The organism is Algoriphagus sp. SE2, from assembly GCF_039563885.1.
Classification (GTDB): domain Bacteria; phylum Bacteroidota; class Bacteroidia; order Cytophagales; family Cyclobacteriaceae; genus Algoriphagus.
This window is the reverse complement of sequence record NZ_JBCLWJ010000011.1, coordinates 57,672-173,014: the sequence shown is the minus strand read 5'-3', so window position 1 is coordinate 173,014 and position 115,343 is coordinate 57,672. Positions and strand designations below refer to the sequence as shown.

Annotated in this window: 100 protein-coding genes (1 of these 100 only partly in view); 53 read left to right on the top strand and 47 right to left on the bottom strand. The window is 38.1% G+C overall.

Going from position 1 to position 115,343, the window contains the following annotated elements; all coding sequences use genetic code 11:
• Positions 1-2,196, bottom strand: the 5' portion of a protein-coding gene (ligA, locus tag AAGF08_RS14100; RefSeq protein ID WP_343511883.1) for an NAD-dependent DNA ligase LigA. It extends 255 nt beyond the left edge of the window; 2,196 of the gene's 2,451 nt are visible here — the first part of the coding sequence; the start codon lies at positions 2,194-2,196; its stop codon lies beyond the left edge, outside the window.
• Between the two features lie 359 nt (positions 2,197-2,555).
• On the opposite strand from ligA, the gene AAGF08_RS14095 reads away from it, so the two are divergent.
• The 3 genes from AAGF08_RS14095 (at position 2,556) to AAGF08_RS14085 (ending at position 5,798) form a co-directional block, all read left to right on the top strand.
• Positions 2,556-3,188 carry a TetR/AcrR family transcriptional regulator gene (locus AAGF08_RS14095; RefSeq protein ID WP_343511882.1) on the top strand — a complete coding sequence of 211 codons (633 nt, stop codon included), beginning with the start codon at positions 2,556-2,558 and terminating at the stop codon, positions 3,186-3,188.
• A gap of 93 nt (positions 3,189-3,281) precedes the next feature.
• Entirely contained in the window at positions 3,282-5,342 is a 2,061-nt protein-coding gene (gene metG, locus AAGF08_RS14090) for a methionine--tRNA ligase (RefSeq protein WP_343511881.1), read from the top strand.
• Between the two features lie 87 nt (positions 5,343-5,429).
• The gene (locus AAGF08_RS14085; RefSeq protein WP_343511880.1) at positions 5,430-5,798 is read left to right on the top strand and encodes a four helix bundle protein; all 369 of its coding nucleotides are present in this window, start codon (positions 5,430-5,432) and stop codon (positions 5,796-5,798) included.
• Between the two features lie 73 nt (positions 5,799-5,871).
• Here the strand turns inward: AAGF08_RS14085 and AAGF08_RS14080 are convergent, their stop codons facing one another.
• The gene (locus AAGF08_RS14080) at positions 5,872-6,777 is read right to left on the bottom strand and encodes a YitT family protein (RefSeq protein WP_343511878.1); all 906 of its coding nucleotides are present in this window, start codon (positions 6,775-6,777) and stop codon (positions 5,872-5,874) included.
• A 300-nt stretch (positions 6,778-7,077) separates the two neighbouring features.
• On the opposite strand from AAGF08_RS14080, the gene AAGF08_RS14075 reads away from it, so the two are divergent.
• From AAGF08_RS14075 to AAGF08_RS14065, 3 genes are all read left to right on the top strand, one after another.
• Positions 7,078-8,505 carry a circularly permuted type 2 ATP-grasp protein gene (locus tag AAGF08_RS14075; RefSeq protein WP_343511876.1) on the top strand — a complete coding sequence of 476 codons (1,428 nt, stop codon included), beginning with the start codon at positions 7,078-7,080 and terminating at the stop codon, positions 8,503-8,505.
• 8 nt (positions 8,506-8,513) lie between these two features.
• Positions 8,514-9,500, top strand: coding sequence for an alpha-E domain-containing protein (locus AAGF08_RS14070; protein WP_343511875.1), 987 nt, complete (start codon positions 8,514-8,516; stop codon positions 9,498-9,500).
• Positions 9,501-9,634: 134 nt separating this feature from the next.
• Positions 9,635-10,495, top strand: a complete 861-nt coding sequence (locus AAGF08_RS14065; RefSeq protein WP_343511874.1) for a transglutaminase family protein — start codon at positions 9,635-9,637, stop codon at positions 10,493-10,495.
• On the opposite strand, the gene AAGF08_RS14060 is transcribed toward AAGF08_RS14065, so the two are convergent.
• Positions 10,492-11,259, bottom strand: coding sequence for a DUF6503 family protein (locus tag AAGF08_RS14060; protein ID WP_343511873.1), 768 nt, complete (start codon positions 11,257-11,259; stop codon positions 10,492-10,494). The genes AAGF08_RS14065 and AAGF08_RS14060 overlap by 4 nt on opposite strands.
• Positions 11,260-11,452: 193 nt before the next feature.
• Between AAGF08_RS14060 and AAGF08_RS14055 the strand changes: the two genes are divergently transcribed.
• From AAGF08_RS14055 to AAGF08_RS14020, 8 genes are all read left to right on the top strand, one after another.
• Positions 11,453-12,673: a PepSY-associated TM helix domain-containing protein gene (locus tag AAGF08_RS14055; RefSeq protein ID WP_343511872.1), complete on the top strand. Its 1,221-nt coding sequence runs from the start codon at positions 11,453-11,455 to the stop codon at positions 12,671-12,673.
• Between the two features lie 86 nt (positions 12,674-12,759).
• On the top strand, positions 12,760-13,863 hold the full coding sequence (locus tag AAGF08_RS14050; RefSeq protein WP_343511871.1) for a glycoside hydrolase family 130 protein: 1,104 nt from the start codon (positions 12,760-12,762) through the stop codon (positions 13,861-13,863).
• Positions 13,864-13,938: 75 nt separating this feature from the next.
• Positions 13,939-14,316, top strand: a complete 378-nt coding sequence (locus AAGF08_RS14045; RefSeq protein WP_343511870.1) for a glycosyltransferase family 2 protein — start codon at positions 13,939-13,941, stop codon at positions 14,314-14,316.
• A 3-nt stretch (positions 14,317-14,319) separates the two neighbouring features.
• The gene (locus tag AAGF08_RS14040) at positions 14,320-14,988 is read left to right on the top strand and encodes a response regulator transcription factor (protein WP_343511868.1); all 669 of its coding nucleotides are present in this window, start codon (positions 14,320-14,322) and stop codon (positions 14,986-14,988) included.
• Positions 14,985-16,349, top strand: a complete 1,365-nt coding sequence (locus tag AAGF08_RS14035; RefSeq protein ID WP_343511866.1) for a HAMP domain-containing sensor histidine kinase — start codon at positions 14,985-14,987, stop codon at positions 16,347-16,349. The genes AAGF08_RS14040 and AAGF08_RS14035 overlap by 4 nt, the downstream gene beginning before the upstream one ends.
• Positions 16,350-16,438: 89 nt before the next feature.
• The gene (locus AAGF08_RS14030) at positions 16,439-20,776 is read left to right on the top strand and encodes a CusA/CzcA family heavy metal efflux RND transporter (protein WP_343511865.1); all 4,338 of its coding nucleotides are present in this window, start codon (positions 16,439-16,441) and stop codon (positions 20,774-20,776) included.
• On the top strand, positions 20,776-21,936 hold the full coding sequence (locus AAGF08_RS14025) for an efflux RND transporter periplasmic adaptor subunit (protein ID WP_343511864.1): 1,161 nt from the start codon (positions 20,776-20,778) through the stop codon (positions 21,934-21,936). The genes AAGF08_RS14030 and AAGF08_RS14025 overlap by 1 nt, the downstream gene beginning before the upstream one ends.
• Before the next feature lie 17 nt (positions 21,937-21,953).
• Positions 21,954-23,048, top strand: coding sequence for a phosphoglyceromutase (locus AAGF08_RS14020; RefSeq protein WP_343511863.1), 1,095 nt, complete (start codon positions 21,954-21,956; stop codon positions 23,046-23,048).
• A 36-nt stretch (positions 23,049-23,084) separates the two neighbouring features.
• Here AAGF08_RS14020 and AAGF08_RS14015 read toward each other — a convergent pair whose 3' ends face one another.
• From AAGF08_RS14015 to AAGF08_RS14000, 4 genes are all read right to left on the bottom strand, one after another.
• A complete protein-coding gene (locus AAGF08_RS14015) occupies positions 23,085-23,363 on the bottom strand; it encodes a VOC family protein (RefSeq protein ID WP_343511862.1) in 279 nt (92 codons plus the stop codon).
• The gene (locus AAGF08_RS14010) at positions 23,327-23,521 is read right to left on the bottom strand and encodes a hypothetical protein (protein ID WP_343511861.1); all 195 of its coding nucleotides are present in this window, start codon (positions 23,519-23,521) and stop codon (positions 23,327-23,329) included. The genes AAGF08_RS14015 and AAGF08_RS14010 overlap by 37 nt, the downstream gene beginning before the upstream one ends.
• 31 nt (positions 23,522-23,552) lie before the next feature.
• Entirely contained in the window at positions 23,553-24,350 is a 798-nt protein-coding gene (locus tag AAGF08_RS14005) for a hypothetical protein (RefSeq protein WP_343511860.1), read from the bottom strand.
• Positions 24,351-24,581: 231 nt separating this feature from the next.
• On the bottom strand, positions 24,582-25,376 hold the full coding sequence (locus AAGF08_RS14000) for a M23 family metallopeptidase (RefSeq protein ID WP_343511859.1): 795 nt from the start codon (positions 25,374-25,376) through the stop codon (positions 24,582-24,584).
• Between the two features lie 394 nt (positions 25,377-25,770).
• On the opposite strand from AAGF08_RS14000, the gene AAGF08_RS13995 reads away from it, so the two are divergent.
• The 3 genes from AAGF08_RS13995 to AAGF08_RS13985 are packed head-to-tail and all read left to right on the top strand — an operon-like array spanning position 25,771 to position 31,922.
• Positions 25,771-26,301: a hypothetical protein gene (locus tag AAGF08_RS13995; RefSeq protein WP_343511858.1), complete on the top strand. Its 531-nt coding sequence runs from the start codon at positions 25,771-25,773 to the stop codon at positions 26,299-26,301.
• Between the two features lie 12 nt (positions 26,302-26,313).
• Positions 26,314-27,561, top strand: coding sequence for a M91 family zinc metallopeptidase (locus AAGF08_RS13990; protein ID WP_343511857.1), 1,248 nt, complete (start codon positions 26,314-26,316; stop codon positions 27,559-27,561).
• 32 nt (positions 27,562-27,593) lie between these two features.
• The gene (locus AAGF08_RS13985) at positions 27,594-31,922 is read left to right on the top strand and encodes a hypothetical protein (RefSeq protein ID WP_343511856.1); all 4,329 of its coding nucleotides are present in this window, start codon (positions 27,594-27,596) and stop codon (positions 31,920-31,922) included.
• 20 nt (positions 31,923-31,942) lie between these two features.
• Here the strand turns inward: AAGF08_RS13985 and AAGF08_RS13980 are convergent, their stop codons facing one another.
• Both AAGF08_RS13980 and AAGF08_RS13975 read right to left on the bottom strand, forming a co-directional pair.
• Entirely contained in the window at positions 31,943-32,506 is a 564-nt protein-coding gene (locus AAGF08_RS13980; protein WP_343511855.1) for a hypothetical protein, read from the bottom strand.
• Positions 32,507-32,540: 34 nt separating this feature from the next.
• The gene (locus tag AAGF08_RS13975; protein ID WP_343511854.1) at positions 32,541-33,644 is read right to left on the bottom strand and encodes a DUF5009 domain-containing protein; all 1,104 of its coding nucleotides are present in this window, start codon (positions 33,642-33,644) and stop codon (positions 32,541-32,543) included.
• Between the two features lie 396 nt (positions 33,645-34,040).
• Here AAGF08_RS13975 and AAGF08_RS13970 point away from each other — a divergent pair, with 396 nt between their 5' ends.
• The gene (locus AAGF08_RS13970) at positions 34,041-34,811 is read left to right on the top strand and encodes a hypothetical protein (protein ID WP_343511853.1); all 771 of its coding nucleotides are present in this window, start codon (positions 34,041-34,043) and stop codon (positions 34,809-34,811) included.
• Positions 34,812-34,910: 99 nt separating this feature from the next.
• Here AAGF08_RS13970 and AAGF08_RS13965 read toward each other — a convergent pair whose 3' ends face one another.
• Together AAGF08_RS13965 and AAGF08_RS13960 are read right to left on the bottom strand one after the other, a co-directional pair.
• Positions 34,911-35,324 carry a hypothetical protein gene (locus AAGF08_RS13965; RefSeq protein ID WP_343511852.1) on the bottom strand — a complete coding sequence of 138 codons (414 nt, stop codon included), beginning with the start codon at positions 35,322-35,324 and terminating at the stop codon, positions 34,911-34,913.
• Between the two features lie 71 nt (positions 35,325-35,395).
• Positions 35,396-36,115 (bottom strand): DUF6090 family protein, encoded by a 720-nt coding sequence (locus AAGF08_RS13960; RefSeq protein WP_343511851.1) that lies wholly within the window; start codon positions 36,113-36,115, stop codon positions 35,396-35,398.
• A 320-nt stretch (positions 36,116-36,435) separates the two neighbouring features.
• On the opposite strand from AAGF08_RS13960, the gene AAGF08_RS13955 reads away from it, so the two are divergent.
• From AAGF08_RS13955 to AAGF08_RS13940, 4 genes are all read left to right on the top strand, one after another.
• Positions 36,436-37,197 carry an SDR family oxidoreductase gene (locus tag AAGF08_RS13955; RefSeq protein ID WP_343511850.1) on the top strand — a complete coding sequence of 254 codons (762 nt, stop codon included), beginning with the start codon at positions 36,436-36,438 and terminating at the stop codon, positions 37,195-37,197.
• A 150-nt stretch (positions 37,198-37,347) separates the two neighbouring features.
• Positions 37,348-37,956, top strand: coding sequence for a hypothetical protein (locus AAGF08_RS13950; protein WP_343511848.1), 609 nt, complete (start codon positions 37,348-37,350; stop codon positions 37,954-37,956).
• Positions 37,957-38,190 carry a hypothetical protein gene (locus tag AAGF08_RS13945; protein ID WP_343511846.1) on the top strand — a complete coding sequence of 78 codons (234 nt, stop codon included), beginning with the start codon at positions 37,957-37,959 and terminating at the stop codon, positions 38,188-38,190. It abuts the gene before it with no gap.
• Positions 38,121-38,489: a GNAT family N-acetyltransferase gene (locus AAGF08_RS13940; RefSeq protein ID WP_343511887.1), complete on the top strand. Its 369-nt coding sequence runs from the start codon at positions 38,121-38,123 to the stop codon at positions 38,487-38,489. The genes AAGF08_RS13945 and AAGF08_RS13940 overlap by 70 nt, the downstream gene beginning before the upstream one ends.
• Here the strand turns inward: AAGF08_RS13940 and AAGF08_RS13935 are convergent.
• The 8 genes from AAGF08_RS13935 to AAGF08_RS13900 form a co-directional block, all read right to left on the bottom strand.
• Positions 38,473-39,375: a TIM barrel protein gene (locus tag AAGF08_RS13935; protein WP_343511845.1), complete on the bottom strand. Its 903-nt coding sequence runs from the start codon at positions 39,373-39,375 to the stop codon at positions 38,473-38,475. The genes AAGF08_RS13940 and AAGF08_RS13935 overlap by 17 nt on opposite strands.
• A gap of 17 nt (positions 39,376-39,392) precedes the next feature.
• Complete coding sequence (locus AAGF08_RS13930) at positions 39,393-40,232, bottom strand: MBL fold metallo-hydrolase (protein ID WP_343511844.1); 840 nt, start codon at positions 40,230-40,232, stop codon at positions 39,393-39,395.
• A 58-nt stretch (positions 40,233-40,290) separates the two neighbouring features.
• Positions 40,291-41,313, bottom strand: coding sequence for a cobalamin-independent methionine synthase II family protein (locus AAGF08_RS13925; RefSeq protein ID WP_343511843.1), 1,023 nt, complete (start codon positions 41,311-41,313; stop codon positions 40,291-40,293).
• Between the two features lie 89 nt (positions 41,314-41,402).
• Positions 41,403-42,593: a Gfo/Idh/MocA family oxidoreductase gene (locus AAGF08_RS13920; protein ID WP_343511842.1), complete on the bottom strand. Its 1,191-nt coding sequence runs from the start codon at positions 42,591-42,593 to the stop codon at positions 41,403-41,405.
• A gap of 27 nt (positions 42,594-42,620) precedes the next feature.
• Positions 42,621-43,442, bottom strand: coding sequence for an SIS domain-containing protein (locus AAGF08_RS13915; protein ID WP_343511841.1), 822 nt, complete (start codon positions 43,440-43,442; stop codon positions 42,621-42,623).
• A gap of 2 nt (positions 43,443-43,444) precedes the next feature.
• A complete protein-coding gene (locus AAGF08_RS13910; protein WP_343511840.1) occupies positions 43,445-44,329 on the bottom strand; it encodes an ROK family protein in 885 nt (294 codons plus the stop codon).
• The gene (locus AAGF08_RS13905; RefSeq protein ID WP_343511839.1) at positions 44,326-45,111 is read right to left on the bottom strand and encodes an SDR family oxidoreductase; all 786 of its coding nucleotides are present in this window, start codon (positions 45,109-45,111) and stop codon (positions 44,326-44,328) included. Before AAGF08_RS13905 ends, AAGF08_RS13910 begins: the two co-directional genes overlap by 4 nt.
• A gap of 75 nt (positions 45,112-45,186) precedes the next feature.
• Positions 45,187-46,533, bottom strand: a complete 1,347-nt coding sequence (locus AAGF08_RS13900; protein WP_343511838.1) for a glucoamylase family protein — start codon at positions 46,531-46,533, stop codon at positions 45,187-45,189.
• Positions 46,534-46,611: 78 nt separating this feature from the next.
• Between AAGF08_RS13900 and AAGF08_RS13895 the strand changes: the two genes are divergently transcribed.
• From AAGF08_RS13895 to AAGF08_RS13865, 7 genes are all read left to right on the top strand, one after another.
• Positions 46,612-47,853 (top strand): ectonucleotide pyrophosphatase/phosphodiesterase, encoded by a 1,242-nt coding sequence (locus tag AAGF08_RS13895; RefSeq protein ID WP_343511837.1) that lies wholly within the window; start codon positions 46,612-46,614, stop codon positions 47,851-47,853.
• A gap of 1 nt (position 47,854) precedes the next feature.
• A complete protein-coding gene (locus AAGF08_RS13890) occupies positions 47,855-48,256 on the top strand; it encodes a group III truncated hemoglobin (RefSeq protein ID WP_343511836.1) in 402 nt (133 codons plus the stop codon).
• Between the two features lie 80 nt (positions 48,257-48,336).
• A complete protein-coding gene (locus AAGF08_RS13885; RefSeq protein WP_343511835.1) occupies positions 48,337-49,227 on the top strand; it encodes a formate/nitrite transporter family protein in 891 nt (296 codons plus the stop codon).
• 131 nt (positions 49,228-49,358) lie between these two features.
• Positions 49,359-49,967 carry a DUF1080 domain-containing protein gene (locus tag AAGF08_RS13880; protein ID WP_343511885.1) on the top strand — a complete coding sequence of 203 codons (609 nt, stop codon included), beginning with the start codon at positions 49,359-49,361 and terminating at the stop codon, positions 49,965-49,967.
• 145 nt (positions 49,968-50,112) lie between these two features.
• Positions 50,113-50,859: a hypothetical protein gene (locus AAGF08_RS13875; RefSeq protein WP_343511834.1), complete on the top strand. Its 747-nt coding sequence runs from the start codon at positions 50,113-50,115 to the stop codon at positions 50,857-50,859.
• Between the two features lie 41 nt (positions 50,860-50,900).
• Positions 50,901-51,929, top strand: a complete 1,029-nt coding sequence (locus AAGF08_RS13870; protein ID WP_343511833.1) for a hypothetical protein — start codon at positions 50,901-50,903, stop codon at positions 51,927-51,929.
• 246 nt (positions 51,930-52,175) lie between these two features.
• Complete coding sequence (locus AAGF08_RS13865; protein ID WP_343511832.1) at positions 52,176-52,730, top strand: transposase; 555 nt, start codon at positions 52,176-52,178, stop codon at positions 52,728-52,730.
• Positions 52,731-52,809: 79 nt separating this feature from the next.
• Here AAGF08_RS13865 and AAGF08_RS13860 read toward each other — a convergent pair whose 3' ends face one another.
• The 7 genes from AAGF08_RS13860 to dinB form a co-directional block, all read right to left on the bottom strand.
• Positions 52,810-55,767 (bottom strand): DNA polymerase III subunit alpha, encoded by a 2,958-nt coding sequence (locus tag AAGF08_RS13860; RefSeq protein ID WP_343511831.1) that lies wholly within the window; start codon positions 55,765-55,767, stop codon positions 52,810-52,812.
• Between the two features lie 256 nt (positions 55,768-56,023).
• Positions 56,024-56,584 (bottom strand): pentapeptide repeat-containing protein, encoded by a 561-nt coding sequence (locus AAGF08_RS13855; protein WP_343511830.1) that lies wholly within the window; start codon positions 56,582-56,584, stop codon positions 56,024-56,026.
• Between the two features lie 56 nt (positions 56,585-56,640).
• A complete protein-coding gene (locus tag AAGF08_RS13850; RefSeq protein WP_343511829.1) occupies positions 56,641-57,450 on the bottom strand; it encodes a creatininase family protein in 810 nt (269 codons plus the stop codon).
• A gap of 42 nt (positions 57,451-57,492) precedes the next feature.
• Positions 57,493-59,364 carry an ATP-binding protein gene (locus AAGF08_RS13845; RefSeq protein WP_343511828.1) on the bottom strand — a complete coding sequence of 624 codons (1,872 nt, stop codon included), beginning with the start codon at positions 59,362-59,364 and terminating at the stop codon, positions 57,493-57,495.
• Positions 59,365-59,574: 210 nt separating this feature from the next.
• The gene (locus tag AAGF08_RS13840) at positions 59,575-60,183 is read right to left on the bottom strand and encodes a hypothetical protein (protein WP_343511827.1); all 609 of its coding nucleotides are present in this window, start codon (positions 60,181-60,183) and stop codon (positions 59,575-59,577) included.
• A 419-nt stretch (positions 60,184-60,602) separates the two neighbouring features.
• A complete protein-coding gene (locus tag AAGF08_RS13835; protein WP_343511826.1) occupies positions 60,603-61,139 on the bottom strand; it encodes a GNAT family N-acetyltransferase in 537 nt (178 codons plus the stop codon).
• Positions 61,140-61,197: 58 nt separating this feature from the next.
• Positions 61,198-62,388, bottom strand: coding sequence for a DNA polymerase IV (dinB, locus tag AAGF08_RS13830; protein WP_343511825.1), 1,191 nt, complete (start codon positions 62,386-62,388; stop codon positions 61,198-61,200).
• 368 nt (positions 62,389-62,756) lie between these two features.
• On the opposite strand from dinB, the gene AAGF08_RS13825 reads away from it, so the two are divergent.
• From AAGF08_RS13825 to AAGF08_RS13815, 3 genes are all read left to right on the top strand, one after another.
• Complete coding sequence (locus AAGF08_RS13825) at positions 62,757-63,146, top strand: four helix bundle protein (RefSeq protein ID WP_343511824.1); 390 nt, start codon at positions 62,757-62,759, stop codon at positions 63,144-63,146.
• 293 nt (positions 63,147-63,439) lie between these two features.
• Positions 63,440-64,135 (top strand): LexA family transcriptional regulator, encoded by a 696-nt coding sequence (locus AAGF08_RS13820; protein WP_343511823.1) that lies wholly within the window; start codon positions 63,440-63,442, stop codon positions 64,133-64,135.
• Positions 64,136-64,228: 93 nt separating this feature from the next.
• Positions 64,229-64,693, top strand: a complete 465-nt coding sequence (locus tag AAGF08_RS13815; RefSeq protein ID WP_343511822.1) for a methylated-DNA--[protein]-cysteine S-methyltransferase — start codon at positions 64,229-64,231, stop codon at positions 64,691-64,693.
• Between the two features lie 2 nt (positions 64,694-64,695).
• Here AAGF08_RS13815 and AAGF08_RS13810 read toward each other — a convergent pair whose 3' ends face one another.
• Positions 64,696-65,208, bottom strand: coding sequence for a RidA family protein (locus tag AAGF08_RS13810; protein WP_343511821.1), 513 nt, complete (start codon positions 65,206-65,208; stop codon positions 64,696-64,698).
• 79 nt (positions 65,209-65,287) lie between these two features.
• Between AAGF08_RS13810 and AAGF08_RS13805 the strand changes: the two genes are divergently transcribed.
• Positions 65,288-65,749 (top strand): GNAT family N-acetyltransferase, encoded by a 462-nt coding sequence (locus tag AAGF08_RS13805; protein WP_343511819.1) that lies wholly within the window; start codon positions 65,288-65,290, stop codon positions 65,747-65,749.
• A 114-nt stretch (positions 65,750-65,863) separates the two neighbouring features.
• Positions 65,864-66,688, top strand: a complete 825-nt coding sequence (locus AAGF08_RS13800; protein ID WP_343511818.1) for a universal stress protein — start codon at positions 65,864-65,866, stop codon at positions 66,686-66,688.
• 1 nt (position 66,689) lies between these two features.
• On the opposite strand, the gene AAGF08_RS13795 is transcribed toward AAGF08_RS13800, so the two are convergent.
• Both AAGF08_RS13795 and AAGF08_RS13790 read right to left on the bottom strand, forming a co-directional pair.
• Positions 66,690-67,619 carry a DUF6089 family protein gene (locus tag AAGF08_RS13795; RefSeq protein ID WP_343511817.1) on the bottom strand — a complete coding sequence of 310 codons (930 nt, stop codon included), beginning with the start codon at positions 67,617-67,619 and terminating at the stop codon, positions 66,690-66,692.
• A 45-nt stretch (positions 67,620-67,664) separates the two neighbouring features.
• A complete protein-coding gene (locus AAGF08_RS13790; protein ID WP_343511816.1) occupies positions 67,665-68,567 on the bottom strand; it encodes a mechanosensitive ion channel domain-containing protein in 903 nt (300 codons plus the stop codon).
• A 167-nt stretch (positions 68,568-68,734) separates the two neighbouring features.
• On the opposite strand from AAGF08_RS13790, the gene AAGF08_RS13785 reads away from it, so the two are divergent.
• Genes AAGF08_RS13785 through AAGF08_RS13770 form a run of 4 tightly spaced genes read left to right on the top strand, consistent with a single transcriptional unit; the run spans position 68,735 to position 73,340 of the window.
• Complete coding sequence (locus tag AAGF08_RS13785; RefSeq protein WP_343511815.1) at positions 68,735-70,276, top strand: bifunctional GNAT family N-acetyltransferase/carbon-nitrogen hydrolase family protein; 1,542 nt, start codon at positions 68,735-68,737, stop codon at positions 70,274-70,276.
• Positions 70,258-70,833 (top strand): HAD hydrolase family protein, encoded by a 576-nt coding sequence (locus AAGF08_RS13780; protein WP_343511814.1) that lies wholly within the window; start codon positions 70,258-70,260, stop codon positions 70,831-70,833. The genes AAGF08_RS13785 and AAGF08_RS13780 overlap by 19 nt, the downstream gene beginning before the upstream one ends.
• Complete coding sequence (kdsA, locus tag AAGF08_RS13775; protein ID WP_343511813.1) at positions 70,830-71,681, top strand: 3-deoxy-8-phosphooctulonate synthase; 852 nt, start codon at positions 70,830-70,832, stop codon at positions 71,679-71,681. Before AAGF08_RS13780 ends, kdsA begins: the two co-directional genes overlap by 4 nt.
• An 18-nt stretch (positions 71,682-71,699) precedes the next feature.
• Positions 71,700-73,340 carry a L,D-transpeptidase family protein gene (locus AAGF08_RS13770; protein ID WP_343511812.1) on the top strand — a complete coding sequence of 547 codons (1,641 nt, stop codon included), beginning with the start codon at positions 71,700-71,702 and terminating at the stop codon, positions 73,338-73,340.
• Positions 73,341-73,394: 54 nt separating this feature from the next.
• Here the strand turns inward: AAGF08_RS13770 and AAGF08_RS13765 are convergent, their stop codons facing one another.
• Positions 73,395-74,099 carry a murein L,D-transpeptidase catalytic domain family protein gene (locus tag AAGF08_RS13765; RefSeq protein WP_343511810.1) on the bottom strand — a complete coding sequence of 235 codons (705 nt, stop codon included), beginning with the start codon at positions 74,097-74,099 and terminating at the stop codon, positions 73,395-73,397.
• A 295-nt stretch (positions 74,100-74,394) separates the two neighbouring features.
• On the opposite strand from AAGF08_RS13765, the gene AAGF08_RS13760 reads away from it, so the two are divergent.
• Both AAGF08_RS13760 and folE read left to right on the top strand, forming a co-directional pair.
• A complete protein-coding gene (locus tag AAGF08_RS13760) occupies positions 74,395-74,805 on the top strand; it encodes a 6-carboxytetrahydropterin synthase (protein WP_343511809.1) in 411 nt (136 codons plus the stop codon).
• Positions 74,765-75,469: a GTP cyclohydrolase I FolE gene (gene folE, locus AAGF08_RS13755; protein WP_343511808.1), complete on the top strand. Its 705-nt coding sequence runs from the start codon at positions 74,765-74,767 to the stop codon at positions 75,467-75,469. The genes AAGF08_RS13760 and folE overlap by 41 nt, the downstream gene beginning before the upstream one ends.
• A gap of 248 nt (positions 75,470-75,717) precedes the next feature.
• On the opposite strand, the gene AAGF08_RS13750 is transcribed toward folE, so the two are convergent.
• Positions 75,718-76,170, bottom strand: a complete 453-nt coding sequence (locus tag AAGF08_RS13750; RefSeq protein ID WP_343511807.1) for a DUF4174 domain-containing protein — start codon at positions 76,168-76,170, stop codon at positions 75,718-75,720.
• A gap of 139 nt (positions 76,171-76,309) precedes the next feature.
• On the opposite strand from AAGF08_RS13750, the gene AAGF08_RS13745 reads away from it, so the two are divergent.
• Complete coding sequence (locus AAGF08_RS13745) at positions 76,310-77,878, top strand: L-serine ammonia-lyase, iron-sulfur-dependent, subunit alpha (protein WP_343511806.1); 1,569 nt, start codon at positions 76,310-76,312, stop codon at positions 77,876-77,878.
• A 73-nt stretch (positions 77,879-77,951) separates the two neighbouring features.
• On the opposite strand, the gene AAGF08_RS13740 is transcribed toward AAGF08_RS13745, so the two are convergent.
• Together AAGF08_RS13740 and AAGF08_RS13735 are read right to left on the bottom strand one after the other, a co-directional pair.
• Entirely contained in the window at positions 77,952-79,595 is a 1,644-nt protein-coding gene (locus AAGF08_RS13740; RefSeq protein ID WP_343511805.1) for an AMP-binding protein, read from the bottom strand.
• A gap of 252 nt (positions 79,596-79,847) precedes the next feature.
• On the bottom strand, positions 79,848-82,568 hold the full coding sequence (locus AAGF08_RS13735; RefSeq protein ID WP_343511804.1) for a DUF6797 domain-containing protein: 2,721 nt from the start codon (positions 82,566-82,568) through the stop codon (positions 79,848-79,850).
• 307 nt (positions 82,569-82,875) lie between these two features.
• Between AAGF08_RS13735 and AAGF08_RS13730 the strand changes: the two genes are divergently transcribed.
• Positions 82,876-83,874 (top strand): phosphotriesterase, encoded by a 999-nt coding sequence (locus tag AAGF08_RS13730; RefSeq protein WP_343511803.1) that lies wholly within the window; start codon positions 82,876-82,878, stop codon positions 83,872-83,874.
• 56 nt (positions 83,875-83,930) lie between these two features.
• Here AAGF08_RS13730 and AAGF08_RS13725 read toward each other — a convergent pair whose 3' ends face one another.
• Complete coding sequence (locus AAGF08_RS13725) at positions 83,931-85,652, bottom strand: M28 family peptidase (protein WP_343511802.1); 1,722 nt, start codon at positions 85,650-85,652, stop codon at positions 83,931-83,933.
• Positions 85,653-85,826: 174 nt separating this feature from the next.
• Here AAGF08_RS13725 and guaA point away from each other — a divergent pair, with 174 nt between their 5' ends.
• From guaA to hemL, 3 genes are all read left to right on the top strand, one after another.
• Complete coding sequence (gene guaA / locus AAGF08_RS13720) at positions 85,827-87,356, top strand: glutamine-hydrolyzing GMP synthase (protein WP_343511801.1); 1,530 nt, start codon at positions 85,827-85,829, stop codon at positions 87,354-87,356.
• 177 nt (positions 87,357-87,533) lie between these two features.
• On the top strand, positions 87,534-89,186 hold the full coding sequence (locus AAGF08_RS13715) for an amino acid ABC transporter substrate-binding protein (protein WP_343511800.1): 1,653 nt from the start codon (positions 87,534-87,536) through the stop codon (positions 89,184-89,186).
• A gap of 3 nt (positions 89,187-89,189) precedes the next feature.
• Entirely contained in the window at positions 89,190-90,482 is a 1,293-nt protein-coding gene (gene hemL / locus AAGF08_RS13710) for a glutamate-1-semialdehyde 2,1-aminomutase (RefSeq protein WP_343511799.1), read from the top strand.
• 31 nt (positions 90,483-90,513) lie between these two features.
• Here hemL and AAGF08_RS13705 read toward each other — a convergent pair whose 3' ends face one another.
• Complete coding sequence (locus AAGF08_RS13705) at positions 90,514-91,596, bottom strand: DUF3667 domain-containing protein (protein WP_343511798.1); 1,083 nt, start codon at positions 91,594-91,596, stop codon at positions 90,514-90,516.
• Between the two features lie 95 nt (positions 91,597-91,691).
• Between AAGF08_RS13705 and AAGF08_RS13700 the strand changes: the two genes are divergently transcribed.
• Positions 91,692-92,045, top strand: a complete 354-nt coding sequence (locus AAGF08_RS13700) for a Spx/MgsR family RNA polymerase-binding regulatory protein (protein WP_343511797.1) — start codon at positions 91,692-91,694, stop codon at positions 92,043-92,045.
• Here AAGF08_RS13700 and AAGF08_RS13695 read toward each other — a convergent pair.
• The 5 genes from AAGF08_RS13695 to AAGF08_RS13675 form a co-directional block, all read right to left on the bottom strand.
• Positions 92,042-93,424 carry a c-type cytochrome domain-containing protein gene (locus tag AAGF08_RS13695; RefSeq protein WP_343511796.1) on the bottom strand — a complete coding sequence of 461 codons (1,383 nt, stop codon included), beginning with the start codon at positions 93,422-93,424 and terminating at the stop codon, positions 92,042-92,044. The genes AAGF08_RS13700 and AAGF08_RS13695 overlap by 4 nt on opposite strands.
• Entirely contained in the window at positions 93,417-94,292 is an 876-nt protein-coding gene (locus AAGF08_RS13690; protein WP_343511795.1) for a TIM barrel protein, read from the bottom strand. Before AAGF08_RS13690 ends, AAGF08_RS13695 begins: the two co-directional genes overlap by 8 nt.
• Before the next feature lie 2 nt (positions 94,293-94,294).
• On the bottom strand, positions 94,295-95,803 hold the full coding sequence (locus tag AAGF08_RS13685) for a DUF1501 domain-containing protein (RefSeq protein WP_343511794.1): 1,509 nt from the start codon (positions 95,801-95,803) through the stop codon (positions 94,295-94,297).
• Between the two features lies 1 nt (position 95,804).
• Positions 95,805-98,543, bottom strand: a complete 2,739-nt coding sequence (locus tag AAGF08_RS13680; protein ID WP_343511793.1) for a DUF1553 domain-containing protein — start codon at positions 98,541-98,543, stop codon at positions 95,805-95,807.
• Between the two features lie 119 nt (positions 98,544-98,662).
• Positions 98,663-99,610 (bottom strand): NAD-dependent epimerase/dehydratase family protein, encoded by a 948-nt coding sequence (locus tag AAGF08_RS13675; protein ID WP_343511792.1) that lies wholly within the window; start codon positions 99,608-99,610, stop codon positions 98,663-98,665.
• A gap of 152 nt (positions 99,611-99,762) precedes the next feature.
• Between AAGF08_RS13675 and kbl the strand changes: the two genes are divergently transcribed.
• Complete coding sequence (kbl, locus tag AAGF08_RS13670) at positions 99,763-100,959, top strand: glycine C-acetyltransferase (protein WP_343511790.1); 1,197 nt, start codon at positions 99,763-99,765, stop codon at positions 100,957-100,959.
• 182 nt (positions 100,960-101,141) lie between these two features.
• Here kbl and AAGF08_RS13665 read toward each other — a convergent pair whose 3' ends face one another.
• The 3 genes from AAGF08_RS13665 to folP form a co-directional block, all read right to left on the bottom strand.
• Positions 101,142-101,867, bottom strand: coding sequence for a DUF5715 family protein (locus AAGF08_RS13665; RefSeq protein ID WP_343511789.1), 726 nt, complete (start codon positions 101,865-101,867; stop codon positions 101,142-101,144).
• Between the two features lie 336 nt (positions 101,868-102,203).
• The gene (gene cdaA / locus AAGF08_RS13660; RefSeq protein WP_343511787.1) at positions 102,204-103,079 is read right to left on the bottom strand and encodes a diadenylate cyclase CdaA; all 876 of its coding nucleotides are present in this window, start codon (positions 103,077-103,079) and stop codon (positions 102,204-102,206) included.
• The gene (folP, locus tag AAGF08_RS13655) at positions 103,076-103,957 is read right to left on the bottom strand and encodes a dihydropteroate synthase (RefSeq protein WP_343511785.1); all 882 of its coding nucleotides are present in this window, start codon (positions 103,955-103,957) and stop codon (positions 103,076-103,078) included. Before folP ends, cdaA begins: the two co-directional genes overlap by 4 nt.
• 16 nt (positions 103,958-103,973) lie before the next feature.
• Here folP and AAGF08_RS13650 point away from each other — a divergent pair, with 16 nt between their 5' ends.
• The 3 genes from AAGF08_RS13650 to AAGF08_RS13640 are packed head-to-tail and all read left to right on the top strand — an operon-like array spanning position 103,974 to position 106,148.
• Positions 103,974-104,522, top strand: a complete 549-nt coding sequence (locus tag AAGF08_RS13650) for a DUF1599 domain-containing protein (RefSeq protein WP_343511784.1) — start codon at positions 103,974-103,976, stop codon at positions 104,520-104,522.
• Positions 104,515-105,615 (top strand): BT_3928 family protein, encoded by a 1,101-nt coding sequence (locus AAGF08_RS13645; protein WP_343511783.1) that lies wholly within the window; start codon positions 104,515-104,517, stop codon positions 105,613-105,615. Before AAGF08_RS13650 ends, AAGF08_RS13645 begins: the two co-directional genes overlap by 8 nt.
• The gene (locus AAGF08_RS13640; protein ID WP_343511782.1) at positions 105,612-106,148 is read left to right on the top strand and encodes a shikimate kinase; all 537 of its coding nucleotides are present in this window, start codon (positions 105,612-105,614) and stop codon (positions 106,146-106,148) included. The genes AAGF08_RS13645 and AAGF08_RS13640 overlap by 4 nt, the downstream gene beginning before the upstream one ends.
• Here the strand turns inward: AAGF08_RS13640 and AAGF08_RS13635 are convergent.
• Together AAGF08_RS13635 and AAGF08_RS13630 are read right to left on the bottom strand one after the other, a co-directional pair.
• The gene (locus tag AAGF08_RS13635; protein ID WP_343511781.1) at positions 106,131-107,645 is read right to left on the bottom strand and encodes an outer membrane protein transport protein; all 1,515 of its coding nucleotides are present in this window, start codon (positions 107,643-107,645) and stop codon (positions 106,131-106,133) included. The genes AAGF08_RS13640 and AAGF08_RS13635 overlap by 18 nt on opposite strands.
• A gap of 75 nt (positions 107,646-107,720) precedes the next feature.
• Positions 107,721-109,049 carry a hypothetical protein gene (locus tag AAGF08_RS13630; RefSeq protein ID WP_343511780.1) on the bottom strand — a complete coding sequence of 443 codons (1,329 nt, stop codon included), beginning with the start codon at positions 109,047-109,049 and terminating at the stop codon, positions 107,721-107,723.
• Between the two features lie 122 nt (positions 109,050-109,171).
• On the opposite strand from AAGF08_RS13630, the gene proS reads away from it, so the two are divergent.
• From proS to floA, 3 genes are all read left to right on the top strand, one after another.
• Complete coding sequence (gene proS / locus AAGF08_RS13625; RefSeq protein WP_343511779.1) at positions 109,172-110,653, top strand: proline--tRNA ligase; 1,482 nt, start codon at positions 109,172-109,174, stop codon at positions 110,651-110,653.
• Positions 110,654-110,742: 89 nt separating this feature from the next.
• On the top strand, positions 110,743-111,201 hold the full coding sequence (locus tag AAGF08_RS13620) for an NfeD family protein (RefSeq protein WP_343511778.1): 459 nt from the start codon (positions 110,743-110,745) through the stop codon (positions 111,199-111,201).
• 1 nt (position 111,202) lies between these two features.
• The gene (gene floA, locus AAGF08_RS13615) at positions 111,203-112,213 is read left to right on the top strand and encodes a flotillin-like protein FloA (protein ID WP_343511777.1); all 1,011 of its coding nucleotides are present in this window, start codon (positions 111,203-111,205) and stop codon (positions 112,211-112,213) included.
• An 11-nt stretch (positions 112,214-112,224) separates the two neighbouring features.
• On the opposite strand, the gene AAGF08_RS13610 is transcribed toward floA, so the two are convergent.
• Together AAGF08_RS13610 and hemA are read right to left on the bottom strand one after the other, a co-directional pair.
• Complete coding sequence (locus AAGF08_RS13610; protein WP_343511776.1) at positions 112,225-113,790, bottom strand: WG repeat-containing protein; 1,566 nt, start codon at positions 113,788-113,790, stop codon at positions 112,225-112,227.
• 97 nt (positions 113,791-113,887) lie between these two features.
• Positions 113,888-115,156 (bottom strand): glutamyl-tRNA reductase, encoded by a 1,269-nt coding sequence (gene hemA, locus AAGF08_RS13605; RefSeq protein ID WP_343511775.1) that lies wholly within the window; start codon positions 115,154-115,156, stop codon positions 113,888-113,890.
• Positions 115,157-115,343: the final 187 nt, after the last annotated feature.

Sequence of the window (115,343 nt, the reverse complement as noted above, 5' to 3'; positions counted from 1 at the left end):
TTGCTCAATTTCAAATTTCAACCCATGGCTTTTCAATCTGTTGATGATCGTCAGATTCTCTTCATTTGCAAAGAAATCATGGATACTTGTTACCAAAGTTTCGCCTACGCCATTGACATCCAAAAGTTGCTCGGAAGTAGCTTTTTGAATCCGCTCAATACTCACAAAATGACGAGCCAGAAGCTGCGCGGTATTTTCACCGATATTTCTTATACCTAAAGCAAAAAGCACCTTTTCAAAAGGTTGGTTTTTTGAAGCCGCTATCCCTTCCATCATGTTTGAAATAACTCCGTCTTGGAATGTGTTAGCTTTTAGTTTTTTGATGCGATCCGTAATTTCAGGAGAGAGGTCTAAATTGAGTTTTAGAAGAATGCCATGGACGGTTCCTTCAGTTTTACTCGATTCCAGAATTCTTTCAAATTCGACCCGCCTTCCAAGCAAAATCTCCAAAACTACAGCAACCGGAACGTAATCTTCCAGTTTTGGGAGCTTATGATCTTTCAGATGATTGATCAGATATTCTACCATTCCGACATTTGAAGGCACTTTTTTCTTCCAGATCCGGATTTTTTCCTGAAATGCCCTTAAGGTTTCGGGCAACGGAAGTTCAGCTTTCTCTATCAGGAAATCATGAATTTGCTTAAATGAAATCTGTTCAGTCAATGCAAAAAGTGCCTTTTCAAGGGTGATATAAAGCAATCCATCTCCTTCGGTTTCGTATTGATCCTGGGACATCTCAAGTCCTAGTAATTCTTCTTTTTTGCCTTCCAGATCATAGATGTCGGCATAATTCCCGATAAAACCCTGTTCTATCAATGCCCTGATCCGCTCCGTTCCCATCGAGTCAATATCCATCGCTCTTTTGTGGACGAAATGCTCAATTCTTCCAAGCACCTGTGGAGGACAGGATTCAGCATTTGGACAATAATGTTTGGCTTCACTTTCCTTTCGCTCCAGTTGGGTGCCGCACTCTGGACAATGAGTGATGTAAGCGATTGGTTTAGCGCCGGCTTTTCTTTTTTCAGGATTTACTGCTGTGATTTTCGGGATGATTTCTCCACCTTTTTCTACAAAGACAAAATCGCCTTCATGTAAATCCAGTCGCTCAATTTCATTGGCATTGTGAAGAGAAGCGCGCTTGACTGTTGTTCCGGCCAAACTCACTGGTGAAAGATTTGCCACAGGGGTAATTGCCCCAGTTCGGCCAACTTGATACGTTATTGAAAGTAATTCGGACTCAGCACTTTCTGCTTTGTATTTATAGGCGATCGCCCAGCGTGGGTTTTTAGCAGTAAAGCCCAGTTCCTCCCGCTGATCATAATTATTGATTTTTAAAACAACTCCATCCGTGTCAACAGGTAATGTAAACCGCTTCTCTTTCCAGTCTTCGATATATTGGATAACTTCCTGGATATTTTCAACTTTTCTATAAGTCTGAGAAACGTTAAAACCCCATTTTTCAATTAGTGAAATAGCTTCAGAATGAGTTTGAACGCCAATTTCATCTCCAAGCAATTGATAAAAGTAGCAATTCAGACGTCGCTTGGCAACGACAGAAGAGTCCTGCATTTTAAGCGTTCCAGAGGCTGCATTTCGGGGATTGGCAAGCAATGTGTCACCAGCTTCTTCACGCTCTGCATTGATTTTTAGAAATTCTTTCAACGGCAAAAAAATCTCTCCACGCACCTCAAATTTGGCAGGAATGTCGTCTCCTTTGATATGAAGCGGAATATTTCTGATTGTCCTCACGTTTGCTGTCACGTCGTCCCCTCGATATCCATCTCCACGGGTGACTGCGCGTACAAAACGACCGTTTTCATAAACCAAAGAAATGGCCACTCCATCAAATTTCATTTCGCAGAAATATTCGAAATTGGTATGCCCTAATCCTTTAACTACACGCTCATCAAAAGCCAATAATTCTTCTTGGGAATAAGTATTTCCTAAAGAAAGCATTCGAGTGGAATGCTCCACTGTCTGAAATTCCTTTGTAATGGTGCCACCCACACGCTGACTCGGGCTATCTGGATCAAGCAAATCCGGAAATTCTGTTTCCAGTTGGATTAACTCTTCTAGTAGTTTGTCAAATTCAAAATCCGAAATCTCAGGATTACTCTCTTGGTAATAGAGATTATTGTGATGATTGATTTCTTTAGTGAGCTGCGCAATTCGCTTTTCGGCTTCCTTTTGGTTCATGGGCGTAATGAAAAATTAGGGCTGGTAAAAATAAGACTTCGGTTGGGAAGGAACAATGTTTTTGATTAGCAGTGAGAATTTAGACATGAATTGACAAGAAGTTGTTTAACGGAATGCAAAACAGAACATAATAAATGTAGTGGAGTATTCGAAAGGGCTTTTAAATTTTTGTCCGGAATCTTTATGATTTGGTCCTTTGCAGAAGTAGTTTCCTTTTAATGATTCACTTACTCAGAAAAGAAATACATAGAATTAACTAATAGAAAAATCAAGGGCTATTTGATTTTTCGATTCCTGTTTCGATTGTATATCCTTCCTTTATTTTGAATCTTTGTTTCCCTGATTTCCGTGGCAAAATTATGAGCAAGAAGACGAATATTGAAAGCAAGATTTTGGAGTTTGCCTATGCGTTATTTCTGGAAAAAGGCTACAAAAACACCACGATGGATGATATCGCTCAGTCGCTGGGAATGAGTAAAAAGACACTTTATAAATATTATCCAGGCAAAATGGAATTGCTTTCTGCTGCATTTGAAGTGCTGAAGTTGAAGATAACGGCGAAAGTGGAAGGGATTTTGGATAATAGATATTTGCCATTTCCATTGAAGTTGAAATCCACTTTGACTGTGATGGCGACGCACTTGGCCCCCATCAATCCAGAACTTTTAGAAGAATTGAGAGAGCATGCTCCTGAGGTGTGGAAGGAACTGAAGAATTACATCAATGAATCGGCTTACCTGAGGTTTCATCAATTAATATCTCAGGGAGTTACACTCGGTTTGGTAAATACCAATGTAAATATTAATCTGGTGGTGATGATGTATGCCGCAGCTGTGCAATCCTTGCTAGATCCAAAATTCATCCACCAATTTCCAGAGTCTATTCAAAAAGGAATGAAAATTCCTCCTGCCGATATTTATGATCAGGCGACCACGATAATTTACAATGGGATTTTGACCGAAGAGGCTCGAAACGAATTTGCAAATGCCTAAGGTCAGCTTCGGTTGATTTTCATATCTTTGCACCCAAATTGATCGAATCTCAATAGCATATCACCTTTCTAGAATCCGAATAGATTTACTCATATGAGTCATAAAAATTTCAAACGTTATACTGTTACCTCTGCACTTCCTTATGCAAATGGCCCGCTTCATATCGGACATTTGGCAGGGTGCTATATTCCTTCTGATATCTACGTGCGTTATTTACGCAGTCTTGGCAAAGATGTAGCATACATCTGCGGATCAGATGAGCATGGCGTAGCGATTACAATTAAAGCCAAGAAAGAAGGTAAAACCCCTCAAGAAGTGGTGGATTATTATCATGAGATCATGAAGGGGAGTTTCAAAGAATTCGGAATCAGCTTCGATCATTATTCTCGCACTTCTGCTCCGGTACATCATGAAACCGCGCAGGGATTTTTCAAAGATCTCTATGAAAAAGGAGAATTCTTAGAGCAAAGCACAGAGCAATATTACGACGAGGAAGCTAAGCAGTTTTTGGCGGATCGATACATTGAAGGGACCTGCCCAAAATGCGGAAACGAGCATGCTTATGGAGATCAATGTGAGAAATGTGGAAGCTCCTTGAGCCCTACAGAATTGATCAATCCAAAATCGAAATTGAGTGGTAGAACTCCAGTATTAAAGGAAACCAAGCATTGGTTTTTGGATTTGGCGAGGTATCAGAACTTTTTGAAAAAATGGATTCTGGAAGATCATGCGGAAGATTGGAAAAACAATGTTTTGGGCCAATGTCGTTCTTGGCTGGAAGCCGGAGATGGTTTGCAGGCTAGATCCATGACTAGAGATTTGGATTGGGGAATCAAAGTGCCATTGCAAGATGCGGAAGGCAAAGTGCTCTATGTATGGTTTGATGCTCCTATCGGATACATTTCTTCTACCAAAGAATGGGCAGCAGAAAAGGGAATTGACTGGGAACCTTATTGGAAAGATCAGGACACCAAACTGGTTCACTTTATCGGAAAAGACAATATCGTATTCCACTGCATCATTTTCCCGGCGATTCTAAAAACCCATGGAGGGTACGTATTGCCAGATAATGTTCCGGCAAACGAATTTCTAAATCTTGAAGGAGATAAAATTTCTACCTCCAGAAACTGGGCGGTTTGGTTGCATGAGTATTTGGAAGAGTTTCCTGGTAAGCAGGATGTACTTCGATATGTATTAACTGCCAATGCACCTGAAACGAAAGACAATGATTTTACCTGGAAGGATTTTCAAGGAAGAAATAATTCAGAGCTAGTGGCGATTTATGGGAATTTTGTGAATAGAGCAGTCGTATTAACCCATAAATATTATAAAGGCGTGATTCCATTAAAAGGTGAACTTACTGGATATGACCAGGAGGTTTTGGAAGCCTTGGCGGAATTCCCTGAAAAAATTGCAAACTCTATTGAAAGGTATAGATTCCGTGAGGCTTTGGGGATTGTGATGGATTTGGCGCGATTAGGTAATAAATACCTTGCCGATACCGAACCTTGGAAAGTCATCAAAACGGATGAATCCAGAACTGCGACCATCCTAAATATTGCATTGAATATAGCTGCGAATTTGGCAATTGTTTCAGAACCATTCCTTCCATTTACAGCAAGTAAGCTAGTGGATTTGTTTGGTATGAAGAAAATTGCTTGGGAAGATGCCGGGCAAGCCGAATTATTGAAAGCAGGAACTGCCTTAGGCGAAATGGGATTGCTATTTGAAAAAATTGAAGATGTAGTAGTAAATAAACAAGTACAGAAACTAATGGACGCGAAAAAAGAAAACGAAGCTGCAAATGCACCAGTACCAGCAATGAAGGAAATCATCACCTATGATGATTTTGCAAAGTTGGACATGAGGGTAGTAACCGTTTTAGAGGCGGAGAAAATGCCTAAATCCAAAAAACTAATCAAACTGAAAGTAGATATAGGTTTGGGAGAGAGAACAGTTTTGAGTGGTGTGGCAGAGCATTTTGAACCTGAGTTTCTTATCGGTAAGCAAGTGGTGATGCTAATCAATTTGGCACCAAGAAAAATGATGGGAATTGACTCGGAAGGAATGATCCTGATGGCAGAAGATAAAGATGGTAAGTTGAAACTTTTGACGCCACATGAAGCTACTGCTAGTGGATCTGCTATCAGCTAAGAAGTCTTAATAATCAATTTTCAAACTCAAATCAGAATGAAATCTGGTTTGAGTTTTTTATTTTTAGTCAAATTAATTTTTTAGAAGATGGCAAAAGAATATGATCTTGAGGATAGACTAGTAAAGCTTGCGGGAAACACTATTCGATACTGTTCCTATTTGCCTAATGATTTTGCATCTGATCACTTAAGGAAACAGCTTATAAGATCAATTACAGGAGCTTGTCTAAACTATGGAGAGGCACAAGGTGCTGAGAGCGGGAGAGACTTTATTCATAAAATGGGGATTATTCTAAAAGAATTAAAGGAGTCTCGGACGACTTTGAAAATATTGGAAGAAATCGAAGTCGAAAAAATTTCAAATAGAAATTCTGTTCAAGATGAATGTGGCCAACTAGTTGCAATTTTTGCTTCAATAATATTGAAAACCAGAAAAGGTTTAGATGGTAACAAATGATCAGTTTTAAAAATTGAAGTTTTAATTATCAAATTGATAATTTGATTTGAAAATTGAGTTTAACAATTCCTTTTTAATGCATCGGCCTTTTTTTGATCATTCCTCCTTTCGTGTCTTTGATTGGGTATTGAATCACAAAAGCTTTAGGGTCAATTTTTTCTATGGCCACTAACAAACGGGTCACTTCTAACCTTGTTATTACGCAGAAAAGAACCTTTCGATCCGGAAGAATTTTGGCTTTCTCACCATAGCCTCCATCAGATTTTAATACCGTGACACCTCTTCCTAATTCAAATGAGATCATGTTTTTTATTTCCTCTGATTGAGGTGACATAATCATTACACCTAAATATTCCTCGACACCATTGATGAAAAAATCTACGGTTTTGGAGGCAGAAATATAAGTCAGCATAGAATACATGGCTGTTTCAAGATCTACTAGAATGGCTGCAAATGCAAAGAGGAATACATTGAAAATAGTGATAAAATCCCCCACTGTTAAACTGGATTTTCTACTTACAGAAATTGCCAATACCTCTGTTCCATCAATCACAGCACCTCCCCGAATTGCGAATCCTATTCCTGTTCCCAGAAAAAATCCACCAAAAACGGCAATAAGTAGTTTATCTGCGGTAATGGTTGGAACTTCTATGTAGTGTACCAGCAGCGCTAGGGCGAGAATGGCTAGGCTCGATTTAACAGCAAAGCCGATAGAAAATTGTTTTGCTCCCAAAAGAATAAAGGGGATATTAACTAAAACGATCAAAACAGATAAGTTGACCGGTGTCAATAATTCCAGTAACAGTGACATCCCCATGGCACCACCATCAAAAAAACCATTTGGGAGGAGAAAGCCTTTTAATCCAATACTTGCCATGCATATACCTATGGAAATGAAAAGAAGATCTTTCCAAGTATTCCAGGCAGTCAACCTTAAAATAAGGGTTTGCTTTTCAGTCAAAACGGTTTGATGATTCATTCTGTAAAATAAAGCTTTTAATAAGTGGATAAAAAGTAGTTTCTAGTATGGATTCTGACTATTTTTTACTTAAATAAAAAGGAGTAAATCAGAATAAATAACAAAGGAGACAATTTAAGGAACGAAATGTTTATACATAATTTTGTTTGTTTCAATTGATTAATAAATTGAGCTGTTTCTTGAATATTTACTTCTAATTAGTTGTAATTGGTAAAAAAATGATCAGAAAATGTGATAAAATTTGACTTTTGTCTATTTTAACCTATCTTATTTAACCTCAAATTTTAAAGTGAATTTTTAATGAAAACAGATGGATATAATGCAGGGGAGCATTTTGATGAAATGTTTACTTCAGAAGGAGAGATTCGTCCTCATTACGAAGGGTTTTTCAATTTTTTAGATAAAGCTTCAACAAAAAAAATGAAGCATCTACAGCATTCAGCTAACAAGACCCAGTTGGCTATGGGGATGACATTTAATGTGTATCATGACAATCAAGGGATGGAAAAAATCCTACATCTGGATATCATTCCTAGGATTATTTCAAATCAGGAATGGAAAAAGTTGGAAGCTGGTCTAAAGCAGCGAGTCTATGCTTTGAATTTATTTCTTCAGGACATTTATAATGATCAAAAAATTTTAAAAGATGGAATAGTTCCGGCTGAATTGATCTTGAAAAGCAAAGATTATTTAAAGCCTTGTATTGGTTTGACTCCGCCAAAAGGCATTTGGTGTCATATCACCGGGACTGATTTGATCAGAGACAAAAATGGAGAGTATTATATTTTAGAAGATAATCTCCGATGTCCTTCAGGAGTTTCTTATATGCTGGAAAGTAGAGAAATAATAAAAAGAGTATACCCTGATTTGTTTATTAAGAAAGGTGTAATGCCCGTTTCTGATTACCCTGCTAAGCTTTTAAAAATGTTGCAGAATATTAGTGGAAAAGCAAAACCAGTTGTTGGTGTTTTGACTCCAGGTATTTATAACTCAGCATATTTTGAACATTCCTATCTGGCACTTCAAATGGGAGTAGAGTTAGTCAGTGGGGTTGATTTGATTGTAGAAAACAAAAAAGTCTACATGCAAACGACAAAGGGATTACAGCAAATTGATGTGATTTACCGAAGAATAGACGATACCTTCTTGGATCCCACGGTCTTTAATCCCGCATCTATGTTAGGCGTACCAGGGATTTTTGAAGCTTACAAAGCTGGAAACATAGGACTTGCGAATGCACCAGGAACTGGTGTGGCAGATGATAAAGCGGTTTATGCTTATGTTCCTAAAATCATTAAATATTATTTGGACGAAGAACCAATCCTAAACAATGTACCCACCTACTTGTGTAGGGAAGAGGAGGACAGAAAATATGTCCTTGACAATATTCATAATTTGGTGGTGAAAGAGACGAATGCTGCAGGTGGATATGGCATGTTGATAGGTCCAAAGTCCACCAAGGAGGAGCACGAGCATTTCAAAACACTTATTAAAAATAATCCTACAAACTATATTGCTCAGCCCACACTATCCTTATCGACGGTTCCTAGTCTTACAGAGGAAGGAGTGGAAGGAAGACACGTGGATTTGAGACCGTATATTTTATATGGGGAAGATATTGAAGTTATTCCTGGGGCATTAACCCGCGTAGCGCTCAAAAAAGGATCCCTAGTAGTGAATAGTTCTCAGGGAGGTGGAAGTAAAGATACATGGGTATTATATAACTAAAAGAATTTATGCTAAGCAGAGTAGCAAATCATATTTATTGGCTGGGGAGATACCTGGAAAGAGCAGAAAACTATGCTCGTTTTATTGATGTGAACTTTAATTTGATGCAGGATCTGCCAATGGATCTTAAGGAACAGTGGCAGCCATTGATAGCTGCAACAGGTGATTTAAACGCCTATATGGAGACACATAAAACTTTCTCCCGCGATCAGGTTTTATTCTTTTTATCTTTTGACGAGAAGAATCCTAATTCCATGATCAATTCCATCAGCCAAGCAAGGGAAAATGCTCGGATTATTCGGGAAAATTTAAGTAAAGAAACTTGGGAAGAGGTCAATGAGCTCTATTATATGATAAAACATGGAGCTGAAAAAAAATTGTGGAAAAAGGAAGATCCAAGAGATTTTTTTGAGAAAATAAAAAACCAGATTTTGCTTATTTATGGGATTGCTGATAATACCGTGGCGAGGATAGAAGGTTGGTTTTTTAGGCAACTAGGACAATTTCTTGAACGCGCGGATCAAACGTCCCGGATTTTAGATGTGAAATACCATATTTTATTGCCTTCTCCGAAAGAAGTGGGCACTCCTCTGGATTTTCTCCACTGGATGGCATTACTAAAGTCTGTAACAGGATTTAATTCTTACAGAAGACTTTATGGAAACATTGATCCAGCTGGCGTAGTGGAATTTTTGGTTTTGAATAAGTATTTCCCAAGATCTATTTACTACTGTATTAAAGAAGCTGAATCCTGCCTTTTGGCCATTTCGGGAAACAATTCAGGTGGATATCAAAATTCTGCAGAAAAAGCAATGGGAGAGTTAAGATCCAAATTGGAATTTGCGGAAGTAGGAGAGATCATAAACATAGGCCTACACGAATATCTGGATAGTTTACAATTGAAAATCAACCACATTTCTAATCAAGTGAATGATAACTTTTTCAAAATAAAAGATAATGTGGTCCAACAGTCGCAAACAAGTGAGCAATCGTAAAAATTGAGTTTGATTTTTCTAAAGGTTGGAGCTTAGATCAATTTAAAGTCTATCAATTGCGATAACCTTTTTGCCTTATTTAAAATCAGGTAAAAAAATAAAAACCTTTTCGAAGAAATCTAAGAAAAATCAAAATGAGATTACAAGTTCAACACACCACAGCGTATGCTTATGAAAATCAGGTTTTCTTAGGTGTTCATCACCTCTATCTACTTCCTCAATATAGGCTTCACTTTGAAATAATAGAACAAAGTATTCAGATTGACCCTCAACCTGAAAATCAAAGTTCCAGACAAGATCTATCTGGAAATTTTTATTCTTTGGTTTGGTTTACTGAACTTGCTAGTTCCTTAAATATCCAAAGCAATTTAGTTTTAGAGCTCAAGCGTTTTAACCCTTTTTCTTTTTTAGTCGATGATCAGTTTATTCAATCCTTCGAAAATGATCCTTTTCCAAAATTCAATTATTCGGGATTAGAAAAGGGTTTGATTTCCTACTTTATTTTTGACGATAAAGTGGAGGAATTTCAGGATTTGATTGCTGAATGTTGGAAGGGGAATGAAGATTTAATAGGATTCTTAGTAGGGATAACATCGGTAATACATGAAAGATGGGATCATATTATTAGACATGAGGAAGATATTTGGGAGCCCAAATTTACTTTTAACTCCAAAAGAGGATCATGCAGGGATTTAGCTTGGATGCTAATGAATATCCTGGGCAATTTGGGACTGGGATCAAGGTTTATAAGTGGATATGCTTTTAATCCAGAATTAAATGATGGACATGAACTTCATGCTTGGCTTGAGGTTTTTCTTCCAGGAGCTGGGTGGATAGGTTTAGATCCAAGTCTTGGGCTGTTGACTGATCATCGCTATATTCCACTTGCAGCTCATGCCAAACCTAAACTGGCTTCTCCTGTTCAAGGGTCTTTTTCAGGACTAGGAAAATCAACCCTGTTCACAAATGTCCAAATCCAACTTCTTGAAAGTTAATTTGCATAAACGCCAGTATCAGGTTTATCAAAAACAGAATCTTCAAAAGGTTCTTCGCGCAACAAAATATCTCCAAAACTAACCTGATATTTAACTCCTTTAGTAGAATCATTTTCAAAGTTATAACCTGTCATTAGTCTGGGGAAGATCAATCCATCTGCGTTTCTGTAATCTTCATATTTCAGTGCACTAAAAGTTGGAGAGGGATTTCCAAAGTAAGTAACGGTATATAAAAGGTATTCCAATCTACCTGTTTCTGGATTAAGCAACATGAAATATTTATCATTCGGCGATTTTCCATTCTCAGGACTCATTTTGGCCTCCAAAGTTTTATAAGAAGTACCATTTAACATCTTATTTTCTACTTGTTTTACTTCTATCCCAGGATCTGTAAAAACATAGGGTATTGAATAAAAGTAAAAATACAAATTATGGTAAAAATCAACTGAAGTGCCTCCAAATGCACTTCTTGAAGGTCTTATCCATGTTCCCTCATCATCTTTTCCAATTGAAAAATTGTCAGCATCCAACCTGATTTTCCGGGAATCTAAATTGATAAAGTAATTTTCTCGTGTAAGATTAGTTTCATGAATCATTGAAAAACTCATTGCTTTGGCACGGATCCACTTTGACCAATCACCATGAGCATCGAGTAGTTCCTTATATTCTGGGCTGACTTCAGGAATTTCTTTTACCGAATTTTCAGAACATGAAGTAATAAGTAGGATTGAAAGTAAAATAAGGAATGAAGGAAAAGATTTCATGTATAAATAAGATAATTAAGCGGGAGGCAAAGTAAAATAAATTGTCCATTAATCATAAGTAATTGATACTCCAGATATTTTTTAAAAAAAAATTAAATGGAATTAGTCTAAATAATAATTAGGATTATTATTTTTGGCCAGTTGAATAAGAAATACGGGTTGCACTCAACCGATTGACCTATAAATGCCAATTATGAATTTATCTACTCTTTGGAAATCTGTAAGAAACATTGCAAATGAAATTCACCTTTATGCAGGTTTAATTTCAGGGATTATTGTTATAGCAGTTTGTTTAAGTGGAACGATCTATGTTTATAATACTGAGATTAGGGAATTTTCAAATCCTGAACTCTATCAGGTGGAGGAATCATCATCAAGACTATCAGCAGAAGAATTGAAGGTGAAATTGGAATCAGAACTAGATTCAAAAGTGATAGGTGTCAATTGGAATAATGAGCCAGAGCAAAGTGTGCAGTTTACCTTAAGGAAGGAAGATGAGAAGGGTAGTGGGACGACGTATTTCATCAATCCCTATTCAGGCGAAATATTAGGAGATGCAGGTGTGAAGACTTCTGCAGCTGAATTTATGGGTTACATGTTCAGTCTCCATAGGTGGTTGATGCTCGATAGAGTCGAATCACCAATTTTAGAAAGCATGTCTAATAGAGATCTGGGAAGATTAATTAATGGCATAGCTACTTTGCTATTTACTTTAGGAGTGATCACGGGTATCCTACTTTGGTTTCCAAAAAAAGTAAAAAACTGGAGACAGGGGCTTAAAGTGAAATGGAATGCAAATTGGAAGCGGGTCAACCATGATTTACACAATACCTTGGCATTTTATTCCCTGATTTTTTTGCTTTTGATGGGAGCAACTGGCCCATTTTGGTCGTTTCAATGGTATAGAGAAGGATGGCAAAAAACCTGGGATACTTACAGAGACCCTAATGAAAGATCCGAAGTAGTCGAAAAGAAAGAACAGGAATTGATGTCATCTGGTAGAATTGCGTCCCTCGATGAAATAATAGAAGCGACAAATAATGCCTTGCCTTACGAAGGGATTTATAGAATTTCGCTTGCTGACAAGGAAAATGAATTGGTAAGAGTTAGCAAGTACAAGACAGGGTTTTTTGCCAGATCTGGTTCAGATCAATTAAAATTAAATCCAAATTCTCTTGACATCGTAGAAGCAAATTTATTTTCAGACTTGCCATTTAGACAGCAAGTTGGTAGGTCGGTCAAATCGCTCCATACCGGAGATATTTTTGGACAGTTCACAAAGTTTATATGGTTTATTGCTTGCTTAATCGCAACCAGCCTTCCTATAACAGGTACCCTCATTTGGCTAAACAAAAAGAAGAAAAAATCCGCGAAGAAAAAGCCAACCGTAAAAAGGGATTTAGAGATGGCATAGACTCTATTTGGGATTAGTTTCATTTGTAGTTGAAGTTTTTTTCTAGGCCTCAAAACCCTACCTTGACTCCCGATAAAAAACTCCTCATGAAGAAACTGATTTCTTTCCTATTCCTAGTTATCATTTTTTTTTCTGTCCAAGCTCAGGAAAAGACATGGACATTTGGACCCTTTTTAAGGCAAGTTGATGCAGAACCTATCATTTCACCAAAGGCAAATACGATTTTTAAAGACCCAATGAGTGGCAAGGATGTGTCTTGGGAATCTATGGCTACATTTAACCCCGCAGCCATTATTAAAGATGGAAAAGTTCATGTGCTATACCGGGCGGAGGAAAAATTAGGAGAAAAAGAAATCGGAGGTCATACCTCAAGAATTGGCTTAGCCATTTCTGAGAATGGATTTTTATTTGAAAGGGAAAAAGAACCTATTTTTTTTCCAAAAGACGATAATCAGAAAGAGTTTGAATGGACAGGTGGTACGGAAGATCCAAGAATTGTAGAAACTGAAGAAGGGCTCTATGTTTTGACTTATACCCAATGGAATCGAGAAGTTCCAAGATTAGCTGTGGCTACTTCCAAAGATCTTCGAAACTGGGATAAGCACGGTCCAATTTTTAAAGAATGGAAAGAAGGAAAATACCATAACATAGAGTCAAAATCTGGAGCTATTGTGACGGAACTCAAAGGAGACAAGCTAGTTGCAGCTAAAATCGATGGGAAATACTGGATGTATTATGGAGTACCTCATATTTGGTTAGCTACATCCACTGATTTAATTCATTGGGAGCCTGTAGAAAATCATGAGGGAAATAGAGTTCCTGTTTTGAGTCCCCGACCTGGATTCTTTGATTCTTGGCTGGTAGAGGCAGGACCACCACCAGTCTTGACTAAAGATGGAATAGTAGTTCTTTATAATGCCGGAAACTCCCAAAACGTAGGTGTGAAGAACCTTGGAAACCGGGTTTACACAGGCGGTCAGGCACTTTTTTCAGCGAAAGAGCCTTGGAAATTATTAGATCGTTTAGAAGAGCCTTTTATCCAGCCAACCCTTCCTTTCGAGAAGTCTGGTCAATATCCAGAAGGTACTACTTTTCTAGAAGGATTAGTATATTTTGAAGGGAAATGGCTAATTTATTATGGTACAGCAGATAGTATGGTTGGAGTAGTTTCTTGGTCATTAGAGAAATGATTTTAAGGAAATCTTAAGCTTTTATTGAGGGAGGTAATAAAAAAATACTAAGACCTTAGATGCTTTAACTCTGGCATGTCATCAATCAGCATAATTATTCCAGTCTACAACGAGGAGGAAGGTATCTCTGCCGTCCTAGAATCTTTTCGGCCTTATTTAAAAAAAATCAAACTGGATGCGCCTTTACTTTTTGTTAATGATGGATCAACGGATGGGAGTCTTGCAGAAATTAAGACTGTTTGCCAAAATGAACCTAATTGTCATACTATTTCTTTTGAAAAAAATGCTGGTTTAATTGCTGCGATAAAAGCAGGTTTTGATTATTCTACCAGTGATTGGGTAGGATATATTGATACCGATCTCCCTAATAACCCTTCTGAATTTTTATTCTATGAGTTATTTTTAAATGAATTTGATGGCTGGAAAGTTTTAAAAATAATCCAAAATCAATAAGCTATGCGGATTTTAGTTGTAGAAGATGAACCAGGAATTTCCAATTTCTTGAAACAAGGATTGGAGGAGGAAGCTTTTGCCGTGGATGTAGCAGAAAATGGTAAGAGAGGCCTTGAATTGGCACTTTCCGGTAATTATGAACTTCTTTTGTTGGACTGGATGCTTCCCGGTTTGAGTGGGATAGAAATAATGAGGCAGTTCCGAAAAGAATTTCCAACCACCCCAATCATCTTTTTGACCGCGAAAGATACGGTAGATGAAACGATTTTTGGTTTACAATCCGGAGCAAATGATTATATCAAAAAGCCGTTTCATTTTGAGGAGTTATTGGAGAGAATCAGAGTGCAGTTGCGGTCAAAAGTTGGTGAACATGAGAAATTCACATTGGGTCCAATTGAATTGTTTACTGATAGGCATCAGGTTCTTAAAGACGGAGTTGAGATTCAATTGACGCAAAAGGAATTTGCCTTATTGGAATATTTATTAAGAAATAAAAATAAAGTTTGCAGAAGAACTCGAATCATTGAGAGCGTTTGGGATATTCATTTTGAATACAATACAGGAGTTATTGATGTTTTCATTAATTCCCTGAGAAAGAAATTGGATCTTCAGAAAGAGGAAGATTACATTCAGACAGTTAGAGGCGTGGGATATATAGCCAAGGAAAAATGAAACAGTCATACAAAGCGAAAATAGCCAAAAGATTAACCTTAGTCACTGCCTTACTAGTGATGGTGGTTTTTGGTATCATCTATTTAGTGGTGGACTTTACGGTGGTGGATAATATTGATAGGGAATTAGAAATTGAATCCAATAAACATGTAGGACAGATTTTTTTGGCAAATGGAGAAATAAAATTTCTCCATAAAGATGAATGGCAAGAACAAGAGCATCAGGAAATTCAGCTAAATCCAATTTTTATTGAAATTGTCGATCTGGAAGGAAATTCTATGGATAAGTCTCCTAATCTTGGTTCAAATAGGTTGGCATTTCATCCCGATTGGAAATCCAGAGAAGGTGCATGGACCATAAAAATTGGTGATCAGGAAGTAAGGCAAAAGCAAATGCTTTTGAAGCATAATGGAAAAGAAGAAGGCTATCTTTTAGTAGCTACTTCGTTTGAAGATGCCCGTGAACTATTAAATAACCTAAGGAATATATTACTTCTATTATACCCAGGGATTTTAATATCCTTGTTTTTTACAATGAGGTATGTCGCAGGAAAAAGTATTCAACCCATTCAAGAGATTATCGCGAAAACCAATCAGATCACACAGAGTAGCCTGAATGAAAGGGTTCCGGTTTTTGATCAAGAAGACGAAATAGGTCAATTGACCAAGTCAATCAATGAGCTCTTAAATCGATTGGAGTTGTCCATGATTCGTGAAAAGCAGTTTACTTCCGATGCATCCCATGAATTGAGAACCCCTTTATCTGTGTTACGAGGAACTTTGGAGGTTTTGATAAGAAAGCCGAGAACATCGGAGGAGTATGTCAATAAAATTCAGACTGCTTTATCTAGCATCGATAGGATGTCTTCTATGATTGATCAATTGTTGGCGCTGGCTAGAGTCGAAAAAGGAGCTATTTCTCCAAAGGATGAGGTAGAAATCCTATCATTTGTAGAGGAGGTTGCAGAACAGATTCAAAAAGAAACCGGTCGAGAAATTCATTTTCATACTCGAGAGTCAATTCCATTATTTGTGAAAGTGAGTGAGAAATCGCTTCAGATGATTCTGAATAATTTAATTCATAATGCTATTAAATATTCAGAAGGGCCCATTGACTTGGAGGTAAAATATGAAAATAGCAAACCGATTATTTTTGTAAATGATAAGGGGCAAGGCATTGGTGAAGAGTCGATTAGAAAAATATTTGATCCTTTCTATAGAGATCAATCCGCTCTTGAAAAGTTGATCCCCGGTACGGGTTTAGGTTTGGCGATAGTCAAGAAATTAGCTCAGGAAAGTGGGATTGATGTTAGTGTTTCCAGTGAGATTGGGCACGGTAGTACCTTTCGTCTGGGATTCTAGCCATTTCGCATATTTAAGGTAATCTTAAGGTTTTAATAAGCATGCTCTCTTAATTATTATAGATTTTTGTCTAATTACTAGTTGATTCTATGTTAGACAAAATTATTCATTGGAGCATAAATAATAAGCTCATCATTTTTCTTATCATCATTGGATGGATTGGTTTTGGAATCTATTCCCTGATGAACCTCCCCATTGGTGCTGTTCCAGATGTAACCAATAATCAAGTTCAGGTAATCACCACTTCCAGAAACTTAGCAACAGAAGATGTCGAAAAGTATTTAACCTATCCGGTTGAGCTGGAAATGGCAAATCTTCCCGGTGTAAAGGAAATCCGTTCCGTCTCCAAATTTGGCTTATCCGTTGTAACGATCGTTTTTGAAGATGACCTGGGGACCTACCTACCAAGACAGCTGATTGCAGAAAGAATAAAAATTGCACAGGAAAGTATTCCCCAAGGATTTGGTCAGCCCTTCATGGGTCCAATCACAACGGGTTTGGGAGAGATTTACCAATATGTAGTAGATGTAGCCCCTGGATATGAAAATGAATACTCCATCACAGATTTAAGAACTATTCAGGACTGGATTGTAAGACGGCAATTGTCTGGAATCGAAGGGGTAGTAGAAGTGAATACCTGGGGAGGATTTTTAAAGCAATACGAAGTTTCCATCAACCCTGAGAGATTGAGAGGGATGAGAATTGGTTTGTCTGATGTATTTCGGGCATTGCAGCAAAACAATTCAATTGCAGGTGGTGGATATATAGAGAAAACCAATGAGAGTTTTTTCATTAGAGGGGAAGGCTTGGTCACAAGCTTAGAGGATATCGGAAATATCGTAATAGAGTCTAGAAATGGCACTCCTGTTTACATAAGAGATATAGCAGAAGTAGGATTTGGCCATGCCAACCGCTTTGGTGCAATAACTGGAAATGGGGAAGGAGAAAAAGTTCTCGGTCAGGTGATGATGCTTAAAGGGGCTGATTCTAAAGCAACTATTGACCGGGTTAAAGAGAGGCTTGAAGAAATGAAGCTAAGTCTACCTGAGGGAATTATTATCAATGGTTTTCTTGATCGATCTGAATTGGTAGGAAGAACCACGGCAACCATCTCCCAAAACTTGATCGAAGGTTGTTTGATCGTAGTATTTGTAGTGGTTTTGCTCCTGGGGAATCTTCGGTCTGGCTTAGTTGTAGCCTCTGTAATCCCACTTAGTTTACTTTTTGCGCTGTCTATGATGTATATCTTCGGGGTTGATGCAAATCTGATGAGTCTTGGTGCCATAGATTTCGGGATTATCATTGATGGTGCTGTAATCATTGTGGAATTTATTGCATACAGATTTACCCAGATCCATCATAATTTTGCTGGTTTAGGTAAAAATGAAATTCAACAAGAAAAGGATAAGGTAGCCTTACATGGTGCGTCAAAAATGATGCATTCAGCTATTTTTGGTCAGATTATCATCATCATTGTTTTTATCCCTATTCTCTCACTTTCTGGAGTAGAAGGGAAAATGTTTCGGCCAATGGCTGAGGTGTTCAGTTTTGCTTTAATCGGAGCAATGATTTTAGGACTAACTTATGTGCCTGTAGCGTCTGCAATGTTTCTGAAGACCACACCTCCTGGACCAAAAAATATATCAACTATACTGATTCGGAATGTAAATAAGGTTTATGAACCTTCGATTAAATGGGCGCTTGACCATGCTAAAATCGTACTTGGAACAGCTTTCACCTTGCTTGTTGCAACGGTCTTTTTGTTTTCAACGATGGGATCCGAGTTTGTTCCAACATTGGATGAAGGGGATTTTGTAATTCAACCTGTCTTGAAGACCGGAACTACCCTGACCAATACCGTGGAAACCATGACACAGATTGAAAAAATCTTAAAGAAATTCCCTGAAGTGAATCAGGTGGTGACAAGAATAGGTGCTGCTGAAATTCCCACTGATCCTATGTCTATGGAAGAAACAGATGTCATTGTGACTTTGATTCCACCTGATGAATGGACGACAGTTGAAACCAAAGATGAATTGGCTGATGAGTTTAAAGAGGCATTAAGCATTATTCCGGGCCTTGATTTTGAGTTTACACAGCCGATTGAGATGAGATTCAATGAACTTATTACTGGGGTTAGGGCAGATTTGGCAATCAAAGTTTTTGGAGAGGATTTGGATCAATTACTCAAAACAGGACAGGAAATTGAAGCAGCTATCCAAGGTGTGGAAGGGGCTGCGGATATTACCATTGAGAAAGTAGACGGGTTACCTCAAATGAAGATTGAATACAATCGAAGTAAAATAGCAAAATATGGATTGAATATTTCTGAGCTAAATGATATCGTGACAATGGGCTTTGCCGGAGCTACCGCAGGGACTGTTTTTGAAGGTGAAAGGCAGTTTGACCTAGTTGTTAGATTTGAGAAAGATTTTAGAAAAGATATTTCGAATCTCGAACAAGCATCAATTTTACTTCCAAGTGGAGGTAGTGTTCCTTTGGGTGAGTTGGCAAAAATTTCCTATACAAAAGGTCCAGCTAAAATTTCAAGGGACGATACACAGCGAAGAATAGTAGTGGGCGTAAATGTGAGAAATCGGGATCTCCAGTCAGTGGTAGATGATATTCAGGAGATTGTCAGAACGCAGATAAATATCCCCGAAGGATATAGAGTAGATTATGGAGGACAATTTGAAAACCTCCAACAAGCAAGAGATAGATTAATGATAGCAGTTCCAATAGCTTTATTTTTGATTTTTGTCATGCTGTATTTTGCTTTTTCTTCGGCAAAAGATGCCTTGATGATTTATTCAGCAATACCACTATCTGCCATTGGAGGGGTACTGCTTTTATGGATTAGAGATCTACCATTTAGTATTTCTGCTGGAGTCGGTTTTATAGCCTTGTTCGGCATTGCGGTATTGAACGGGATTGTATTGATAGAACATTTTAAATCTATGGAATCAAAATTTTCTGACATCAAGCAGTTGGTACTTATTGGTGCCAAAGAGAGACTTAGACCTGTATTGTTAACCGCATCCGCAGCAGCTCTAGGCTTTTTACCCATGGCAATTTCCGAGTCCGCAGGAGCGGAAGTTCAAAGGCCGCTGGCCACTGTGGTAATTGGAGGTCTGATTTCTGCGACGGTTTTGACCTTGGTCGTATTGCCTGTGCTTTACGTATTATTCAAAGGAGGAGCAAAGCTTTCTTTTTCTAAAGCGAAAAAAGTTGGTTTAAGTATTTTGATTCTCTTTTTCTTAGGGAATGTAACGGTGTTATTTGCTCAAGATCAAACTAGCAAGATCACCTTGGATGAGGCTCTTACAATTGCAATAGAAAAGAACTTGAATTACCAAGCTGCTTCAAAAGGGTTGGAAGCAGCAACAGTAAGAACAGGGGCAGGTTGGGATCTCGCCAAAACACAGATTTATTTTTCTCGGGATGAAAATGATATTGCCGAAAATGGTTTTGCTAACAACAAGTGGGGAATTAGTCAAAACATTGCTTTCCCTTCCTTGTATTCAGCTCAGAAAAATGTCCTGCAAGATCAGGTTGCAATGCTTGAAAACCAATTAAATCTTCAAGAGCGCACACTTAAAGGACAAGTTAGCAAGGCCTACATCACAGCAGTTCACTGGAAAGAAGTAGAAGCCCATTATTCCAAATTAGATAGTTTGTACAAAGCCTTTGCTTCGGCCAGTAATCGAAGGTTTGAATTAGGCGAAACCAATTATTTGGAAAAATTGACAGCTTCTGGAAAGCAAAGAGAAATTGCTTTGAAATTGACAGAAGCAAATCAAAATTACCGGGTAGCGATAGAAGATTTGAAAACTCAATTAAACTGGGAAGGGGACTTACAAATAGTGCCTACGGAAATAGAGATGGAGGAAGAAATCACCTTTGAAACAGAGTCACATCCAGGTGTCAACTATTATCAAAATGCATTGATTCAGGCCGAGCATCAAGTTCAGGTGGAAAAAAGAAAGCTATTGCCAGATATTCAGATTGATGTTTTTAGAGGGTCTAATAGTTACCCAAATTCCAAAATATACCCTGGGATCCATGGTGGAATTACCGTCCCATTGTTTTTTGGAGCACAAAGATCTCAAGTCAGAGCCAGTGAGTTTCAAAGGGGAATGATGGAGTTGGAAGCAATGAGCTATGAGAATAATTTGAATTCCCGATATAATCAAACGCAATATAAGCTGGATCAAAACTCTGAAGTAATTCGATATTATCAAGAGGAAGGAAAAGAGCTTGCCACTCAACTGATGGAGCAGGCCCAGCGATCTTACCAAGAAGGAGAAATAGATTTCCTTCAATATGTGCAGCTTATGGAGAATTCAATGAATATCACGCTTCAGTATTTGCAAAGCAGATATAATTATCAAATCAATATTTTAGAAATTAATTACCTCATCAACTGATGGAAGCTATAAAATCAAAAATTTACGCAACGCTACTACTATCATTGAGCTTTGCAACGCTAATCGGATGTAGTTCTAATTCGGATGAAAGTGGGAATTCTATTGAGGTTCAGTCTATGGAATCTGATCCAAATCAAATTATTCTTACCGAAGATCAATTTGAGGCTATGGAAATGAAGTGGGGTGGAATTGTGTTAAAAACTTTCTCCCAAGAGGTGAAAGTACAAGGAGAGATAAAAATTCCAGTTGAAGGGATGCAGGATATCACGCCATTTTACGGAGGTTATGTTAGCGGATTAAAACTGATAGAAGGGCAGCAAATTCGTAAAGGAGAAGTTCTGTTTTATTTGGAAAGCCCTGAGTTTGTAAAATTGCAACAAGATTATTTGGAGGCTTCCAGCCAACTGAATTATTTAAAGGAGGAATTTGAAAGACAGAAGACTTTATACTCAGAGAAAATAGCTTCCCAAAAAGGATATTTAAAAGCTGAGTCAGAATATAAGACAACCTTGGCAAGAGCTGAAAGCCTTAAAAAACAATTGGGGATGATTCATGTGAATACCGATAATTTGACGGCTGAGAATATTAAAGAAAAAGTCCCAATTATTTCTCCGATTTCAGGATTTGTTGAATCAATTTTTACCGTACCAGGGGCATTCTTGCCCTCTGCTTCAAAAGCAGCAACGCTCATTAATACCAATCATATGCACATTGAATTGAGCGTTTTTGAAAAGGATGCAATGAATGTGAAAGAAGGACAGCTGGTAAGTTTCACGATGCCCGATATGCCAGGACAAGAATTTGCTGCAGAAGTTCATGTGGTTGGAAAAGCAATCAGCGAAGAAAGGTTTGTCCCTATCCACGCACATTTATTAGATGAAAGTCTTGAAGATAAATTAGTGCCGGGAATGTTTTTGGAAGCAAAAATAAAATTAGAGCCACAAGAGGGATGGTCTTTACCTGCTTCAGCAATTGTTGAGTCAGATGGAATTCCCTATGTTTTGATTCAAAGAGGCAACAACAATGGAAGCTTTCAACTAACCAAAGTGGAAGTTAAATTGGGAAGGCAGAATGATGAGGAGGTCGAAATCTATCCCAATCAAAATTTGGATGAAAATTCTAAGATTCTTGTGAAAGGCGCATTTACATTACTACCTTAAGTTTGAAAATCAATGAAATGAAAATTATAAAAATTAGCCTTATTCTTTCCTTTGGGTTTTTATTTCTTGCTGGATCTGTACATGCTCAGGAAAATAAAACAGAAAATGTGATCTTAATTACCTTCGATGGGATGAGATGGCAAGAAGTGTTCACTGGTGCTGATTCCTTGCTGGTGGATGATACAGGAATGATTGAAACACCTGGCTCTTTATTGCCTGATTTTTGGGATGATGATCCGCTAGTTAGAAGAGAAAAATTACTTCCATTTTTCTGGAATACGCTAGCGAAAGAGGGTCAAATATACGGGAATCGTGCCTATGGAAACTTCGTTAATAACCAAAACACCATGTGGTTTTCCTATCCGGGGTATAATGAATTTCTGAGTGGATTTGCAGATGATGAGCGGATCACGAGTAACGATAAGATAAACAACCCGAACAAAACAATGCTGGAGCATTTGAATGAAATCCCAGCTTACAAAGGGAGAGTTTTAGCTTTTGGGTCTTGGGATGTATTCCCTTTTATCATCAATGAAACAAGAAGCGGGATTCCGGTAAATGCCGGTTTTGCGAAAGCAGAAGGTGATCAGCTTACTGAAAAGGAACAATTACTGAATCGCATGCAAGATGAAATCAGAGGTCCTTGGGGAGGGGTTAGATTAGATCCTTTTACGCATCATTATGCAATGGAAGCTTTGAAAACCAAAAAGCCAAAGGTGCTATATATCTCTTATGGAGAAACAGATGATTGGGCGCATGAAAATCATTACGATCAATACATCTGGTCAGCCAAGCAAACGGATGCTTATATCAAAGAGATCTGGGATTTTATCCAATCTGATCCTCAATACAAGGAGAAAACAACCTTGATTATTGGTGTGGATCATGGTCGAGGAACAAGCAAAATCAGTTGGAGAGGACATGGATCTTCCATTCCGGAGGCAGGAGAAATTTGGCTTGCTGCGATAGGACCGGATACTCCTGCTCTGGGAGAAATGAAAATGAAAGGGCAGTGGCAAACTGCGATGGTTGCTAGAACTGTTTTCAAATTACTTGGTTTGGAGTATCCAGATGACAAGGCTGCTCCTGTGATTGAGGGAATGATCAGATAAAAAAATAAGCCTCGTGGAGACATGAGGCTTATTTTTTTAAGGTTTTCCACTGAATTTTGGATCAAAATCAATCATCCATTCAATTCCAAATTTATCCCGGGACATGCCGAAATAGGAGCCCCAAGGGCTATTGTCCATGGGGACTTCCACAGATCCTCCTGCTGAAAGCGCATTGAATAATCGATCGGCTTCCTCTTTGCTTTCTGCGCTGATGGAGATTTTGGAGCGGTTTTCCATTTCATTGACCTTGCCCATAAATTCGGGAACGTCATTTCCCATTAGGATATTTCCGCCGATAGGAAGTGCGATATGCATGATTTTGTCTCTTCCTTTTCTGAAATGGGATGCTCCGAACTTGGCATATCCTTAAATCGCATAATGTTTGCGAATTCTCCACCAAATGCAGCTTTGTAAAAATTAAATGCTTCCTCAGCATTTCCATTGAAGTTGATGTAGGGGTTTATTAGAGCCATGATTTTTATGTTAGTTTCTTGTATTTCAAACCTAGCAATTCAAATACAAATAGGAGGGGAATAACGCGTCAAAAATAGGATGTTTCACGTCAGAAGCTGGTTTTAAAATATCCAATCCGAAAGGATTCACAGCGTTTTTATAAGGACTTTCAAAAGATGTCCATTCCGTCGTTGTTAGTTCCTTCGCATCAATGTTCATTGGAGTAAACCGGACCTTGTAATTTCCATCTTTGTTGAATTTGAATGCACCTGCGCAGATCCCATGTCCTACCTGCAATTTTCCTTGCCATTCAGTAAGGATAATAATATTTGAACTTTTGGATTGCTCGTCATAGACTTCAGCTCTATACCATATTTCGGATTCAGAACCATGATGGGGTTGGAAGATGGCATTTGCCTCAGGCCCTTCGGCAGAATATTCCACATTTGTCTTCTCAAATTCTAAGTTTATACCGGATTTTAATATGTCAGATTCTCTTTGAGTAACTTCCCAAGCTACCCTTTCATTTTCACCTATTTCAGTATTGTATCTGGTTAAGTTACTTAAGTTGAACCCTCCTTGAATTTCTGTAAATTTCAAAAAGTACTTTTTACGAAGTTTTAATTTTTTGGAAGGTCTGAAAACTGCTTGCGTTAATCCTCTTTGTCCTTCTAAAAATTCTTTTAGTACCAATTCAACCATTTCTCCATTCTCAGATTCTAAAAATGGAATTCTATCATACTGAAAAGAGTAAATTATTATTTGACCAAAGCTGTAACCTTCCACAATTATTAATGGACTTTGGCTGATCGTATTTTTTTTGGGCAGTAGGATATTCCGCCTATGCATTCAGCCTCTGATTGATGAATTGAAAAAAATAAAAGGAATGCTAAGAGGAATTTTTTTATTTCAATTTTTAAAGTTTCAAGCATTAAGATAAACAGTGTACTTAACCTTAGCTAAGAGACGTTTATTGAATATTCCACCTACTGCATTTTAAGTAAATGAAAATAATTCTTAGTTTAAATAAAAAGTGAGGTTTATTAAAAAAAAGTCTTCCAGAAAGATTGGAAGATCCGATTAATCCCATGGTGGGTTATTTTTCCAAAGTGGAGAATTAAAGTTTGGACCACATTCTCCAGCCCAAGGATCAATCAGTTCATAATACCCTGTTCCCCAAACTTCAAAATGTAAGTGAGGTCCGGAGGAATTCCCTGCGCTCCCTACTTCTCCAATCTTTTGCCCTTGTGAAACCATTTCTCCGGGCTTTACTGTGATTGAATTTGTTTTAAAATGATCGTACCGGGTAGCAAAAACACCTGGGATACCAGGGTGCATGATGACCACAACATTTCCTCCATCAAAACACCAGAAACAGCCATATTCTCCAGTTTGACAATAATTTCCCACTTCTGTACAAACCCTATATCCGTTAGATTGTCCAGGAATGGCCCATCCTGAAGGAGGAGAATCGCAATCTGGATGATTATCGGGACATTTATCGTATTTCCCATCAAATACCCATTGAACAATACCATCTGCCGCGGCATAGACATCAATACCTGCCTCCATCTGTTCAGAGTTGATTCCAATATCCGTTCCTTGATGCCCTATGTATCCGGGTTCTTGACAGTCAAAAGCAAGACCTGTATTATTGATGTCTGGGTAACCAAGGTTTGTACAAGTTTTTCCGGGAATACAATCAATCGGCCAGATTAGTTTGCTTTCTATTTTTTCTGGAGGATCAGGCTTTTGGTCACTATCACTATTATTGGAATCACAAGCAAAAATTATAGCTGATAGTAAAAGAATCAATAAGCTTCGAAGAGAATCATGTTTTAAAAAAATGGAACAATAATTTACATCAAATCGCATAGCTTCAAAAAATTTGATATTTAATTGAAATTATACTAAGTATAAAAGCTATAGGAAGATAATGAATTTTGATTTCTTTAATAAGTTATTTACATCAAATTTTACAGCGAAGCGATAATAGTCCTACTCATATTTCTTCATTGGTTTATAAATTTTTCTTTTACAAGTTTAATAAAGCCATTGCTGGAGATTCATGGAATTGACAACGTCCCTTTCGAATAAATTTCTATATTTTTTATAAATGGTTCAATTTCAAGCAATTAAATAGATAAAATTTCTGTCTTAATACAAAAAATAATATTGCTAATCGAAAAAGAAGTAGTAAGTTACTTCAGCATATTTTTTAATAAGCAACTAAGCATTAGCTGAATACCTCACAAATCTTACCGCAAACATGTCTACTAAAACAAATAAATCTGCAAATGAGCTAAAAGAATTAAGCGCTTTGCTTCGCAGGTTAGACCAGATTTTGGAACGAACTCAACAGGTGGTCAAACAAGAAAGAAAAACTCGTCCAACTTCGGAAGCAACTCTTAAAGCTGAAATTAATAGCCTCATTGCAACCAAAGCACAACTAAACAATAAAATCAATAGGCTCAAAAAAATATGTGCAAAGAGAAAGGAAGAGATTAAAGATTGGCAAGAGCATTTTTCCAATGTACCTGACCTTGAAAAGCCAATAGCTAAACAGCAACTGAATATAGAAGTCTCTCGAAGACTGAAAGAAATTTCAGATAAAGAAGAAGAGATTGGAAGACTTTATTTAGAACATAATCCATTGGTTGGAGAGATTGAATTCAAGAAAATTCAGTTGGAGGCTTTTTATGCCGGAGCCCATTTACTTCCTATCGAAGAAGACCCACGCATTAAAGAAATTCTAATGAAAAAGGAAAGGGTATTATCACAAATCAACAAACTTACTTAAAGTAAATAGGCCATGGGGAATTTTTTAGTATCAAATCGAACACGCACCAGACAAAATCATGTTCGTAACGATGTGGTAATTGGCGGACCAATTATTCCAAATTCTAATAAGCAATATTACAAGCTTTGGGAACCAAATAATCAGGCACTTTGGAATGCGAATTTTGATGAATTACCTATTAATCCGGTAGGGATCAAAGGAATTGTGATTGTAGTGAACAAGAATAGCTTTTCGGAAAAAATGTTTATGGATAATTTTTCTCCCTTGAGCGCTTTTAAACCAGAAACACTTTATAGCCTTCCTAATGAAGTGACAACTACAATAGCTGATATTGCGACTTTTTATAACAGTACCAATTTATTAATCAATAAAGCAGTTCAAGGGTATGTTCAATATGTTCAAGATTGTCTAGACCTAATTTATAAAACTCAAAGCGGAAAAAAATTATTGGATTTTCTCAGAAATGGAGATGTTTTGATCACTATCAATCTTTCTGAACACGGCAATTCAGTGTCAAGCTTTGATACCAGATGTGACATTGCAAAAATACTTTTTGATACGAATCTTACCGTTGATGAATGTAATAGATTAAAAAAAGCTCTTCAGGAAGTGAGTCAAATAGCGGATGAAATAAAACGCTTTGATTGGTTTGCAGATCAAATTAACAAAGCTCCCTTACTTACTCATTTTGGAATTCAAGACCTTGATTCGGGTTTTCTTACAGCAAAAGCCAATAATTCCCCACAAAGCAATGTCAAAGTAAAGGCGGATGATTTGAGGAACTGGTTCACAAAGGGAAGTTTAGAAACCCGAAACACTAAATTTGGAGAGAAGTTTTTCGGAGCATTAGAAGTATCCAAACATACTTTTATACAGCAAGCGGTTACAATATTATTTTATAAACAGGCCCAAATTGGTATTAAGGCCGCATCGGCTGTTTCATTTAAAATCAAGAATTCGGGGCAAAATAAGAATAGGCCAGCAGCAATAGGTCTTGCTCATGAATTAGTTCATGCTTATTACAATGCAAACGGCATGCAGCCCGGTGTTGATGTCGATTCTGGTAGTACAGTTTTGTACGAAATGATTTGTGTAGGATTAGGTCCTTTGGATGTGGATAAGACAGAAAACAGCACCTATTTTTCAGAAAATAGATTTAGAAAAGAGTGGGCTAGTGTGAGAAATTCATTGGGGAACAACGACCCCTCTAATTCCTTGCCGACACCTAAAAGGACATCCTATATTCCCTCAACGACTTAATTTTTTCATTTTTCACTTAGCCAAAAAACAACATGACTCTTAAAGATCTTGCTTCTCAGCTAAAAGATGAAGCTCAAAATGGCATCCTTTCCTTTGATCAACTAACATTAATTGTCCCTCCAATTGGGACATTGCTTGAATACTACTCAGAAGCCCAATCTTTAACCCTAGGAGGTGTAGAAATTAGTTTTCATGTTGCTGAAAACACACTTGAACTTAAAGGTTCCTCTCCTTGGGCGACAGGACTCCCTCTGGATTTTAAAATGCTAATTACTGAGGTAAACAAGGTACTAATAGTTAATGTGGAGGTAGGGATGCCGGCTGATCATAAATTAGATATCCCGGGTCTATCCTGGTTTACGCTTTCAGAGGCGGGCCTATCCCTGGCAACTTTGGAGCCAAGTATAGAAAATGAATTATTGCATCGATATTATAAGGGTAGTCTGCATTGCACCATGCAGTTGGGAAACACTAAAATTCCTTTAACTGCTGAGTATTCAGGAGCATCCGAGCTTGTACTAGCTGCCGATTTAACAGATATACCGTTCCCCTCTCTTACTGATCTTGCTCAAGTTGTGGGAGGTCGAAATACAATCAGTATTCCTGAACAAATTGATGTCTTGGGCAATATTCAACTGAAAGAACTCGAGGTGACTACTTCCTCCTCTTTCGGTGCAAGCAAATTGGCCAATATTCGCTTCAGCTTTGGGACAAAAGAAGCATGGGAAATAGTACCTGGTGTATTTTCAATTGAGAAATTAATAGTAGAGATTAATGTGTCCCGTCCGCTGGACCTGAATAGGTCTTTTGTTGGCTTCATTCAGGGAGATATCAAAGTGGGGGAAGTAAATGCCATACTTACCGCTGAAAAAGGCTTTGAAGGAGATTGGGAATTAAAGGCAGAAATCCCCCGTATTGATTTCGGTAGCATTGCAACGCAGGCCTTGTCGGGGTTACCACTTCCTGCTCAATTGCCTGAAATATCTTTCGAAAACACAGCACTGACGATAATACCTTCTACGGGTGATTACCACTTTGTTTCTCAATCTGCAGCATCAAATACCTGGAAAATAGGGATTGGTAGTAGCAGTGACTTTGAAATAAAATCTCTTAAGCTACATGCAAGTAGAACGAATCATCAATTTGAAGGATTTCTGGAAGGAAAGTCTGAATTGTTTGGTACTGAGGTGATGGTTTCTGTGAAACTCGATGAGAACCTGACGATTCATTCCACTATTTCGTCCATCAACCTTTCATCCATAGCAGAGGAGTTATTAAAAACTGTGAAGCTTCCGGCTGACCTGCCAGATTTTAAATTTGAGAATATTGATTTCACTATTAATTCTACCACCGGTGAATTTATGCTGAGCGGCACTTCTACGAATGATTGGAAAATCCCCTTAGGAGTGACAGGATTGTTGATAGATACGGTAACACTATCCTTGAAGCGTGAAAAAGCTGCAAATAATAGGAAGGCTATTACTGGTACTTTGGGTGGAGAGGTGAGTATAGGTGGGGTCGAATTTAATTTAACTTTCAGCTTTCCCGGTGATTATAAGCTTGAGGCTACGGTAGCATCACTTTCACTTGGAGCAATTATTCAGGATTTGTGTGGGACAGATGCCCTGCAGGGTTTCCCTGCTCCAACCAATGTATTGAATCTATCATTAGAAGATGTAAAAATAGCTGCATCTCCAACTAAAAAATCCTTCTCTATTTCAGGGAGTTCATCTTTGGGAGCTGTGGAGGTACTTGTTAGTAAGGACAGAAGTGGGAAATGGGGCTTTGCCGTAGCAATTGCTCCAGCGGATGACTGGAAGTTTTCAAGTATTGATGCAAGCTTATCTGCACTCGATGATTTAGTCTTAAACGACACAGGGCTTGTGCTTTCCAGTATAGATACGAATAGTCTTCCTTTGAGTATTATTACCATTCCAGAAGGAAAAAAGATTACCCGAGGCCTTGTTTTAATTTCTGATTTAGACCTAAGCAACTTAGGAGTCGGAGATTTAGTGAATTTAGAATCTCTAAATGTCTCAGCGGCTATTGGTACCAAACCTTCTAATCTTATTTTAGAAGCAGATATGGGCGGTAGTTTTCAATTATCTGAGAACATTGCAATGGGCAATATGAGATTCCGTTTGCATCCCGCTCCAACCAATTTCTCTGTGGGAATTGCAGGTTCGGTAATGGCAAAGCTGGATGAAAGTGAGCTTGAATTTATCGGAACCATGAGCGTTGCTCCAATCAACAGAAGTGCTTCATTCGCGGCTACCATGTTGGGAGAGTGGAAAGAACCCTATGGGACAAAAGGATTTTCCATCGGTGATTTAGCGATTGAAATAGGAGTTGGAATTGTACCTCCACCAGCAGTAGCTGCACCAATTATCGGATTTGCCGGTACGGTGTCCATCGGTTCATTTAAGGGGAGTGTTGCTGTCAAATTGGATACTGTTATCCCAACAAAGAGCATGGTCTCTGCTGCATTTAATCAACTATTTCTAAAGGATATTATCCAACAGTTTTGTGATAGAAATGTCTATGGGAACATACCCCCTGAAATAAGGAACACCATTCTTGATATTGGCTTGGAAGATGTAGCCGTACATATTGTTCCCATGCCCACTCAGATAGGGGAGCTGTTTTATGAGGAGGGCTTTCGTTTTCAAGGGAATATGAATATAGGAGAGTTTAATGCTGAATTTCTTTTTGTTTTAGATTATACAAAAGGCTTCCGCATTTTCGCTCAGATGGATGAAATAAATATTGAGAATATTTTCATCATCTCTGGTTCAGGAGTCCAGCCAAAGCCTACTATCGATGTGAACCTTATGGTGGGGGAAAACCCGGGAATAGAGATTGCAGGTTCGATCTACTTATTGGGGATTTCATCTCAAGTCTACATTAATATTAATGATACTGGTTTTGAGTTCTTAATTGAGGGGAAAATTTTCAATCTTTTTGCGGCAAGTATCCAAGCTTCGGGTGGAAACCTGAAAGGGGGAGGTGATTTTTATCTGAAAGTGCAAATGCGTAATGATTTAGTAAGTTTTCTTCGCGAAGAAGCAGTTAAGGCAATTCAAAATGCGGCACAGGAGGCTACCAATAAAATCAATGATGCACAAAATGATATTCAATATGCAAGAAGCAAGATAGCTTCTATTCAACAGGAAATAGATAAAACCAGAGGGGATATTGTTAATGAAAGAGCAAAGAATACGAAGGCAGTTGAAAGCGCCCAGCGAGAGGTCACTAATGTAGAAAATGCGGTGCGGGAGCTGGATACTAAGATTGCAAATATGCGCAATACGGTAAAAGCTGAGAGAGCAAGAGACACGAAAAAGGTGAAAGAGGCTGAAAAAGCGGTTACCACCCTGCAGAACAAAGTAAAAGGCTTGGATACAAATATTACCAATATGCGAGCAGCGATTGCCAGAGAAAGGGCAAGTGATACCAAAAAATTGGTCGCTGCTCAAAATGAAATGACAAAAGCACAAAGGAGTGTTGATTCCCTTCAAAGAGAAATAAACAGTAGTTATTCACGGATAAATGAATTAAGGAGGAATATCAACAGTAAAAAGAAGTGGTATGATAATTCTCCTTGGTATAAAAAAAGCTACAGATGGGCTGAATATAGTGCATATGCAGCGGCCAAAGGGGCAGAGATCACAGCTCTATATACGAAAATTGGAGGTATTGAAGCAGCCAAGGTAACAGCAAAAGGGGGCTTAGAGGCTGCAAAGCTCGTAGTAAAAGGAATAGAGAGAGGAATTAATACCTTTCCTATAGATTCAGATCCTCGCATATTAAGTCTCTTTACTGCCAAGGAGGCAGCCAATCTATCTTTATCAGCAGCAAATGCAACCTTGAAAGCAGCCAGATCGGTCATAACAGCTTTCCCAATAGATGCTGATCCTCGGATTGTGGCCTTATTTACAGGTAAAACGACAACCTTAGGAACTTTGGAAATAGCTAAACAAACTTTAAGAACAGCAAAAGCACTTATCAATACCTTTCCAATTGATGCTGATCCCAGGATTTTGGCACTTTTTACAGCAAAAGAATCAGCGAATGCAACTCTTATTATTGCTAATGAATTCCTGGAGGGTATTGAAAATGCTGTGGGAGGAATGGCAACTGTCAGTACTTTTATTGTTGAGAAAGGGCTAGGAGGCTTGTTGGATGTGAAAAAAGCAATGTTTGAAGGGCAACTTAATGCCGTAAAAGGTGGGAGGGTAGCATTGGCTCTATCGTTGGAACTGATGGGAAAACCACATGATTTGATGCTTGCCTTTAATTTTCATAGTCCACTTTCCGGTGCTAAAGAATTGGGCGATAAATTATTGAAGATGATTGACTAAAACTGGTCTATTGATACTTCTTACTCGAAGGATCCATTTATTTTTCTTTTCAAGTAATCTCCTTTTAGATTTTTCATGCCAAGAGTTAATAAATAAAGGACTGATATTGAAAATAGGAGGTTTGACAAATTAAGAAGTAAGCTGGATCCCGTTAAAGGCAAAATTGATACAAAGAAGATCGTTCCCAGAATGAAAATAATACCAGTCCAAAAAGGGTAAAATTTGGTTTTCAAAATTGAAATACCAAATAGCATCATTCCCAGAAACCAAATTCCCCCAACTAGTTTATAGAGGGTATTACCGGCAAGAAATTCAGAAATACTCAAACCAGAATTCATGACCTGTATTGGGAAATATGTTAATCCTAAGTAGGTGATCAAAATAATGACAGCGCCAATTTGACTTAGGAGATTATTTTTAGCCGATTGGATTTTATGTAAAGCCCAGATTCCAAATCCTGCAAAAAAATGATAGGATGCTGTTAAATAATAAACTGATGGAGTATAACCACTGAATATTTCAATAACTTCAGAAATACCCCAACAAGAAAATCCCAGAATGCCAGCGTAGATCAGATATTTCATTTAGTGTTTAGGAAAGCGTTGATTTGACCGATAATTATACTTTTATAAAAGTCTTGTTTTGATACATATACCATAATAAGAGGTATAGGATTGCAAAACCTCCAATGGTATTGATGACACCGTAATACGCACCTGTGTATTGTTCTAATCCGAATAATAAGAAGTCTGCGATCCTAGAGAAATTGAATACGTGAGAAAGCACATAAGCAGTAATCGCATTCATTCCGATCACTTTCAGTGGAAATGTCCATTTGATTTTCCCTTTTACATCAATCACCCAATAGAATAAGGCCAGTAGAATATAACAAACTCCTGATGATGCCAGGACAAATGAACTGGTCCATATTTTTTTCACAATCGGATGCCAAATCCCCCATATCAATCCTAATCCTAGCGCAGCAATTCCGGCAATTAATAAATACAAAGCGACTTTTTCTCTGGGGAGTTTTGATTTAATAAGTTCCCCGGCAAAGAGTCCAGATAAGGTAGTAGCGGTAAACCCTAATCCAGTTAGAAACCAAGTGTACTGAAGTCCATCGTCAAATCTTCCAAAAACCAACTGGTCAAAATACAGAGCATAATTACGATCAGGAAGTAGGACACTTTTTCCGATTCCCGGAATAGTAGGAACCGTTAAAATCAAAGCGTATACGATGAGGCAAAAGGCAAAAATTGCGTAGAGCCACTTTCTATCCAAATTGATATAGGCGATACAAGAAAAAAAGTAGCCAACAGCGATTGCTTGTAAGGTATTGCTAAAAACATGAAACGTAGACAAATCTAAATCCAATAAATTACCCTGAACGATCCATCCCAAAATAAAAAGAATCACAAAACGCTTGATGAGTTTTTTGTAGATAGCGCTTTTCGAGGTGTTCTCTTGCATGCGTTTGGATAAAGAAAATGGAATAACGGCTCCAACAACGAATAAGAACAGGGGCATGATAATATCATAGAATGTAGAACCAAACCATTCCGGATGATCAAATTGATTGGCTAAGGATTCAGTAAATGAAGTTCCTGCTCCTTGATTTAACCTGATAAAAAAACGATCTGCAAAAATTATTAAGAGCATGTCAAATCCTCTCAATACGTCAATTGAAAGGATCCGATTGGGTTTGGCTAAATTTTCCGACATAAAAAATGTGTTTGGCTGCTGCAATTTTTTTGATTGATAATCGGGTAGTTTAAATGTTTGGCTCTTCGTATCTAAGGTATTGGTAATGAATCATTAAAATACTTCCAATTTTTTGCATTGCAAGGATTACCAGTCCAATCATGAAATGTTTGTACAGTCTTATTCCTTCCTACCAAATTCACGAGCTAAGGACCTTTCAAAAAAATACGCAATAATTTCGGATGCTAGGTTTAGCATAGAATCAAAAAATCCTTCAAAGTTGGAAAAGAAGGATAGGCAGGAGTTGTGCCTGGGACTCAAACATATTTAAAAGTTGAATTGGAGCGACCTGTCATTTTTTTTAGTTTAAGGTGATTTTAGAAAAAAGAGACGCTGTTAATAATTACTTGTAATACGATGATCAAATTTTTTAGAAAGATTCGTGAAAGCCTGATCAAAGAAAGAAGGTTCAGTAATTACCTGATTTATGCTTTTGGGGAAATTGTGCTGGTGGTGATAGGGATTCTAATCGCTTTGGCTATCAACAATGCAAACCTCCGAAGGATAGATTCCAATAACGAGCAGAACTATCTATCGGGCTTAAGATTTGAGTTTCAGGTGAGCAAAATGAAATTAACCGAGTTGCTGGCTGTCAACCAAAAGAATCTGGATGGGGCAAGGGAAATTCTGAATTTCATCCATTCGGAACCAAATCAAGCGACCGATCAACGGCTTTCTGAATTGCTATTTGGTACTTTCTCGGATGATATTTCTTTTAATCCCAATAATTCCTTTTTAAACGAACTGATCAACTCGGGGAATTTGAAAAATATTTCCAGCATTGAGCTGCGGAAGAAACTGACTTCCTGGCTCGCTACGATGGATGACATCAAAAGGCAAGAGGCGGAACTGAGCAGTCAGCGGGAGGATGTGCTGGATTTGTTCCGAACGGAGGATTACAGTATCCTGACTATTTTTGAGCAGACCGGAGTCAGTCAGGTACTTGATATTCCAGCTCCATCTAAGCAGGTAAGTAATCTGGGTATTCTGGATTCCCGGGCTTTTGAAAATGAGTTACTGATTTTTATGCTGACCTCTGAGGCTACAAAAACAAATCATTATGAACCCTTACTGGAGGATCTAGGTGATATTTTGGAGTTAATTGAAGGGGATTTGGAGGGAAAGTAGGGAATGCGATTTGAGGAATGGATAGGGCTGGTTTTAACGTTAAGGCTATGCGCTTTATCCCGTAGGGTATTGCGCATAGGTGTTTTTGTACATAGTTTTTTATTCATTCTCCGAAATAGTACCTGAGACTGTAAAAATAGTACCATCCTTTTTTCTTATTACTGATGCAACAACATTATTCTCAAAATCAGCAAATTGAGTGATATGGTCTCCGTCAGTTTCTGTTTCAACCCAAGTTGTTATAACTGAATGTTTGTTTAAATGCAATGTTTGACTTTTTTCAGTTTGGAAATCCACCAAATCATCATCAATAACATTCCATTTCAAAATAGAATCAGATTCGAAAATTACTTTAACTTGCATTATATCAAAGTCTAACAAAATAGTGTCTTTGAGAACATTATTGTATTCGACATTTTGTCTTGTTTTCTCTTCTACAGCAGTATGATTCTCTTTATTTGAACAACTAAAAAGAATCATAAATATGTATATACCTAATAATAGTTTTTTCATTTTAGTTTTATTTTCTACAACGATGATGATTAAATGAGTTTTAATTCATTTAATCTTTTGTTAGCGGAAGTTTATTTTAGTCGAATAATTTCTTCTTGGCATTTTCTTTTCAGTTCATTAACTCGTTCCACATTCATTTTATTCAATAAATTAAAGCTGGCATGGTCATTAATTAAGGTTCTAACAAAATATCTGAAGGATTTATTCAGCATAAGTTCATTGAAATTATTGGGCACCATTTTGCCAGCATAATATGGTGGATCTGGTATAATAACTTGAAACTCTTCAAAGTGATCCTGATAATAATGTCTTTTTAGCTCTTGAATATCTTCGGTGAGTATTCTTTCATTATTCTTGAGTATCATATACTGCTGATCATATAAACTAATTATTTCCAATCTTAATGATTTGTTAGATATGGTTTCAAAACCCATTGATTTTAATGATTCATAAGGCCCAAGAGCACTTGCAAACGTGGTGTAATTATTAATAGAGGCAAAATGACGTGACAAAGAATCATTGAATGCACCTTTACTATCTAAAACAGTCAGTATTATTTCACTTGATTTTATAGCTTGATTATGAAAGGCAATATTGATGCTCAATGCACTTGAATCAGCTTCAAGAGATGAAATAAGCTCATTTAGTATCCCTATTTCAGCAATCCGAGCTTTGCTACTTTCATTCCAGTCATTTAGCCCAAACGCAATGATAACCCCAACCACAACTACTAATGTTTCAAACCCGTGTCGAATCCAGTTTTCCTTAAAATGGAAGATGATTTTCTTCATATTATATTTCCGCTAACGATTGTGTATGCGAAACTAGTTTCGCATACATTTTATATATCTGTAACCTATCCAAAATTGAAAATCTTAGGAAATGGCATTTTGCCGATTTTAAGACTCATAAGAACGTCAAATAAATTCTTTATCCCTATACCCAGTACAGGGTGTTTTTTAGGCGAATTGCCAAAAAATTAGTCTAGGAATGGAAATCCGGGAATAGTTAGGAGTTGGAAAACCATTTTTTGGCTACATCATTCCTAGATTTGGCTACACCTTGGAACCGTTTTTACCTGAGATTTGTAGAAACAAAAACAACAGATAAAATGAAAGAAACGAAAATAGCTTTGGTCACGGGAGGAAGTCGTGGATTGGGAAGAGATATGGCGCTCCGCTTAGCCGAAAAAGGAATAGACTTAATTATTACCTATCATACCAATGAAAAAGCTGCCAATGAGGTAGTGGCAGAAATCGAGAAATTGGGACAAACCGCGAAAGCCCTCCCTTTGGATACAAGTGAAATCAAAGGCTTTGATGCGTTTTTTACGGTTCTGTATGAATACCTCCAAAGCGAAAAGCATCGCGAAACATTTGATTTCCTGATCAATAATGCCGGCACTGGCTTGTATGTTCCTTTCTTGGAAACTACCGAAGCCATGTTCGATGAGATGGCAAACATTCACTTAAAAGGAGTGTATTTTCTGACTCAAAAGGCTGTTCCATTCCTTAGCGAGGGAGGAGGGATCATTAATATTTCCTCAGGTTTGGCCCGATTCAGTCTTCCTAATTCTTCTGCTTATGGAGCGATGAAAGGTGGTGTGGATGTGTTGACTCGCTATCTGGCGAAGGAACTGGCAGGCAAAAAGATTAGAGCAAATGTAGTCGCTCCAGGTGCTATCGCGACTGAGTTTGGCGGAGGAGAAAATCGGGATAACGAACAAAAGAGAAAGCTGATTTCTGGTGCCACAGCATTGGGAAGAGTTGGAGAAGCGGAAGACATCGGAGGAGTAGTTGCTTTCTTGTGCAGCGAAGATGCCCGTTGGATCAATGGTCAGCGAATCGAGGTTTCGGGCGGGATTTTCCTTTAGGAGCCGTAGTCTGTTTCTTCAAAGACCACTTGACGCTGCAGGTTCCGGTCTATGAGACACAGACCAGGGTGAGGATTTTTAATCTTCTTAGGGCAATATTTTTTCTGGAATACAATTAATCAGTAGTTTTCTAGCCCCAAATTAGGTTGCATGAAGTTTATCCCGATTCTTGTTTTCTTCTTACTCAGTATTTCTCTTTCGGCCCAGACCAAGTATCGGGATGAGATGGGGAGGTCTGTTTCCAAAGATGAATTTCAGAATAAGATATTGAATGGGCCATATTTCGGAGTGCCCAGTGAGGATCCTGAGGTGATGATGCTGATTTATAGAATGCCTTTTGGAAAGGTGGAACCGGAGATTTTCTATGAGAAGTTAGGGAAAATGCAGGATCTGAAAGAGGGGAAATCCCTGATTGTCGTTTATTATCCAGGAAAGGATGAATGCAATTCTACCGGCGACAATGCCTACGATACCCGATACTTTCAGAAAACTCATGACTATTTGTTGAAAACAGCAGCGAAGCGAAATGCGGGGGAGCCGGCTTACATATTTAAAAACTCCCATGGGTTGGAGAAATACCAGGGAATCATAACCTGGATGCCTGATCCTGATGGAGTTTTCGAAAATCAATTTTTTAAATTTCCGTATCCTTGCAGAAGTTTTGTGGTGATTCATCCCACCGGAGAATACCGGGCGATTTTAGGGGAGTTTCCCAATAATCAAATCGATCAGGCGCTGAAAATTTTGAACAAGAATTAAATGAGGAATTCTATTACGATTGAGGAAGTAAAAGCAGGAGAACTGGAGGAATTGGTTTTAATGGCCAGAAAGTCATTTTTGGAAGCTTTTACTGCAGGAAACAAAATCGAGAATGTGTATGCCTATCTGGATGAAGCGTTCACCTTGCCTCAGTACCATAAAGAATTCTTGAATCCCTGCTCCAAGTTTTTTGTGGCAAAAAGGAGGGGAAAATCATCGGATATACCAAAGTAAATCTGGTTCCGGCACAGACAGATATCCATGATCCTAAGAGTTTGGAGATTTCAAGACTCTATGTTTTGGAGGAGTTTTTAGGAATAGGGCTTGGGAAGGATTTATTGGATTACGCGTTTGATTTTGCCAGAAAGCAAGGTCTGGAATATGTTTGGCTGGGTGTCTGGGAGAAGAATGCCAGAGCGATCCGCTTTTATGAAAAGAACGGTCTGGTGAAATTTGGGACGCATCCATTTCCTTTTGGAGATGAAATCCAAACGGATTGGTTGATGAAAAAAACTGTTACCTATCAAAAATAATTTTTACAGCTTCCAAATCTTTCTGATGAGCTTCCACAACTCCCATACTAGCAGGAGATTTTGCTTCTAGGCATTGCTCGATAACTAGATGTGGTTTGATTTTTTTGTTCTTGAGTTGTTGAGCAAATTTGGAATAATCAATATCGCCTCTGGCTGAAAAAGTTTCGTCCCAAATCCCATTACTTGATTGACGAAGGTGCAGTTCTATTACCCTATCTCCATACATTTTTAAGATATCAAAAACCGCTAATTCGGAATTGTCCGAACCTCTGTACACCCAATGGGTATCAAAACAAAAAGAGACATTTTTTGGATCAGTATTTTGTAAAACGTGATGAATTTCCCGAGCTCCCGCCCTCAATTCCATATCATGGGTATGATAGGCTAGGGTAATTCCTTTTTGCCGGAGTAGTTTACCAAGTCTGTTCATGGATTCGGCCTGTAGCCTTAGCTCTGCATCAGATTTATTTACGGGATTATTCCAATCAATTGGACTGGGATTGGTGACGAAGATTTTGCAGCCAAAAGGAGCAGCTACCTCTGCAATTTCCATGATATTTTGGATCGATTTTTCCACTTCAGATTGATCATGAAGCACCGAGTTCGCATACATTGAGGGCATGGCGATTCCATTTTTTTTCATCTCTGGAATTAGCTTTTCAAGCATGGTGGCATTTTCGATACTGGGCTCATAGGCATGCAATCCCGACTTTGAATACAAGGCCATATCTTTAGCTAGATCTTCTCCCCAAATTTTTCCATCTCGACGAAAGAATGTGATCCAGTTGTATCCATTACTGGAAATGGGAAGTTGGTCCATACCAAAATCCTTTAAATCCAAAGTCATCAGTAATGGAATTGCGGCTAGAAAATTTCTTCGTTGCATGGGACTTGTTGTTGAATCTAGATCTCTAATTTTCCACCTATTTCCAGCACTTTATAGGGGATGCCTTCCTGTTCAGCTGCTTTTACAAAGTTTGCTGGGTCTTCCGTATTAAACTCAAACATATCGTAATGATGGGGAATGACAACTCCAGTATCTATTGCTTTTCCAAACTTTGCTGCCTCTTCCGAACTCATATTACCGGCGATCTTGCGTTCTGGTCTATTTCCATTGATTGGTAATAGCATGACATCTGGTTTGAAAGGAGCAACTTTTGATTCTAACCCTTCATACCAAAGTGTATCTCCAGAATGATAGATAGTGTAAGGGCCAACCTTAATAATGAATCCTAAAAATTTATGTTGACCGATTTCATTGGTTTCCAATTCATTATGAGCAGAAGGAATTGCAGTTATAGATACCTTATCGTTTAAAATATGGCTTTGTTGATCTACAAGCCCTATCGGAATGTTTCTGTCGCAACCTAAGCGTTCCGCAACAAAATCTCTATTGGCTTCAGGGATAATGAATTGAATTCCGGGGTTTGCATCAAGAATTGGATTAAGCGTTTCAGCATCTAAATGATCTGTGTGATTGTGAGAGGAAGTCACTAAATCAATGAAATTTAATTTCTCGGGAGAAATTACAAGTTCACTCATTCTTACGTGCTGCTTTTCTGTATTTGCATATTTTCTTGTTAAGCTATCAGATAAATAGGGATCCAGTAAGAGGTGAAATTTATTCCATTGGATCAGAAAGCCGCTTTGCCCAAGCCACCAAATTCGAAGTCCCTCTGATTTATTTGCAGTTGCTTTGATTTCTTCTAAAAGAGTATCCTCTTTTTTTATCGGTTTAATCATTCTAATCCCTTGATTTATCTTTTATTGATTCGTTTTTTTTCTCTTTTCAACTCCAATTTTACCTCATCTCTTTAGCCCCTTGGCACATAGCAGCTAGTTTTCTTTTTGATGCCCATCGAGCTGTTTGGCTGAGCCCACAATCCGGAGCTACGGCTAATTTTTCTGCAGGAACATATTTTAGGCAAGCTTTGATTCGCTCTTTCACGTCCTCTACTGATTCGATGTAATAATTTTTCACGTCTATGATCCCCACAGCGACATCCATTTTTTCAGCGAAAGCAGCCAAAAGTGCTATCTCATCAAACTCCCGATTGGCCATTTCCACATGAATTTCATCCACGTTAAAATCAAGAAAATCAGGAAGCATGGGATGTAATTTTCTATAGCCAACAGGCCTTCCTTTGAAATTCCCAAAACAAAGATGGGTGGAGAGTCTTGTTTTCCCAACAGCCGGCGCAACGGTTCTATTAAAAATGTCAACAAATCGTTTGGTGTCTTCTTTGTATGCGTAGCAAGACATAGAAGGTTCGTCGACGGTGATTTCCTGACAGCCTGCCTCTACCAGCCTTTGAATTTCATCTCGAACCATCGGTAAAAGGGCTTCTGTGATATCAAACCGATCTTTATAAATCTTACCATCCGGAATCATCCTTCCGCTAAGCGTGTAAGGGCCTGGGATAGATGCTTTTAAAGTAGGACCTTTGGGTGCCAATCGAACCAATCTTTTATATTCCTCTACTGCACCTAAACCTCTGGGAGCTGATAGGGGAGCAAGAATGGAATGCTTGCCTCGTTGGTCATGGGCAGGAGGTCCAAACTTTCGCGTCTCGTCATGATTTGGTTGGAGGCCTTGAAGGAATCCATAGAATGACAGATTAAAATCAAGGCGGGTTTGCTCTCCGTCGGTAATGACATCCAAACCTGCATCGACCTGATCTTTGATAGCAATGCTGACTGCATCATCGATCATCTCGTCAATATCCGCTTTTCCGAATTTGTCTAGGTTATTTGAACCGAACTCGAGCCAACCTGGAAAAGGGTAGGAGCCAATTACTGTGGTTCTGATTGGGATAGGTTGCATTTTTCTGTATTGATGTTTTAAAATTATCAGATCAGTGGACAAAGGAGTCAAGAAAAAGAAAAGATCAAATAAAAGATTTCTAATCTTCCTTAGATTATCTCCTTGACCTTTCCGCTCGCTTTTTCTTTTACAATTGTGACAAGATCTCCGTTTGGTAATTTTTCTTTCTTGATAAACCAATGATCCGCATCATACTCTTGGAAAACAGAGGGCTTGCTTACCCCGGTTTTTCCCTTCCATACTTTTAAATTTACTGGTTCCCAGAGTTTGGATTTTGCTGATTTATAAGCAGCATCCATCACTGCATTTACTACATAGCCGTCATAAAAAGTTTCTTGTGGAGTAGTTTGATTTTCATAGGCATCCAACATATCCAAAAACATATTGACATACCCTAATTCAACAGCCTCATCTCCGACGGGGAATTGCCAACCTGAATCTGATTCTGATTTCTCCACCACATAGCCACCTTCCCCTTCGCCAGAAGTAAACATCTCGAATCCAGTTCGAAGCCAGGAATTCACCCAAATGGTTCCTTCGGTACCCATTACTTCATCCCGTAAGTCCATTCCACCACGGAAAGTCCAACTTACTTCAAACTGACCTATGGCTCCGTTTTCATATTTCACCAATCCGATCGCATGATCTTCTGCTTCGATAGGTTTGACCTGGGTATCTGCCCAGCACATGACTTCTACAGGTTTGATATCTTTACCGATGAAGTTTCTGGAAATTTCAATGCAGTGGCAACCCATATCTACAATAGCTCCACCTCCAGCAGCTTCCAGATCCCAAAACCAATCCGCATGCGGACCAGGATGAGTTTCTCTTGACTTAGCCCAAAGAACCCTGCCGATAGCGCCTTCCTTTACAGATTTGAGCGATTTTAAAAATTTTGGGGTGTAACAAAGATCTTCTAAGTAACCAGAGAAAATTCCAGCCTTCTCACATGCATCCATCATTCGAAAAGCTTCTTCGGCATTTCTTCCTAAAGGTTTCGTACATAACACCGCTTTCTTATGTTTTGCACAAGTAAGTACCGCTTCTTCATGGAGGTAGTTTGGGAGTGCTACTATCACAATCTCTGAATCCGGATGGGAAATAGCCTCTTCCATATCGGTAGTTTTGAATGGGGTTTTATAATCCTTTGCAAAGCGATCTACAGTTTCCTGAGACCTAGAATAAACAACTGCTACTTCGTCTTTTATTCTCCTACCCGTTAGAGATTCCGCATAAAATCTACCGATAAATCCGCCTCCTAGAATACATATTTTTGCCATGGTTCCAATTTTTCAATTTCTAATAATTTATGGATTTTCTTTCAAAGGGTTTTGATCCGATACATAAGAAGGAATGCCATTTTGTTGATACATCTTCGCAATACGATGACCATGCTCATCATAGGCCGCCTGAAACAACGCAGCTGCTTTTTCAGGTCCAACTATCGCTGCAGCTGTCAATACTTTAGGTGGGTGGCCTGCCTCTGTCAGTAGTGCAGCTAGTTCAGCTTTGATACTATTGATCAGCATACAGGAACCAATGGTCGATCCGGGAGAGACAGGCGTTTCGAGTCCATCGATTTCTACCATAGCATCACCTACGGGAGCGCCGGAATCCAATACCAGATCAGAGAAATCAGATAATTTTTTCCCATCAGGTTTCTTTGATTTAGATGCCTCAGAGTGGCTTTTGGACAGTAAGCCGACAGTTTTAATTCCCTGCGATTGGAAAATCTCAGCCATTTCAATAGGCACGATGTTGCATCCTGAGGAGGAAATAATCAAGGCCGAATCCAGTTTTGAGAGATCGAAATTTCTTAAAATTTGGGCCGCTAAACCGGGAGTGTTTTCAAGGAACATTGCTTGCCTTTGACCATTGGCCCCGACGACCAGATTATGAAAGGTCAGGGAAAGCTCCACAATTGGATTGAAACCTGGAAATGAACCATAGCGTGGCCACATTTCTTCGACCATTATTCGGCTATGTCCCGATCCAAACACATGAACCATTCGTCCGGCCAAAATGCTTTCTGCAAACCACCTGGCAGCAGTTTTGATTTCGGCTTCCTGAGATCGAACTGTTTTTATAAGTTCTTCACATTTGTCCAAATATGTTTGTGTATAACTCATAGTTATTTTTTTAAAGCAAAAGCAGCTGCACCAAGAGCCCCAGAAAAATCCATGTATTTCGCTTGGAGTATTTGGGTTTTCTTTCCTTTGGGTCTGAATTCATACAAAGTAATAAAATCATCCAAGGTCTTAAAGAGATGATCTCCCGCATGGGTGAGGCCTCCGGCTAAAACAATTGCCTCAGGACTAAAAGTATTTATCAAAGAACAGACACTCAAAGAAAGGTTTCTCATCATATCAAGCCATAGCCATTGTGCAAAAGTCTCTTTTCGATCCACTGCTTCAAGGAGTGCGAAGGTGTTTTTAAATTTCCCATGACTTCGCTGCTCAATGGAATAATTACCAAGAGCATATTCCAGACTTCCAGGCATTCCCAAAAGACTTTGCTGAAAGTTATGAGGCTGGAGAATAGTATGTCCAATGTGACCTGCCATTTGGGAAGATCCTTGGTGTAATTTCCCCTCTAGCAAAAGAGCTCCACCAACCCCAGTACCTAGGGTAATTAAAATGGCGTTTTGAAAATTTTTTAGTGAACCAAAGGAATGTTCAGCCATAAGAGCGGCATGGGCATCGTTGAGGACTTTCGTTTTGGTATTGAGGTAATCAGACCAAATGAAGTTTTCCATTCCTGAAAGACGGTTTGGCAAAAAGCTGATGGCAGTATTTGTCTCATTGGCCAATCCGGGAGCCGAAATCCCGACCAATATTGTACTTTCCTCAATTCCTTGCTTGAATTCATCGAAAACGCTTTTAATATTCTTTTGCCAGTTAGGATCCGATCCTGAGTAGGTTTTTGCTTTGATTTGTTTTAGGATTTCTCCTTCCCCATTGATGAGAACGCCTTTAATGTTCGTACCTCCGATATCAATCCCTATCGCTTTTTTCATTGGTATTGACCTTCTGTTAAATGCCAACCCCCATCAATATGAAGGACCTGACCTGTGGTGAATAAAGAGGAATCGGAAAGGAAAAAGAGAACTGCATCAGTTAAATCGGAGGTTTGACCAACACGGCCACCATCCAAAGGCATTTTTGACTTGGAGAAAGAGGTAATAGACTCATTATTCATAGCCCTTTGGGACATGGGACTCTCTACTAATGCCGGCGCAAGAACATTGATTCGGATATTATGAGGAGCATAAAAAGCAGCGGTACTGATGGTAAGTCCTTCGATGGCGGCCTTTGCAGCTGCATATGCATGCGTTACAAAATACCTGGGGGATGGGGAAAAGGCTAAAACTGAACCAAGATTTAGGATTGATCCACCGTGGCCAAGCTTAAGAAAAGCCTGAATGGCAGCTTGATTGGAAAGCATCAGCGATGTTAGGTTTAAGCTAAGTGTTTGATTCCAACCCTCTAAAGTTAGCTCATCTAAAGGACCGTCTCCATATTTCCGCCCACTTCCTCCTGCTACATGAAATAAGCCATGAAAGTCTCCAAATTGATCTAAACACTCCTTAATGGCAGACTGAGCTAATCCTTCTTCTCTTGCATCACCCCAGATGACTTTATGGTTTCCCTTCAATTCTTTTTTTGCATGGCTGCAACTCTCCTCATCCAGTCCAACGACAATTAGATTTGCGCCTTCATTTTCTAAGGCAATTGCCGCTGAAAGCCCAATTCCAGATGTTCCTCCAATGATGACAATCGATTTTTGATCTAGCTTCATATAAAAATGCCCTTGGGTTGAAATCTTCCTTGATGATCCAATTTACCAAATAGTATTTTCTTTGGGTGTCTTTTTTTAATATCCTTCAAATCCTAATTTTTTCAATCCAATTTCGATTTCAGGAGCTTTCATAAATAAGTTCCATCCTAAGCCGCTCCGGTAATTCTCTATCATACTTACCATGGGGCCTTGATCAATGGCAAGGTAACGCTGAGGAAAAAAATCGTGCTCTGGACTCATAGCATCATAAAAGCCATATTTCCCAAAGACTTTATCTCCATAATTTTCATATAAATTCCGGATTACTTTTAGGCTTTCTTCCGGAGTATAGACTATGGATGATACAGCGGCGGTCGGAGAAATTACCCCAGTATCGTTTCCAGGCCTATGGGCATTATAGAAATTAATGGAATAGGATGCAGTCAAGCCCCAAAGATCTTCCCCATAACCTTTAAAATTCCCTGAATTAGTAATGCACCAAGCACGATTGATCAGGGTTTGATTTCGGTTTTCTTGCCAGTAATCTGCGTATTTATCTTTCAGGCCTTTTGGATTTAAACTTAAATAGGAATAATGTGCCCAAAATAGAGGGCCACCATATTCTTCTGCACCGTTATGTTTAAGTTGTAGCGGGATTCCGAAGGGTGATACTCCTTTTGCTTTAATATTTCCTGAACTTGCCCAGCCTTGATGATAAGCTTCAGGATCAATGGGGTGAGTTGGAGAGGAAGCCGCCAAAATATAAACGATCAAAGCCTCATTATACCCTTCTAATGCAAAATTCATTTCCCAACCAAAATTTGGTGACCAATGCCAATACAGGACTTTTTGACCTCCTTGGGTATGAAAATTCCAGTCCATCTCTTTCCAGAGCTGATTTATTCTTTCTGCCAATTCCTTTTCAACGGATGTTCCATTTTTGAAGTATTCCCTGACAACGAGTAAACCCTGAATTAGGAAAGCAGATTCTACCAAATCTGCCCCGTCATCTTTGGGAGAAAAGGGTTTGACTTTTCCCGTATTCCCATCTAGCCAATGGGGCCAGATGCCATGCCAGCGATCTGCTTTTCCCAAAAAAGTCACCATTTTTTCAAATCTGACCCTGGCTTGATCTCTACTGATCCATCCCCTTTCAATCGCCCCAAGAACTCCAATTAGGCCCATACCTGTACCTCCTGTTGTAACGATATGTTGATCATTATCTGGATAATTGCCATCAAGATGAATCCGCTCCGGAGCCATTCCAGAGTTAGGCTCAGCTCCATTCCAGAAATATTGAAAAGTATAGAAAGCTACCGTATCAAGAAGTTGATTGTCAGAAAGTCTGATAGAAACATGTCCTTTTGAGTTAGTAGATTCTTTTGTCTTTGAGGAGACTGATAGAAGAACAATTAAAATTAAAAGTTGAAAACTATAATGCATATTGGGGTTAATTGTTGATTCAATGTAAAAAAATGATTTGAATTGGTTGGAAGGGTAGGTACTTTTAAGAAAAAAAATATGCGAAATATTTTAGTTTTTTTCCTCTCGTTTTTAGCTGTTAACTCTTTTGCGCAGCAAGCACCAGAACCTACCGTAATTTTGATCTCGCTAGATGGGTTTCGCTATGATTATGTGGAGCGCTTTAAACCCGAAAATCTTTCCCGATTCATAGAAGATGGAGTTGCAGCCAAATCCCTGATCCCTTCTTTTCCTACCAAGACTTTTCCTAATCACTATACCATTGCCACGGGCATGAGACCGGAGCACCATGGAATTGTAGATAACTCTTTCTATAATCCCAAAAAAGATCAGGAATACAGAATCAATAAGCGGGAATTGGTGACAGATGGATCCTGGTATGGAGGTACTCCACTTTGGGTTTTGGCGGAGGAAAATGGAATGAAAGCGGCAAGTTATTTTTTTGTAGGGTCAGAGGCGGATGTAAAGGGAATTAGGCCAAGTTACTACTATGACTATGATGGAAGAGTACCCAATCTAACGCGGGTTTCTCAGGTTTTCGAATGGCTTCAAATGCCTGATTCTATTCGGCCAAGAATGATAACTATGTATTTTTCTGATATAGATGATTTAGGTCATTCATTTGGACCAAATAAGGACGAGCTGCTCTCATCCGGGATTGAAAGACTGGACCGTCAATTGGGAGCCTTGTTTGAAGGGGTTAAAAATATCGATCAGGAAGTGAATATAATTATAGTTTCAGATCATGGTATGGCTAATGTTCCTCTGGAGAAATACATTGCTCTGAATGAAATTACAAAGGGAATTGCAGGTAGAATTGTAGATAGCGGAGCTTTGGCACATATTTATTTGGATGATCCCAAGGACAAGGATAAAGTTATTGCTCAGATTGAAAAGGATGCCAAAGGCTACAGCGTTTTTGATCCTGCAAAAGGAGAATACTATCAAGATGTGAGTGTCTATGGGGATCGAATAGGAGATGTGATTATTCTGGCTGAATTAGGATATTATTTTATGGGAAATCAAGAGTATCGTGAGGTAATAGAGCGTAGGATGAGAATTGACGATACACAAGTGAGAGGAACTCATGGTTACAGTCAGAAGTATCCCGAAATGCATGGTATATTTTATGCGAATGGACCTCAAATCAAATCAGGAAAAACTATTGACTCTTTTGACAATATCCACATCTATCCACTAATCTGTCATATTTTAGGGCTCCCCATTCCTAAAAATATTGATGGGGAACTTGAAGTTTTAAAGCCAATTTTGGATCAATAGAATGGATAAACTAGACATAAAAAGTCGGAAGGAAGTTGATTTTTTAGTTCGTAGATTTTATGATCGAGTACGAAAACATGAAGATTTAGGCCCAATTTTTAATCAGGTAGTAAAAGATTGGGATCACCATTTAGTACATCTTTCTGACTTCTGGGAAATGATACTTCTACAAACTGGTCCGGGGGCAGGGAAATTTAATCCCACCAAAGTTCATAGGGATGTAGACGATGCCGTCGATAATAGCATTGAACAAAGACATTTTGGAAATTGGCTAGAATTATGGTTCAATACAATAGACTTATATTTTGAAGGAGAGGTGGCCAATTTTGCTAAAGAACACGCCCGAAGAATGGCCCATATGCTTTTTATGAGAATTTGGGAAGGAAGAATAGTGAAGAAGTAAATGAACGAATGAGGAGTTTTGTATTTTATATAGGCTTTAAGGTGGCCTGAATTTTACCGCATAGACTTTTGAATATAAAAATGGAAGATAGAAAATTGGATGCAGGGGAAAAGAAACTGGCAGCACAGGAAAAGAAAAAGCAGAAAGTCATTGATAAAGAGATAAAGAGCACCAAGAAAACAGAAAAAGATGCTCCTAAAACTCATGGTGAAATTTTGCGGGATCAAATTTCTGAAGCCCAAGAAACCTACGAAAAGAGTTCAAGCAGTCTTTTTTTAAGTTCGATCACTGCAGGATTGGAAATTGGTTTTAGCTTCTTGATGATTTGTGCAGTTTTTTTCTTCCTTGAGGATAGGATGGAAGAGGAATCTATCTTTAAAATGATCTCCTTGGTTTACCCATTGGGATTTATTTTGGTTGTTTTAGGACAAAGTATTCTTTTTACGGAACAGACAGCACTTCTGACTTTGCCGGTCCTAAATAAAAAGCGAACCATTGGATCGATGATGAGACTTTGGGGTATAGTGATCAGTGGGAATCTTATAGGAGGATATTTTATAGCATTAATCCTTAATTGGTTAGGACCCAGGTTGGGTATTTTTAACAAAGAAGTCGTTGTTACGATAGCAACTCATGTGTTAGATGCCGCTCCTCTAGTGATTTTGGTGAGTGCGATCATAGCAGGCTGGTTGATGGGGTTACTTTCTTGGCTTTTGGCATCAGCAAAGGATACGATAAGCAGAATAGTAATGATATTTTTGATCACTTCAGTAATGGCCTTTACAGGTCTCCATCATAGTATCATTGGAAGTATCGAGGTGTTTTCCGGAATGCTAAAATCCCCGGAAATCAGTTTGGTGACCTATCTTTCTTTTCAGAGTTTAGCTCTATTGGGAAATGCTTTTGGAGGTGCGATCTTCGTAGGTTTAATAAAATACAGAGCTTTTGTTTTCAATATTGTAGGTAGATAATCAATTTAAGACATCTAAATATGAATAATTCATTTGTAAGCCTTTTCCTCATTGTTTTATCTGGTTGCTTTTGGCAGTGTAATGGAAAAGTGGAATCAACAGAAACCATTATATCAGAAACGAAGGATCAAATGGAATCCATCAGTTTGTTTAATGGCCGGGATTTAGAAGGTTGGCATATAGATGTTCCTGACTTAGAGGCAGATAGTAGTCTGCGAATTCCATTCATAATCCGTGATGGCTTGCTTGTGAGCTTAGGAACTCCAGAGGGACATTTGATTACAGATAAAGAATATGAAAATTATACACTCGAATTAGACTATCGCTTTGCCGGGGAACCTGGCAATTGTGGTATTTTAGTTCATGCTTCCGAGCCAAGAGCATTATATGACATGTTCCCAAAATCTATTGAAGTTCAGCTGATGCATAGCAATGCGGGAGATTTTTGGTGTATACAGCAAGATATAAAAGTGGATGACATGGAGAGTCGAAGAGGTCCAAAGGAGGATTGGGGGATTTCGGAGGGAAAGGAGAGAAGGGTTAAAAATCTTACGGACGATTCTGAAAATCCTTTAGGGGAATGGAATCACATCAAGATAATCTGTCAAGATGATAAAATAACGGTTTGGCTCAATGGAGATTTAGTAAATGATGGCTATGGAGCTACCGCTCAAAAAGGTCAAATAGCCTTACAGGCTGAAGGAGCTGAAGTAGAATTCAAGAATATAATTTTGAGGTAGAAAAAATAAAAAAAATCCTATATTTTAGAATAATAGATTATTGTTGTTCAAATTATAGTCTGATTGTCTTAGGAAAATCATAAATTCAGATAGAATTAATTGAGTTTTTAGGAAAGGTAGATTCAAGCAACACAGGATTTTTATTATGAAAAAGTATCTGATCATTGTTAACTGGCGGACTTTTGTGGCTTTAGCCATCACTAGTTTGACTACTCATTTCACTTTGGTCAAGAATTTCCAATACAATTTTGACCTGACTATGATTAGTATCGCCATCATTTTTCCTTTGGTTTTTACTATTAAAAGTGCTTTCCGAAGGAGAGAAAAGGCAATCGAGCATTTGGCAAAATTTAAGTCAGGTTTAATTACTGTTAACGCTTGTTTGCAGAGCCAGTCTAAAATCAGTGATGAGGATAAAAATAAAATTAGGGATACGATTTATAATATCTCAAAATATCTAATTGAATATCTTGGACCTGAACATACTACTTTGGAAACTGTTCGCAAGGAAGCAGCTAAAATCAGTGATTATATTAAGGAGCGCTCGAAATCGATGAAGTTTAATGCTTCTTTGAAAATTCAGGGTTTTATGAGAGATGTTTTGCTGGGAATAGAGAATTCTGCAGGAATAAAAGAACATCGGACACCTGCTTCCATTAGGGCCTATTGTTTAGTTTTTATTTATTTATACCCGATTATTTATGTGCCCTCTGTTTACTTCCGATTACTTGATGGCAATTCTCAAAGTTCACCATGGCTTTTATATACATTGGCATTGATTTCAACCTTTGTCTTAATCTCACTTTTCAATGTGCAAGAACAACTTGAAAATCCTTTTGATCAAGATGGGGTAGATGATGTGAAATTGGAAATGTTTGATTTGAATGAATAAGTAGTTTGAAAAATAGTTTAATGTATTTGAGTTAAGTCGCTATGAAAAGTTTATTAATCGTTTTAGGAGTTTGTTTTTCAATCCTTTTTTCTGGGCAAGAAGTTTATTCCCAAAAGTCTGAGAGTCTTTTTTCCGGTCAGGATCCTATTGAAATTAATATGAAGTTTTCGATCAAGGATTTAAAAAAAGAATCTAATGATTCGACCTATGTCGAAAGTTTTTTGCAATATAAAAACGAGGAAACAGGGGAGTGGGACTCCTTGGATATTGACTTGAGAGTAAGGGGTAATTTTAGACTTGCAAATTGCTATTATCCCCCATTGAGAGTAAAAATCAAGAAAAAGCAAGCTAAGGGAACTGTTTTTCAAGGAAATAGGAACCTGAAATTGGTTATTCCTTGTACTAAATCAAATGGGGCAGATAGTGATATCTTTAAGGAATATTTGTGTTATAAAATGGCAGATGAAGTTATGGATCATACTTTTCATACTCGTCTGGTGAAAATCAATTTTTTAAACGAAGATGATAGAAAGGGTGAAGTCGTAGAGTTAGTCGGGTTTTTTATCGAGGATGATGATGAAGTAGCAGATAGGTTTGATGGAGAGATTCTGGATGGGAAGAAGATTTTAGGGACTGTGCTGGAAGACTCCGCAGCAGTCAGACATGACTTTTTTCAGTTGATGATTGGAAATACCGATTGGTCGACCATGTTTCAGCATAATATGAAAATCCTGAAATTGGACTCGAAAACTGTTGTTCCCTTGGCTTATGATTTTGATATGACCGGACTTGTAAATCCTCCTTATTCTCAGGTGAGTAATTTGGTGGATATTGAGCATGTGACAGAGCGGTTGTATCGGGGTTATTGCAGGGAAGAATCTTTGATGCAGGCTATCAGACAGGAATATTTAGCACTAGAGCCAGATATTTGGGCTATTGTGGATGAAAATGAAAGTAATCTGGATAAAGGGGACATCAAGCCTTTTAGATCATACCTCGAGGACTTCTTTACGACTCTTCATGAAGATAGGCTTTTTGAAAGCCAGATTTTGATGTCCTGTAGAAAGTGATTTTTAGGATTGAAAGTTAATCTTAAAAAAAGTCACTCCCCCGTATTCCAATACTCCAGTCGTTCACATTTCGTCGCTTCGATGCTGTAGAAGTCAAATTCGGCAGTGACTTTGCCTTCGATCAGGTAGATTGCCCTACCTTTGAAAGGATATTTGGTTCAAGTCTTCAGACTTGGACAATGTCAGTTATTAGGCTGTTTTTTGAAAAAAACTAACTAAATTAATACGTTAGTTGGTATTTTTTCGATGAGCAGAAAATATAAAATTAGAGATCAAGATAAATTTTATTTTGCAACCTTCACTGTGGTTGAGTGGATAGATTTATTCACTCATAGGGAGTATAGAGATATCTTTTTGGATTCACTTCGGTATTGTCAAAAATTTAAAGGCCTTGATTTAGGTGCCTATTGTATCATGTCAAGTCATGTCCATATGATCCTTGGCCGGAATGGGGAGTTACCTATAGAAGGGTTAATGAGAGACATTAAAAAATTTACATCTGTTAAGATTTTAGAAGCGATAAAGACTAGTCATACAGAAAGTAGAAAAGATATTTTGCTTTGGCATTTTGGAAAGGCTGGGAGAACAAACCCAAATAATACTCACTTTCAAGTCTGGCAGCAGCACAGTCATCCAATTGAACTGAATACAAATGAAAAAGTCAGCCGATGCATTCATTATATTCATCAAAATCCCGTAAAAGCAGGAATTGTTCTTTCTCAAGAGGATTATTTGTATAGCAGTGCTGTCAATTATGCTGGATTGCCGGAGAAATTGATTGATGTGTTATTGATTGATTAATTATGTTTACAATCTGGAGACTGTGTTTTTATATAGTCCAAGTCCGAAGACTTGAACTAGTGCAGCCTAAAGACATGAACTATTCCCCCGCATTCCAATACTCCAGTCGTTCACATTTCGTCGCTTCGATGCTGTAGAAGTCAAATTCGGCAGTGACTTTGCCTTCGATCAGGTAGATTGCCCTACCTTTGAAAGGATACTTTTTGACCACGGGAGGGAAGTGAACCGTATCGATCCACTGACCTTCCCGATCGATGAAGGTGCCGAAATTCATCACATCTCCTTTGACGGTTCGGGTGTATTTGACGGTCACCAAATAGCCGACAATCTGCACTGTCTTGCCCAGATAGCTCTTGAGTTCGGCAGCTTTGATCCCCCGGATGCTTTGATTTTTGATCAGGTGAAAAGGGGAGTCCAGCGGAAATTCCAGAATATCAATCTGATCCACAATTTCCTGACGGATATCTATTTCTTCCAGTTGAGGTACAGCAGGCTGACGAAAGTTGAATCCGGCATTTTGCTTGAAAAGATCTGTGGGGCCGGGAATCGCCTTGCGCTTGTTTAAGATGAAATGTGCTTCCCAAAGCAATTCCTGCTTGGTTTTTCCGGTAAACCGGAAGCAGTTGATGCGAATAAGGATGAGTAGCTGTTCCAGGCTGATTTCTACCCGTCCACAGAAATCAGCTAGTCCGATAAAGTGACCGTTTTTTCTGCGCTCCGAGAGGATCTTTTCTACTGAAGCTTTCTCCAAATATTTAAGATGTATAAATCCGAGGTACACTGTTATTCCGGTGATTCGGGTCAGATACTCACTTTCATTGATATGGGGAGCTTGGATGTCGGCACCGTTCATTCGGAGTTCGTGGATATAAAACTCGGTATGATAAAATCCTCCGAAGTTGTTGATCACTCCCACCATAAACTCCAGTGGGAAATAGGCTTTGAGATAGAGACTTTGATAGCTTTCCACGGCAAAAGAAGCAGAATGTCCCTTCGCAAAGGAATATCCGGCAAAGCTTTCGATCTGATGCCAGACTTCCCCGGCGATTTTATCTTCATGCCCCTTCTCCCGACAGTTGCTGAAGAAGCGGTCTTTCACCCGTTGGAATTCGTCTTTGGAGCGGGATTTTCCACTCATGCCTCTTCTCAGCACATCGGCTTCCCCCAGACTCAAACCGGCGAAGTAATGCGCCACTTTGATCACATCTTCCTGATAGACCATGATCCCATAGGTCTCGGGCATGATATCGGCGAGAACAGGATGGGCGATTTTGCGACGCTCTTCATCTACATGGCGCAAAATATACTCGCGCATCATTCCTGATCTCGCCACTCCCGGACGGATGATGGAGCTGGCAGCGACGAGTTCCAGGTATTCGTTGGCTTTCATCTTTGCCAGCAGCATGCGCATGGCAGGAGATTCCACATAGAAGGCACCGATGGTGTGCCCATCCCGGAGATGTTCTCTGATTTTTTGGTCTTTTTTGAATTGCTCCACTTTGCGGATGTCCACTTTTACCCCTTGGTTTTGGTAGATGATTTCAATCGCACTTTTGATATGTCCCAGACCACGCTGACTGAGGATGTCAAACTTGTGAAGCCCAATGTCCTCGGCCACATGCATGTCGATGTGTGAAAGAGGGAAGCCTTTGGGAGGCATTTCCGTCGCGGTATAGTAATGAATCGGCTTGTGTGAAATCAGGATTCCGCAGGCATGAACCGTCAAATGGGAGGGCATGTCATGCAATACTTGGCTGTATTTGATGATGAGCTTGCCAAACTGATCCGGTTCGAAATTAGGCTTGTCTGCAAAGTGAATGAGGGATTCTATATCGCTCTTGGGAAGCCCGAAGACTTTCCCGAGTTCCCGGAAGACGGAATTGTACTGGAAGGTGCTATAAGCAGCCAAAAGCGAGACATGTTCCTGTTTCCCCTGATTGTATTTTCGGAAAATATAATCGGTCACTTCATCCCGGTCTTTCCAGGAAAAGTCAATGTCAAAATCGGGTGGGTTTTCCCGATAGAGATTGATAAATCGCTCGAAATATAAGTCCAGTTCGATGGGGTCCACATCGGTGATGCCCAGGCAATAGGCGACGATACTATTGGCACCGGACCCCCGGCCCACATGGTAGAAGTTACGTTGCTGCGCAAAGGTCACGATGTCGTAATTGATCAGGAAGTAAGAGGTAAAGGCCTTTTGCTGGATGAGTTCGAGTTCCTTCTCGATACGCTGGGAAATGGTTGGAGTCAGGTCTGGATAGCGAGAAAGTGCTCCTTTGAAAGTTTCCTGGCGTAGGTAATCGTAATCTTCCCAGTCCGAGCCTAAGACATCACGCTTGTTTTTGACGGCTTGGAAGTAGAATGAAAACTGGCAATGTTCCAGTAATTTTTGAGCATTGGCGAGGAGGTAGCTGTGGTTTTCGCAACGTGCTACCGAATCAGCGTAGCTGTAGAATCGATCGCTGGGATCGCCTTGTTCTTCCATAGGAAGTTTGCTCAGGAGGGTATTGAGGTCTACGCTGCGTAACAGGCGATGGGCATTGAAATCAATTTTGGAAGTGAAAGTCACGGGTTGGAGCATGACCAAGCGGTCTTTCATACGAAACCAAGGCGAGGAAATCAGACGGTTGAGCTGGGTGGGATGGACACCGATGTATTCATTTTCCCGAAGGGTAAAAAGTTGGTCAGGAAGTGGATAGATAATAAAACTGTGATTAAAAGCCGGAGCCCGTTTCCCAAATGGCTTTTTATGAACCAAATGATCTGAAAGATGGCTGTTTAGCTCATAGAAACCTTCCTGATTTCTTGCCAGTCCGATGTATTGCTGCTGACTTCCATTTCTAAAATCGATGCCGATCACAGGGTGAATGCCTACTCTTTGGGCAGCTCGGATAAAGGGAAATACTCCTGCGGTACAATTGATATCTGTCAGGGCAAAGGCATCCAATCGCTTGCTCTTCGCCTCCTCGATGAGCGCATCAACGGATAAGGTGCCGTACTTAAAGCTGAAGTGAGAATGACAGTTGATAAACATAATTTTTAATAAGATATAGTCGCTTCGCTCCTGAGATAAGCCTTTCTACCTTCGGCAGGCAGGCGGCGAGATATTTACGTTTCGTCGTCCGAGGTGTTTAAAATGTCAATTATATTAACATTTTAATGTTTATAATTTAGTCAAAAAGTAAATTGGAAAGCAAGTGTATGGAGGAAATTGTCTGGACTTATTTTTAGAAATCTGAGGATTAGAAATAAAAAAACCGAAGCTTTAAACTTCGGTAGAAATGGTTTTATTATCCGATCCTGATCCCATACTTGCTAAGCAATCCGGGAAGTCCACCCAGATCAAACCGGGCCTCTTTGATCCGGTTTAGTTCGGGGTCGATGCGGTAGTTTTGAGCATCACGGAAATCAGCTTTTTCCAAAACCGTCTGATCGAAAACGGCTCCACTCAGTTCGGAACCGACAAAGCTGCTTCCAGTCAGATTGGCCATCGTAAAGTCAGCTTCCAGCAATCGACAGGAAGAAAAAACAGTCTTTTTTATCTGAAGGTTGTAAAAGCCACAATAGTCCAATTGACAGTTTTTGAAGGTGAACTCTATCAAAAATGGATTACAGCTTTGGAAGTGAATTCCAAGCATTTTACAGCTATCAAAAGTAACGCCTCGGAAAGAAACTCCAGGGACTTTTAGATTGCTAAGATCACAATTGCTAAACGAGCAGTTTTCAAAACTGAATCCTCTTAAGTCCAAGCCAGAAAAATTACATTGGATGAAAGAACAGCCTTCGTATTCTGCGGGTACAAAGCTGTTCGGGTTTATATTTTGATACTGTTGGTCTGAGAAATAGGACATCAAAGCAAAGTCTAAAAGCTAAAGGATGAAGTTTAAATTGATTAAGGAAGAGAGGCTTAAAGCCCTGCCATGTCCCATTTACGGATCGTTTCTTTGATCAAAGCAGCTACTTTTGCATTTACTTTCTCGAAGTATTCTTTGGCTTGGGCTTCATCAAAGTTGGGATATCCTTGACCTTCTTGGTATAAGCCGATGCTGGAAGGGAAAGGAACAGCTGCGTAAGTCCCTGTTTTCGGATAGGCTGTTGCCATGTCGGGATTGTATTTTTCCTTATGAACCAAAGCAGAGTCAATGGCCTGAATATAAGCTGTTTCATTAAGTCCGGCATGCCCTCCATCTTCTTTGAAAACTTCAAGGGTCACGTCTGAGGCATAAGACCACCAGTTGATAACTAAAGTTCGCACACCTAGTTCGTTGGCAATTTGCCCAGCTACTCTTTGCAAAACTGCAGTTTGTCCGCCACCATGTCCATTGAGGATGATGATGTTTTTGAAGCCGTTTTTGGCAAGGCCTTTAAGAATGTCACGGATAAAAGGTGCATAAGCTTCTTCAGTGATCTGAAAAGCTCCCGGGTAAGCAGCCATACTACCGGTGATGCCATAGTTGAGGGTGGGTGCGATCATAGCATTTAATTCATCAGCAATGTCTTTTGCCATGGCAAAAGGAGCAGTATTATCGGCACCGTTATTGACAACGCCATGAGGTTCCAAGGTGCCTGTTGGAAGTAAGACAGTATTGATTTTTTCAGGAACAAAATCAGCAAATTCCATCCAATTGATCCGATCCATTTCGCGAGTGGATATTTGCTGTGAAAAAAGAGGAGCAATGGTAAATGAAATAAGAAAGAGCAGAAAAAGTTTTTTCATGATATTAAAGATGAATGAGATAAAATGAGAATTTTCTTTGATTTAAGAATCAATTTTCTCAAAGCTAAGAATGATTTCTGAACCTTCGTTGGGTTTGCTTTTGATAATAAAACGTCCATTATTTTTTTCCATAAACTGTCTTACCAACTTTAGCCCCAAACCGGTACCTTTTTCTTTTTGGGTTCCTTCGGTAGATTTGACCCGGACGGCCTGTGAGTAGATCTCTTCAATTTTTTCCTCAGAGATCCCGATGCCTTCATCTTTTATGTGAAGATTTATAAAACCTTCCTGTTCATTTTCAGAACTCCACAGGGTAATCTTGCTGTTCGGATTTGAAAATTTGATGGCATTTTGAAGGCAATTTTGTAAAATAATCCGCACTTGCTGTGGGTCCACATTCAAAAGTGTAAGATCACTTATCGATGATGAATCAATAGTAATGTTTTTGGTAGCTGTCTGATAGTCAAATTGGCCAATTTGCTCTTTTATAATTTCAGAAAGGTTCGTTGGCGTTCTTTTGGTAATAATCCCCTCGAGCTGGGCATGGGACCATCGAAGAAGCTTTCGCAGCATTTCATCTGTTTCAGATACTTGCTTAATAAGAAGTTTCCTGGCAGCTTTTTGCTCTTCTTCGTCAAGAAGCCCCTTTTCTTCTAATTCCAAAAGTTCCTTCACAGAACTAATTGGAGTTTTCAGATCATGAGATAGAATGGAGAATAGCTTGTTTTTTTCTTCATTTATGACCTCTAATTTTTTGTTTTGAATCTGGATCTCATTTTGTTTCTCGAGAAGGACCCGATTTATTTTTTCTTTCTGTTTGATGACTCTGCCATACAGGATAAAGCCAATAATCAGGACGATCAGTGTGATGATCAAAATAATTGTGAATCGTTTATTGAAATTGGCACTGCTCTCAGCGAGTTCTTTTTTTTGAAGTAAATCCTGATTTTCGGCATTTGCTAAAAGCAGTTGCAAATAACTGATTTCAGCATTTTTATTTTCATTGTACAAGCTATCCGAGTAGGATTTATAAAGTTTGGATTGCTCAAAAGCCTGATTATACTGCCCAAGTTCCGAATAAGTCGTCATCAATGCTTTGGATAATCTTGCTTTATCCCAATACCCCCTTGTTTTGGAAACGTAATCTTTGGCAATTTCTCCCAACTCCCGTGCTTTTCTTGGATTTCCTTTGGCTATTTGTATTTCTGACAATCCAGTGTAAGCAAATGCATTTGCCCAATTGCTGAGCTCGCCTGGGTAGTTCAATACCTGATTGTAATACTCCTCTGACTCCTCCATTTTTCCCTCGTCAAAGTATATTTTACCGGCTCTGTTTAAGGTCATGGTATAGATTACCTTGTCCTGATGGTCTTTCAGGTATTTCAATGCCAAATCTATAGACTCGTGAGCTTTGTCAAATTGCCCTAGGTCTGACTCTCCTATACTTCTGTTAAAATAATTCTTTCCAATGCCATAGGTATCACCTAGGGTTTTATTGATTTCAATGCATCGGTTAAAAATATCAATTGCTTTTTCTAGTTCATTTTGGCTGAGATAAATTAATCCATTTCCATTGAGGGCGTAGCTCAGTCCTAATTTGTCTTGGGTTTTGTTAAAAATTTCGTTTGCATCGGAAAAGTATTTCATGGACTCCACATAGTCCCCTTCGACATAATAAAGTGTCCCAAATAAATTGGCGATTTTCCCAGTTTTGTTTTCGTCTTCTAATAAGCGTGCAAGAGAATCAGCTTTAGTCAGGTAGGAGTAAGCACTATCCCATTCTAAATAAAGATATTGCTCACTTTTACGAATCAGAGAATCTAAAATCACCTCAGGTTCTATTTTACTAGAATTTTCCTGTTGCAAAGGGATGAAGGCCCAAAACAGGGAAATCAATAAAATAAAATTGGGCATTGAATATTGGTGATTGTTGAAACTAAACAGTTTTAAAACGCCAAGATAATTTACTTGGTGCAAATTAAAAAAATCCATTGCTTAAAAATATTTCTTCTCCGATGGGTTAATTTATTGAATAATAGGATTGTATAGTTTTTTGGCGGGTAAAAAATATCGATGAGAAAGAAGTTGTAAAAAGAAAAGGCTCCCGATTGGGAGCCTTTTCTTTTAAAGACAATTGACATTGGGATTAAACATGGTAAACATACCATTCGGATTATGCTTCCATACCCAGACATGTAGCTGGTAATTGTCAAATGGAAGTGGTTCAGGTTCAAATGCTGTGTCAAATTCCTGCATTCCAAAATAAGGAATCATTGCATTTTCCGCACCCCAGGCATCTTTAACAATGATAAATTCCACACCGACTAACTTCATTTGCCCATTTTTAGACATTTCATAAAGCAATGCTTCTGGCATGGTAGGATCATACTCCCCGTCCACGGCGGCGAAATTGACGTAATGATATCCCATGCCTCCTGCAGGGCTAGATACACATTCAGAACCCTGCGCGTACCCATCTTCCATTGCTGCTTCGATGCGATGATATTTTGCGGTGGCAGCTCTTAAATTAGCAAGCATTTTAAGTGTCCCGGGATCCATCCTTAGGTTCTCTAATGAAAAAGTATCAGGGTAATCCATGACTTTTTCAAGATTATTATTTTGGTAAATTGGTTGATCCAAGTTGCTTTCATCAGAGATACAGCTTGACATGAAAACGGTTAGTGTGAGCAGTGTTAAAAGCCCACAAAGCGAACTTTGAAAATAATTTTTCATTGTTTTTTTGATTTTGTAATTGAAAAATTTGAATTATAAAAAATCGTTAACCCTAGATGGGTGCTGAAAATCAACTAACTGTTTTTCAGTTAGATATATTTTTAAGTTAAGAATAAATTTGTATTATTTCAAAGTATTTTTGGTATTTTATTCAGAAATACCAGTTGAGTCTCGGCTGAAAAATCAATTTTTTATTTCTAGCCAATCCAGTTAGCACCTGCACTTCGTAATTCCTTTCAAATCATCCGACCGAAGGGAGGTTTATTTCAATTGTATTTCCAAGTATTTCAATAACACTTTCTGCCTTTAGGCTACCTTCATTATATCTGCTCGAAGAGCTATCTTTTTATTTTATGGAGGTTTATTTCTATGGTATTTCCAAGTATTTCAGTAACACTATCTGTTCTCAGCGCTATCTCTTAAAAAGATATTCTATATAAACTACATGGGTTTAAGTACTTTGATTTTTTCAGCTCAGGATGATCAAAGTCTAGCCAATATTCCATTCCAATTTTCTCCATGACCCGCGTAGAGGCTTTATTGGCAGAGGAAGCGAAGGACATAACTTCTGCTAGGCTAAGCTGTTTTGCAAACTTTAGACATCTTTTGGCTCCTTCAGTAGTAAAACCTTGATTCCAGAATGTTCTTCTAATTCTCCATCCAATGTCCACGCAGGGTGTAAACTCTGCTTCGAAAGTTTTCCATCCCATTCCAATCATTCCCAAGAGTTCACCAGTTTCCAGAAGGTCGACCGCGAAGTAACAATAGCCTTTGTCTTCGTATTGTTTATTCATCCGCTCCATCATGGCTTTGGATTCCTCTTTGCTCAGAGGTTTTTCGAAGTATTTCATGGTTTCCGGGTCGGAGTTCATTTCGCTGAAAACGTCTAGGTCAGAATCTTTCCAGGTTCGAAAGCCTAGGCGAGGGGAGGTAAAGAGGTGCTGAGTTGTTTTCAAACTATATGATTTTGGAGCAATATCGGATATGAAAAATAGAATTTCAAATGCGCTTTTACTAAATAGCCATCCCATTAAAAGGATTAAACCTCCTTCTTCCCACTGACATCCCTACGGCCCTGCAGACGGTTTTTTCTCCAAACTTTCCGTTGATCTTGTCCATGGCTTGGTACAGATTGATCTGCTCTTGGGTGTCTTCAAAGAGCTTGATCTGGTAGTTGCCATAGACCAGTGAACTGAATCGTACGCCGATCAGCCGGATGAGGACTCGCCGATTGTAAAGCTTGCGGAAGAGTTCTTTCACTAATGGGATCAGTGTATGATCTGCCGAAGTGTATGGGATACGCTGCTGCATGGTGTGGGTGTCAAAATCTGAATAGCGAATCTTTACACTCACGCAAGCGGTCAGTTGTAGATTTTGGCGGAGTTTGCCTGTGAGCTGCTCGCACATCGCGACCAGTGTCGCCTCCAGCATTTTCACATCGATGGTGTCCTGCTCAAAGGTATTTTCAGTAGAGATGGATTTAGCCTCGGAATAGGGAGTGACCGGAGATTTATCGATGCCGTTGGCCTTTTCCCAGATCATATTTCCATTTTTTCCAAAAGTAGCCTGAAGGAGTTCGGTAGGCATTTGCTGTAGTGTCTGCACTTTTTTGACGCCCATATTGTAAAGCGTCTGAGATGTTTTCTCCCCAATCATGGGGATCTTCCGTACGGAAAGAGGTGCTAGAAAAGGTTTCTCTTCTCCGAATTGGATTTGCTTTTCATTGTTGGGTTTGGCCTCTCCGGTAGCGACTTTGGAGACGGTTTTATTTTCAGAAAGTCCCAGAGAAATGGGTAGTCCAGTTTCTTTGATGATACGTTGCCGAATTTGCTGCGAGAGCTTAAAGCAACCAAAAAAACGATCCATTCCTGTCAGGTCGATGTAGAATTCGTCGATGGAGGATTTTTCAAATAAGGGGACTTCCTCCCGGATGATCTCGGTGACCTCATGGGATTTTTGGCTATACTTTTCAAAATCTCCCCGGATAATCAACGCCTCGGGGCAAAGTTGTCTGGCTGTCCGCATGGGCATTGCTGAGTGCACTCCAAACTTCCTCGCCTCATAGCTGCAGGAAGCCACTACGCCACGATCTCCCGAACCTCCGATTAGGATAGGTTTTCCGTTGAGTCGGCTGTCAAAAAGCCGCTCCACTGACACGAAATAGGAATCCAGGTCCATGTGTACAATGCTTCTCCTCGCTTCCATCTTTTTTGTTAATTATATTGACATTTTAATGTTTATAATTTAAACAAAAGTTTTATATTTGGGTATAGGAAATAAAAGATTGAAGGAGGTTGACATAATGAAAAAAGATAGGCTTTGCTAGATATCACTTCGCGAAGATAGATCGCTTCGCTCCTGGATAGGTTTCATGAGATATCTGCCTTTAGGCTATCTTATCTATATCTGCTCGAAGAGCTATCTTTTGAAATAAGATACAGCTGCGCTGAGATAGCTGCTTAGCCGTTCAAGATATGATTTCTGTCCCAGTTAGGCAGGTGCTGAGATAGGTCGCTTCGCTCGTAAGATAAGCTTTCGGCGAGATAAGTGGGATTTTCTTAATAGCTATTACTATGGAATCAAAGTCAAATTTTATTCCTCTAAAGGAACTCGAGATATATCAATTGTCGAGAAGATTGTCATCTAAAGGATGGTTAATTTATCAGCGTTTAGATTATCACCTTCGTAAAAATTGGGGAGACCAAATGATAAGTTCTATGGACTCTGTAGGAGCAAATATAGCTGAAGGGTATGCTCGATTTCATTTTCTTGACCGAGTAAAGTTTTACTATATAGCTAGAGCATCCCTTTCTGAAAGCGTTGAGCATTGGATTGATTTGGGGTTTGACCGCAAGATAGTTTTTGAAGAAGAATGTATTGAAATCCATTCTATCGCGAAAAGCTTACAGATTAAACTAAATAGGCAAATCAAAATAAGTTATGATGCGAAAAAGAAAGTCTAATTAAAAGGGGGTCTCCTTCAGCTATCTTAACCTATCTGCCCACCGGGCTATCTTTAATTGATAAGATAGGCTTTGCAAGATAAGGTCGCGTTGCTCCCGAGATAAGCTTCGCAATATATTATCTGCCCGCAGGGCTATCTTGTTTATGAAAGATACGCTTCGTAAGATAAAGTCGCGTTGCTCCTGAGATAGATCCTTTGGATAAGAGATAATATCTGCCTTTAGGCTATCTTATCTATATCTGCTCGAGGAGCTTATTTCCATAGTATTTCTACTGTATTTCAGATATTATTATGACTCTAAACACCAACATTAAATTCCTCCGAAAACAAAAAAATCTCACCCAAGATGTTTTGGCTTCGACGATCGGGATTTCCAGATCTAAACTGGCGGGATATGAATCCAGTGTTAATCCACCTTTGGATACATTAGTGAAGATATCCGATACCTTAGGGGTATCAGTGGATATTTTGCTTCGGGAGGATTTGACTTCCTACTCGGAATACAAGCTCCGAGAACTCCTGGAAACAGATCAGTTCCTTAGAGGTAGAAAGCTCCGGATTCTGGCGACCACAGTGGATGAACAGGGTAGGGAACTGATTGAAGTAGTTTCGCAACGTGCCAAGGCAAGTTATCTGGCAGGATTTGCTGATCCGGAATATATTTCTGAGTTGCCGAGATTTGCATTGCCATTCTTGCCAACCGATAAAAAACACCGGGTATTTCAGGTGGATGGAGACTCCATGTTGCCGATTCAGGATGGATCCTGGATTGTCTGTGAATATGTGGATGATTGGCTGGCAGTGAAGGATGGCGAGCGATACGTGATCGTCACCGAGCAGGATGGAGTGACTTTTAAACTAGCATACAACCGTATTCAAAATGAACAAAAATTATTGCTTTGCTCTGCCAATCCTATTTATCCACCATTTGAAGTGGAAATTGAGCAAGTACGGGAAATCTGGAAGTATCGATTGTCGATGAGTTGATATACATAAAAAACACCATAGAAATAGGTCTCGCTTCGCGAGACGAAATAGAATGAAATACCTTAATCATCCTTTTGGAAAAATATTTAATCCATGCCAATTATATCTACAAGCCTAGGGAATGTGCTCATCGAAACGGAAGGTGAACAACTTTTCCGACTTCAATTTACCGAAACAGTTGCCAGTGATGAGCCCGCAGAAGGAATTACCAAAGAGGTCAAAAAACAATTGGATGAATATTTTTCGGAATCTAGAGTTTCCTTTGATCTACCTCTTGAGCTAAAGGGTACAGATTTTCAGAAAAGTGTTTGGGAGGCTGTGAATGAGATTCCTTTTGGTCAAACTACTACCTATATGAAATTGTCCCAAAGATTGGGAAATCCAGCAGCCATTCGTGCAGTTGGTGCTGCTATTGGGGCGAATCCGATTTTGATAATCGTTCCTTGTCATCGAATTATCGGAACGAATGGGCAGTTAACTGGCTATGCCGGAGGCTTGGAAAAGAAACAAGCTTTGCTGGAGTTGGAAGGTTTTCCTATTCAGAAAAGCTTGTTTTGAGCTCAGTCTTTTAGTTCAACTATTACCTCGATCTCAACGGCAATATCGTTTGGTAAAGCTGCCACACCTACTGCAGATCGGGCATGTTTCCCTGCTTCTCCAAATACTTCTACCATTAAGTCAGAAAAGCCGTTGATAACGGCTGGATGCTTAGTGAAATCCGGAGCGGAATTCACCATTCCCAAGACTTTGACAAATTGTTTGATACGGCTTAAATCACCACCGGTAGCAGCTTTGAGTACTGCCAGGATTTCGATTCCGGTTTCTCTAGCAGCTTGGTAACCTTCTTCGACAGTGAGGTCGGCTCCCACCTTACCAAAAACATCTGGCCCATTTCCAGCCAGATAAATAACATTTCCAACTTGTCTCCATTTGACGTAAGTTCCCATGGGTTGGCCAACTTCCGGTAAAGTAATACCTAGGTCTTTGATTTTTTCTTCGGGACTTTGTGCTTGTACCATCAAAGGAAGACAAAATGCAATAGCTAGAGCGAAAAGTATTTGTTTCAAATTCATCTGAATATTAGTTGATGTTTATTTTTCCTAAGCTAAGCGATTCTGATTACTTTTACTGCCTATTTAATCCTAAATTTCTATGAGTGAGTTAGCTGTTATTCCTTTTTCGTCGGATTTAAAATCCGAGTTTGAGATGATTAATAAAACTTGGGTAGAAGAATATTTTACCCTTGAACCATTTGATATTGAGCAACTGGAAAATCCTGAGAAAACAATTATCGAAACAGGTGGTGATATCATTTTTGCAAAGCTTGGGGATGAAATTGTTGGAACAGTAGGATTGGCAAAAGTGGAGGAAGGTGTATATGAAATGGTGAAAATGGGCGTGAAGAAAAGTGCCCAAGGCAAAGGTGTTGGAATGTTTTTAGGAAAGGTTATCATCGATAAAGCCAGTGAAATGGGGGCTAAGAAATTAGTACTTTATAGCAGTACCAAGCTTCAGCCTGCTCTTCATATTTATAAAAAACTGGGTTTTACAGAGGCTGTTCCTGAAATAGGAAAATATTGTAGATGTGACGTTAAGATGGAATTGGAATTATGAATAAACTGAAAAAAAGATTTTTATCATGTTTATGACTGATTCTCATTAGTTTAATTTTTCTGGGGTTTTTCGATTTTTGGTTAAAGTAAAATTCAAAGTAAATCCCAACTAACTATGAAAACTCTTTTAGTACCTTTTGATTTTTCTCCATATGCTGTTGCTGCTTTTCGTACTGCTTTAAAAATCAGTCATAAATCGGGAGCACAAATTTTATGCGTTACAGTTATCCCTACCGAATTGGATTGGGATTTTATTTCAGATGATGTAAAAGCTAAAAACCCTCAGATACAGGAAGAGTTTGATGAGGCTGAGGAAGTATTGCCGTCGTATCTTAAAACGCTCGCACCTGCAAAAGCTCCTATTACCCCTATTATCAAAATCGGAGTGCCACATAGTTTGATTCTTCAAGTAGCCAAAGAATATTCAGCCGATCTAATTGTTCTTGGCGCATATGGAAAGGGTAAAGGAGCTCAGGAGTTTATTGGAAGCAATCTGCAAAAGGTTTTACGGAATGCGGAATGCCCGGTATTGGCAGTTAAAGACTTATTGGATGGAAATGGATTTCGTAAACTTGCCTTTGCTTCAAATTTTGAGGATTCTGCTAAAAAAGCATTTGAATCCATTAAACCCTTAGTAAAACTTTTTAGAGCAAGTGTCCATTTGATTTTTGTTAATACCCCAAAGAATTTTACTAATTCCACTGATATTGAAAATAGGATGAATGACTTTATGAAAGGGCATGAAGAAATAACCTTCCATAAGCACACATTTAATTATGATGAGGTAGAAATAGGATTGGCTAAATTCGGTGAAATTAGCAGGATTCATTTAGTGGCTGTGGTCTCTGGGCATCATGAAAAGAACCCTGGTTATCAGGTCGGTACTACTGAAACACTTATTTTCCAGAGTGATTTAGCGGTTCTAAGCATCAAAACCTGATCTACCAGAACCTAAACCGTTTTTCGTAAATTCTGTCTCTGAAAATCCAGTTGTCAAAGATATCTTCTGATAGATGGATTTCCAGTCCTATATTGATGGTCATATATCCATCAAAACGATGTCTGAGACCAGAGCCTCTACGAATTCTGCCACCGTTTCGAAGGATTTTATCCACGTCTGGCATCCCATTATCATCTAGATATTTTGGATTTCGGATTGCCAATCGTAATCGATCAGGATTTGATCCATCAACATAGTCTTCAACAAGATCCAAGTAAAATTCACTCACATTGAATGCAGAGATGTCATCCATATAATCTGTGAGTGTAAATCGATAATTAGCTTCGAAAGTTAAATCCATGTAGACATTCAACTTGTATTTAAGTCCTAAGCCCATGGGAAAAGCGAGGATATAACGCTCGTAAGGATTGTTTTCAAGTTGCAAGGGGCGAAGATCTACCCATTCTCCGTCGAGTTGTGTTTCGGGATTGTTCGTGGAAAGAGCTAGTCCGGCAAAAATGTAAGGATTCCACAAGGGTCTGTGAATGTTTGGTACTTTTACTGGATGCCAATGGTATTCGAAAATGCTTGATATTTCCCAGTTTCTAGCTCTAAACGTTAGGTTTCTTGGGAATCTGAAAGCCCTTGGATCTGAAGGTTCATCAGACCCGGACATTTTATAATAGCTTCCCTCCAGCCTGGTCCTTAGATGAGTTCCTATCGTTCTTCTGATTGCAAAGTTGGCATTCCAATCTGGTTGTACTCCCTCGTTATATTTCCAAAATGAGTAAAGCTCTCCGAAATATTGAGTAGGTCCAATACTGGCTGAAATTGACCAAGGTTCCTCAAATCTATAGCGATAAAAGCTTTGAGAATGGGCAGCCCAAGCACAGAAAAACACACAAATGAATAAAAGTATTTTTAATTTCATCACCTACTTTTCTCTTTAGCAAAGAGTTACTTCTCGAAAATTAGACTATTTACTCATATTTTCAAATCCAGACTTCAAATGAAGATCTCTTTGTGGAAATGGAATTTCTATTCCTTCTTCTCCAAACCTTCTAAAGATTTCGTAATATAATTGGCTTTTTAAGATTTTAGGCCTGTTGATATATTCAGAGGTCCAAACTCTTAAATTAAAATTGATACTACTATCACCATAATCTTCAAAAAGTACGTCTGGTGCCGGTGTGTCTAGGACACCCTTGTTTATCTTTGCAACTTCCATTAGTAAAGCTTTGACTTTTTGTGGGTCTTCTTTGTAAGAAACCCCAACAGGAAAATTGAATCGGATTTTGCGTTCGTTATGAGACCAGTTGATGACCTGACTATCTATAAATTGACTGTTAGGGACTATAATGGAGATATTATCATTCGTAACTATCATCGTTGATCTGGCGGAAATTTTTATTACATCTCCAGATACATCACCTACTTCAATTCTATCTCCAACTTTTATTGGCTGTTCAAAAAGAATGATAAGTCCACTAATGAAGTTATTTGTAATGTTTTGTAAACCGAAACCAATACCTACACCTAGTGCACCTGCTAAAATTCCGAAAGCACTTAAGTCAATACCATTAGTTTGTAGAATAGAAAAAATACCTGCTAGAATAAGAAAGTATTTAATCATCGTACCAATGGACTGTTTAGTTCCGGTATCAATTTGATATCGCTTTAAAACCTTGTGTACCGTAAATCGCCTAATCCATTCTGTAATTACAAATAGAGCGATAAAAGAAATAGAAAGGGTAATTATCAGGCCTAATGTAATATTTGATTCGCCCAGGTTAAACAGACTATAATTCATAAGCTCTTTGAACCACTCTAATAATGATTGAGCTTGGTTTTTTGCCATTTGATTTAAATTTTCTTGCATAGAATTCCGGAGACTTTTATCGAAATTTCAAGTTTAAAAATATTGAGAATCCAGCCTCTAATCTATATATATTTACACCTCTTTTAAAGATCAATAGAATATTTTGTTTAAAAGCTTAATTAACTCAGTTTTTAAAACGATTGATGGGATTTTGTTAATTTTGAACCATGAGTAAGAATAGAGAAGAACTTGAACATAGACTACGGCTCCGGAATATTAAGCTTTCGGATTATGATGATATCCACGCGATCATGACCTCAATCTATAGGAATGCTGGGGGATCATGGACGAAAGAGGAGCTCAAAAACCAGTTGAAAGCTTTTCCTGAGGGACAAATCTGCATTGAAGATAATGGAAAAGTTGTCGCAGGTGCATTAAGTATTATTGTAGATTACAATCAATTTGGTGATAACCATACGTATGATGAAATCACAGGGTACGGAAAATTTGATACTCATAATGATGACGGAGATACCCTATATGGTACAGATGTATTTGTAGATAAAGAATACCGTGGGATGCGAATTGGTCGAAGGCTTTACGATGCTCGTAAGGAGCTTTGTGAAAACTTAAATCTAAGATCAATCATCGCAGGTGGAAGAATTCCTGGTTATACCAAATATGCAGATGAAATGACACCCCGTAAATATATCGATTTGGTAAAAAACAAAGAGATATTTGATCCTGTGCTTTCTTTTCAGCTCGCAAATGAATTCCACGTTAGAAAAGTAATCACAAAATATCTTCCTGAAGACACGGATTCCAGGGCCTATGCCACCCTCCTGGAATGGATCAATATTTATTATGAAAAAGATGAGAAACTCATCGGTAATAAAAAATCGATAGTAAGGCTAGGTTTAGTGCAATGGAAGATGCGTCGTTTCTCAAATGTGGACGATTTGATGCAGCAAGTGGAATTTTTCGTTGATACTGTTTCCGGATATAAATCTGATTTCTGTCTACTTCCTGAATTCTTTAATGCACCCCTTCTAGCAGAATTTAACGATATGGATGCCTCAGAGGCCATTCGAAATCTAGCTGATTATACTGACGAAATTGTTTCGAGGATGAGCGATTTGGCAGTTTCATATAATGTGAATATCATTGGTGGTTCCATGCCCGAATACGATGGGAAGAAATTGAGAAATGTGAGTTATCTCTGCAGGAGAGATGGAACTCAAGCTAAACAATATAAACTTCATATCACTCCTGACGAAGCTTCATATTGGGGCCTTCAAGGAGGAAATGGGATCAATGTGTTTGATACCGATGCAGGAAGAATTGGGATCTTGATCTGCTATGATGTTGAATTTCCTGAACTTGGCAGGATCTTGGCAGAACAGGAAATGGATATTTTATTTGTTCCATTTTGGACAGATACCAAGAATGCTTTTCTTCGAGTAAATACCTGTGCCAGATCCCGAGCGATTGAGAATGAGTGCTATGTGGCAATAACGGGTTCAGTTGGAAACCTTCCCAAGGTTGAGAACATGGATATTCAATATTCTCAAGCAGCAATTTTTTCGCCCTCTGATTTTTCATTTCCTCATGATGCAGTTGTGGCACAAGCTTCTGAAAATGAAGAAACAATTATTGTGGCCGATGTTGATTTAGACTTATTGACTAAGCAGAGAAAAGCAGGAAGTGTAAGAAATTTAGAACAAAGAAGATTAGACTTATATTCAATTCAATGGAAGCAGAAAAAGTAATTGAAGCACTTTTCTCTTCTGTTTCAGAAGATGTCTGGGAGAGAGCAAAGAAAATCAAACTTCTTATTACCGATATAGATGGAGTCATGACTGATGGAGGGCTTATTTATGACGATAGAGGGTTGGAGTTTAAGAAGTTCAATGTTAAAGACGGACTGATTGTGAAACACTTGAGAAGATCAGGGGTGTTAATAGGAGCCATCACAGGAAGGGAGTCACAGGTAGTGATGAATCGATGTGAAGAGCTTCGGTTTGATTTCCATTATCACGGTGTCAAAGCCAAAGGAAAGAAGCTCAAAGATTTGATAGAAACGATGGAGATTGATCAGGATGCAATTGCCTATATCGGTGATGACCTTATTGATTTACCAATTTTTAGTCAAGTGGGATTGGCTATAGCTCCTTCAGATGCTGTTTCTTATGTAAAACCTTATGCCCATTGGATCACTTCAACAAAAGGGGGAGAAGGAGTTTTTAGAGAAGTAGGTGATTTGATTTTGCATTCCAAAGGATTATTGGTTCCTATTATTGAAAATTTATCAAAGAAAGAAACATGATTAAAAATATAAAACCGATGAAAATCACAGAAAATGTGATTTTAGGAGAGGAAAAGCCAGTTCTTTTTTCTGGGCCATGCGCTGTAGAGAGTTACGATATATGTCTTGAAATTGGAACAAAAGTAAAAGCTTGGGCTGAGCAACATGGCTTTTCATATGTTTTTAAAGCGTCTTTTGATAAAGCCAATAGAACGTCCTCAGGTTCTTTTAGAAGTATAGGAATGGATAAATCGTTGGAAGTTTTGCAACGGGTAGGCAAAGCTTTGGATGTGCCTTTGGTTACTGATATTCATGAAAGCTATCAAGCTAAAGAAGTGGCTGAGGTGGTAGACGTACTTCAAATCCCTGCATTTCTCTGTAGACAGACAGATCTTCTATTGGCCGCAGGAGAGACAGGAAAAGCTGTGAAAATAAAGCGAGGTCAGTTTATGGCACCTGAGGATATGCAATACGCTGTCACAAAAGTCCGTTCAACTGGCAATGAAAATGTTTGTTTGACAGAAAGAGGATTTTCACTTGGGTATCATAATCTGGTAGTAGATATGAGAGGACTGCCAATTATGCGACAGTTTGCTCCGGTAGTTTTTGATATTACTCATTCTGTGCAGCGACCAGGAGGTCAGGGAGGTAGCTCTGGTGGTCAACGTGAATTTGCACCAATTTTGGCAAGAGCGGCAGCTGCTACTGGAATAGATGGTTTTTTTATTGAAACCCATCCAGAACCAGCCAAAGCTTTAAGTGATGGTCCTAATTTAATTCCTCTGCATAAAATGGGAGATTTCTTGGAAATGTTAAAGGAAGCTTGGTCGCTTGGAAGAAAATATCAGGATTTTGAATTAAATCAATAATAGAAAGCTAGGTCAATTATGGCATTCAAATATATATTTATTATAGTTTTTATGATATCTGTTTCAGAGGTTTACAGTTCTGATACTAGCCAGACATCTGAAGTAATAAGATTTCGAATTGAAACAGATACTCCAGGGGAGAGAATCAAGATTAGAGAAACATCTTTGTTAACGACAGACGAAATCATCAACTTTTACAACGATAGGGATTTTTCTGAGGTTTGGTCTGAAGAGGGGAATTTGACCGAATTAGCCTACGAATTAAGGTTTGAAATCAAGCAATCCCAGTTTGATGGGCTTAATCCTGAGGATTATAATTTAGATGCGATTGAACCATTTTTCAATAAGCTTGAAGCCAATAAGAAAAATGGAATCCAAAATGACTCGGGAGATTTAGCTGACTTAGATTTGTTGTTGAGTGACGCGTTTTTCCAACTATCTAATCATCTTGAAATAGGCAAGGTTGATCCTAGTTTAATTAAGGAGGATTGGGAAATAGCACGAAAAGAACAATCCGTAAACTATACAAAACTTCTTAATAAGGCTCTAGAAGAAGGAAAAATCCGACCAAGTCTAGAATCCTTGTACCCTAATTTTTTGATTTATAAGAAAGGCAGAGAAGTACTCAGGGAGTTGGTGGAAGAAGAAAAAGCGGATACACTTGATTGGAAAAAAATAAAAATAGCGAAAGCTATAAAAGTTGGTGAGTCCAATAATGACATTCCTGTAATTAGAGAGAGACTACAATATTGGGGGCTTTTAGAACTTTATGATATCGAAGACCCAAAGCTGTATGACTCAGTTTTGATGGCTGGTGTCAAGGGTTTTCAGGGTAAAAATGGGATGCAAATGGATGGAGTGATAGGGAATAAAACTGTTGCTGCATTGAATGATTCTCCTAAAATGAAAGTTGAAAAAGCTAGAGTGAATTTAGAGCGGTTAAGGTGGTTACCAGATACCGTTCAGGATGCTGAATTTATCTTAGTAAATATTGCAAATTTCCAGCTTGACTATATAAAAAGTTTGGACACGCTTTTATCGGCTCAGGTAATTGTTGGGAAAAAATATCACGAGTCTCCCATATTTATAGCAGACATGAGTTATATAGTTTTTAGCCCTTATTGGAATATTCCTTATTCCATCACGAAATCTGAAATAATTCCTAGTGTGAGGAAAAACCCAAATTATATCACTGCTAAAAACATGGAGGTTGTGACTCAATCTGGAAAGATTGTTGACCCGGCATCAATAGATTGGAATTCAAAGTCTTTCCCCTACTTGGTGAGGCAAAAACCTGGGCCAGGTAATTCTCTAGGTATGGTAAAATTTATGTTTCCCAACAAGCACAATGTTTATATCCATGACACGAATGCCCGATCCCTTTTTGGAAATGATGATAGAGCTAGAAGTCACGGTTGTATAAGAATCCAAGATCCCCAACTTTTTGCAAAAGTATTATTAGAGGATGACCCTAATTGGACTATGGATAGTATTCAAACAGCTATGAACCAAACCCAAGAAAAAGTTGTGAAATTGAATCGATCAATTCCTGTGGTTTTGGTTTATCTAACTTTCTGGGCTGATTCTAAAGGGGAAGCTCAATTCAGAGAAGATATTTATGATAGAGATGCTAAAATTCTAGAGGCATTAAATAATTAGCCTTTTTTTTATACTAATAAAAAAACAGGCTGATAATCATAGCATGTATAAAATTTATTGGGCAGAAATTGACCCCTCGGGTTGAATCAATTTAGAGGTTTTCAGGTAAGACTCATCTTGGCCATAAATAAATAGTAAGGATCCATTTTTGATTAGATCGATAGCCTGAGTAGATAATTCTGTTGGAAGAGCTGGACATCCTAAACTCCTTCCTAATCTCCCTACACTTTCTGCAAATTCTTCTCTTGCATAATCTGCGCCATGAATGACTATTGCACGATTTCTAGCCTGATCATTAAAACCTTTCTCCAAACCGTCTAACCTTAAAGAATAGCCGTGTTTACCTTGATACGTTTCTGCAGTTTTGTAAAAGCCTAAACTGCTTTGATAGGATTCAGGTTTGTTGGAAAAATTGCTTGCAATTAAATTTCCCGAATTCCTTCCATGTGAAACTACTGAATGTAGTAATAGAAGTTTCTTTTCAGGATCTATGATCCACATTCTTTTTTCGGTTGATGGAAGGCTAAAATCTATTATAGTAATGACTTTTGACTTCAACTGTGGACTCAACTTTTCCCATCCATGCATTGCTAAAGCGAAAATATCTTTATTAGGAAGGACTTTGGCTTTTTCTGAAAGCTGTTCGTATAGCGTTAATAAGCTGTTTTCTGGGTTTTCATTTAATTTTGAATGTTCCATTGGTGGCACCATGAAACTAACTACCCAAAGAATCGGAACAAGAAAGTTTGAAGAAATCATATAAAAAGAATGATTTTGTAAAGTTACAATGTTGGTTTTATGATTAAAAGTTCCAATGTTTCATAATATTCCAAAATAAAGCTTTAATATCCGAGTCATCAATGGAACCTTATTATATGTTCTTTTGGTTTTCAGAGTGCCCTATTTAATAATATTTTTTATTGCAAAATATTATTCTGTAGTTTTAGCGCTAATTTAAAATTTAAAACGCTGAACAGTAAGTGTTTATTCGTTTTGTTTAAAAAATTTTGACAAAAGATAAACAAAATTAAAACTTCCTCTGTTCCAATAACGCATGAAAGTTACCGTATTTAGAAAAGAGCATTTTAACGCAGCCCATCGTTTGAATAATCCAGACTGGTCTGAAGAAAGAAATAGAGCTTTTTTCGGAAAGTGTAATAATCCTAATTATCACGGTCACAATTATGATCTGACGGTGATATTAAAAGGAGAAATTGATCCAGAAACAGGGTATGTTTATGATATGAAACTTCTCAGTGATCTAATCAAGGAGCATGTTCTTAAAAGATTTGACCACAAAAATTTAAACTTGGATACCGATGAATTCAGTCAACTTAACCCAACCGCTGAGAATATTGCAGTGGTTATTTGGAATATTTTAAGGGAAAAAATTGATCGGAAATTCGAATTAAAGATTCGACTTTATGAAACAGAAAGAAACTTTGTTGAATACGATGGGAATTAATATTTCCAGAGCATCATTTGAAGAAATTGGAGAGGAACATGTAGGCACCTCTTTAGAAACACCTTTAAGAGAGGATGCTTTCGAAATGGATGATGAGTTAAAGATCGAATTAATCGAAAAGCATTTCCGTGAAATCATGCATATCATGGGCTTGGATCTTACAGATGACAGCTTAAAAGGAACACCTCACCGAGTTGCTAAAATGTATGTAAAAGAGGTGTTTAGTGGATTGAATCCAAAGAATAAGCCAGCTGCAAAACTATTCGAAAATAAATATAAGTACAATGAAATGTTGGTTGAAAAAGACATCACGTTTCATTCACATTGTGAGCATCATTTCGTGCCTATTTATGGCAAAGCTCACGTGGCATACATTTCTAATGGAGAAGTAATCGGTTTGTCCAAAATTAATAGGATCGTCCAGTATTTCTCAAAACGACCTCAAGTTCAAGAAAGGTTAACTATGCAAATCGGAAATGAATTAAAAGAGGTACTTGGTACTGATGATGTTGCAGTTATAATGGATGCAAATCATATGTGCGTAAGTTCAAGAGGTGTTCAAGATACCAATAGTTCCACGGTGACTTCTTTTTATTCAGGAAAATTTGAAAAAGATGAACAATCCCGCAATGAGTTTTTAAAATACATCTCCTTGGAGAAGTAATTCCAATTAGTTCTAAACCAACAGAAACCGGTCTGAAAAGTCCGGTTTTTTTATTTTATCTCATTTTTCTTTTGTTAAACTCAGTGAAATAAAAAGCTTCTATTAAACACTTTGAATCGTGAACCTGAATTTAGAAAAGGGCATTCGGGATGTTTTATATTTGCAATTTTCAAAGGAAAACAAATTCAAATATATTTATGGTATAGATGAGAATTAAGTAGGTCTAATTGGATGGCCAATCCTTTTTTTCACTTGAAATTATCAAAGTCTTTTTTTCTTCTGATTTCAGACCTTCTCATGGGCATTTGGTCAATAGTCCTGAATAACTCATCACATGTTAATAGCTCAGTCTTCCTGAGCTTAATACCTCCATCTAGACCAAGCAAAATAATTTCAAATCCAGCGGACGGATTTTGAATCTGCTTGAAGCTTTTATCTATTTTTTGCCACCTTTCTTTGGGATCAAATCTTTTTTTAATTTGATCTGAATTGACTTGATAAATCACTAAACGTCTTTCTTCCAAACCTTCCTCATGCTTCTTTAATTCCAAAATTTGGGATTTTAAAAGTTGAGAGGAAGATTCATCTGATTGAATAATTATAATTCGATCTTTCCACTGGTGGGAAGAAAGACTCTGTGCATTACTTGGAGAAATGGACATGAATAAAAATAAAATGAAGAATAACCAACTATTGTTCATATCTAACTAACTAGATTCAAGTCAATTGGTTATTTATAAATAGTCTTAAATTATTTTTTGATATTAAATTTCTAATCCGATTTGATTGCCTTAATAAACTAAAAATCAATATATTGAATGTCCAAAAAATAGTAACCCTATGAATTACCCTAGCATTTTTAACGATGTCATTGGCCCAGTCATGAGAGGACCTTCCAGTTCCCATTGTGCGGCAGCTTTGAGAATTGGTAGAATTTGCCATGACTTGATGGATGGAAGGATTTCAAGCATAGAAATTGATTTTGATCCCAATGGCTCTTTAGCAACTACGCATAAAGATCAGGGTTCGGATATGGGATTGTTTGGTGGCTTTTTGGGTTGGGAAGCTTATGACGAACGTTTGGTTCAGTCAGAAATGCATTTAGCAGCAGCAGGGATTCAAGTAAAAATCAATATAAAGGATCTCAAGTATGATCATCCGAATACCTACCAAATCACTTTAACAAATCCTTGGGAGACCCATCAGGTGATTGCTAATTCCACGGGAGGAGGGATGATTGAGGTGATAGAAATCGATGGAGTTGAAGTTTCTTTGGCTGGGGATAAGTATCTAACTTTAATTTATTCTTCAAATTTGTCAAAGGTCAAGTCATTTTTGGAGCAATCCGTAATTTCAGAGGAATTGGAAATCCATTCGGATAAAAAAGATTTTTTGGGGATAACTGATTTATCATTTTTAGATCAGACTATTCTGGAAGAACTGAAGGAGGTTGATGGTGTTTCTCAAATCAAACAAATCAAGCCAGTGCTTCCTGTTTTGGCTGGAAAGAACCCAAAGGTTCCTTTTATCACTTGCGAAGAGATGTTATCCTATAACAAAGACAAAAATCTAAGCTTATGGGAATTGGCAATAAAATATGAAAGCATGCGTGGAAATATTCCCGAGCATGAAGTGCTTCCAAAAATGCATGAAATTCGGATTATCCTGAAGAATGCTGTTGAAACGGGTTTGAAAGGAACTGAGTTTGAAGATCGGATTTTGGGTGCTCAATCAGTGAATTTTAAGTCTATGATGGAAAGAAAAAAACTGATTGATGGGGATGTTTTAAATAGGATAATCATGTATGTATCTGCAATCATGGAGGTAAAGAGTTCCATGGGAGTGATCGTTGCTGCTCCCACAGCGGGATCTTGCGGAGCAATGCCTGGTGCTGTTTTAGGAGTTGCTGATTCCTTGGGACTTTCAGATGAAGAGACAAATAAGGCACTAATGGTAGCAGGATTGATCGGTGTATTTATTGCAGCGCATTCCACATTTGCGGCGGAGGTTGGAGGATGCCAGGCGGAGTGCGGTTCGGGATCTACAATGGCTGCTGCTGCAATTGTAAATATGGCTGGAGGTAATTTAAATCAAAGTATCTCTGCAGCTTCCATGGCCTTGCAGAGTTCATTGGGAATGATCTGTGACCCAATAGGCAATCGAGTTGAAGCACCATGCCTCAATAAAAATGTGATGGCAGCTTCAAATGCACTTTCCTGTTCGAATATGGCCTTGGCTAGTTTTGACCATTTGATTCCTTTGGATGAAGTTATCGAGACCATGTATGAGGTAGGAAAAAGTATTCCCAATACCTTGAGATGTACCAATTTGGGAGGACTTTCTATCACAAAAACTGCAAAGGAAATTGAAGCTAGACTCACCCAAAAGCATTTTTATAAAAGTTGCTAAGATCCTTAGAGGCTACACCCAAAAAATAACTGATGAAGCCTGAAACGCGTCTTCAAATCAAACACTTTTGATTTCACTCATAGACTACTTGGTCTTTTGATTCGAACCATTGACTATATCTATCTTTATGAATTCCTTCAACTCTATTTCTTTTCACTTTCAGAGTAGGAGTCAAGAGACCATTGTCTACTGACCAATCCTCTTCCATAATAACCACCTTGTTAATTTTCTCATAGCTTTCAAGTTCAAGATTTAATTCATCGACAGAATCCATCAATGACTTCTCTAAAATTGCTTTACTTTTTGATTTACCAAGCTCAGATACAACGACTAAAGCAATTGGTTGAGGAATACCAGTTCCTACAATACAGACCTGATCAATGTCTCCATTTTTCAACAACTCCAATTCAATAGGAGCTGGACTGATGTATTTTCCTTTATCTGTTTTGAATTGGTCTTTGATTCGTCCGGTTATGGAGAGATAGCCATCATGATCAAACTCTCCAATGTCTCCAGTTTTTAAGAATCCATCCTCCGTAAACATTTCAGCGGTCTTCTCAGGTTCTTTAAAGTAGCCTTTCATCAGGCAATCACTCTTTATTAGAATTTCACCTTCCTCTGATAGTTTCGATATTACTCCAGGCAAGGGCCTTCCTACGGTGCCAAATTTATTAGTGCCCGGTAAGTTGAAATGCGAAAGAATACAATCTTCTGTCATACCATAGGCTTGATTGATTTCCACGCCAAGTTTTGCGTACCAATTCTGCAAGCTAACAGCGATTGGTGCCGCTCCTGAAAAATTTGCATGAGAGGCTGATAGACCTAATTTCTTCCGAATTTTTTTCTTGATAAAACCTCCTAAAATTGGAAGACTAATAAGCCGATCTAGTTTTTTCTGAGGCATCTTTTCGAGAATCTTTTCTTGGAATTTCTGCCAAATTCTAGGTACCCCAAAGAATGTTTCAGGCTGAACCAAAGCAAGGTCTTCGCCAAAGGTGGCCAAGGATTCGGGAAAACTTACACATGCGCCGCGGTAGACTGCAGATAGTTCTACCCCTGCTCTTTCCGCAATGTGGGTCATCGGTAAATAAGAGAAGTATCGAGGCTGTTGAGGTAATTTAATAACCTCTATAGCTGTATTGATTAAAATGTTAAAATTACCTACTGTATGCATCACACCTTTAGGATTACCAGTAGTTCCTGAGGTGTACATGATTGTCATTAAGTCTTCATGTTTCTGATCAATTAGACCTTTTATAGCCTGATTCTTAGCTACAAGCTTCTCCCAACTCAGAGGTTCCTTAATATCATATAATTCAATACCTATGATAGGTATGTCCGGTATACCTGATTTCTGCTGGCTATAATCGTCCAGTTTACCAACAATAATGGCTTTGGACTCACTGTGAACCAATATTTCATGAATTGACTCTGCACCTAAAGTAGGATATATGGGTATGGATATACATTCTGCCATCATTATAGCAAGATCTGCCATGATCCAGTGGGCACAATTCTTAGAAAGTAGTGCAACATGACTGCCTTTTGACAATCCCATTTCTTTTAATGCAAAGGCTATTTTTCTTATTTCTTGGTCTGCGTCTTGAAAAGTGTATTCTTTATATACTCTATTAATAGGTTGTCTTAGGAATGTTTTGTTTGGAGTTGTATTTACCCAATGGGCAAAAGCCTCCAAGGGAGTATTAAGGCTTTTCATAATTCGGTTTTTTTGGACTTATAGAAATATAATGTAAAAATTTTCAAGAAAAAGACACTATTGTTTGACTAGCTAATAAATTATAGGTTGAGTCTCAGAAAAGCAGACGATGAATTGTTGGCTTTATGGAAGGGATCACTATGGTAAATGCTCCTCTTTTTTTATTCTTTGAATTCTATGTCATTTAGATCAAAGGTTTATCCGAAAGACATGGATATTGGTATGTTTTTCGGGATAGAAGATCGGTCATTATTAAAGAGTCGATTTTTCGCCTAATTGATGAATCGTGTTTTGGATTGACCCTTCAATACTTTTACCATTCTTATCCATCACTCGGTATTGGATTTCCATAACCCACGTAGGTTTGATGTCTGGGATAGTCAAAAGTATTGTCTTTTTATCTTGCCCAAGTTCCGCCTTAGTGACAGGAAGTGTTTTTTCATTGTAGTGATCTGATCCATAATTTCTTGATCTCAGTAAATCCCATATTTCCACAGTATAATTAGCGATTTGATTGACGCTGGCTGGATCAAGTTCCTCGGAAAAGCTCAATTCAATCCCTGTTTTTGTAGCTTTAATTCCCACTGGAATTGTTAATTGTTGATCTACCTTTCTTATTCGATAAAGTCCTCCTAATTGTGGCTGGGTAGATCCCCAGGCGGATAATCCACAAAGATATAACTGCCCATCCCCAGGATTGAATCTTCCGCGCATCACTCCAGTAGAAAACCTCGGGATCGGTAATTCCACGATACCACCCTGTGCTTGATCTCCAATCGTTTCATAAGGGATGACAAATACTTTTCCATAACCATAGGATAAGTTTAGTAATTTTCCATCCAAAGCTCCCCACTTTTTACTATCCACCCAAAGTAGTTCAGATGGGGATTGATCTATATCTCGCTCCACCCAAACCAAAGGTAGTTCCATGCCACTTTCGGTACTATCAGCAGGAGGGTCATAGGCAAACATATTCCCATAGAATCCTCCTTCTTTCACCCAGTTAATTCGATTCATCGGGTTCCAGTGACCTTCTTGATCGGTCACAATAAAAGTTCCATCAGGATTAAGGCAAACACCATTGGCAGCCCGAAAGCCTCTTGCGATGATTTCTGTTTTTTCGCCGTCTTTACTCACCCTGATCAAAGTACCATGCTGGGGGGTCAAAGCTTCTCGGGCATGACGGCCACTTTTGGCATAATAAAAATTCCCTTCCTCATCCACTTGAAGCCCCATGGCAAATTCATGGAAGTGATCGGTAACCATGTGATCACTGTTGAAACTTTCGTAAAAATCTGTTTCCAGATCTCCATTCAAATCCTGAAGCCGAACCAATTGATCTCGGCAAGTGACGAATATTTCTTCGTTGACTACTTTTATTCCTAAAGGCTGAAACAAACCTGAAGCGATTCGTTTCCACCTTAGTTTTCCGGAATCTTCTAAAAAGCCTTCGACCAGCCAGACATCTCCATCGGTGGAACAAATCACTCCTTTGTTTGGGTCTTTAAAAAAGTCCAAACCACTCAATCTAAACTGATTTTTCCATGGACTATCGAAAGGAGGATTCATGATGTCTACTTGGAATGGCCCATCTTGTTTTCCTCTTAAAATCTCAGTGCTTAACATTTCAGGATATCTGGCTGCTCCTCCTTTAGTTAGATTGCTTAAATCTTCTGGTTTAGTAGAGGAATTTGCAAATTGTCCAAGACCTGAAGTTCCCTCTTTAGCTATCAAGACCTTGATTCGGAGAGGTTTTCTTGATTCAAGTTCCAAAATATGAAATCCAGCTTCATTTTTTAGAATTGCACCTTCACCAATTAAAACCACCGAGGTAGAACTCGGCGCAACTCTCATTTTGAGGGATTGATCGACTGTTGATGAGTTAAGTGTTCTTGTGAATATGGGTTGGTCATCAAGCATTTCCAGACCAAAAGTTTCCAAAATCTCTGTATTTCCTACAGTGTAATTTATAATCACCCGATCTTCAAATTGATAAAGCCCCTTGTAATGTGTCCATTCTCGAGGTAGAGGACCAAACTTTCGTTTATCCCTTGCTGTAAATCTGGGGTCCTCAAAATTACCGGTAGCTGGATTTGCCCAACCCGGGGCCACAGGATTTTCAAAATGAAGTTCGCCGATTGTTCTTGGCGAAATGTTGTGCCTACCATTAAATAAAATTGCTTCCCAATCGATAAACCCTTCTCCTGTCCATGCACCTGCTACTCGCATCAAATCATGATCAAACATCATCCAAGCTTTGCCTGTGGCAACTCCTCCTTCCCCTTTGTCAAGTCTCACTGCAATACCTTTATAAGCAAAATTTGAGTTTATAAGATTTTCATCAGGAAGTGGAGCTTTTCCAGAGGATCTTTCTCTTGGTTCGGCATCAGTGCCAACAAGTTCATAAGTGTTGATTAAAAAATTGCCATAATCCATCTCAGCCCAAGGTTTAAATTCCTTAGGCTCCGGACCGATATTGGTGCCTACAGGTAGGCTTGCCAAGTAAGTGGAATCTACTTCAACAAATTGTCCTGGATTTTCCTCTTTTATAAAAGTCTCCCTAAGGTAATTGATCAGGTCGTACTTTTCTACTGGGGTCAGATTCACTTGTGGGGGCATGGACCCATAACCACGTGTAAGTGTTTGATAGATGGAGTAGGGATCTTTTCCTACTTTAAATTCATCTTTCCAAAACTTAAATGCATTAGGCATAGAACCTTCCTGATCGGGATTTCCATGACAATTGAAACAAATATTATTGTAAATGTGCTCACCCGTTCGGATCGATTCTCCCTGCCTGTCTCCCCATGCATTGATTAATCTTTGATGATCAATATTTTTTTCATAATCGGGTAGATCTGATTCCTGAAGATTAAAACCGATGGGAGTTTCTGATTCTTTAGTGCTGGAATTACATCCTATGAATGCAAGGAAGATTAAAAGAGAATTTAAACCAAATAGGAATCTTTTCATTGTTAGGGTTTATTTACCAAATCTGTTTTTACATTCGATCCTTTTCAAAAATCACATTTAAATTAAGGTAAACTTGTGACAGAGAATAGGGAAAATACATATTTATTCGACGTTCTGAAACGTTCTTTGATTGTTTCTTTAATTGTTGATTAGAATTTTAATTTTCATTTTACTAATCATATTTAGAAATCAAAAAAAGTAATTTTATAATCTAATAAATTGATTTTTAATAAAATGCATATTAAATCAAGTCTTAGAGTTAATGGGAAGTATGCTTTTTTTAAGTAAAATAAAATTTAATTATGATATGAGAAAGGCTTTAATCTGTTCTGTTTTTATTGCTTTAACTATAATATCCTGCTCTAAACCAGCAGCAGTCGAAACACCAAGTATCAATACTGTTGCTGGTTTCATTCCAATTGATTCCATGGGATTAACTCTGATCCATGAGCATATGCTGGTAGATTTTATTGGAGCGGATTCTGTTTCTTCGGAACGTTATGACAGAAAGGAGGTCTTCAACAAAGTATTGCCCTATTTGCTGGAAGTGAAGAAATATGGGGTGAAAACAATTTTTGATTGTACTCCGAGTTATTTGGCGAAGGATCCTGAATTGCTAAAAGAGCTCAGTGAAAAATCAGGAATCCAACTAATCACGAATACGGGTTTTTATGGGGCAGTTGGTGGGAAATATTTACCTGATTTTGTTTTTCGAGAAAATGCTTCTCAACTGGCAGAACGATGGATGGCTGAGTTTGAAAAGGGTATAGGAAATACTGGGATCAAGCCGGGATTTATCAAGATTTCCGTAAATGAGGAAGATCCTTTACTTGAAGTGGATGCAAAACTGGTTAGGGCAGCAGGGATTACCCATGAAAATACGGGCTTATTGATTTATTCCCATACTGGCACATGGAATACTGCAAAACAAGAAGTCGAAATCCTGCAAAAGATGGGAATTGATCCCTCTGCTTTTGTTTGGGTTCATGCACAGGCAGAGCAGGATTTTCAGAATTACCTTGAAGCTGCAAAGCTTGGAGTTTGGATCAGTTTAGATGGAATAGGTTGGAGTATCGATGAATATGTGGATCGCTTACTTTTCGCCAAGGAAAATGGGGTTTTGGGAAATGTCCTGATTTCCCATGATGCAGGTTGGTACGATCCCGCCAAACCAGATGGAGGAGATTTTCAGCCATTTACCAACATTTTCGAAAAGTTGATGCCAGCATTAAATGCAAAAGGATTTGATGAAGCTGATTGGAATCTGCTTTTAAAAGAAAATCCGAAGCGGGCATTTGGAAAATAAAAAACCCATAATTCGAAAGTCAAATTTAAAAATCCTGATTCTATTATAGACTTTATTTATAAGCCCAAGATGATTGACTGATAGACGCCCTCCAATTTCTCCTTTGCTTCAGACATTAAAGATTCTAATTGTTGATTTGGTTCGGGAGAAAGATCACTAATTGATTCCAGAGAATTCATATACCAATCTTTCCAAGTCGAGATTATTAACTTTTGTTCCGCTACATCTTCGCCATTTGCAATTGCTTTCTTACTCAAAATAACCTCAACCTGCAGTCTTTGAGTTGCTTTGGTAAGAAGTAAATCAGCAAGTATCTTACCAGTTTTGACATCTCCATTCAGCAACGTATAGGCTGAAGCCAAAGCTGCAGTTCCGACATTAACCATGGTTTTTTGAGAGACTTTGTCTAAACGATCGTTATCAGTATGGTAAAACTGATCTGTGAAGTGCCAAAGTAGCAAGCCAGGGATGTCGGCACGTAAAAATGGAGTGTGATCAGACCCTCCTTCAAAGGGATTGGTTTTTACAACCCAGTTAGCATATTCTCCTTGTGCTTCGAAAACTGAAATAATAAAGTCATTGAAATAATGTGGCTTCATTTGTTCCGCTGTCATTGGAGATCCGCCCCATTCCGAGTGCTTGTCGGTTCCTCTGGTCCATATGGCACTTGGATCGGGCATTTTTTCGATCAGGAAAGTTCCTCCGGTTACGTCTGTATTTTCCCCAACCATATCCAGAGAGATCCCCCAGTTGATTTCCGGTTCTCTTTTTTCTTCCTCCTCAATATATCTTCTAGTAGAAATAATCTCATCTCCCCAAAGGAAAGTCAAAGTTCTCTTCAGATTGAGCTTGCCTTGTTTCATCAAATCAGCTGTGATTTTAGCCATTTCAAGCTGAGTTCCTACGCCTGTAGCATTGTCATTTGCTCCCGGTTCCTGGATATGTGCAGAAAAGACCAAACTTTCCAAAGGAAGTTCAGAACCTTTGACATTGGCTACCACAGTTAATTCTTCAGATTCATAGATTTTGGTTTGGATCTTCACATTCACTTTTACTGGGCCTTCTGATAAGGCAGCCATTAGTTTCTCTTTGGCTTCAAATGAAAGTGCTACGGCCCAAGTCGGATTTTCTGCATCGTACCTTAATCCTCTGAATTGGATGGAGGTGATATTCTTTTCTGGTTGGAGGTAATCCGGCATATCATAGGTAAAAACACCTAAAGCCCCTTTTTCTTTGACAGCAGATTGGAATGCCCGGTATCCGCCTTCTCCGGCAAAAATGATTTTTCCTTTCACATCAAGGCCAACTAAAGCTTCTTTGTCCTTCACATAAATGATCTCAGCAGTGACGCCTTCTTCCAGGGTGGAGGAAGAGTATTGATACATCAAATGGCGATTGGTGCTAAAGTCTAACAGCTTTTCATCTTGACCGATAATTTGAACTGATCCATCGACAGGCTCCCAGGTAGGTCTGTCCATTTTTCTTTTTTCAATTCTGTAAGTCAATCTATCGGTGTTGGAAGCGTTTTCTTCCAAGACATATCCTGCACTTTCCAAATTGGAAGCGATCAGCTCTACTGTATTGTTAAATCCCGTATTTCCTGCTACTCTCCAATATTTTTCTACAAAAGCAACGGTTTCATAGGCTAAATCTCCCTTGAATGCTGGTCTTATTAAATCAAAGTATGGACTAGAGCTTTTATTTAGCGCGGTTTTTTGCGAGAAACCGGAAATAGAAAAAAGTAAAAGAGTAAATAAAATATATAATGACTTTTTCATAGGGTGGAACTCTAATGAGAATTTGCCTTAAATTATATTGTTTTTGGTTTGATAACCTACCAATTGGTATAATTCTACCATGAGAATTACCAGAGAGATATAATATACCAAACATTATTCGGTAAAATTTTTAATATCATTTCCTCAATTTGCCTTACCTGCTTACCTTTGCGCATGGCAGAACAAATCTTGATCCTTGATTTCGGTTCTCAGTACACCCAACTCATCGCCCGAAGAGTTAGAGAGCTGAATGTTTATTGTGAAATCCACCCTTATAATAAAGTTCCAGAAATCACTTCCGATATCAAAGGAGTGATTCTTTCAGGTTCTCCTTGCTCTGTAAGAGATGCGGGATCTCCTGATTTAGATTTGGATGTATTAAGAGGGAAACTTCCTCTTCTGGGAGTTTGCTACGGCTCACAGCTTCTGGCACAAAAATATGGGGGAGAAGTCCTTCCTTCCGAAATCAGAGAATATGGACGGGCTAATCTGAGCCATATCGATACGCATTACGACCTACTCAAGGAGATGAGCCATGGTTCTCAGGTTTGGATGTCTCATGGAGATACCATCAAAGAGTTACCTGATAATTTTGAAGTGATCGCCAGTACTTCATCTGTACGAGTGGCTGCTTTCAAAGTGAAAGAAGAAAATACCTATGGTATTCAGTTTCATCCGGAAGTAACCCACTCCACAGAAGGTAAAAATCTTTTAAGAAACTTTGTGGTTCATATTTGTGGCTGTACACAAGATTGGACTTCAGATGTGTTTATCGATGCTACCGTTGCAGAACTGAAGGCTAAAATCGGTAAAGATAAAGTTGTAATGGGTCTTTCAGGGGGTGTTGATTCTTCCGTTGCTGCCACATTAATTCATAGAGCGATTGGTGATCAATTGACCTGCGTTTTTGTAGATAATGGATTGCTTCGCAAAAATGAATTTGAAGAAGTATTGGATTCATACAAACACATGGGTTTAAATGTGATTGGAGTAGATTCCAAGGACCGTTTTTATAAAGCTTTGGAAGGTATAACAGATCCGGAAGCAAAAAGAAAAGCAATTGGTCGTGTTTTCATTGAAGTTTTTGACGACGAAGCACATAAAATTGAAGGAGTGAAGTGGTTGGGTCAAGGGACCATTTACCCAGATGTAATAGAATCTGTATCGGTTAAAGGACCTTCGGCTACGATTAAATCTCACCATAATGTGGGAGGATTACCCGATTTTATGAAGCTATCAGTAGTAGAACCTTTGAATACGCTTTTTAAAGATGAAGTGAGGGAAGTAGGTAGAGCATTGGATATCGTAGAGACAATTATTGGAAGACATCCTTTTCCAGGTCCAGGATTAGGCATAAGAATTTTAGGAGATATTACTGCGGAGAAAGTAAAAACACTTCAAGAAGTGGATCATATCTTTATTCAGGGGTTGAAAGATCATGGACTTTATGATCAGGTGTGGCAGGCAGGAGCCATGTTGTTACCAATTCAATCTGTAGGTGTAATGGGAGATGAGAGGACTTATGAAAGGGTTGTCGCTTTAAGAGCTGTAGGATCTGTTGATGGGATGACAGCAGATTGGATTCACCTTCCGTATGAATTCTTGGGAAAAATATCCAATGAGATCATCAATCGAGTGAAAGGAGTAAATCGAGTGGTTTATGATATTTCATCCAAGCCACCGGCAACGATAGAATGGGAGTAAGAGAATTTGGAATCTAAATCTCTGATTTCTTAATTCTAAATCTTTAAAAAAACTTAAAACCCGGAGCTTTGACTTCGGGTTTTTACTTTTCAATGCTTTTCGGCCTAAACTTTGGGTTTGAAAATATTGGGTTAAATTTGCAAACCTTGTTTTGATGTTTGATTCACCTTCAGGTTTATGAGAAAATATCTCTTATTACTTTCAGCGTTTTTTATAGTCAGTTTCAATTTTGCTCAGAATATTCCTGAGGATTACCAAAAAGCGCAGACTTTACTTAATTCGAAAAATTACTGGGAGGCGATGCCTCTTTTTAGAGAGTTTTTGGATTCCGATAAATATGGAAACCTTTCTAATTATGCGGCATTCCATATTGGGGAAGCTGCACTTGGGGCAAATCAACCGGCTCAGGCAATTACAGCTCTTTCTTTAGTGGCAAATAAAGTATGGACTAAATCTGACGAATCAAAGTATTTATTAGCTCTGGCTTATTTCCAAAACCAACAGAAGCTGGAAGCTTTAAGAGCCATCAAGGGAATTAAGAAGGAATCGATTAAGGAACTGGCAGAAAATGCAACTTTCGAGAATCTTAAAAATACCAGCGCCAGTTTTATGGTAGCCAATCTGCAGGAGTTTAAAGAAAATAAAGGATATGCAGCAGCTTTAAAGGCTATTTTAGAAAGCCAAACGATTCTCTCAGCTACCGAAAGAGCTGCTTATTATGAATTACAGGGAAATGCAGGCGGAGGTATGAATTCCGTAAAAGATATGGTTTTGGATTTTGTGGTAATTCTTCCGTTTTCAACCTCTCCTTCAGCAGCTGCATCTTCTATTGATCAATCCAGCTTTATATTTGAGTTATATCAGGGAATCAATTTTGCTGTGAATAGATTGAAGGAAGAAGGCAAGCAAGTCACCCTTCATACCTTTGATTCTAAGAGGGACATGAATCATTTAGCAGACTTGCTTAAAGACCCTGTCATTGTTAAAGCAGATGTAATTATCGGCCCGATTTATCCTGATGAAGTAGACTTGGTTAGTTCTTTTGCAGAAGCATCAAAGATACCTTTGATTCATCCTTTATCGAATCTAGGTGAGCGCTTTGAGAATACCCAATACAGCTATCTATTTAGACCCTCGGTAGCTTCTATTTCTAAAGGAATTGTGGAAGCGCTTCAAAATCAGGATTGGGGTAGAAAAGTTGCACTGGGATATAGTGGTAGTTCTCGTGACGAGCAATTAGGAATGCTTTTAAAGGATCAATTAACCTCTGCCGGATTTTCAATTATTGATATGCAGCAGGTTAATTCAAGAAATGTGATTGATTTTTTACAGAGGCAAGGCATTAGAACGGGAATGGATAGTGTTGAGTTGGAAGCAGATCAACTCATCCTTTTGACAGATGATCCATCAATTGCCCAGCCAACTTTTGGATTGATGGAATCAGTGAATGCTTCTGTCCCATTTTTGGTAATGGATTCTTGGATAGGCTTCAATTTTGCAAATTATGAAATGCTTGAATTTCCTAACTTCCATTTTATTTCAAATAATACCCCGAATTTTGAAGCTGATGCCATGCAGCAGTTTAAGGAAAATTTCTATACCAAAAATTTGACTTACCCTAGCCTAAATGCCACGTTGGGTAGAGAGTTAGTGTACTGGCTTTCCTCAAATATGGGACCTACCAAAGGCTTTGATCTTAGAAGAAATCTTGATCAGGCATCTTTTCAACAAGGCAAAGTTTCTTGGGGATTTAATTTCCAAAATAGCAATAACAATCAATATGTTCCTGTATTCAAAATAGATGCAGGAGAAATGAAACCACTTAAGTAATCCATGCAAATTTCAGAAAGTAAAAGACTGTTTGCCCATGCACAAAATTTTATACCGGGAGGAGTTAATTCTCCGGTTAGAGCATTTAGAGCCGTGGGAGGAGAGCCACTTTTTATAAAAAAAGCAGAAGGAGCCTACCTTTTCGATGAAGATGGAAATCGTTTTATTGAAATGATCAATAGCTGGGGTCCCATGATTTTGGGGCATAACCATCCCATGATAAAAGAAGCAGTAATTAAAGCGATGGAAGATGGGACTTCCTTTGGAGCCCCTACAGCTAAAGAAGTGGATATTGCTGAATTAATTGTCAATATGGTGCCTTCTGTGGAAAAAGTAAGAATGGTTAATTCTGGTACAGAGGCGACCATGTCTGCGATTCGTGTAGCTAGAGGATATACTGGCCGTGATAAATTCATCAAGATGGAAGGACATTATCATGGGCATGGTGATTCTTTTTTGATTGCAGCGGGTTCTGGGGCCATGACCATGGGAGATCCAGATTCCCCTGGGGTTACAAAAGGAACTGCAAAAGACACCTTGCTTGCACCTTACAATAATCTCGAGGCAATTGAAACCCTGATTGCTGCAAATAAAGGTGAAATCGCCGCATTAATTCTTGAGCCAGTTCCTGGAAATATGGGACTGTGTCTGCCAAAAGCTGGATACTTACAAGGCCTCCGAGATCTTTGCACAAGGGAAGGAATTGTTTTGATTTTTGACGAAGTGATGACTGGTTTCAGGTTGGCAAAAGGTGGGGCTCAGGAATTATTTGGTGTTACTCCAGATATGACAACATTAGGTAAGATTATCGGTGGAGGAATGCCAGTAGGTGCTTATGGAGGCAAGAAAGAAATTATGGAATTTGTTTCTCCTGCTGGTCCTGTTTATCAAGCAGGAACACTTTCCGGAAATCCAATTGCTATGGCTGCTGGTTTGGCCATGTTGACACATTTGAATGAACATCCTGAAGAATATGCCAGGTTAAATCACATCGGTGAATTGATATCTGGTGGGATTATGGCCATCAATAAAGAGCTTGGTTTGAACTTCACTGTGAATCGTTTAGGGAGTATGTATTCTTTGTTTTTTACTGGACATGAGATTTATGATTTTGAGTCTGCAAAGCATGCTGATACTGCCTTATTTGGCAAGTATTTCCAGGCGATGCTAAAACGTGGAGTGTATTTGGCTCCATCTCAGTTTGAAAGTTTGTTTTTGTCGACCGCATTAACTGATGAAATTATCCAAGAGATTTTAGATGCTCATCGTGGGAGTATAAAAGAGATTTTTCACTAATTGAAAACCGGCTTTAGGCCGGTTTTTTTTGTTAAAAAGTGATGAGTGAAATATAGAGTTCAAGCATTGTGGCCGTCGCAAGTATAATAACATAAAATAGGCCTAAAACCCAAAATTTCAATAAAGTCTTAAACCAGCCCTGCTTTGAAACATTTAATAAGGATAAGTAAGCATAAGTAGTCACCCAAATAAAACAAATCGAAAATACCAAGGCAATTCCTTTTTCTGTCTCAAACATCCAAAGGATTCCTAAACCATAGATGAAATAGGCAAAAGAATGGAGATGGAGTCCATGAATGAGATGTTCTACATAATATTTCTTACTTCTAATGTATAAGACCCAAAGTAGAAATGCGAAAAACGGTAAAAGAATAAACATCATTATTGGAAGATTCTGAACTGCACTTGAAATGAAAAGTCCAGAATTTGCCACAAATCTTCTTTTTTGTTCTGAGTCTAGCCCAGTAAAGATGTTAAAGGAGGTTTTTGAAATTGCAGTTTCAAATGAAGAATCGGAAACCTCTAGATCCACAGCTAGTTTTCTTAATTCCCTCCAATCTCTTTTACCACGACTGATTGAGTCCTCAATTGTTTTATTGAATCCTTCGATATTCTGGAAATTCATCTGAGCTGAATCCAAATTCACTCCTAACTGGCTTAGCCCATCTAATTCTCCAGATTTTTTAAGAGAGTCTAAAGTTTTACCTGCTTCTAAGTTGAATTTCACCATCCCTCCAGTATTATCGTCGATTTGTTCAGGAGTAAGTTCCCCAGACATAAATCTGTCCAAAACATCTTTAGGAACAGCGAGAGATGCCACGAAAAAATAAAATAAAGAACCGATTAAATATAGCCGGATTGGATGGATGTACTTCCTTCTTTTACCTTCATTGAATGTGTTTGTAAGTTTGCCTGGCTTAAAAATAAAAGCTGGTAGGGTTTGAAAAAATACGGTTTCGAAGTTTAGATAGTTTGAAATAAAATCTTGAACAAACCTGAAAATGGAGACATTCTGATTCTTATTTTCTTGCCCACAATTGGAGCAAAAATTATCAGATTCAGAGAGCTCTTTACCACAATTAAGGCATTTTTCTAATTTCCTTGATTTTTTCAAAGGGTAGTATTTTTAAGGAAATTAAACCATTCATATTCAAAATAAAAGTTTGCATTCATCAAAACCCTTAAATTTGCAGGAAAACATATCTACCCATGTCAGTAAAAGTATACGGAATCAAGAATTGTAATACCATGAAAAAAGCGTTTGACTTCCTTAACGAAAAAGGAGTTGATTTCGAATTTTTCGATTACAAGAAACAAAAACCAACAAAGGAGTTACTAGAAAGCTTTTTGACTAAAACGGATTTGGATTCTTTAATCAACAGGAAGGGAACTACCTATAGAAAGCAGGATGAAGAAACCAAAGAAGCATTAAATAATCCTTCAAAGGCAATCGATATTTTGATTGCTAATTCAAGTATGATTAAAAGACCAGTCATCCTTTATCCCAATGGTGCTCTGACTCTTGGCTTTGATCCAGAAGTGATAAGCGAGAATCTTGGTTAATATTCGATCGTATCAGTAGGAAGAGCAGGTAATTTATATTTTCCTATTTCTAAATAGAAGCTGAAGTTCTCTTGGATTTCAGCTTCTGATATTGGTGTATCAAAGGCAAATATTTTCTCTAAGGATGGATGATTATTTAAGATCTTAATACCATCGGTTTCAACTTGAGTTTTGTTGATATACAGATGTTTTAAATACTGATTGGAATTCAAAGTTTCTAATGTAGACCCAGAAATACCTGTTTGATTTAATTTCAAAACCGTCAAATTGGGCAGGGTTTGTAAACTATCAAGTATTCGATCACTTACCTGAGTCCCTGTCAAATCAAGGTAAACTATTTGATTTTTTATTGGATTTAATTTTGACCAATCTGTATCTGCAAAACCTTGGAAGTTAACACAAGAAATCATCAACCAATTAGAGCTTTCCGAAACAGGCTCTGCAAAAAATCCCTCTGACTTTAATTGTGCAAGTGATTCTAGAGAAGCTGGTTCTACGCTAACTTCTGGATAAAAAGGTTTTTCTACTCTATGAAAAAATGGCTCCAATGTTTCTGCTTTTATGTTTGCTTCACCCAATTTCGAAGTTATATTTCCTCCAAGTTCAATCCACGCTTTAATCAATTCAATGGCCTCCTTTTCTGGTTGTTTTTTATCTTTTGGAGGCATGTGCTCATCGTCTTCTTTTGGAAGGATTAACTTAGAATACAATGGGCTAGCATCAGGATTTCCACCTGTTAATATGCTCCCATCTTCCCCTCCATTCATAAGAGCTTCGTAGGAAGTTAAATCTAATTCTCCTTTTAGATTTTTAGGATTATGGCAACTCTTACAGTTTTGGTTGATTATTGGCTGAACAACTTGATCATAATAAGCCAATTGTTCCCATCCTTGCTCTGGAAGAACTAATCCTTTTTCTGGCTCTATCTCATACCCTAAAATTTTTTGCATTTCAGTAGGTAAAACTTCAATTAAATATTCCTCTCCATGGGTAATATTTCCTCCTAAGTGACCAGTAATAAGCATTAATCCAAATAGTCCTGCAGACTTTACCTTAAAATTTTTTGGGAAAGAAGTTGATTTATTGATTTCATGAAAAAGCCAAAATGAAGCGAAGACTGTAGCCCATCCGAAAATGAGGTGGAATTGAACAGTATCCCATGAAAACCCCTCATTTTGGTATTGAAGAAACCCGGAGATAGAAGATAAAACTGCTGTGACACCGCCAAGAAGAAATGCCAATCTAATTGAATCTAAATATTGGATAGACCCCTTCTTCGAAAGGAAAACCAAAATGATTCCAAATGTCAAGATGCCAATCGGCAAGTGGACTAAAATGGGATGAAACCGTCCAAAAAGAGGGAGAATAAAATCAATCATTCGAGAATCTTTCTTTAATGGCCTTCATGATATAAACATTCGCTTCCCATTGATCTGAAATCGGCTCATTGGTAAAAGGGATTGTAGGTAAATAGGGAGGAGGACCAAATTCAGTGGTAACAGTGAATATTTGATCTTTCGAATTCCGAATGATTTCTTCCCAAATATCTAAATGGGTTTTTACAGCATTCTCCCATTCAGGAGCAGCTGGGTTATTTATTTGAGGTCCTTCAGCAAAACCAACTCTAGCATGAATATGGGAGACAGATGGGATTATTTTTTGAAGATTTTCATCTTTTTTATTGATCAATCGCTCATGAACAACCATCCAGTGACTGATATCAAGCGTAAATTTTAGATCTGGAAATCTTTCTAGCATTGATACCGAGGCTGGTAAGGTATAAGAAAATCTTCCTCTATGAGTTTCATGTATGATGGGTACTCCCGTTTCTCTAGATAATTTGTCAGCAACTTCAATAAATGCCAGATTTTGATTTTCTGTCCAGAAATCATTTCCCGTATGGTTATTGACTTTTACTGGTTTCCAAGCCAAAATTTCTTTTAATCCAGTCTCGTAATTTTCAAGGGCTTCTTTGTATGGTAAACTTCTATTGGTTCCATTAAGGAAAATCACTTCTAATTCATATTTCTTTAGCCCAGCTTTTAGATTTGCTTTTGCATCATCAGAATTCGGCATCCAAACTTCGATTCCATCATAGCCTTCAGCTTTTACTTTAGCTAAAAAATCATCCATCGGTAACTCATTTCCCCAATCTGTCTGGAAAAACATAATTTTCTTTTGAGCCAAAAGAGTAAATGGAACTAGTCCCAAGAAGAGAAAGAGGGTGAGAATAGTAATTGATCGCATGTTTATGCTAATATTTTTCTGATTAATTCTCCTTCTACATCCGTAAGTCTAAAGGGTCTTCCTTGAAATTCATACGTAAATTGCTCATGATCAAAACCCATTAAATGTAAAATTGTAGCGTGGATATCATGCACGGAAACCTGTTCTCCAATTCCAGAAAAGCCAAAATCATCAGTGAGGCCGTAACTAGCACCTTTCTTGATTCCACCGCCTGCCATCCACATGGTAAAGGCATCTCCATGATGATCTCTTCCCAAAAAGCTCTGAGTTTTCCCTTCCCTGTTTTCTTGCATGGGAGTTCTTCCAAATTCTCCACCCCAAACTACCAAGGTGTCTTCCAAAAGACCTCTTTGTTTTAAATCAAGTAGAAGGGCCGACATTGGCCTGTCAACTTCTCTACATTTATTTCTAAGACCCATATCAATGGATTCATCATGGCCTGTTCCATGGGTATCCCATCCCCAATCATATAATTGAACAAAGCGCACTCCTTTTTCAACAAGTTTTCGAGCTAATAAACAGTTGTTTGCAAAAGATTCAGTTCCAGGTTTTGTTCCGTAAAGTTCATGAATATACTCTGGCTCATCATTGATATCCATTACTTCCGGCACCTCTATTTGCATTCTATAAGCCATTTCATACTGGTTGATTCTAGCTAAAATCTCAGGATCACCATAAGCATCAAACTCCTCCTTATTTACTTTATTAATCGTAGAAATGAGGTTTTTCTTCATGTCTCTAGACATACCTTCCGGATCTTTCAAATAAAGAACAGGGTCACCTTTGGATCTACATTGTACACCTTGGTAAACCGATGGTAAAAACCCACTTCCCCAAACACTCTTACCTGCATCAGGGGTTTTGCCTCCAGAAGTTAAAACCACAAAGCCAGGAAGATTTTGATTTTCTGTACCAAGACCATAGGTAACCCAGCTTCCTAAACTTGGTCTGCCTAATCTAGGGCTTCCAGTTTGCATGAATAGTTGAGCAGGACCATGGTTAAACTGATCGGTGTGAACTGCTTTTAGGAAGGCAACTTCATCAACAACCTTTGAAAAATGCGGTAGAAAATCAGATACCCAAGCTCCTGATTCTCCATGCTGAGCAAATTTTGCCTGTGGACCCAATAAATTAGGAACGCCTCTAATAAATGCGAATTTCCTACCTTCCAAAAGAGATTCCGGACAAGGTTGATTGTGGTATTTTGCTAATTCGGGTTTAAAATCAAAAAGCTCTAATTGAGAAGGAGCTCCGGCCATATGTAGATAAATAATTGACTTGGCCTTTCCTCCAAAAGGAGGAGGGAGAGGAGCTAAAGGGTTTAGGTCTCTTTCACTTAAATTTAGTCCTGTAGATGTTTTTTTAGACACTCCAGTATCACAGCCAAACATCAATGGAGCGAGAGCCAATCCTCCCATTTTACTGACACAATCCATCAGAAAATGTCGTCTGGTCTTTCTTTCCAGTTTTTGCTGGGTAAGTTCATTTATTAACTTTTCGACCTGCTTCATATCATGGTTTGGTTAGAAATTCATCCAAGTTTAGTAAGGCATTGGCAACTACCGCCATTGCCGCTAATTCCGGAGTGGTATCGATACCTTCGACTTTGAAAAATGAATTCATGGCAGTGCTGTCCTGCTTAAACTCAGAAAATGAGTTTTCATATAAGCTAGCTAAAGCATCTAATTTTTGATCAGAAATAGGAACAAGCATCAGTTTTTTATATCCAAAGGAAATTGCTTCATTTGGATTTGAACCTGACTCATTCATCAATTTTCCCAGATGAGCTGCAGCCTCAATGTAAACAGGATCATTTAGAGTAACTAAGGCCTGCAAAGGAGTATTTGTTACAATTCTGCGACTTAAACAAACCTCTCTGCTTCCTGCATCAAAAGTGATAAAAGAGGGGTATGGACTCGTTCTTTTGATGAATGTATAAAGCCCCCTTCTATACCTATCTTCACCTTCGGCCTCTGTCCATGATTCTCCATTGTAGACAGTTTGCCAAATTCCTTCTGGTTGTGGAGGTTTAACACTTGGACCGAACATTTTATTTGATAGAAGACCTGAGACGGCCAGGGCTTGATCTCTTATTTGTTCAGCACTTAATCTTTTTCTTGGCCCTCTAGCATACCATTTGTTTTGAGGGTCAATAGCATAAAGCTCTGGTGTAATAGAAGAGCTTTGTTTGTAGGTTTTTGAAGTAACAATTTGACGAATTAGTTTTTTCATACTCCAATCAAAGCTATTCATCGTTTCCCAAGAAAGGAAATCCAATAGTTCTGGATGGGATGGGGGGTCTGATTGAGTACCCATATCTTCCAAGGTACTTACTAAACCTCTTCCAAATAGTTGATCCCAAATCCGATTGACAAAAGTTCTTGAAGTCAACGGGTTTTCCTTGTCTGTGATCCAATATGCGAACCCAAGCCTGTTTTTAGGCCATTCTGGCTTCCAGGGATTTAGTTCGTCCGGTGTATTTGGGTTCACCTTTTCTCCGAGCATCAACCAATTTCCTCTCTCAAATACCCGAGTTTCCCGCTTCATGTAGTCCGGGTTTTCGATTAAAATTGGAAGCTTAGTCCCTTTGAATTTAAGGATCTCATCCCAAGAATTTTTTATGGAAGCAAAACCTTCTTTATCATTTCCAGGTAAAGTTGGAACAAAGGCAAACCAGACAATAGTTGAAGTGTTTTGTTGCGGTTTTGCATTCGGACTTTCAACTGATATGTACAGATCATTAATTCCCTGGATTGGCTTAAATGGAAAAGCACTAATGGTTTCACCATTCGTTTTATTGATAGTAAATGTGGTTAAAACTTCACCTTCAGGCCCATCTTTTTGAATAGTATATTTACTTCCATCGATACCGGTCCAATAATCCATCAATAATTGATTAGATTCCTGTGTATCAATATTTCTTAGATAGGCAGAACCTCCTGGCCACATTCCCAGCCATTTGGTATCGATCAATTCTGCCTTATCAAAATCTGTAGCAATATGTGCTTCGTATTTTGGTTCGAAGAAAGTCAGAAAATCTTTTCTTTTTTTGGCGGCTTCTTCTCCTTGGTTTTCTTTCACCCACGATAGAATGCTTTCTATTTCTTCTTTATCTGCATCTGAGTAAAATCTGAGTCTTGGTTCCTCGTCATGGGTATCTTCGTCTCGGGTATTATTGAAAAAAGCAGCAGATTCGTAAAACTCCTCCTGTCGAATGGGATCATATGGATGACTATGGCATTGAACACAGGCAATAGTCGTACTTTGCCAAACTTCGTAGGTAGTGTTTAATCGGTCAAGAACTGCTGATACTCTGAATTCCTCATCTTGTGTTCCACCCTCGTCATTATTCATTGTATTTCTATGAAAGGCAGTAGCGGTTAACTGTTCCACAGAAGGATCAGGAAGTAAATCTCCTGCTAACTGTTCAATCGTGAATTCATCAAAGGGCTTGTCCTTATTGAAAGAATTAATGACATAATCTCTGAATGGCCACAGCGTTCTGGAAACATCTCTTTCATAACCTTTTGTGTCAGCATATCTCGCTAAATCAAGCCACCAACTTGCCCAATTCTCGCCGTAACTTGGTTGGTCTAATAAATAATCGACAGCCTGATCATAAGAGATATTCCCATTTTCATATAAATTAACAAGAGAGTCCGACGGAGGTAGGCCTGTAATATCCAGTGATACCCTCCTTAGTAATTTAGAAGATTTTTCTTCTTCGGAAAAATTCAATCCTTGTTCCTCTAATTTGCTTTCAATGAAACTATCAATGGGATTTGGGTACGATTCTTTAGGTTCAGAATTTAAACCGGCTTCTAACTTTGTTTCAGGTATCGTTGGTTCTTGGACTGGCTCATATGCCCAATGCTTTCCCCAATTAGCCCCCTGTCGGATCCATGTGGTGAGAAGTTCGATTTCCTCCTCTGAGAGAGGTGGCTTTTCGTAGGGCATCCGCAATTCAGGGTCTGACTCTGTCAGCCTTTTAATTAACTCGCTATTATGAGGGTCTCCTGGAATAATAGCAGGATTTCCTGATTCAGTGATTGCTAAAGCTTCCTCTTCAAATAAGACACTGAATCCACCATTCTTTTTTACTCCTCCATGACAAGAAATGCAGTGTTTATTTAAGATTGGTTTAATCTGTGTACTAAAATTCACTTCTTTCTCTTTCCCAAACAATAAAAAACCAAAAATTGTAAGGATTACTGATGTCGTTAGAAGGAGTATGATTCTTGTTTTTGACATGAGTCTGAAGCTAAAAAGTAAATTTATTAATTTCGATTTACTTTTAAAGAGAGTGTGGTAGTTCTGGTTAATTTTCAATTTAAAAGAGATACTAAATTAGATTTCGAATCTAATTCTCTTTAGAAAGTATAATGAGGAAGATTTTCTAAAATGTCTTTAGTCATTTTATCTAAGTCAAATTCAGGTTTCCATCCCCAGTCTTTTTGTGCACAGCTATCATCTATGCTATCTGGCCAGGAGTCAGCTATGGCTTGTCTGAAGTCTGGATTGTATTCAATTTCAAAGTTTGGGAAATGCTTTAAAATGCTCTGATAAATTTCTTTTGGAGAAAAGCTTATCGCTGAAAGATTATAGCTGGACCTGATTTTTACCAAATCTTTTGGAGCCTGCATTAAGTCTAATGTAGCCTTGATTGCATCTGGCATATACATCATTGGAAGATATGAATCCTTTCTTAAGAAACAATTGAATTTCTCTCCTGAAATAGCCTTATGATAGATATCTACTGCATAATCAGTGGTCCCCCCACCAGGGAGTGATTTATATCCAATAAGTCCAGGATATCGTAAGCTCCTTACATCTACATTATATTTTTGGAAATAGTATTCACACCATCTTTCACCGGCTTGCTTGGAGATTCCATAAACGGTGTTTGGTTCTTTAACACAGTATTGGGGCGTGTTTATTTTGGGGGTGTTTGGACCAAAAACAGCAATGGAGGAAGGCCAATAAACTTTATCAAGTTTAAATTCTTTGGCCGTTTCCAAGACAAATAACAAACTCTCCATATTTAAATCCCATGCGAAAAGAGGCTTTTTCTCTCCGGTTGCTGAAAGAACAGCAGCTAAATGATAAATCTGTTTTACATTTTCCTTTTTTATTAAATCCTTGGCGGCTTCTTGATTCATAATGTCAAGAACTTCAAACCGACAATAATCAAATTTGGAGCGTGCGGCTTCATTTAAATCAGTAGCGATTACTTGCTCACCTCCATAGATATCACTTAGAGATTTTGTTAATTCTGAACCAAGCTGTCCGGCAGCTCCAATAACCAGGATTTTTTCCATGTTTTGTTTTTCAAAAAAGGCCTAAAGCCATGCTTTAGGTTTTTGTTTATATTTGGGATTGTGATGGCAAAAGTAAGAAAAATCTAAAGTCTTGCAGGACTTTTTGATTGACGGAAAATAAGAGTTTTTGAACAATTACTAATAAAAGATATATGTACGATAGAATAAAACCCAAATTAGTTGAAGAGCTAAAACAGATTGAAGAAGCAGGATTGTTTAAGAAGGAAAGAATTATTACTTCTCCTCAATCGGCTGAGATTACTATTTCGGGAGGAAAGAAAGTTTTAAATTTTTGTGCAAATAACTATTTAGGATTATCCTCTCATCCAAAAGTAATAGAAGCAGCAAAAGCTTCAATAGATACGCATGGTTTCGGGATGTCATCGGTAAGATTTATCTGTGGTACACAAGACATTCACAAGGAGTTAGAAAAGAAGATCTCAGAATTTCTTGGTACGGAAGACACCATTCTTTATGCCGCAGCCTTTGATGCAAACGGAGGTGTTTTTGAGCCAATATTAGGGCCTGATGATGCTATCATATCAGATGCATTAAATCATGCTTCAATAATTGACGGAGTTAGACTTTGTAAAGCAATGAGGTTTAGGTATCAGCATAATGATATGGAGGACCTAGAAGCTCAATTAAAAGATGCAGATGCAAAAGGGGCGAAACAAAAAATAATTGTCACAGATGGTGTTTTTTCCATGGATGGAACTATTGCTCAGTTAGATAAAATTGTGGCTCTTGCCGAAAAATATGAAGCTTTGGTTATGTCTGATGAATGTCATTCTACAGGATTCATGGGTAAAACAGGGAGAGGTGTTCACGAACATTGTGGTGTTATGGGTAAGATAGATATCATTACCGGGACGCTAGGAAAGGCTTTGGGAGGAGCGTCTGGAGGGTTTACCTCGGGTAGAAAGGAAATTATCGAGTTACTTCGTCAAAGATCAAGACCCTACCTTTTTTCAAATACTTTGGCTCCTTCCATTACAGGAGCATCTATTACTGTCTTTGATCTGTTAACTAATACTACTGAACTCAGAGATAAACTTGAAGAAAACACAAAATATTTCCGAGAGAAAATGACAGCTGCAGGATTTGACATTAAACCAGGGACACATCCAATTGTACCGGTGATGTTATATGATGCTGTTCTTTCTCAAAAGATGGCTGAAAAGCTTTTAGATAAAGGGATTTATGTAATAGGTTTCTACTACCCAGTTGTGCCGAAAGGCCAGGCAAGAATAAGGGTACAAATATCTGCCGGGCATGATCAAGCTCATTTAGATCAGGCTATAGAAGCATTTACAGAAGTAGGCAAGGAATTGGGAGTGATTGAGTAATACTCTTTTGATTCTAGGAAAAGTAAAAAGTGATCATTTTCATACAAATAATATTACCGGGTTTCTATTTTTAGATTCCCGGTTTTTTTAAGCATAAAAAGGAACAAGGGTGTTTATGTGCTTTTCAAAACGAATTAATTGCTGAAGTTCAAATAATTAGATTTCTTGATTGGTTTGAAAAATCACCTTACTGTCACATGGTAGCAACTTTGTTTTCTTTCTTTAATGAAGAAGATTTTCCCGGATTTTTCGAATTCATTCAGAATTTTTTCAAGTTTTTTCTGATTCTTTCGGCTCCAGCTTTTTTTTCCATTAAACCTGATGTAAGAAATATCAAATGAAGCACCATAGGAGTGTGAGCTGATTCCGTTTGTTGCGTTTCTATTTCTCCTTCTTAAGCTTTTTTGCTGATCAGGAGTGCGGGTGACAGAAGTTAGTGTGAAGTAACTTTCATCATCTGTTAATACTTGGAAAGCTAAGCCCAACTCCTCAAGGATAGTTTTTGAGTATGAGGTAATATAAGGATGGCTATGAGTTAATTTCATCACCTCGTATCCAGCGCCCTTACTGATTGGAACCAACTTTTTTTCTTCAATAAGTTTATTAAAATGATCTTCACTTTGAATTAAACCGAATCCATTATACTCTGCTGCATATAGATGCTTGTCATACTCTTTTGTGATTAGATCCTCCGGAATCGGGGGAATAACTCTTGGGATTGGCACTTCGATCTCGATCGGGGCAGGTTCATCATTTCTTAAGTCAGCGACTCTGGTAGAATTTGAAATAGTAGAGTAGGTGTCTTTTATTTTCTTTTCTAACTCAGGTATATATCCCTGAGTTGCTAATGCACCTGCCGAAATAAGTATAAAAAAAGAGACAAGTTGTATTCTATGCTTTCTTTCCATTTTTGAAGAGAACTTAGTTTTTCAAGTTACTGGATGATCTATGACTGGGTGATGGCAAAGATTAAACCAATTAATTTCTTAAAACAAACTAATTTTCAATAGTTAATGCTGGATTTCGTTCATTTGAAAGAAACTATAATTTGCTTTTTTTTGAGATAAATTCCCAGAAAGAAATTTTTTAAGGGTTAATTAAACTTATAAGAGGTAAGCTGATCGAAGAAATCACCACTAAAATAGAAATGATCCATTTATCATAGAGAGTAAGAAAGTAAAATCCTTATTCTATTCTAAAAACAAATAATATTCTAGATAAATGTTTGAGAAATTACATACTAATTATGACTTACTTGACATCGCAAGCTTTCTTCTTTTTTTCATTTCATAATCCTCAATATCCTCAAATTTAGAATCTACATCTTCATTATTTAAGTAATCATTGATTGTCTCTCTAACCTCTTGAAATGACATATTATGAAGGACTTTGCCATTCTTTGCCATTGAGAGCTGACCTGTCTCTTCTGAAATAATTAAAATCAAGGTATCGGTTGCCTCAGACATACCAATTCCCGCTCTATGGCGTAAGCCAAATTGTGCAGGTACTTCTCTTTCTGTTACTGGGAGAATGCATCGAGCGGCTTTTATTTTTCCATTGTAAATAATTACAGCACCATCATGAAGTGGACTGTATTTATTAAAAATTGAAATCAATAATCTTTTTGATAGTTCTGCATCTAGGATGTCTCCACTTTCGGCATAGAATTTAAGTTCTGTGCTTTTTGAAATTACCATTAAAGCACCTGTATTACTACCCGCCAATGTTTTTGAAGCGTCAATGATCGGACTAATATTGAAAACTGAATTCTCTCTTTTTCTCCAAAAGAAAAGAAGGTCTTTCCACACATTATCATCAGAGAGAAAAGACGATCTTCCGATTAAAAGAAGGAATTTTCTTATTTCCGGTGCGAAAATGATAATTGCCGTAATCACACCGACTCCCATAAATTCTCCTAAAATAGAAGAAAGCAACTCCATTCGAAGTGCTCTTACCAAAAGGTATATCAAATAAATCGAAAGGAAACCTAAAAATATTTTAATAGCGACACTTCCCTTAAGCAATTTATAAATCTGATATAATAGGGCAGCAACCATGGCAATATCTATCATATTGACGATGGAGATGTCTAAAAATCCTATTTTAAATAATAATGTCAAGGGTAAATCGTGTTGAATAATTTAATTGTTTCTTTTGCTTCTTTAACGTCATGTACTCTAATGATGTTTGCGCCTTGGCAAAGCGAAAACATATTCAATACTGTTGTCCCATTTAATGCCTCATCTGCATTCTTGCCAAGTGTTTTGTAAATCATGGATTTACGAGAAACACCTACTAAAATTGGGGATGATAAACATCGAAACTGGCTTAAATTTTTTAGCAAAAAATAATTTTGTTCAATAGATTTTGCAAATCCAAAGCCAGGATCAATAATTACATCTTTAATGCCAAACTTTTTGAATTGATCCAGTTTTTCAGAGAAATAATTCAATATTTCCCCTAAAATATCAGAATAATTTGTCATTTGCTGCATATTCGATGGATTTCCGCGCATATGCATTGCTATGTAGGGAGTTTTTAAGGAAGCTATTAGTGGAATCATATCCTGATCCAAATCACCTGAAGAAATATCATTCACGATATGCGCTCCAGACTTAATAGCTTTCTCTGCAACTTTTGCTCGAAATGTGTCAATTGAAATGATTGTATCGGGATAATTTTTTGAAATCCATTCGATTACAGGAATTACTCGATTTATTTCTTCTGATACAGAGACAACATCAGCTCCTGGTCGACTACTGTATCCTCCTACATCTACTATGTCTGCACCATCAGAAATTAAATTCTCAACTTGTTCAGCAAAGTCTTTTGAAGTAATATTGGTTCTACTTCTTTCAAAAAAAGAATCAGGAGTCACATTTAATATACCCATAATCTTTGGACTGTCCCAAACTTGGAGCCGTCTGTTGATTTGAAATGTATATTTTTGGGGAAATAATTTATCTTCGATCGAAGAAACTCCCTTAACCGGAAACATTAAACTGTTATAAAATTTGGAGACGCTAACTAGCAACGAATATACACAAGTTATCAGCCGTTGTAAAGAATTATTTCGTAAGAAGACTATTGATTATGGGACTGCATGGAGAATACTTCGGCTGTCTTCAATCACAGATCAGATTTTTATTAAAGCTCAGAGGATTCGTTCTATACAAGAAAAAGGTAGTCAAAAAGTAAATGATCCTATTGTTGACGAATTTGTAGGTATCATTAATTATTGTTTGATAGCGTTACTTCAGATTAGTTTTTCGAAGGATGATAGAATGGAAATCCCATTTGAAGATCTAGAACCGGTTTATGACAAATGGGTAAGCGAAACAAAAGGACTTTTGGAAAATAAAAATCATGATTATGGAGAAGCCTGGCGAGAAATGCGAGTAAGTTCCATGACTGATATTATACTTATGAAATTGTTGCGTGTAAAACAGATTGAAGATAACGCTGGTCAAACTCTAGTTTCGGAAGGGATTGAGGCGAATTATCAGGACATGATTAATTACTCTGTTTTTTGTTTGATCAAACTAGAATATCACCATGATTAAGGATAGCTTTCTTTGGGTTCTTCGCCTTTTAGTTGGAGGATTATTTATTTTTTCCGGATTAATCAAAGTGAATGATCCAGTCGGTACTTCGATCAAATTGGAGGAGTATTTCGATGTGTTTTCAAATGATATAGCTGGCTTTTTCTCAATTTTCGAGCCTTTTGCGTTGCCAATAGGTGTGTTTTTGGTTGTGTTGGAAGTTGGTCTAGGAGTAATGCTTATTCTTGGTGTAAAGAGTAAATTTACTGTTTGGTTATTAGGTCTTATGATCTTGTTTTTTACCTTTTTGACTTTCTACTCTGCCTATTTTAACAAGGTGACAGATTGTGGTTGCTTTGGAGATGCTATAAAACTGACTCCTTGGGAGTCTTTTTATAAGGATATTATTCTATTGGTATTAATCGCAATTTTACTCCTTTTCAAGGATGACCTGCCTCAGACATCTCCAAAATGGGCGAAAGGTATAGTGATTTTAACATTAATTACATCACTCCTTCTTTCCATTGTTGCTATACGAAATTTGCCATTTATTGATTTTAGAGCCTATAAAGTAGGGGTTAATATTCCTAAAGCAATGGAGCCATCAGCGCCCTTACTTTATTCTTACGTAATGAAAAAGGATGGAGAAACTGTTGTGTTAGACCAATACCCTTCGGACGAAAGCTATGAATTTGTGGAAATGAATTTAAAGAATCCTGAAAATCTTCCTAAGATTTCAGATTTCGCAGTCTGGAATGAGGATGGAGATTATTCTCAGGAAATGTTTACAGGAAATAAGGTTGTGATATTAGTAAGCAGCATGCCCAAAATGAGTGAGGCAAATCTGGATAAAATAGATGGATTAATAGAAAGCTTAAAAGACTCCCCTTTAAAAGTAGTCTTTGTTGCTGCGGCAACGGAAGAAGAAATTAATGATCTAAAAGAAAAAAGAGGTTGGGACATCACTAGTCTTCAAGCTGATGCTACGGTCGTGAAAACTATTATCCGTTCTAATCCAGGTATTTTAGTTTTAAAAGGAGGAGTTGTACTGGCTAAATATCATCATAATAATACACCGGAAGCTACCGAGGTGATCGATCTGTTTATGAAATGAAAAAGGAACTCAAAGTTGTTTTGATTGGATTACCGGGTTCTGGGAAAAGTACATTTGGCAAGCAGTTAGCGTCTATTTTAAATTTTCCCTTCTATGACCTTGATAGCTTGGTAGAGAAAGATTTCAATATGAAGATCCCTGAAATTTTCAATAGGTTGGGTGAAGGCCAGTTTCGTAAGTGGGAAACAGAATCCTTGAAAAGAATATTGAAATCACAACAATCCTATGTACTTGCATCAGGAGGAGGCTGTCCTTGTTTTAATGATAATATGGATTTGATAAATGAACATGGCATCTCTGTATATTTAGATGTTCCTCTAGGAGAGATTTCAAAAAGATTAGGGGTCTCTAAAATTCAGAATAGACCAATGTTTCAGGATTTGGATAGAATAGAGATTACCATGAAATTAAAAAGTCTTCTTACTGATCGAGAATATTTTTACAATCAGGCGAAAATAAAGCTCAGCGGTGAAGATTTTTCCGCTGAGCTTTTGATGTCTGAATTGATTAATCTCCTAAAAACTAAAGCCTAAAGTGAGCATTCCTGTAAATATTTTATTTTCGAGTTGCGTCACTGGTCCTATATTGTTGTTTTGAGAATCAAGGACTTGATAACTTCTATATAAACCATTGTTTTTCTGACTGATCAATGCCAAGTCGATTGAGAATTTATTTAGTTTAGCTCCTATCCCTCCACTTATTTGATTTGTGCTTCTGTCAAATTCTGAGTTTGCAATTGGATCTCCATAAAAAGCATAACCCCCTCTTAATCTTATTTTATCAATTCTATATTCTGCTCCAAACCTATAGTTTAAGGTGCTTGTGTAAGTGCTATTGATTTCTTGATTGTCGGGACCTTCATCAAAATCTCTACTTTTGATATTTGCATTACTATAATCTACAAAATCAACATCAGCAGAAACAAAGCCATTTTTACCTAGGAAAAAGGTAGCTCCACCACCTATTCTAAGAGGGGTATTTAAATTATAAGACCCCACTATATAATCAGAAAGCGCTTCAACTCGCCCTAAAACAATATCTTCTTGCTCAAATTCATAGTTATCATAATTTGCAATCATACTCGCCTCATATTCCTCATTGAAGGCATACCAGGTTGGAGATTGGAATGAGAAACCTAGATTTAAATAATCTATAGGCTTAAAAATAATTCCAAGGTTTAAATTAATCCCTGAACCATTAATAAATAATCTTTCAGTCAAAGCAGAATTAATTAATGGTCCATCTGGGAATTCTTCATTATAATTTTTGATGGACGTAAAAGATAGGTTTCTGATACCTAAAGCTCCACCAAAAAAGATTTTATGATTAAAATTGGCTCCATAACTGAAAGTAATTTGATTTGAACTTCCTTCTTGCCTTATGTTTTCATCTTGGAATGGGAATCCCGTTACAAAGGAATCATAGGTGTTAGGATCATTTATAGGATTTCCATTATCATCAAAAATTACAGGGTTAATTTGGTAAGTAGAATAAGCTAGTCCTGTTAAACCAAACGATTCGATCTGGCTTTCACGTATTCCGTTCGCATCCTGTAAATAAAAATCAATTATTGATGTATTTCCGATTTGGTCTGAAAAGAAACCATATTCAGTATTAAAATTGGCAAGTCTTTGAAGACTTATTCCAAATGCTCCACCCTTAAAAGCACCTCTTCCTAATCCTTCTTTTGGGTTTGCCATTACATAACTCAGATTCGGAAGATTAAAATTTGTCGTGTTATACGATTTATTTTGCCCAAGGTAAGAAGTGTTTACAGCCCAATCAGAATATCCAAGTGAAATACTAGCTTCTGAAGATCTAAAAAAGCCTAGTCCTGCTGGATTACCAGAAATGTTTGAAACATCTCCTCCCAAAGACCACTGTGTTCCTCCAATAGCCATAATCCGAGATGAACCCCCGGCTTTAACATGGCTGAATCGATAGGCATCTTCGTAGTATCCACTTTGTCCAAAAAGCAAATTGGTGGATGCAAATAGAAGACAAGAGAAAATAAGGATTGTTAACCTCATTGAATCAATAATTTGTTTAGTTAATAACGGTTTTAAATAACAAATGTGACAGTTTAGTTAAAAAAAAAAGGGGAATTAATTTCCCCTTCCTCCTCTGGATGATCCTCTGGAGACACTACCTCCTCCACTACTTCTGGATCCTCCAGTACTTATACCGCTACTACCTGAGCTTCTGCTAGGCGTACTAAATGTTCTTGTGTTTGTTGATCCTCTACTTGGGGTGGACATTCTTGAAGGTGTTCCATAAGAAGGTCTTGTCCTGGAAGGTATATTACTTCTATTATAGGATGGGCTAGAAGATCTGTTGTATGATGGGCTAGAAGATCTTCTGTCATAAGAACTACTATTTCGACTTGGACTATAATAGGAATTAGATGATCTGGAATTGCTTGGTCGGGCAGATGGCATTGCACTTCTAGAACGAGTAGCACTTCTAGTGATTGCAGGAGAGCTAACATTTCTAGTTGTACCCACTCTAGATCTGCTATTTGTGTAGTAATCATTTTGAGAATTACCAAATTGCCTGGATGCAGATCTGGAATTGGTATTTGAAACCAAACTTCTATTTGATGGTGAATTTATAGCTTCTCTTCTTGCTTGTGCTCTAGAAGTACTAGGTAAAATCGCCGAGCTTCTAGTACTTGATGAAGCTGAGGCTAAACCTCCTCCTCTCGAAGCTCTAGCTCCTCGAACAACTCTTCTATCACCATATTCTCCTCCAGGAAGGACATATATTGGTCTATTAAACCCATAACCAGGATATCCGTAACCAGGGTATCCAAAACCAGGATAGCCGAATCCAGGGTATCCACCCCAAGCATAGCTTGGACCCCAAAAAGATCCAAAACCAAAGCCAATTCCAATACCTAAACTAAACCCGGGTCTGAAGCCAAAAGACGGATACATCATGCCTGGCATGAAAAATGGATCGTAAAACGGATTATAGAATCCCATTCCCCAAGGACTGAATCCACCCATATAACCAATGTTAAATGTCATGGAAGGTGTAAATCCTGATCCGAAGGATGAATTTGAATTATCTACTCTATAATTATCGTATGCGTTTATATCACCTTCTCCAGAAGTCTCAATACCCTCATCAAAATATACCATACCATTTGTTGTGGTATCTTCTACTGCGGTATACCTAGCAATATATTCAGGATTTACATTTCGAGAACTGAAATTCTCTCCTTTGTAAGATTCTGTATTCAAAGAACCTAAACTTTCAAATGATTCAGGGTTATTGTTTTGTACAGCAAATTCAGTCGCTATTCTTGCGTCTGAAGCCATAAAATACAAATTATCTTGCTCTCCTGTGGTTGCTAATCTATTTGTGCTACATGCACTTATAGTAAGAGCCCCAAGAATTATTGAAGATGTGAATAATGAAATTTTCTTCATAGTCCAAATTAGATTGTTACTTTCTTATACGTAGTCAAGAGTGAAGGGTTATACTTTTTACTTTATATTTGCCCTGCTCAATTTAGCAAAATTAAGAACAAAAAGCATCTCAATCAATTATAATGAGTAAAGGACTACCTAAGAGAAGTGAAGATTATTCACTTTGGTACAACGAATTAGTAAAAAAAGCTGACTTAGCTGAAAATTCAGCTGTTAGAGGGTGTATGATCATTAAGCCTTATGGATATTCCATCTGGGAAAAAATGCAAGCCGAATTAGATAGAATGTTTAAAGAAACTGGCCATACGAATGCATATTTTCCACTATTTATCCCTAAATCTTTTTTAAGCAAGGAGGCAAGCCACGTAGAGGGTTTCGCAAAAGAATGTGCTGTTGTAACCCATTACAGATTGAAAAATGCCGAAGATGGAAGTGGAGTAATCGTAGATCCCGAGGCAAAATTGGAAGAAGAGTTAATCGTTAGACCTACTTCCGAAACAATTATATGGAGCACCTATAAAAACTGGGTTCAATCCTACCGTGATTTGCCCTTATTAGTAAATCAGTGGGCAAATGTAGTGAGGTGGGAAATGAGGACTAGACTTTTTCTCAGAACTGCAGAATTTCTTTGGCAAGAAGGGCACACTGCCCATTCAACAGCTCAAGAAGCAAAGGATGAAACGATGCAAATGATGAATGTTTATGCAGAATTTGCAGAAGAATTCATGGCTTTACCAGTGGTAAGAGGAAGAAAAACTGCGAATGAGCGATTTGCAGGCGCAGAAGATACGCTATGTATTGAGGCGATGATGCAAGATGGAAAAGCTCTTCAGGCTGGAACATCTCATTTTCTAGGTCAAAATTTCGCAAAAGCATTTGACGTTAAATTTGCTACAAAAGAAGGAGGATTAGATTATGTTTGGGGCACATCATGGGGAGTAAGTACAAGATTGATGGGTGCCTTGATTATGGCTCATTCTGATGATAACGGACTCGTTTTACCTCCTAAATTGGCCCCAATTCAGGTTGTAATCATTCCTATTTATAGAAAGGAAGAAGAATTCGAAGCAGTCTCAAAAAAGGCGACTGAGATTATGACTCAGTTGAGAAAAGCAGGTATCTCAGTGAAATATGATAATAGAGATACACATAAACCAGGATTTAAATTTGCAGAGTATGAGCTCAAAGGCGTACCATTAAGAATCGCCATTGGTCCAAGAGATTTAGAAAATGGTACAATAGAAATTGCAAGAAGAGATAATCTAACAAAATCCCAGTTTGAATTAGCTTCTCAACCAATTGCTGAAAAAATCAGTGAAATGTTAGATGAAATTCAAAAATCGATTTATTCCAAGGCTTTTGATTTCCGCGAAGAAATGATCACCGAGGTAAACTCCTGGGAGGAATTTAAAGATGTACTGGAAAACAAAGGAGGTTTCGTTTCAGCGTATTGGGATGGAACACCTGAAACGGAGGAAAAGATTAAAGATCTTACTAAAGCTACCATTAGATGTATCCCGTTCGCAAGGAAGGAAGAAACTGGAGCATGCGTCCTGACAGGAAAGATCTCAGAAGGAAGAGTATATTTTGCAAAAGCATATTAAATTGAAACCCGGAATTTCCCGGGTTTTTTCGTTTTAATGAGTTACTCTATAAAGGATTCTTGTATTTTAGAATTCCAAATGAAGCTATGATGACAATAATTATTCTATCAACATTACTTTTAATAGGATTAATCCTTATGGTAGCAGAAGTACTTTTTGTACCAGGCACCACAGTAGTTGGAGTTTTCGGATTAATTGTAAGTATAGTTGGAATTGTTTACGCTTTTATATCCTTCGATTCAGGAACGGCCTGGTTAATTTCAGGTATTGCTGCATTATTGAATTTAGCGGCAATAGTATATAGTTTTAGATCGGGGGTTTGGAATAAATTTTCTTTAAAAGAAACAAATGTGGGAGGGGCCTTTGATGGAAGAACCGTGGGCCTTCAAGTAGGGATGCCTGGAAAGTCGACATCAGATATTAAACCAATTGGAAAAGCCTTAATAGGAGAAAAAATTTATGAAGTAAAATCCGAATCTGGATTTATTCCTGTAGGTTCGGATATTATAGTAATTAAAATTTTAAATAATAAAATCATAGTCAAATAATATGGATCCAAATAACTCTTTGTTTATTCTGATTGTTGCTATAGCAGGAATCGTTTTACTGTTTATTTTCCTGTATTTCGTGCCAGTTAATCTCTGGATAACGGCTCAGTTTTCAAATGTAAGAGTTGGATTATTGGAACTGGTCGGGATGAGAATTAGAAAAGTTCCTCCAAGTATTATTGTCAACTCCATGATTACTGCTACAAAGGCAGGTTTACAATTGACAACAAATGATTTGGAAACACATTTTCTGGCGGGTGGAAATGTGCCCAATGTGATCAGGGCATTGATTTCTGCTGATAAGGCTAACATCACACTTTCCTTCAAGCAGGCTACAGCTATTGATTTAGCGGGAAGAGATGTATTTGAGGCTGTACAGATTTCTGTAAATCCTAAAGTAATCAATACTCCAAATGTGGCTGCTGTTGCAGCTGATGGTATCCAACTAATAGCAAAGGCAAGGGTAACGGTTCGTGCCAATATAGCCCAATTGGTTGGTGGAGCAGGTGAGGAGACAATTTTAGCAAGGGTAGGAGAAGGGATTGTTACCTCTATCGGCTCTGCTTCTAATCATAAAAGTGTTCTGGAAAACCCTGATAAAATTTCTAAGCTTGTGTTAGAAAGAGGTCTGGACGCAGGGACAGCTTTTGAAATTCTTTCCATAGATATTGCAGATATTGATGTTGGTACCAACATCGGAGCAAAATTACAGATTGATCAAGCATCTGCCGATCTAAAGGTTGCAGAAGCGAAAGCAGAAGAAAGAAGAGCCATGGCTGTAGCCCTTGAGCAAGAAATGAGAGCTAAGAATGTTGAAATGCGGGCAAAAGTTGTTGAGGCTGAAGCAGAAGTTCCTAAGGCACTGGCAGAAGCCTTTAGAAGTGGTCAGTTGGGAGTGATGGATTATTACCGAATGGAAAACATAAAGTCGGATACCTCTATGCGGGACTCAATTGCTAAATCTGATTCTGATTCGAAAGATTCAGGAAAAGGAAAATCAGACAAAAAATAATGAAAAGGGACTCAGTCCCTTTTTTTATTTCTTTTTCCATTTGTCTCAGTTTCCACCACGACAACAGGTTCGTAAAGATTTTTTGTTAAGATTTTACCAGTTCCGGAATCTATCAAAATATTTTCAAAAGCAAGAGGTAATAGTATATCTCCGGAATTAGAAATTAAACCTGTTTTACCATCTTTCCTAACTATAAGTAAATCCCTTTGAGTTCTTTGAATATTTTCGAATTCCATTGGGATCAATTCATTTCCTTGTGGATCAAGTAATCCGGATTTCCCCTCTTTTTCAACGATAAAATAGCCATCACTTGTCCTCAAGATTTGATCAAAATATTCTCGGTTGACGGTTTCTCCATCTTTATTTAAAAGATAATATTGGTTATTGGCTTGAACTATAGAAAATCCTCTTGAAAATGGTTTCACTTTGTCCCAAACGGCATCCTCAACCAATTCTCCATTCGCTCTGATCACTCCCCATTTCCCAATCTTTCTAAATGAAGCAAGAGATTCTGAAAATAAAGTCACCGCTTCAAACTGAGGATCAATTATCCACTCTCCTACAGAATTTACAAACCCGGTATTTCCATCTTTTAAAGCCGGGAAAAGCCCGTCAGACCCGGCAAATATTCTATCTAATGAATTGTTTGGTCTAACCAACCACCCTTTTTTACCGAGCAATCCAAGATTTCCATCTCGAAATCTAACATTATATAAATCATCTTCAATGAATTGCACTTCTTCTATTCCAACTGCATCTAAGAGGATGCCGTCTTCTTCCATTACTCTTCTAAGTTTACCATGAATATATTCCAGCATGACCCCATCCTCAAGAGTAATTTTGTGAAATGAATTATATCTGACATTTGCTTTAATATCATTTCCTTCAATGAGAAGAAATTGATTTTCATCATATCCAAAATAAAAATTGCCTTTATTATGCTTCAACTCATCCACAACAGGATCCAGCACATAGTCACCTTCGCGATTGATAAGGCCATATCCAGTTTCTTCTTTTGTCAATAAGAAGTCACCTTCTGAATCTTCTAATAATTGAAATGCTTTTTGTCCTGATTTTGATAAAGGAATAAAATATTCGTTTCCAATTTTGGTAATAAGCATACCGGTTTTGGTCAACTTGGCATCGTCAAGTTGACCAAGTGAAGTGGTCTGCCCGCTTCCTCTTTCAAAAATCCAATAATTATTACCCTTCCTCGCTAATAGAAGGTTGAAATATGTCTGAATCTCATCATACTCCAGAGGAAGAACTTGTTGACCATATTCGTGAAAAGCACCAATTCCATTTGGTCCTTTGACTAAAATCCAAGGTTCTAAATATTGATAAACCTCGCTACCAAGAAGTGAAACCACTGGTTTTAAATCCGCTGAGAGTAAACTTAGAACTGAATCTTTTTTACCAATTCTAACTGTTTCGCTCAATAGATCTAATTCATCATATAATAATCGACTTTGTAATTTAAATTCACCATCATATACCTCCCATGTTTGAGCTTGGGAAAAGGTCAAAAAAAATAAACTGAAAATAAATGAGCTAAGTACTTTGGATTTTACTTTCATTCTATTTGGTAGAAGTTTTTTATATGAGGGCTCCAAATATAAAATGACCAAAGGTTTTTACAATCCTTTGGTCATTTCTCTTTACCGAATCGATAAATTAATTTTCTTTTTTCTCTCTGTCCAAGTCAAAAAGATCTGAAATAAACTCAATCATTTCTTCAGCCTGATCTCTTTGGCATGCAGCTCTTAGCTGTACCACAGGAACTTTAAGAATTTTCTGCATCATACTTTTTGTAATCTTATCTATGACAGCATATTCTTTCTCATCTGCATTTTTTAGATATCTACTTAATTCCTCGCGACGGATCTGTTCTAGCGTCTGTTTCAATTTGTTTATAGTAGGAGAGACCATCATCTCTTTTTTCCAATTATAAAACTCTTCGATACTTTCACTAATAATCTTCTCTACATGAGGAATCGCTGAAAGTCTCTTCTCGAGAGCTTCAGAAGTTTTACTTCTGATATTATCAACATTATAAAGAATAACGCCCGGAACGTCTTCAACAGATGTTTCAATACTTCTAGGTACAGAAAGGTCTACTAAAAGTTTATAACTAAGGATATCAAATTTCTTTATTAGTTCTTTTGTTATAAAAGGCTCATTTCTCATAATGGAGCAAATTATAACATCAGCATCATCCATAGCATCAAAGCAATTTTCGAAAGGAACTACATCAAAACCAAGTGGTTTTGCAATTTCTTCAGCTTTTGAAAGTGTTCGATTAGTTATCGTGACTTTTGCATTAGGAAGATAAACCATGTTTTTAGCTACATCTTCACCAATTTCCCCAACACCAATTAAAAGTATTCTCGGTTGGTACGTATTCAATGTCAGGCTCTCAATCAGTTCAATTGCAGCATACGATAAAGAGGCAGCTCCCTCTCTAAAACTAGTTTCTTGTACAATTCTTTTGTTTGTAAAGAAAACGGTGTGCATCAACCTATGTAAAAATGGACCTGCCATTTCAAGATCAGCCGAGGCCTGATATGCTCTTTTTACCTGATTTGATATTTGAATATCACCGACAACTTGAGCCTCTAGCCCCATAGCCACTCTAAAAAGGTGGGATATAGCAGTTCTGTCGTTATCGTAAATCTTAAAATATTCAAGGTAGTGGACCACATCTGGGAGACCTTTCTCAAGTCCAACCAATTTTATGATTTCAGTACTTAGATCTAGATCATGGCTGTAATAAACCTCAGTTCGATTACAGGTAGATAATATCAACACATCGTTGAGACTAAAGAATTCTTTTAGTTTCAATAAGATGCGCTGTATTTCCTGATCACTGAGAGCTATAATTTCTCGGATCTGAACGGGTGCTGTTTTATGTGATAAGCTTAATGCTCTGAACTTGATTTGCATAGTAACGAAACTTGCTTCGCAAATTTAACAGACAAAGGAATTGTAAAGGTTCTTTTTGCTAAACGATATTTCAATTTGTAATGAATCTAAATAAGATCTGATTGATTTGTTCGAAACAACATGGTTTTGAATTAAGAGTTTAATATTCTTAAATTATAAGTCATAGATCGATTAATCATGATCACAT

Coding starts and splice junctions, on each gene's coding strand:
- AAGF08_RS14085 (WP_343511880.1), top strand. CDS start 5,430: ATGGCAAAAGAATATGATCTTGAGGATAGACTAGTAAAGCTTGCGGGA.
- AAGF08_RS13765 (WP_343511810.1), bottom strand. CDS start 74,099: ATGATTTCTTCAAACTTTCTTGTTCCGATTCTTTGGGTAGTTAGTTTC.
- AAGF08_RS13640 (WP_343511782.1), top strand. CDS start 105,612: ATGAAAAAGGAACTCAAAGTTGTTTTGATTGGATTACCGGGTTCTGGG.
- AAGF08_RS13745 (WP_343511806.1), top strand. CDS start 76,310: ATGAATTACCCTAGCATTTTTAACGATGTCATTGGCCCAGTCATGAGA.
- AAGF08_RS14035 (WP_343511866.1), top strand. CDS start 14,985: ATGAAACAGTCATACAAAGCGAAAATAGCCAAAAGATTAACCTTAGTC.
- AAGF08_RS13920 (WP_343511842.1), bottom strand. CDS start 42,593: ATGGCAAAAATATGTATTCTAGGAGGCGGATTTATCGGTAGATTTTAT.
- AAGF08_RS13975 (WP_343511854.1), bottom strand. CDS start 33,644: ATGTCGGAAAATTTAGCCAAACCCAATCGGATCCTTTCAATTGACGTA.
- AAGF08_RS13960 (WP_343511851.1), bottom strand. CDS start 36,115: ATGAAGAAAATCATCTTCCATTTTAAGGAAAACTGGATTCGACACGGG.
- hemL (WP_343511799.1), top strand. CDS start 89,190: ATGCAAATTTCAGAAAGTAAAAGACTGTTTGCCCATGCACAAAATTTT.
- guaA (WP_343511801.1), top strand. CDS start 85,827: ATGGCAGAACAAATCTTGATCCTTGATTTCGGTTCTCAGTACACCCAA.
- kbl (WP_343511790.1), top strand. CDS start 99,763: ATGTACGATAGAATAAAACCCAAATTAGTTGAAGAGCTAAAACAGATT.
- AAGF08_RS14040 (WP_343511868.1), top strand. CDS start 14,320: ATGCGGATTTTAGTTGTAGAAGATGAACCAGGAATTTCCAATTTCTTG.
- AAGF08_RS13610 (WP_343511776.1), bottom strand. CDS start 113,790: ATGAAAGTAAAATCCAAAGTACTTAGCTCATTTATTTTCAGTTTATTT.
- AAGF08_RS13905 (WP_343511839.1), bottom strand. CDS start 45,111: ATGAAGCTAGATCAAAAATCGATTGTCATCATTGGAGGAACATCTGGA.
- AAGF08_RS14055 (WP_343511872.1), top strand. CDS start 11,453: ATGAATTTATCTACTCTTTGGAAATCTGTAAGAAACATTGCAAATGAA.
- AAGF08_RS13630 (WP_343511780.1), bottom strand. CDS start 109,049: ATGAAGAAAATTTCATTATTCACATCTTCAATAATTCTTGGGGCTCTT.
- AAGF08_RS13810 (WP_343511821.1), bottom strand. CDS start 65,208: ATGAATTTGAAACAAATACTTTTCGCTCTAGCTATTGCATTTTGTCTT.
- AAGF08_RS13915 (WP_343511841.1), bottom strand. CDS start 43,442: ATGAGTTATACACAAACATATTTGGACAAATGTGAAGAACTTATAAAA.
- AAGF08_RS13860 (WP_343511831.1), bottom strand. CDS start 55,767: ATGTTTATCAACTGTCATTCTCACTTCAGCTTTAAGTACGGCACCTTA.
- floA (WP_343511777.1), top strand. CDS start 111,203: ATGGATCCAAATAACTCTTTGTTTATTCTGATTGTTGCTATAGCAGGA.
- AAGF08_RS13855 (WP_343511830.1), bottom strand. CDS start 56,584: ATGTCCTATTTCTCAGACCAACAGTATCAAAATATAAACCCGAACAGC.
- AAGF08_RS14015 (WP_343511862.1), bottom strand. CDS start 23,363: ATGCATATCGCACTTCCTATCGGCGGAAATATCCTAATGGGAAATGAC.
- folP (WP_343511785.1), bottom strand. CDS start 103,957: ATGTTTCCGGTTAAGGGAGTTTCTTCGATCGAAGATAAATTATTTCCC.
- AAGF08_RS13785 (WP_343511815.1), top strand. CDS start 68,735: ATGAGTAAGAATAGAGAAGAACTTGAACATAGACTACGGCTCCGGAAT.
- AAGF08_RS13635 (WP_343511781.1), bottom strand. CDS start 107,645: ATGAGGTTAACAATCCTTATTTTCTCTTGTCTTCTATTTGCATCCACC.
- AAGF08_RS13935 (WP_343511845.1), bottom strand. CDS start 39,375: ATGCAACGAAGAAATTTTCTAGCCGCAATTCCATTACTGATGACTTTG.
- AAGF08_RS13930 (WP_343511844.1), bottom strand. CDS start 40,232: ATGATTAAACCGATAAAAAAAGAGGATACTCTTTTAGAAGAAATCAAA.
- AAGF08_RS14045 (WP_343511870.1), top strand. CDS start 13,939: ATGTCATCAATCAGCATAATTATTCCAGTCTACAACGAGGAGGAAGGT.
- AAGF08_RS13620 (WP_343511778.1), top strand. CDS start 110,743: ATGACAATAATTATTCTATCAACATTACTTTTAATAGGATTAATCCTT.
- metG (WP_343511881.1), top strand. CDS start 3,282: ATGAGTCATAAAAATTTCAAACGTTATACTGTTACCTCTGCACTTCCT.
- AAGF08_RS13770 (WP_343511812.1), top strand. CDS start 71,700: ATGGCATTCAAATATATATTTATTATAGTTTTTATGATATCTGTTTCA.
- AAGF08_RS13900 (WP_343511838.1), bottom strand. CDS start 46,533: ATGCATTATAGTTTTCAACTTTTAATTTTAATTGTTCTTCTATCAGTC.
- AAGF08_RS13870 (WP_343511833.1), top strand. CDS start 50,901: ATGAAAAGTTTATTAATCGTTTTAGGAGTTTGTTTTTCAATCCTTTTT.
- AAGF08_RS14030 (WP_343511865.1), top strand. CDS start 16,439: ATGTTAGACAAAATTATTCATTGGAGCATAAATAATAAGCTCATCATT.
- AAGF08_RS13790 (WP_343511816.1), bottom strand. CDS start 68,567: ATGCAAGAAAATTTAAATCAAATGGCAAAAAACCAAGCTCAATCATTA.
- AAGF08_RS13825 (WP_343511824.1), top strand. CDS start 62,757: ATGGAATCAAAGTCAAATTTTATTCCTCTAAAGGAACTCGAGATATAT.
- AAGF08_RS14065 (WP_343511874.1), top strand. CDS start 9,635: ATGAGATTACAAGTTCAACACACCACAGCGTATGCTTATGAAAATCAG.
- AAGF08_RS13850 (WP_343511829.1), bottom strand. CDS start 57,450: ATGAAAAAACTTTTTCTGCTCTTTCTTATTTCATTTACCATTGCTCCT.
- AAGF08_RS14060 (WP_343511873.1), bottom strand. CDS start 11,259: ATGAAATCTTTTCCTTCATTCCTTATTTTACTTTCAATCCTACTTATT.
- proS (WP_343511779.1), top strand. CDS start 109,172: ATGAGTAAAGGACTACCTAAGAGAAGTGAAGATTATTCACTTTGGTAC.
- AAGF08_RS13815 (WP_343511822.1), top strand. CDS start 64,229: ATGCCAATTATATCTACAAGCCTAGGGAATGTGCTCATCGAAACGGAA.
- AAGF08_RS14050 (WP_343511871.1), top strand. CDS start 12,760: ATGAAGAAACTGATTTCTTTCCTATTCCTAGTTATCATTTTTTTTTCT.
- AAGF08_RS14005 (WP_343511860.1), bottom strand. CDS start 24,350: ATGCATAGGCGGAATATCCTACTGCCCAAAAAAAATACGATCAGCCAA.
- AAGF08_RS13725 (WP_343511802.1), bottom strand. CDS start 85,652: ATGAAAAAGTCATTATATATTTTATTTACTCTTTTACTTTTTTCTATT.
- AAGF08_RS14095 (WP_343511882.1), top strand. CDS start 2,556: ATGAGCAAGAAGACGAATATTGAAAGCAAGATTTTGGAGTTTGCCTAT.
- AAGF08_RS13750 (WP_343511807.1), bottom strand. CDS start 76,170: ATGAACAATAGTTGGTTATTCTTCATTTTATTTTTATTCATGTCCATT.
- AAGF08_RS14010 (WP_343511861.1), bottom strand. CDS start 23,521: ATGGCTCTAATAAACCCCTACATCAACTTCAATGGAAATGCTGAGGAA.
- AAGF08_RS13965 (WP_343511852.1), bottom strand. CDS start 35,324: ATGAAAAAACTATTATTAGGTATATACATATTTATGATTCTTTTTAGT.
- AAGF08_RS13995 (WP_343511858.1), top strand. CDS start 25,771: ATGTCTACTAAAACAAATAAATCTGCAAATGAGCTAAAAGAATTAAGC.
- AAGF08_RS13685 (WP_343511794.1), bottom strand. CDS start 95,803: ATGAAGCAGGTCGAAAAGTTAATAAATGAACTTACCCAGCAAAAACTG.
- AAGF08_RS13985 (WP_343511856.1), top strand. CDS start 27,594: ATGACTCTTAAAGATCTTGCTTCTCAGCTAAAAGATGAAGCTCAAAAT.
- AAGF08_RS13950 (WP_343511848.1), top strand. CDS start 37,348: ATGAAGTTTATCCCGATTCTTGTTTTCTTCTTACTCAGTATTTCTCTT.
- AAGF08_RS13990 (WP_343511857.1), top strand. CDS start 26,314: ATGGGGAATTTTTTAGTATCAAATCGAACACGCACCAGACAAAATCAT.
- AAGF08_RS13800 (WP_343511818.1), top strand. CDS start 65,864: ATGAAAACTCTTTTAGTACCTTTTGATTTTTCTCCATATGCTGTTGCT.
- AAGF08_RS13805 (WP_343511819.1), top strand. CDS start 65,288: ATGAGTGAGTTAGCTGTTATTCCTTTTTCGTCGGATTTAAAATCCGAG.
- AAGF08_RS13695 (WP_343511796.1), bottom strand. CDS start 93,424: ATGATTGATTTTATTCTCCCTCTTTTTGGACGGTTTCATCCCATTTTA.
- AAGF08_RS13865 (WP_343511832.1), top strand. CDS start 52,176: ATGAGCAGAAAATATAAAATTAGAGATCAAGATAAATTTTATTTTGCA.
- AAGF08_RS14000 (WP_343511859.1), bottom strand. CDS start 25,376: ATGCGATTTGATGTAAATTATTGTTCCATTTTTTTAAAACATGATTCT.
- AAGF08_RS13715 (WP_343511800.1), top strand. CDS start 87,534: ATGAGAAAATATCTCTTATTACTTTCAGCGTTTTTTATAGTCAGTTTC.
- AAGF08_RS13955 (WP_343511850.1), top strand. CDS start 36,436: ATGAAAGAAACGAAAATAGCTTTGGTCACGGGAGGAAGTCGTGGATTG.
- AAGF08_RS13925 (WP_343511843.1), bottom strand. CDS start 41,313: ATGCAACCTATCCCAATCAGAACCACAGTAATTGGCTCCTACCCTTTT.
- AAGF08_RS14020 (WP_343511863.1), top strand. CDS start 21,954: ATGAAAATTATAAAAATTAGCCTTATTCTTTCCTTTGGGTTTTTATTT.
- AAGF08_RS13880 (WP_343511885.1), top strand. CDS start 49,359: ATGGAATCCATCAGTTTGTTTAATGGCCGGGATTTAGAAGGTTGGCAT.
- AAGF08_RS13845 (WP_343511828.1), bottom strand. CDS start 59,364: ATGCCCAATTTTATTTTATTGATTTCCCTGTTTTGGGCCTTCATCCCT.
- AAGF08_RS13795 (WP_343511817.1), bottom strand. CDS start 67,619: ATGAAATTAAAAATACTTTTATTCATTTGTGTGTTTTTCTGTGCTTGG.
- AAGF08_RS13740 (WP_343511805.1), bottom strand. CDS start 79,595: ATGAAAAGCCTTAATACTCCCTTGGAGGCTTTTGCCCATTGGGTAAAT.
- AAGF08_RS13645 (WP_343511783.1), top strand. CDS start 104,515: ATGATTAAGGATAGCTTTCTTTGGGTTCTTCGCCTTTTAGTTGGAGGA.
- AAGF08_RS13895 (WP_343511837.1), top strand. CDS start 46,612: ATGCGAAATATTTTAGTTTTTTTCCTCTCGTTTTTAGCTGTTAACTCT.
- AAGF08_RS13840 (WP_343511827.1), bottom strand. CDS start 60,183: ATGAAAAATTATTTTCAAAGTTCGCTTTGTGGGCTTTTAACACTGCTC.
- AAGF08_RS13730 (WP_343511803.1), top strand. CDS start 82,876: ATGAGAAAGGCTTTAATCTGTTCTGTTTTTATTGCTTTAACTATAATA.
- AAGF08_RS13820 (WP_343511823.1), top strand. CDS start 63,440: ATGACTCTAAACACCAACATTAAATTCCTCCGAAAACAAAAAAATCTC.
- AAGF08_RS13690 (WP_343511795.1), bottom strand. CDS start 94,292: ATGCGATCAATTACTATTCTCACCCTCTTTCTCTTCTTGGGACTAGTT.
- AAGF08_RS13890 (WP_343511836.1), top strand. CDS start 47,855: ATGGATAAACTAGACATAAAAAGTCGGAAGGAAGTTGATTTTTTAGTT.
- AAGF08_RS13700 (WP_343511797.1), top strand. CDS start 91,692: ATGTCAGTAAAAGTATACGGAATCAAGAATTGTAATACCATGAAAAAA.
- AAGF08_RS13675 (WP_343511792.1), bottom strand. CDS start 99,610: ATGGAAAAAATCCTGGTTATTGGAGCTGCCGGACAGCTTGGTTCAGAA.
- AAGF08_RS13875 (WP_343511834.1), top strand. CDS start 50,113: ATGAAAAAGTATCTGATCATTGTTAACTGGCGGACTTTTGTGGCTTTA.
- AAGF08_RS13735 (WP_343511804.1), bottom strand. CDS start 82,568: ATGAAAAGATTCCTATTTGGTTTAAATTCTCTTTTAATCTTCCTTGCA.
- AAGF08_RS13885 (WP_343511835.1), top strand. CDS start 48,337: ATGGAAGATAGAAAATTGGATGCAGGGGAAAAGAAACTGGCAGCACAG.
- AAGF08_RS13980 (WP_343511855.1), bottom strand. CDS start 32,506: ATGAAATATCTGATCTACGCTGGCATTCTGGGATTTTCTTGTTGGGGT.
- AAGF08_RS14075 (WP_343511876.1), top strand. CDS start 7,078: ATGAAAACAGATGGATATAATGCAGGGGAGCATTTTGATGAAATGTTT.
- folE (WP_343511808.1), top strand. CDS start 74,765: ATGAAACAGAAAGAAACTTTGTTGAATACGATGGGAATTAATATTTCC.
- AAGF08_RS14025 (WP_343511864.1), top strand. CDS start 20,776: ATGGAAGCTATAAAATCAAAAATTTACGCAACGCTACTACTATCATTG.
- AAGF08_RS13760 (WP_343511809.1), top strand. CDS start 74,395: ATGAAAGTTACCGTATTTAGAAAAGAGCATTTTAACGCAGCCCATCGT.
- hemA (WP_343511775.1), bottom strand. CDS start 115,156: ATGCAAATCAAGTTCAGAGCATTAAGCTTATCACATAAAACAGCACCC.
- AAGF08_RS13680 (WP_343511793.1), bottom strand. CDS start 98,543: ATGTCAAAAACAAGAATCATACTCCTTCTAACGACATCAGTAATCCTT.
- kdsA (WP_343511813.1), top strand. CDS start 70,830: ATGATTAAAAATATAAAACCGATGAAAATCACAGAAAATGTGATTTTA.
- AAGF08_RS13910 (WP_343511840.1), bottom strand. CDS start 44,329: ATGAAAAAAGCGATAGGGATTGATATCGGAGGTACGAACATTAAAGGC.
- AAGF08_RS13970 (WP_343511853.1), top strand. CDS start 34,041: ATGATCAAATTTTTTAGAAAGATTCGTGAAAGCCTGATCAAAGAAAGA.
- AAGF08_RS13665 (WP_343511789.1), bottom strand. CDS start 101,867: ATGGAAAGAAAGCATAGAATACAACTTGTCTCTTTTTTTATACTTATT.
- AAGF08_RS14070 (WP_343511875.1), top strand. CDS start 8,514: ATGCTAAGCAGAGTAGCAAATCATATTTATTGGCTGGGGAGATACCTG.
- dinB (WP_343511825.1), bottom strand. CDS start 62,388: ATGGAAGCGAGGAGAAGCATTGTACACATGGACCTGGATTCCTATTTC.
- AAGF08_RS14080 (WP_343511878.1), bottom strand. CDS start 6,777: ATGAATCATCAAACCGTTTTGACTGAAAAGCAAACCCTTATTTTAAGG.
- AAGF08_RS13945 (WP_343511846.1), top strand. CDS start 37,957: ATGAGGAATTCTATTACGATTGAGGAAGTAAAAGCAGGAGAACTGGAG.
- AAGF08_RS13780 (WP_343511814.1), top strand. CDS start 70,258: ATGGAAGCAGAAAAAGTAATTGAAGCACTTTTCTCTTCTGTTTCAGAA.